This is a genomic window from Priestia sp. ST2, from assembly GCF_055810735.1.
This window is the reverse complement of the sequence record NZ_JBVVNT010000001.1, coordinates 57672-173014: the sequence shown is the minus strand read 5'-3', so window position 1 is coordinate 173014 and position 115343 is coordinate 57672. Positions and strand designations below refer to the sequence as shown.

The 115343-nt window shown below is 38.5% G+C and carries 111 protein-coding genes and 4 other annotated features (2 of these 115 cut by a window edge); of the genes, 21 read left to right on the top strand and 90 right to left on the bottom strand.

Annotated elements, in window-relative coordinates:
• From AC0KUU_RS00855 to AC0KUU_RS00845, 3 genes are all read right to left on the bottom strand, one after another.
• On the bottom strand, positions 1 to 146 hold the start of the coding sequence (locus AC0KUU_RS00855; protein ID WP_322552447.1) for an enoyl-CoA hydratase. 628 nt of this gene lie to the left of the window's left edge; 146 of the gene's 774 nt are visible here — the first part of the coding sequence; the start codon lies at positions 144 to 146; its stop codon lies off the left edge, out of view.
• A gap of 79 nt (positions 147 to 225) precedes the next feature.
• Entirely contained in the window at positions 226 to 810 is a 585-nt protein-coding gene (locus tag AC0KUU_RS00850) for a TetR/AcrR family transcriptional regulator (RefSeq protein WP_013059408.1), read from the bottom strand.
• 112 nt (positions 811 to 922) lie between these two features.
• The gene (locus AC0KUU_RS00845; RefSeq protein WP_237074111.1) at positions 923 to 2620 is read right to left on the bottom strand and encodes an AMP-binding protein; all 1698 of its coding nucleotides are present in this window, start codon (positions 2618 to 2620) and stop codon (positions 923 to 925) included.
• Positions 2621 to 2832: 212 nt separating this feature from the next.
• Here AC0KUU_RS00845 and AC0KUU_RS00840 point away from each other — a divergent pair, with 212 nt between their 5' ends.
• Positions 2833 to 3939 (top strand): 5-methyltetrahydropteroyltriglutamate--homocysteine S-methyltransferase, encoded by a 1107-nt coding sequence (locus AC0KUU_RS00840; protein WP_322552448.1) that lies wholly within the window; start codon positions 2833 to 2835, stop codon positions 3937 to 3939.
• A gap of 151 nt (positions 3940 to 4090) precedes the next feature.
• Here AC0KUU_RS00840 and AC0KUU_RS00835 read toward each other — a convergent pair whose 3' ends face one another.
• The 5 genes from AC0KUU_RS00835 to zapA form a co-directional block, all read right to left on the bottom strand.
• Positions 4091 to 4498: a DUF350 domain-containing protein gene (locus tag AC0KUU_RS00835; protein ID WP_322552449.1), complete on the bottom strand. Its 408-nt coding sequence runs from the start codon at positions 4496 to 4498 to the stop codon at positions 4091 to 4093.
• A 181-nt stretch (positions 4499 to 4679) separates the two neighbouring features.
• Complete coding sequence (locus AC0KUU_RS00830; protein ID WP_013085170.1) at positions 4680 to 7043, bottom strand: endonuclease MutS2; 2364 nt, start codon at positions 7041 to 7043, stop codon at positions 4680 to 4682.
• A 19-nt stretch (positions 7044 to 7062) separates the two neighbouring features.
• Positions 7063 to 8775, bottom strand: coding sequence for a DNA polymerase/3'-5' exonuclease PolX (gene polX / locus AC0KUU_RS00825; protein WP_162215015.1), 1713 nt, complete (start codon positions 8773 to 8775; stop codon positions 7063 to 7065).
• A gap of 198 nt (positions 8776 to 8973) precedes the next feature.
• The gene (locus AC0KUU_RS00820; protein ID WP_014458067.1) at positions 8974 to 9531 is read right to left on the bottom strand and encodes a CvpA family protein; all 558 of its coding nucleotides are present in this window, start codon (positions 9529 to 9531) and stop codon (positions 8974 to 8976) included.
• Entirely contained in the window at positions 9528 to 9788 is a 261-nt protein-coding gene (zapA, locus tag AC0KUU_RS00815) for a cell division protein ZapA (RefSeq protein WP_013059415.1), read from the bottom strand. Before zapA ends, AC0KUU_RS00820 begins: the two co-directional genes overlap by 4 nt.
• A 143-nt stretch (positions 9789 to 9931) precedes the next feature.
• Between zapA and rnhC the strand changes: the two genes are divergently transcribed.
• The gene (gene rnhC, locus AC0KUU_RS00810) at positions 9932 to 10846 is read left to right on the top strand and encodes a ribonuclease HIII (RefSeq protein ID WP_016765691.1); all 915 of its coding nucleotides are present in this window, start codon (positions 9932 to 9934) and stop codon (positions 10844 to 10846) included.
• A gap of 33 nt (positions 10847 to 10879) precedes the next feature.
• On the opposite strand, the gene pheT is transcribed toward rnhC, so the two are convergent.
• The 3 genes from pheT to AC0KUU_RS00795 form a co-directional block, all read right to left on the bottom strand.
• Positions 10880 to 13294 carry a phenylalanine--tRNA ligase subunit beta gene (gene pheT / locus AC0KUU_RS00805; RefSeq protein ID WP_322552450.1) on the bottom strand — a complete coding sequence of 805 codons (2415 nt, stop codon included), beginning with the start codon at positions 13292 to 13294 and terminating at the stop codon, positions 10880 to 10882.
• Between the two features lie 13 nt (positions 13295 to 13307).
• Positions 13308 to 14342, bottom strand: coding sequence for a phenylalanine--tRNA ligase subunit alpha (gene pheS, locus AC0KUU_RS00800; protein ID WP_014458064.1), 1035 nt, complete (start codon positions 14340 to 14342; stop codon positions 13308 to 13310).
• A gap of 54 nt (positions 14343 to 14396) precedes the next feature.
• Positions 14397 to 14632 (bottom strand) — a binding site (T-box leader).
• Between the two features lie 48 nt (positions 14633 to 14680).
• Positions 14681 to 15445: a TrmH family RNA methyltransferase gene (locus tag AC0KUU_RS00795; RefSeq protein ID WP_198530619.1), complete on the bottom strand. Its 765-nt coding sequence runs from the start codon at positions 15443 to 15445 to the stop codon at positions 14681 to 14683.
• Between the two features lie 140 nt (positions 15446 to 15585).
• Here AC0KUU_RS00795 and sspI point away from each other — a divergent pair, with 140 nt between their 5' ends.
• Complete coding sequence (gene sspI, locus AC0KUU_RS00790; protein ID WP_013059420.1) at positions 15586 to 15792, top strand: small acid-soluble spore protein SspI; 207 nt, start codon at positions 15586 to 15588, stop codon at positions 15790 to 15792.
• A 56-nt stretch (positions 15793 to 15848) separates the two neighbouring features.
• On the opposite strand, the gene AC0KUU_RS00785 is transcribed toward sspI, so the two are convergent.
• Both AC0KUU_RS00785 and AC0KUU_RS00780 read right to left on the bottom strand, forming a co-directional pair.
• A complete protein-coding gene (locus tag AC0KUU_RS00785) occupies positions 15849 to 16934 on the bottom strand; it encodes a M42 family metallopeptidase (RefSeq protein ID WP_016765694.1) in 1086 nt (361 codons plus the stop codon).
• 77 nt (positions 16935 to 17011) lie between these two features.
• Entirely contained in the window at positions 17012 to 17500 is a 489-nt protein-coding gene (locus AC0KUU_RS00780; RefSeq protein ID WP_016765695.1) for a dUTP diphosphatase, read from the bottom strand.
• A gap of 132 nt (positions 17501 to 17632) precedes the next feature.
• Here AC0KUU_RS00780 and AC0KUU_RS00775 point away from each other — a divergent pair, with 132 nt between their 5' ends.
• Positions 17633 to 18010, top strand: a complete 378-nt coding sequence (locus AC0KUU_RS00775; protein ID WP_165575770.1) for a hypothetical protein — start codon at positions 17633 to 17635, stop codon at positions 18008 to 18010.
• A gap of 18 nt (positions 18011 to 18028) precedes the next feature.
• On the opposite strand, the gene AC0KUU_RS00770 is transcribed toward AC0KUU_RS00775, so the two are convergent.
• From AC0KUU_RS00770 to AC0KUU_RS00660, 23 genes are all read right to left on the bottom strand, one after another.
• A complete protein-coding gene (locus tag AC0KUU_RS00770) occupies positions 18029 to 18289 on the bottom strand; it encodes a DUF1294 domain-containing protein (RefSeq protein ID WP_013059424.1) in 261 nt (86 codons plus the stop codon).
• 60 nt (positions 18290 to 18349) lie between these two features.
• The gene (gene rplT, locus AC0KUU_RS00765; protein ID WP_013059425.1) at positions 18350 to 18709 is read right to left on the bottom strand and encodes a 50S ribosomal protein L20; all 360 of its coding nucleotides are present in this window, start codon (positions 18707 to 18709) and stop codon (positions 18350 to 18352) included.
• A gap of 39 nt (positions 18710 to 18748) precedes the next feature.
• Positions 18749 to 18949, bottom strand: coding sequence for a 50S ribosomal protein L35 (gene rpmI / locus AC0KUU_RS00760; protein WP_013059426.1), 201 nt, complete (start codon positions 18947 to 18949; stop codon positions 18749 to 18751).
• A gap of 21 nt (positions 18950 to 18970) precedes the next feature.
• Entirely contained in the window at positions 18971 to 19474 is a 504-nt protein-coding gene (gene infC / locus AC0KUU_RS00755) for a translation initiation factor IF-3 (RefSeq protein WP_013059427.1), read from the bottom strand.
• 69 nt (positions 19475 to 19543) lie between these two features.
• Positions 19544 to 19666 (bottom strand) — a sequence feature (ribosomal protein L20 leader region).
• 171 nt (positions 19667 to 19837) lie between these two features.
• Positions 19838 to 21796 (bottom strand): threonine--tRNA ligase, encoded by a 1959-nt coding sequence (gene thrS, locus AC0KUU_RS00750; RefSeq protein ID WP_409233872.1) that lies wholly within the window; start codon positions 21794 to 21796, stop codon positions 19838 to 19840.
• A 44-nt stretch (positions 21797 to 21840) separates the two neighbouring features.
• Positions 21841 to 22089 (bottom strand) — a binding site (T-box leader).
• A gap of 60 nt (positions 22090 to 22149) precedes the next feature.
• Positions 22150 to 23010: a sporulation protein YtxC gene (ytxC, locus tag AC0KUU_RS00745; RefSeq protein WP_016765699.1), complete on the bottom strand. Its 861-nt coding sequence runs from the start codon at positions 23008 to 23010 to the stop codon at positions 22150 to 22152.
• Positions 23011 to 23106: 96 nt separating this feature from the next.
• On the bottom strand, positions 23107 to 24039 hold the full coding sequence (gene dnaI, locus AC0KUU_RS00740; RefSeq protein ID WP_013059430.1) for a primosomal protein DnaI: 933 nt from the start codon (positions 24037 to 24039) through the stop codon (positions 23107 to 23109).
• A 32-nt stretch (positions 24040 to 24071) separates the two neighbouring features.
• Positions 24072 to 25499 carry a replication initiation and membrane attachment family protein gene (locus tag AC0KUU_RS00735; RefSeq protein WP_043976021.1) on the bottom strand — a complete coding sequence of 476 codons (1428 nt, stop codon included), beginning with the start codon at positions 25497 to 25499 and terminating at the stop codon, positions 24072 to 24074.
• Between the two features lie 72 nt (positions 25500 to 25571).
• A complete protein-coding gene (nrdR, locus tag AC0KUU_RS00730; protein WP_013059432.1) occupies positions 25572 to 26033 on the bottom strand; it encodes a transcriptional regulator NrdR in 462 nt (153 codons plus the stop codon).
• A 243-nt stretch (positions 26034 to 26276) separates the two neighbouring features.
• Positions 26277 to 26663 carry a hypothetical protein gene (locus tag AC0KUU_RS00725; RefSeq protein WP_043976018.1) on the bottom strand — a complete coding sequence of 129 codons (387 nt, stop codon included), beginning with the start codon at positions 26661 to 26663 and terminating at the stop codon, positions 26277 to 26279.
• Between the two features lie 93 nt (positions 26664 to 26756).
• Positions 26757 to 27137 (bottom strand): adenosylmethionine decarboxylase, encoded by a 381-nt coding sequence (gene speD / locus AC0KUU_RS00720; RefSeq protein WP_013059434.1) that lies wholly within the window; start codon positions 27135 to 27137, stop codon positions 26757 to 26759.
• Positions 27138 to 27559: 422 nt separating this feature from the next.
• Positions 27560 to 28591 (bottom strand): glyceraldehyde-3-phosphate dehydrogenase, encoded by a 1032-nt coding sequence (locus tag AC0KUU_RS00715; RefSeq protein WP_013085186.1) that lies wholly within the window; start codon positions 28589 to 28591, stop codon positions 27560 to 27562.
• 218 nt (positions 28592 to 28809) lie between these two features.
• Positions 28810 to 29406 (bottom strand): dephospho-CoA kinase, encoded by a 597-nt coding sequence (gene coaE, locus AC0KUU_RS00710; protein WP_322552452.1) that lies wholly within the window; start codon positions 29404 to 29406, stop codon positions 28810 to 28812.
• 23 nt (positions 29407 to 29429) lie between these two features.
• Positions 29430 to 30059 carry a sporulation membrane protein YtaF gene (gene ytaF, locus AC0KUU_RS00705; protein ID WP_016765704.1) on the bottom strand — a complete coding sequence of 210 codons (630 nt, stop codon included), beginning with the start codon at positions 30057 to 30059 and terminating at the stop codon, positions 29430 to 29432.
• 60 nt (positions 30060 to 30119) lie between these two features.
• Positions 30120 to 30953 carry a DNA-formamidopyrimidine glycosylase gene (mutM, locus tag AC0KUU_RS00700; protein WP_043976015.1) on the bottom strand — a complete coding sequence of 278 codons (834 nt, stop codon included), beginning with the start codon at positions 30951 to 30953 and terminating at the stop codon, positions 30120 to 30122.
• A gap of 21 nt (positions 30954 to 30974) precedes the next feature.
• Positions 30975 to 33602, bottom strand: coding sequence for a DNA polymerase I (gene polA, locus AC0KUU_RS00695; protein ID WP_322552453.1), 2628 nt, complete (start codon positions 33600 to 33602; stop codon positions 30975 to 30977).
• 328 nt (positions 33603 to 33930) lie between these two features.
• Complete coding sequence (gene pnpS, locus AC0KUU_RS00690) at positions 33931 to 35703, bottom strand: two-component system histidine kinase PnpS (RefSeq protein ID WP_322552454.1); 1773 nt, start codon at positions 35701 to 35703, stop codon at positions 33931 to 33933.
• Entirely contained in the window at positions 35696 to 36412 is a 717-nt protein-coding gene (locus AC0KUU_RS00685) for a response regulator transcription factor (protein ID WP_013085192.1), read from the bottom strand. The genes pnpS and AC0KUU_RS00685 overlap by 8 nt, the downstream gene beginning before the upstream one ends.
• A 178-nt stretch (positions 36413 to 36590) precedes the next feature.
• Complete coding sequence (locus tag AC0KUU_RS00680) at positions 36591 to 37067, bottom strand: MaoC family dehydratase (protein ID WP_016765707.1); 477 nt, start codon at positions 37065 to 37067, stop codon at positions 36591 to 36593.
• Between the two features lie 133 nt (positions 37068 to 37200).
• The gene (gene mdh, locus AC0KUU_RS00675; RefSeq protein WP_322552455.1) at positions 37201 to 38139 is read right to left on the bottom strand and encodes a malate dehydrogenase; all 939 of its coding nucleotides are present in this window, start codon (positions 38137 to 38139) and stop codon (positions 37201 to 37203) included.
• Positions 38140 to 38167: 28 nt separating this feature from the next.
• Positions 38168 to 39460 carry an NADP-dependent isocitrate dehydrogenase gene (icd, locus tag AC0KUU_RS00670; protein ID WP_255255780.1) on the bottom strand — a complete coding sequence of 431 codons (1293 nt, stop codon included), beginning with the start codon at positions 39458 to 39460 and terminating at the stop codon, positions 38168 to 38170.
• 75 nt (positions 39461 to 39535) lie between these two features.
• Entirely contained in the window at positions 39536 to 40654 is a 1119-nt protein-coding gene (gene citZ, locus AC0KUU_RS00665) for a citrate synthase (protein ID WP_322552456.1), read from the bottom strand.
• Positions 40655 to 41014: 360 nt separating this feature from the next.
• Positions 41015 to 41476 (bottom strand): DUF441 domain-containing protein, encoded by a 462-nt coding sequence (locus tag AC0KUU_RS00660; protein WP_322552457.1) that lies wholly within the window; start codon positions 41474 to 41476, stop codon positions 41015 to 41017.
• 113 nt (positions 41477 to 41589) lie between these two features.
• On the opposite strand from AC0KUU_RS00660, the gene ytvI reads away from it, so the two are divergent.
• Positions 41590 to 42699, top strand: a complete 1110-nt coding sequence (gene ytvI / locus AC0KUU_RS00655; RefSeq protein ID WP_162215022.1) for a sporulation integral membrane protein YtvI — start codon at positions 41590 to 41592, stop codon at positions 42697 to 42699.
• Between the two features lie 39 nt (positions 42700 to 42738).
• Here ytvI and AC0KUU_RS00650 read toward each other — a convergent pair whose 3' ends face one another.
• From AC0KUU_RS00650 to dnaE, 7 genes are all read right to left on the bottom strand, one after another.
• Complete coding sequence (locus AC0KUU_RS00650; RefSeq protein ID WP_025750656.1) at positions 42739 to 43131, bottom strand: FxsA family protein; 393 nt, start codon at positions 43129 to 43131, stop codon at positions 42739 to 42741.
• 79 nt (positions 43132 to 43210) lie between these two features.
• Entirely contained in the window at positions 43211 to 44971 is a 1761-nt protein-coding gene (gene pyk / locus AC0KUU_RS00645; RefSeq protein WP_043976002.1) for a pyruvate kinase, read from the bottom strand.
• A 485-nt stretch (positions 44972 to 45456) separates the two neighbouring features.
• The gene (gene accA / locus AC0KUU_RS00640; RefSeq protein ID WP_098197306.1) at positions 45457 to 46434 is read right to left on the bottom strand and encodes an acetyl-CoA carboxylase carboxyl transferase subunit alpha; all 978 of its coding nucleotides are present in this window, start codon (positions 46432 to 46434) and stop codon (positions 45457 to 45459) included.
• A complete protein-coding gene (gene accD, locus AC0KUU_RS00635) occupies positions 46428 to 47309 on the bottom strand; it encodes an acetyl-CoA carboxylase, carboxyltransferase subunit beta (protein WP_043976000.1) in 882 nt (293 codons plus the stop codon). Before accD ends, accA begins: the two co-directional genes overlap by 7 nt.
• A gap of 227 nt (positions 47310 to 47536) precedes the next feature.
• Positions 47537 to 48139 carry a FadR/GntR family transcriptional regulator gene (locus AC0KUU_RS00630; RefSeq protein ID WP_016765715.1) on the bottom strand — a complete coding sequence of 201 codons (603 nt, stop codon included), beginning with the start codon at positions 48137 to 48139 and terminating at the stop codon, positions 47537 to 47539.
• Positions 48140 to 48218: 79 nt separating this feature from the next.
• A complete protein-coding gene (ystJ, locus tag AC0KUU_RS00625; RefSeq protein WP_013059453.1) occupies positions 48219 to 49448 on the bottom strand; it encodes an NADP-dependent malic enzyme in 1230 nt (409 codons plus the stop codon).
• Positions 49449 to 49648: 200 nt separating this feature from the next.
• Positions 49649 to 52999 (bottom strand): DNA polymerase III subunit alpha, encoded by a 3351-nt coding sequence (gene dnaE / locus AC0KUU_RS00620; protein ID WP_162215023.1) that lies wholly within the window; start codon positions 52997 to 52999, stop codon positions 49649 to 49651.
• A gap of 141 nt (positions 53000 to 53140) precedes the next feature.
• Between dnaE and ytrH the strand changes: the two genes are divergently transcribed.
• Together ytrH and ytrI are read left to right on the top strand one after the other, a co-directional pair.
• On the top strand, positions 53141 to 53476 hold the full coding sequence (gene ytrH / locus AC0KUU_RS00615) for a sporulation membrane protein YtrH (RefSeq protein WP_013059455.1): 336 nt from the start codon (positions 53141 to 53143) through the stop codon (positions 53474 to 53476).
• A complete protein-coding gene (gene ytrI, locus AC0KUU_RS00610) occupies positions 53473 to 53991 on the top strand; it encodes a sporulation membrane protein YtrI (protein ID WP_016765717.1) in 519 nt (172 codons plus the stop codon). Before ytrH ends, ytrI begins: the two co-directional genes overlap by 4 nt.
• Positions 53992 to 54029: 38 nt before the next feature.
• Here ytrI and AC0KUU_RS00605 read toward each other — a convergent pair whose 3' ends face one another.
• Positions 54030 to 54968, bottom strand: coding sequence for a DHH family phosphoesterase (locus tag AC0KUU_RS00605; RefSeq protein WP_043975994.1), 939 nt, complete (start codon positions 54966 to 54968; stop codon positions 54030 to 54032).
• A gap of 251 nt (positions 54969 to 55219) precedes the next feature.
• Between AC0KUU_RS00605 and AC0KUU_RS00600 the strand changes: the two genes are divergently transcribed.
• Positions 55220 to 55516, top strand: coding sequence for a YtpI family protein (locus AC0KUU_RS00600; protein WP_013085203.1), 297 nt, complete (start codon positions 55220 to 55222; stop codon positions 55514 to 55516).
• Positions 55517 to 55542: 26 nt separating this feature from the next.
• Here the strand turns inward: AC0KUU_RS00600 and AC0KUU_RS00595 are convergent, their stop codons facing one another.
• From AC0KUU_RS00595 to AC0KUU_RS00565, 7 genes are all read right to left on the bottom strand, one after another.
• Positions 55543 to 56859 (bottom strand): CBS domain-containing protein, encoded by a 1317-nt coding sequence (locus AC0KUU_RS00595; protein WP_013059459.1) that lies wholly within the window; start codon positions 56857 to 56859, stop codon positions 55543 to 55545.
• A gap of 81 nt (positions 56860 to 56940) precedes the next feature.
• A complete protein-coding gene (locus AC0KUU_RS00590; protein ID WP_043975991.1) occupies positions 56941 to 57177 on the bottom strand; it encodes a hypothetical protein in 237 nt (78 codons plus the stop codon).
• Between the two features lie 346 nt (positions 57178 to 57523).
• Entirely contained in the window at positions 57524 to 58201 is a 678-nt protein-coding gene (locus AC0KUU_RS00585) for a metal-dependent hydrolase (RefSeq protein WP_043976679.1), read from the bottom strand.
• Positions 58202 to 58302: 101 nt separating this feature from the next.
• Positions 58303 to 59424: an alanine dehydrogenase gene (gene ald, locus AC0KUU_RS00580; protein ID WP_322552458.1), complete on the bottom strand. Its 1122-nt coding sequence runs from the start codon at positions 59422 to 59424 to the stop codon at positions 58303 to 58305.
• A 153-nt stretch (positions 59425 to 59577) separates the two neighbouring features.
• The gene (locus AC0KUU_RS00575) at positions 59578 to 59745 is read right to left on the bottom strand and encodes a hypothetical protein (RefSeq protein WP_013059463.1); all 168 of its coding nucleotides are present in this window, start codon (positions 59743 to 59745) and stop codon (positions 59578 to 59580) included.
• A 164-nt stretch (positions 59746 to 59909) separates the two neighbouring features.
• On the bottom strand, positions 59910 to 61298 hold the full coding sequence (argH, locus tag AC0KUU_RS00570) for an argininosuccinate lyase (protein ID WP_013059464.1): 1389 nt from the start codon (positions 61296 to 61298) through the stop codon (positions 59910 to 59912).
• Positions 61295 to 62503, bottom strand: a complete 1209-nt coding sequence (locus tag AC0KUU_RS00565) for an argininosuccinate synthase (RefSeq protein WP_013059465.1) — start codon at positions 62501 to 62503, stop codon at positions 61295 to 61297. The genes argH and AC0KUU_RS00565 overlap by 4 nt, the downstream gene beginning before the upstream one ends.
• Positions 62504 to 62817: 314 nt before the next feature.
• On the opposite strand from AC0KUU_RS00565, the gene AC0KUU_RS00560 reads away from it, so the two are divergent.
• Positions 62818 to 63132: a hypothetical protein gene (locus AC0KUU_RS00560; RefSeq protein ID WP_029319996.1), complete on the top strand. Its 315-nt coding sequence runs from the start codon at positions 62818 to 62820 to the stop codon at positions 63130 to 63132.
• Between the two features lie 25 nt (positions 63133 to 63157).
• Here the strand turns inward: AC0KUU_RS00560 and AC0KUU_RS00555 are convergent, their stop codons facing one another.
• From AC0KUU_RS00555 to sppA, 8 genes are all read right to left on the bottom strand, one after another.
• Complete coding sequence (locus AC0KUU_RS00555; protein ID WP_322552459.1) at positions 63158 to 64003, bottom strand: EcsC family protein; 846 nt, start codon at positions 64001 to 64003, stop codon at positions 63158 to 63160.
• A gap of 228 nt (positions 64004 to 64231) precedes the next feature.
• Positions 64232 to 65422 carry an acetate kinase gene (locus tag AC0KUU_RS00550; RefSeq protein WP_053487777.1) on the bottom strand — a complete coding sequence of 397 codons (1191 nt, stop codon included), beginning with the start codon at positions 65420 to 65422 and terminating at the stop codon, positions 64232 to 64234.
• 196 nt (positions 65423 to 65618) lie between these two features.
• Positions 65619 to 66611, bottom strand: a complete 993-nt coding sequence (locus AC0KUU_RS00545) for a class I SAM-dependent methyltransferase (RefSeq protein WP_043975986.1) — start codon at positions 66609 to 66611, stop codon at positions 65619 to 65621.
• A gap of 147 nt (positions 66612 to 66758) precedes the next feature.
• On the bottom strand, positions 66759 to 67292 hold the full coding sequence (tpx, locus tag AC0KUU_RS00540; RefSeq protein WP_042452765.1) for a thiol peroxidase: 534 nt from the start codon (positions 67290 to 67292) through the stop codon (positions 66759 to 66761).
• Between the two features lie 137 nt (positions 67293 to 67429).
• Complete coding sequence (gene ytfJ, locus AC0KUU_RS00535; RefSeq protein WP_162215025.1) at positions 67430 to 67897, bottom strand: GerW family sporulation protein; 468 nt, start codon at positions 67895 to 67897, stop codon at positions 67430 to 67432.
• 13 nt (positions 67898 to 67910) lie between these two features.
• Positions 67911 to 68609 (bottom strand): DUF2953 domain-containing protein, encoded by a 699-nt coding sequence (locus AC0KUU_RS00530; RefSeq protein ID WP_043975981.1) that lies wholly within the window; start codon positions 68607 to 68609, stop codon positions 67911 to 67913.
• Between the two features lie 341 nt (positions 68610 to 68950).
• On the bottom strand, positions 68951 to 69454 hold the full coding sequence (locus AC0KUU_RS00525; protein WP_097824677.1) for an RDD family protein: 504 nt from the start codon (positions 69452 to 69454) through the stop codon (positions 68951 to 68953).
• A gap of 10 nt (positions 69455 to 69464) precedes the next feature.
• Positions 69465 to 70475, bottom strand: coding sequence for a signal peptide peptidase SppA (gene sppA / locus AC0KUU_RS00520; protein ID WP_162215026.1), 1011 nt, complete (start codon positions 70473 to 70475; stop codon positions 69465 to 69467).
• Positions 70476 to 70624: 149 nt separating this feature from the next.
• On the opposite strand from sppA, the gene AC0KUU_RS00515 reads away from it, so the two are divergent.
• The gene (locus AC0KUU_RS00515; RefSeq protein WP_013059475.1) at positions 70625 to 71425 is read left to right on the top strand and encodes an NAD kinase; all 801 of its coding nucleotides are present in this window, start codon (positions 70625 to 70627) and stop codon (positions 71423 to 71425) included.
• 23 nt (positions 71426 to 71448) lie between these two features.
• Here the strand turns inward: AC0KUU_RS00515 and AC0KUU_RS00510 are convergent, their stop codons facing one another.
• The 5 genes from AC0KUU_RS00510 to ezrA form a co-directional block, all read right to left on the bottom strand.
• Complete coding sequence (locus tag AC0KUU_RS00510) at positions 71449 to 73041, bottom strand: amidohydrolase (protein WP_237074105.1); 1593 nt, start codon at positions 73039 to 73041, stop codon at positions 71449 to 71451.
• Positions 73042 to 73164: 123 nt separating this feature from the next.
• Entirely contained in the window at positions 73165 to 73353 is a 189-nt protein-coding gene (locus AC0KUU_RS00505) for an alpha/beta-type small acid-soluble spore protein (protein ID WP_013059477.1), read from the bottom strand.
• An 88-nt stretch (positions 73354 to 73441) separates the two neighbouring features.
• On the bottom strand, positions 73442 to 74653 hold the full coding sequence (gene thiI, locus AC0KUU_RS00500) for a tRNA uracil 4-sulfurtransferase ThiI (protein ID WP_162215028.1): 1212 nt from the start codon (positions 74651 to 74653) through the stop codon (positions 73442 to 73444).
• 6 nt (positions 74654 to 74659) lie between these two features.
• Positions 74660 to 75802, bottom strand: coding sequence for a cysteine desulfurase family protein (locus AC0KUU_RS00495; protein WP_043975970.1), 1143 nt, complete (start codon positions 75800 to 75802; stop codon positions 74660 to 74662).
• A 271-nt stretch (positions 75803 to 76073) separates the two neighbouring features.
• On the bottom strand, positions 76074 to 77765 hold the full coding sequence (ezrA, locus tag AC0KUU_RS00490; protein WP_013059480.1) for a septation ring formation regulator EzrA: 1692 nt from the start codon (positions 77763 to 77765) through the stop codon (positions 76074 to 76076).
• Between the two features lie 213 nt (positions 77766 to 77978).
• Between ezrA and hisJ the strand changes: the two genes are divergently transcribed.
• Positions 77979 to 78773, top strand: coding sequence for a histidinol-phosphatase HisJ (gene hisJ, locus AC0KUU_RS00485; protein WP_043975968.1), 795 nt, complete (start codon positions 77979 to 77981; stop codon positions 78771 to 78773).
• Here the strand turns inward: hisJ and refZ are convergent.
• Entirely contained in the window at positions 78765 to 79412 is a 648-nt protein-coding gene (gene refZ, locus AC0KUU_RS00480; RefSeq protein ID WP_013085219.1) for a forespore capture DNA-binding protein RefZ, read from the bottom strand. The two genes, hisJ and refZ, sit on opposite strands and share 9 nt — an antisense overlap.
• Before the next feature lie 217 nt (positions 79413 to 79629).
• Here refZ and AC0KUU_RS00475 point away from each other — a divergent pair, with 217 nt between their 5' ends.
• Together AC0KUU_RS00475 and rpsD are read left to right on the top strand one after the other, a co-directional pair.
• Complete coding sequence (locus AC0KUU_RS00475) at positions 79630 to 80109, top strand: GAF domain-containing protein (RefSeq protein ID WP_043975966.1); 480 nt, start codon at positions 79630 to 79632, stop codon at positions 80107 to 80109.
• Positions 80110 to 80525: 416 nt separating this feature from the next.
• The gene (gene rpsD, locus AC0KUU_RS00470) at positions 80526 to 81128 is read left to right on the top strand and encodes a 30S ribosomal protein S4 (RefSeq protein ID WP_013059485.1); all 603 of its coding nucleotides are present in this window, start codon (positions 80526 to 80528) and stop codon (positions 81126 to 81128) included.
• 71 nt (positions 81129 to 81199) lie between these two features.
• On the opposite strand, the gene tyrS is transcribed toward rpsD, so the two are convergent.
• On the bottom strand, positions 81200 to 82459 hold the full coding sequence (gene tyrS, locus AC0KUU_RS00465) for a tyrosine--tRNA ligase (protein WP_013085222.1): 1260 nt from the start codon (positions 82457 to 82459) through the stop codon (positions 81200 to 81202).
• A gap of 75 nt (positions 82460 to 82534) precedes the next feature.
• Positions 82535 to 82745: a binding site (T-box leader), on the bottom strand.
• 139 nt (positions 82746 to 82884) lie between these two features.
• The gene (gene acsA / locus AC0KUU_RS00460) at positions 82885 to 84600 is read right to left on the bottom strand and encodes an acetate--CoA ligase (protein WP_043975961.1); all 1716 of its coding nucleotides are present in this window, start codon (positions 84598 to 84600) and stop codon (positions 82885 to 82887) included.
• A gap of 284 nt (positions 84601 to 84884) precedes the next feature.
• Between acsA and AC0KUU_RS00455 the strand changes: the two genes are divergently transcribed.
• Genes AC0KUU_RS00455 through AC0KUU_RS00445 form a run of 3 tightly spaced genes read left to right on the top strand, consistent with a single transcriptional unit; the run spans position 84885 to position 87352 of the window.
• Positions 84885 to 85517 carry a hypothetical protein gene (locus tag AC0KUU_RS00455; RefSeq protein ID WP_043975960.1) on the top strand — a complete coding sequence of 211 codons (633 nt, stop codon included), beginning with the start codon at positions 84885 to 84887 and terminating at the stop codon, positions 85515 to 85517.
• Between the two features lie 30 nt (positions 85518 to 85547).
• On the top strand, positions 85548 to 86189 hold the full coding sequence (locus AC0KUU_RS00450) for an acetoin utilization AcuB family protein (protein ID WP_043975958.1): 642 nt from the start codon (positions 85548 to 85550) through the stop codon (positions 86187 to 86189).
• Positions 86189 to 87352, top strand: coding sequence for an acetoin utilization protein AcuC (locus AC0KUU_RS00445; RefSeq protein ID WP_237074104.1), 1164 nt, complete (start codon positions 86189 to 86191; stop codon positions 87350 to 87352). The genes AC0KUU_RS00450 and AC0KUU_RS00445 overlap by 1 nt, the downstream gene beginning before the upstream one ends.
• Before the next feature lie 29 nt (positions 87353 to 87381).
• On the opposite strand, the gene motS is transcribed toward AC0KUU_RS00445, so the two are convergent.
• The 7 genes from motS to AC0KUU_RS00410 form a co-directional block, all read right to left on the bottom strand.
• Positions 87382 to 88038, bottom strand: a complete 657-nt coding sequence (gene motS, locus AC0KUU_RS00440; protein ID WP_080781548.1) for a flagellar motor protein MotS — start codon at positions 88036 to 88038, stop codon at positions 87382 to 87384.
• Positions 88028 to 88831 carry a flagellar motor protein MotP gene (gene motP / locus AC0KUU_RS00435; RefSeq protein WP_014458004.1) on the bottom strand — a complete coding sequence of 268 codons (804 nt, stop codon included), beginning with the start codon at positions 88829 to 88831 and terminating at the stop codon, positions 88028 to 88030. Before motP ends, motS begins: the two co-directional genes overlap by 11 nt.
• Positions 88832 to 88884: 53 nt before the next feature.
• Positions 88885 to 89883 carry a catabolite control protein A gene (ccpA, locus tag AC0KUU_RS00430; RefSeq protein ID WP_025750682.1) on the bottom strand — a complete coding sequence of 333 codons (999 nt, stop codon included), beginning with the start codon at positions 89881 to 89883 and terminating at the stop codon, positions 88885 to 88887.
• A gap of 558 nt (positions 89884 to 90441) precedes the next feature.
• Positions 90442 to 91518 carry a bifunctional 3-deoxy-7-phosphoheptulonate synthase/chorismate mutase gene (locus AC0KUU_RS00425; protein WP_043975954.1) on the bottom strand — a complete coding sequence of 359 codons (1077 nt, stop codon included), beginning with the start codon at positions 91516 to 91518 and terminating at the stop codon, positions 90442 to 90444.
• A 328-nt stretch (positions 91519 to 91846) separates the two neighbouring features.
• Positions 91847 to 92170, bottom strand: coding sequence for a bacillithiol system redox-active protein YtxJ (gene ytxJ / locus AC0KUU_RS00420; protein WP_043975951.1), 324 nt, complete (start codon positions 92168 to 92170; stop codon positions 91847 to 91849).
• Positions 92171 to 92389: 219 nt separating this feature from the next.
• On the bottom strand, positions 92390 to 92845 hold the full coding sequence (locus AC0KUU_RS00415) for a YtxH domain-containing protein (protein WP_013059496.1): 456 nt from the start codon (positions 92843 to 92845) through the stop codon (positions 92390 to 92392).
• A 27-nt stretch (positions 92846 to 92872) separates the two neighbouring features.
• Entirely contained in the window at positions 92873 to 93358 is a 486-nt protein-coding gene (locus AC0KUU_RS00410; protein ID WP_013085231.1) for a DUF948 domain-containing protein, read from the bottom strand.
• Between the two features lie 281 nt (positions 93359 to 93639).
• On the opposite strand from AC0KUU_RS00410, the gene AC0KUU_RS00405 reads away from it, so the two are divergent.
• A complete protein-coding gene (locus AC0KUU_RS00405) occupies positions 93640 to 94755 on the top strand; it encodes an aminopeptidase (RefSeq protein WP_013085232.1) in 1116 nt (371 codons plus the stop codon).
• Positions 94756 to 94795: 40 nt separating this feature from the next.
• Here the strand turns inward: AC0KUU_RS00405 and murC are convergent, their stop codons facing one another.
• The 8 genes from murC to AC0KUU_RS00365 all read right to left on the bottom strand — a co-directional run bounded on the left by murC (position 94796) and on the right by AC0KUU_RS00365 (position 104424).
• Positions 94796 to 96097, bottom strand: a complete 1302-nt coding sequence (gene murC, locus AC0KUU_RS00400) for a UDP-N-acetylmuramate--L-alanine ligase (RefSeq protein WP_013059499.1) — start codon at positions 96095 to 96097, stop codon at positions 94796 to 94798.
• A gap of 185 nt (positions 96098 to 96282) precedes the next feature.
• Positions 96283 to 96936 carry a hypothetical protein gene (locus tag AC0KUU_RS00395; RefSeq protein WP_043975948.1) on the bottom strand — a complete coding sequence of 218 codons (654 nt, stop codon included), beginning with the start codon at positions 96934 to 96936 and terminating at the stop codon, positions 96283 to 96285.
• A 339-nt stretch (positions 96937 to 97275) separates the two neighbouring features.
• The gene (locus tag AC0KUU_RS00390) at positions 97276 to 100374 is read right to left on the bottom strand and encodes a DNA translocase FtsK (RefSeq protein ID WP_322552460.1); all 3099 of its coding nucleotides are present in this window, start codon (positions 100372 to 100374) and stop codon (positions 97276 to 97278) included.
• Between the two features lie 429 nt (positions 100375 to 100803).
• A complete protein-coding gene (ytpR, locus tag AC0KUU_RS00385; RefSeq protein WP_013085234.1) occupies positions 100804 to 101409 on the bottom strand; it encodes a YtpR family tRNA-binding protein in 606 nt (201 codons plus the stop codon).
• Between the two features lie 2 nt (positions 101410 to 101411).
• Positions 101412 to 102224: a DUF1444 domain-containing protein gene (locus tag AC0KUU_RS00380; RefSeq protein ID WP_014457994.1), complete on the bottom strand. Its 813-nt coding sequence runs from the start codon at positions 102222 to 102224 to the stop codon at positions 101412 to 101414.
• Between the two features lie 72 nt (positions 102225 to 102296).
• Positions 102297 to 102614: a thioredoxin family protein gene (locus tag AC0KUU_RS00375; protein WP_013059504.1), complete on the bottom strand. Its 318-nt coding sequence runs from the start codon at positions 102612 to 102614 to the stop codon at positions 102297 to 102299.
• A gap of 153 nt (positions 102615 to 102767) precedes the next feature.
• Positions 102768 to 103292, bottom strand: a complete 525-nt coding sequence (locus AC0KUU_RS00370; RefSeq protein ID WP_162215037.1) for a DUF84 family protein — start codon at positions 103290 to 103292, stop codon at positions 102768 to 102770.
• A gap of 58 nt (positions 103293 to 103350) precedes the next feature.
• Complete coding sequence (locus AC0KUU_RS00365; RefSeq protein WP_013059506.1) at positions 103351 to 104424, bottom strand: M42 family metallopeptidase; 1074 nt, start codon at positions 104422 to 104424, stop codon at positions 103351 to 103353.
• A gap of 152 nt (positions 104425 to 104576) precedes the next feature.
• On the opposite strand from AC0KUU_RS00365, the gene AC0KUU_RS00360 reads away from it, so the two are divergent.
• Positions 104577 to 104888, top strand: coding sequence for a PepSY domain-containing protein (locus AC0KUU_RS00360; protein WP_025750689.1), 312 nt, complete (start codon positions 104577 to 104579; stop codon positions 104886 to 104888).
• On the opposite strand, the gene AC0KUU_RS00355 is transcribed toward AC0KUU_RS00360, so the two are convergent.
• Positions 104857 to 105714 (bottom strand): YtnP family quorum-quenching lactonase, encoded by an 858-nt coding sequence (locus AC0KUU_RS00355; protein WP_098599916.1) that lies wholly within the window; start codon positions 105712 to 105714, stop codon positions 104857 to 104859. The two genes, AC0KUU_RS00360 and AC0KUU_RS00355, sit on opposite strands and share 32 nt — an antisense overlap.
• A 75-nt stretch (positions 105715 to 105789) precedes the next feature.
• Positions 105790 to 106440 (bottom strand): tRNA (guanosine(46)-N7)-methyltransferase TrmB, encoded by a 651-nt coding sequence (gene trmB / locus AC0KUU_RS00350; RefSeq protein ID WP_013059509.1) that lies wholly within the window; start codon positions 106438 to 106440, stop codon positions 105790 to 105792.
• Positions 106441 to 106567: 127 nt separating this feature from the next.
• Between trmB and AC0KUU_RS00345 the strand changes: the two genes are divergently transcribed.
• The gene (locus AC0KUU_RS00345; RefSeq protein WP_013059510.1) at positions 106568 to 106846 is read left to right on the top strand and encodes a YtzH-like family protein; all 279 of its coding nucleotides are present in this window, start codon (positions 106568 to 106570) and stop codon (positions 106844 to 106846) included.
• Between the two features lie 6 nt (positions 106847 to 106852).
• On the opposite strand, the gene AC0KUU_RS00340 is transcribed toward AC0KUU_RS00345, so the two are convergent.
• The 4 genes from AC0KUU_RS00340 to thpR form a co-directional block, all read right to left on the bottom strand.
• A complete protein-coding gene (locus AC0KUU_RS00340; RefSeq protein WP_028410490.1) occupies positions 106853 to 107647 on the bottom strand; it encodes a phosphotransferase family protein in 795 nt (264 codons plus the stop codon).
• A 191-nt stretch (positions 107648 to 107838) separates the two neighbouring features.
• On the bottom strand, positions 107839 to 109980 hold the full coding sequence (pulA, locus tag AC0KUU_RS00335; RefSeq protein WP_322552461.1) for a type I pullulanase: 2142 nt from the start codon (positions 109978 to 109980) through the stop codon (positions 107839 to 107841).
• A gap of 92 nt (positions 109981 to 110072) precedes the next feature.
• Complete coding sequence (locus AC0KUU_RS00330) at positions 110073 to 110999, bottom strand: hypothetical protein (RefSeq protein WP_043975932.1); 927 nt, start codon at positions 110997 to 110999, stop codon at positions 110073 to 110075.
• Between the two features lie 135 nt (positions 111000 to 111134).
• Positions 111135 to 111689, bottom strand: coding sequence for an RNA 2',3'-cyclic phosphodiesterase (gene thpR / locus AC0KUU_RS00325; RefSeq protein WP_043975930.1), 555 nt, complete (start codon positions 111687 to 111689; stop codon positions 111135 to 111137).
• A 190-nt stretch (positions 111690 to 111879) separates the two neighbouring features.
• Between thpR and cysK the strand changes: the two genes are divergently transcribed.
• Positions 111880 to 112812 carry a cysteine synthase A gene (gene cysK / locus AC0KUU_RS00320; RefSeq protein WP_013085245.1) on the top strand — a complete coding sequence of 311 codons (933 nt, stop codon included), beginning with the start codon at positions 111880 to 111882 and terminating at the stop codon, positions 112810 to 112812.
• A 32-nt stretch (positions 112813 to 112844) separates the two neighbouring features.
• Here the strand turns inward: cysK and pepV are convergent, their stop codons facing one another.
• A complete protein-coding gene (gene pepV / locus AC0KUU_RS00315) occupies positions 112845 to 114248 on the bottom strand; it encodes a dipeptidase PepV (protein ID WP_043975928.1) in 1404 nt (467 codons plus the stop codon).
• Between the two features lie 408 nt (positions 114249 to 114656).
• On the opposite strand from pepV, the gene AC0KUU_RS00310 reads away from it, so the two are divergent.
• Positions 114657 to 114878, top strand: a complete 222-nt coding sequence (locus tag AC0KUU_RS00310; RefSeq protein ID WP_013059517.1) for a DeoR family transcriptional regulator — start codon at positions 114657 to 114659, stop codon at positions 114876 to 114878.
• Positions 114879 to 115101: 223 nt separating this feature from the next.
• Here AC0KUU_RS00310 and AC0KUU_RS00305 read toward each other — a convergent pair whose 3' ends face one another.
• On the bottom strand, positions 115102 to 115343 hold the 3' portion of the coding sequence (locus AC0KUU_RS00305) for a pseudouridine synthase (protein ID WP_097824699.1). 475 nt of this gene lie beyond the right edge of the window; the window shows 242 of its 717 coding nt (coding positions 476-717); the start codon falls outside the window, past its right edge — the gene reads right to left on this strand; the stop codon is at positions 115102 to 115104.

The following is a 115343-nucleotide window of genomic DNA, read 5'->3' as shown; positions in this document are numbered from 1 at the left end:
ATAACCCTTGTCTCTTTACTATCTTCTAAATGTTTTAAAACACTTGAAAGATCTTTTAATAAGTCTTGAGACAAAGCGTTAGCAGGTTGTCTATTCAACGTAATGAAACTTATTGCATCAACAGTTTCAACCTGGATAATTTCCATTTGTTTACGCCACCCTTTCTTTCTATTTTCATTACCTTGCGCTTTTCCCCTCGCAGGGGAGCAGCAGGCTCACTTACGATTATGAGCCGCTGCAGCCGTTTAACAGCAGGGAATGGACTTTATCTACCGATTCTATTAGACCATATCGATGATCGTTCATTACCCATGTTGTGACAGTTTCATCAATCGTTCCAAAAATCATCTGTCGCGCAAGACGAATATCTATATTTTCAGAAAACTCACCCGTTTCGATTCCTGTCTGCAAAATAGAATCAATGAGAGTCAGATAATCTTTTAATACATCGTTAATTTTCAATCTTAAATCTTTGTTCGATTGACGCAGTTCGAGCTGGGTCACTGTAGCTAAATGATGATCCTCCGCTAGAAACGAAAAATGTTTGTCAATTAACACATGAAGTTTTTCTGCCGCGGTTTCAATTCCCGCCAGTTCTTCATAAATTTTTTCTACAAATTGTCCCATCTTCTCTTGAAACAAGGAAATCAAGACATCTTCTTTGTTTTTAAAATATAAATATATCGTACCGTCTGCAACTCCAGCCTGCTTAGCAATTTTAGAAACCTGAGCATTGTGGTATCCGTTTTCTGCTATTACTACTACAGCTGCATCGATAATCTGTTTATACTTTGGCTTATTTCTTCTCAATCTTATACGCTCCTTTAAAATATGAATGATTATTCATTCATATCTTTATAATAAAGAAACCGCAAGTATCTGTCAATTATGTTTCAGGAAAAAAATCAAAGGCGACGATCGATTACGTCGCCTTTTTATGCTTTTCATTTTCTTCATCAATCAGCGCTCGTCGCAGAATCTTACCGACCGCTGTTTTGGGAAGCTCATTTCGAAATTCATAAAGGCGCGGAACTTTATAAGCAGCTAAATACTTTCTAGAAAACTCATTTAACTCTTCTTCAGTACATCTTACACCATTTTTTAATACAATGTAAGCCTTCACCGTTTCTCCTCTATATGGGTCAGGAACACCCACCACTACAGCTTCTTGAATTTTTTCATGCTCATATAATACTTCTTCAACTTCTCGAGGATAGATATTATATCCCCCGGCAATAATAATATCTTTCTTCCGATCTACTACATAAAAATAACCTTTATCATCCATATAGCCAACATCACCTGTTAGCAACCATCCGTCTCGCATAACAGCCTCCGTTTCTTCAGGCTGCTTCCAATATCCTTTCATTACCTGAGGACCTTTAACCGCAATTTCTCCTACTTCGCTTACAGCAGCTTCTTTACCTGTTTCAAACGAGAGAATTTTGGCATCTGTGTCTGGCCAAGGCACTCCAATGCTTCCTGGTATCCTCTCTTTCCAAAGAAAATTAGCATGAGTAACAGGAGAGGTTTCCGTTAATCCATATCCTTCCACTAATTTACCTCCGGTGAGCTTTTCAAACTGCTCCTGCACTTCCACAGGAAGTGGAGCCGAACCGCTCATACATGAATCAATAGAAGATAAGTTGTATTTTGCTAAATCAGGATGGTTTAATAATGCAATGTAAATCGTCGGCGCACCTGGAAATAAAGTAGGCTGCTGCTTATGAATGGTTTTGAGCGTCGTTTTTGCATCAAATTTAGGCAGAAGAACCATCTCATAGTTTTGCAAAACCGATAAAACAAGAACCGTTGTTAAACCATACACATGAAAAAATGGGATAATTCCAAGCACTTTTTCTTTTCCATGCCTGCAGCGGTATAACCAATGTGAACACATCGTTGCATTGGCTACCAAGTTTTTATGAGTAAGCATGACTCCTTTTGGAAAACCTGTTGTTCCCCCGGTGTATTGTAAAATCGCGATATCTTCGTCTGAAATTCCCTCAGCGTTACATACTGCGGGAGAGGATTCATCTATAATACGTTTAAATAAATGAGTAGTCTCCGTATGACTCACATCCACGCTTATCTTCTGCTGTTTGCGCTGAATAAATGGATACATTATGTTTTTGGGAAATGGGAGATAATCTTGAATAGAGGTGATGACTACGTGTTTTATTTTTGTTAACGCTTTCATTTTTACTACACGCGGATATAGCAAATCGAGTGCAATAATCATGGTCGCTTCTGAATCATTAAGCTGATACTCTAACTCTCTTTCCGTATACAAAGGGTTTGTTTGAACGACTACTCCTCCGGCAAGCAGAACCGCATAAAAGGAAATGACAGCTTGAGGGCAATTTGGAAGCATAATGGCTACTCTATCCCCTCTTTTTAATCCCAGTTCAATAAGGTAAGATGACAGCTTCAGAGAATCTTGATGCAGCTGGGAAAACGTCATTTTTTTCCCTAGAAAATAGATTGCGCTTTTTTTAGGATCCTTTTGAACTGCTTCTTCAAAAAGCTGTGCTAAATTTTTTTGTTCATAATGAAGCCTAGCAGGTATTTCATCCGGATATTGAGAAAGCCATATCTTTTCGGTGGATTCCACACGCATCCTCTCCCTCAAAAAAAATAAAAAATTAGAATTTTCTAATTAAAATTATAGTTCATTCTTTTTTTAGATGCAATCGTTATTGAATGTTCTCTTTCCTACCTAATCACTCTTTCATCCTGCAGCGTAATAAATAAAAATTGGATTTACCCCTGTACATTATCCGAATTTTTTGTATATAATAAAAATTAGATTTTTTTAAGGAGCTGTATGAATTGACAACAACATTGACTAAAGGACCGTTCAAAGCAGATCACGTTGGAAGCTTTTTGCGTCCCGAGCGTATCAAACAAGCACGATTACAAGTGGAAAACGGGGAAATGACAAAGAAACAGCTTCGAGCAATTGAAGATGAAGAAATTCGTAAACTCGTAGAAAAGCAAAAACAAATTGGATTAAAAGCCGTCACAGACGGTGAGTTTCGCCGCGCGTGGTGGCACTTTGATTTTCTGTCAGAGCTTGTTGGCGTAGAACTTTACGAAGCAGAGTCCGGAATTCAGTTTCACGGAGTCCAAACAAAAGCTCACGGTATAAAAGTGACTGGAAAACTAGATTTTAATCACCACCCTATGATTGAAGATTATAAATTTCTTCATCAAGCTGCTGGAAAAGAACACGTAGCTAAGTTCACCATTCCAAGTCCTAATATGCTATTTTTCAGAGGTCATATTGAAGAGTCTTCTTACTCGGATACGGATGTATTTTTTGCTGATTTAGTTAAAACATATCAAAAAGCCATTCAAGCATTTTATGATGCCGGATGCCGCTATTTACAGTTAGATGATACTGCGTGGGCAGTCTTTTTCTCAGAAAAAGGACAAGAACAAATCGCGTCAAAAGGTTTCACGCCCCAAGAATTACTGAAACGTTTTACAAATGCGATCAATGAATCCATTGCGCATAAGCCAGATGATATGGTCATTACAATGCATATTTGCAGAGGGAATTTCCAGTCCACTTATACAGCAAGCGGCGGATATGAAAATGCGTCCAAAGCTATTTTCAGTCAGTTAAACGTAGATGGACTATTTTTAGAATTTGATGATGAACGCTCAGGAGGATTCGAACCTCTTCGACATGTAAAGCGAGATGATCTTCAGATTGTCCTTGGTCTTATCACATCAAAATTTGGAGATTTAGAAGATCCTGAAGCAGTGAAAAAACGAATTGCTGAAGCGGCAGAATTTGTTTCTCTTGATCAAATTTGTTTAAGTCCCCAGTGCGGATTTGCTTCTACAGAAGAAGGAAATTTACTAACTGAAGAACAGCAGTGGGATAAAGTAAAGCACGTGATTTCAATTGCTGAAGACGTATGGAAGTAGTCATTAAAAAAGCTGACCTGCTTTAAGGTCAGCTTTTTTGCTGTCATCATGATGTTAGGAAAAGCTATATAGATAAATAGATAAGACCAATAAGCATAAACACTCCGCATAAAACGAGTAAAATTTTCGCTAACTTCTCCATGACTCTCTCCTATCCTATCCCTGCTCCTATTACATAGGACATACCGATTGAAATAACAAGTGAAATAAACCCAACGGCTCTGTTATCTTGTTCAATTTCGGCATCGATTCGAAATTTCGGCGTCAAAAATTCGAAAATAAAATAGCTGACTAGTAAAAGAACGAATCCATATATTCCCCACCCTAGCATTCTTAACAAGTTGTCGTTATGCTCAATCGAATAGCGAAAAATATTAGCTAATCCAAATATTTTTCCACCTGTTGCCATCGCAACAGCCATATTTCCTTTTTGAATCTCTTCCCAATTCTTATACTTAGTAACGAGCTCAAACACAACAAGAAAGACGACAATGCTCAAGACAACCACGCTGTAATAAGCGGCGGATTCAATATACGGGTCTTTCCAAAAATCCCTCATTTTTGCATCACTCCTAATTTATATTACGCTCCACGTAATGAACTGACAGGTCTCTTTCCTTTACTTGTATCGTTCTTAAAAGAGATAGAAAACCCAGCATAGTCCATGAGCCATGTCGGATTTTCTATCTTCATATATGCTTGTTCAGCGCATCGACTGACACCTTTATTTCAGCACTCTTTTATTTAAATTCCACAACCGTAACGCCAGAACCTCCTTCAGAAGCTTCTCCGAAACGAATATTTTTGACAGAACGATGATTTTTCAAATATTCCTGTACACCTTTACGAAGAGCTCCAGTTCCTTTACCGTGGATAATCGAAACGCGCGGATAGTTGGCTAATAAAGCATCATCAATATATTTTTCAACTCGAATCAGCGCATTTTCATAGCGCTCTCCTCTTAAATCCAGTTCTAGATTTACATGATAATCTTTTCCTTTTACCGTAGCAAGCGGCTTCGTTTCTACAGGTTTTGGAGAACTGATATATTCGAGGTCTTTTTCTTTCACCTTCATTTTCATAATTCCCATTTGTACTTGCCATTCATTATTGCTTACTCGTTCCACAAGCGTTCCTTTTTGTCCCCAGCTTAAGACTTTCACTTCATCTCCAGCTTGAAGAGTGCGCTCTTGTTTTTTCGGCACAGCCGGTTTCTTTTTACTTTTTTCAAGAGTTGGAACTGCATCTTCTAGACGCTTACGCGCCTCAATCAATTCATGCTCTTTTACAAGCGCATGATTTTTTTGACTCATTTTACGCAAATCGCTAATGATTTTCTCTGCTTCTTCAGATGCTGCTTTAACTGTGGCTTGAGCTTTTTCTTCAGCTTTTTCGTACAGCTTATCTCGTTTTTCATTAAACTCAATAATCTGACTCTGTAATTCTTTATGAAGCTTCTGAGCCTCTTTTCTTAGCTCTTCAGCTTCTTCTAGCTCGTGTTCAGATTGACGACGGCTATCTTCAAGAGAGGCAATCATATTTTCTACTTTATTTGTTTCTGAGCCAATATAGCCTTTGGCACGTTCAATTACTTCAGCACTTAAACCTAAACGTTTTGAAATCTCAAAAGCATTGCTTCGGCCCGGTACACCAATCAGCAGCTTGTAAGTAGGGCTCAATGTTTCAATATCGAACTCTACGCTAGCATTGACCACTCCTTCACGGTTATAGCCGTACGCTTTTAATTCAGGATAGTGAGTAGTCGCAACTACGCGAGCGCCTCTTTCATATACTTGATCTAAAATCGAAATCGCAAGCGCTGCACCTTCTTGAGGATCCGTTCCTGCTCCCAATTCATCGAACAAGACCAGACTTTCGTGATCTACTTTTTGTAAAATATCTACAATGTTGACCATATGAGATGAAAAGGTACTCAAACTTTGTTCAATCGACTGCTCATCTCCAATATCAGCAAATACGTGTTTAAACACAGCCATTTCCGATCCATCCAGCGCAGGAATCTGCAAACCTGCTTGAGCCATTAACGTAAATAATCCAAGTGTTTTTAACGTTACGGTTTTACCGCCGGTATTTGGCCCTGTAATAACGATAGACGTATATTGATCACCTAGCTCAATATCATTGGCAACGACATCTTCCTGTGCAATAAGAGGATGTTTTGCCTTCACTAACTTAATATAGCCTCGATCGTTCATTTTAGGTTTTGAAGCTTTTAGCTCATGGCTATAGCGCCCTTTAGCAAACATGAAGTCCAGCTCACCTAACAGATAAACGTTTTGACGGAGTTCATTTGCCACTTCCGCTACCTGAACGGTTAAAGCAATGAGAATACGCTCAATTTCTTGTTTTTCTTTTACTTTTGCTTCTTGAAGCTCATTGTTTAACGTCACAATCGCCTGAGGCTCAATAAATAAAGTTGCTCCGGATGAAGACTGATCGTGCACAATGCCTCCATACGCACTGCGATATTCTTGCTTAACAGGAATAACAAAACGTTCGTTTCGAATGGTAACAATTGCATCTGACAACATTTTTTGAGCAGACGAGGAGCGAATAAGGCTCTCTAGCTTTTCTCGAATACGAGACTCCGTTGAGCGAAGTTTTTGACGAATGCCTCTTAGCTGGTCGCTTGCACCGTCTAGCACTGTACCATTCTCATCAATACTCATTTTAATTGTTTGTTCTACCTCAGGAAGAGGCATTAGTTTTTCGATATGTTCAGTTATAATTGGAAGCTGTAAATCTTCGTCTTCCACTACTTGCTCGATAAATTGCTTGACTTGTCTTGCAGCATAAATAGTGCTTGCTACATCAAGAAGTTCATTAGAGCTTAGCGTTCCCCCAATTTCAGCGCGCTTCACGCTAGGTCGAACGTCAAAAATGCCCCCTAGCGGTACGTTGCCACGCAATCGCAGCACGGTTGTAGCTTCATCTGTTGCTTCCTGCCATTTGACTACTTCTTCATACTGAGTCGAGGGAATCAAATTCGCTACTTTTTCTCGGCCTAAAGAAGAAGCTACTTTTTTCTGAAGCTGTTCCTTAACTTTATTAAACTCTAGTACATGAAAAATACGTGATTGCAAAACTGATTCCTCCTGTTGCTTATTTATGTCGATTTAAAAAGGCGGTTAATTCTTTGAGACTATACGTATTTAATACCGTTTCTGGTTTAAGCCAGCCTTTAATTCCAGTAGATATTCCAATTTCCATATGCTCTAGCATGTCTAGATTGTGAGCATCTGTATTAATAGCAATTTTAACTCCTGCCTCTTGGGCCTTTTTTATGTGTTCAGCGGCTAAATCTAAACGGTTTGGATTCGCGTTTAGTTCAAGAGCCGTTTTTGTTTCTTTAGCTAATTCAATCAGCATATCAATATCTACATCATATCCGTTGCGGCGACCAATCAAACGACCGGTCGGATGAGCGATTAAATCTACATGAACATTATTTAACGCTTGCTTTAAGCGATTCATAATTTCTTCGCGTGATTGCGAAAAACTAGAGTGAATGGACGCAATAACAAAATCTAGCTCAGCTAGCAGTTCATCATCATAATCAAGTGTTGCATCAGGCAAAATATCCATTTCAATTCCTGCTAGTATTGTAAAATCATCGAACTGTGCGTTTAAACGATTAATTTCTTCACGCTGTTTACGAATGCGTTCAGGCGTTAGACCGTTAGCTACTTTTAAATACTGAGAATGGTCTGTAATCGCCATGTACTCATAGCCTCGTGCGCGACATGCTTCCGCCATTTCTTCAATCGAATACGCCCCGTCGCTCCACGTGGAGTGCATATGCAAATCACCTTTTACGGCACCGTAGGTCACAAGGGTTTGAGGCTTTACAAATGCATCTACTTCCGTTCCATCTTCACGAAGTTCCGGCGGAATAAAAGACAGCCCAAAATGTTCATAGAATGCTTGTTCAGACTCAAAAGTCATAACTTCGCCTGTCTCCGCATTTTCAACGCCATACTCGCTAATTTTTTCACCGCGTTCTTTTGCTAATTGACGCATACGCACATTATGATCTTTTGATCCTGTAAAATGGTGAAGCGTTGTGGCAAACGCTTTATCTTCTACAAGACGAAAATCCACAGACACATCGTACTCATAGGCTAACGTTACCGATACTTTTGTATCTCCATTTGCAATGATATCCTTCACATTTGGCAGCGATACTAGCTGTTCACGGACAGCATGAGGCTCAGCTGTTGAAATAATAAAATCAAGATCTTTTACGGTTTCCCTCATGCGGCGAATGCTCCCTGCTTGAGAAAAACGCTCAATGCTATGCATCTGTTTAAGGGCTTCTAAAATTTCTTCCGCTATTGGAAGCATAAAAGCAAGAGGCAAACGATCAGGACGCTTCCCAAACTCTTCAATGGCAGCGATAATTTTTTCTTCTGTCTTTTTACCAAAACCGCTTAGTCCCTGCACTCGATTTTCCATACAGGCCTGATGCAGTGATTCCATATCTCGAATATCTAGCTCTTTATATAATTTAGCGATTTTTTTACCTCCAAGCCCCGGCAGCTTAAGCAAAGGAATAAGTCCTTCAGGAACTTCTTGCTTTAGTTCTTCTAATACGCTTGACTCATTTGTTTCCATATACTCTGTAATGACTGCAGCCGTTCCTTTTCCAATCCCTTGGAGCTTGGTAAAATCCTCAATCTCTGTCAGCGTTCTTTCGTCCGTTTCTAGCGCTGCAGCTGCTTTTCGAAAAGCGGAAATTTTAAAAGGGTTATCTCCCTTTAATTCCATATATGTAGCAATTGTTTCTAACAATTTAATAATATCCTTTTTATTCATCTCTTTTCACCAGCCTATTATCATAATAACGAAACTTTCAAAAACATGATGAGTGACATATTTACTCTCTCAATTTTTCATCTAGACATACTTTTATCCTCATGAAAACCGCAGATCAGACTGCGATAAAAAAAGAGGGTATCTCAAAAGTATTATGACACTTTCGACACACCCTCTCAACAAGCTATTGTAATTTCATTACATTACACCATACTGAGTCCACAAATCTTGAATCGCAGACGATAAGTAGGGAGTATTTTGTACGATATTGATTGCAATTGAAGACTGTTGAATTGGCGTTTGAATTTCACTTACAGGAATCACGGCTCCAATGTATAACAAAATAAAAACGATGATATACACTTCAACGAATCCAAGTGCACCTCCGCCCCATTTATTTAACTGGCGCAGAATTGGCAATTCGGTTAAAGCCGTTAAAACAGAGCCTGCAAGGCGAAGTACAATGTGAGTAGCAAAAAATAAAATCGCAAATGCAATCATTCGATAAAAAGCGTCTTCTATCGTTCCAGAATCAAATACAAACGATGCGACACTTTGCTGCTGAATATTGTCCGGAAACGGAATCAGCAAGCGAAGTCGGCTTGCCAAATCTCCACTAAACATATAAGCGACGATAAACGAAACCGCAAAACTGACAATATGAATGAGCTGCAAAATAAATCCTCTTTTAAGACCTGTTACAAAGCCTAGAAGAAGCAATATAATTAAAATGATATTAAGCATTGACTCAGTCATTCCTCTTTTCCATAAAGTTTTTGTTCAAGTCTCTCATAGTCTTCTTTCAGTTTTATATATTCGTGTACAGCATTCACAGCTGTTAATACTGCTAATTTATTGATATCTAAAGAAGGGTTTTTAGTACTGATTTCACGCATTTTTTCATCCACTATAGAGGCGACAAGTCGAATATGGCTTGTACTTTCGCTACCGACGATGCTGTACTGCTGACCAAAGATGTCAACTGTCGCACGTGTTTTATCTTGTCTTGACACGAGAAAATCCTCCGTTCCACGAAAAATCCTAATCCCTATCATACCACGAAGAAGACTTCAATGGAAACATATCTATATTTAAGCTATCATAAGGGATAGTGCTTATAAAGTAAACTAAAATACCCCGAAAGGAGTGAAGCATTATGTCACATGCTGTTATTAAGGTATCAGCTGATAGAATAGCTAAAATGAAGCTTCATTACACATCCTATCTGCAGCCCAAACTGCCGCAGGGAAGTATTTTTTCGGCTAAAACTCCCGGCTGTTCTATCACTGCGTACCGCTCTGGAAAAGTACTTTTTCAAGGAAAAGAAGCTGAAACAGAAGCGGCTAAGTGGGGAGGCTCTTTAGATGCTGCGAAAAAGGCTCCTGTCTCACACCTCCCATCAAACTTCAGCTCACTATCAGTCATCGGTTCTGACGAAGTAGGGACAGGAGATTATTTTGGTCCTATGACCGTAGTTGCTGCCTATGTTCAAAAAGAGCAGCTTCCTTTGTTAAAAGAATTAGGAGTACGAGATTCAAAAGAGTTAACAGATGCTAAAATTATTGAAATTGCCAAGCAGCTTGTTTCTTTTATTCCCTATAGTTTGCTTGTTTTACATAACGAAAAGTATAATGCATTTCAAGAAAAAGGCATGTCACAAGGTAAAATGAAAGCTCTGTTGCACAACAAAGCTTTATCCAACGTGTTAAAAAAATTGGATCCTGAAAAACCCGATGCCATTTTAATTGACCAGTTTGTCGAAAAAAACACCTATTATAAACACGTGGTAAAGGAAAAAGAAATTATCAAAGAAAATGTCTTTTTCAGCACAAAAGGAGAAAGCGTTCATTTATCTGTAGCTGCTGCTTCCATTATTGCCAGATACGCATTTTTAAAACAAATGGATTTGCTGACGGAAAAGACCGGGATGGTTATTCCTCGCGGAGCTGGCGCACAAGTTGATATTGCCGCTGCTAAAATCATTAAGAAACATGGCGTGAATGCGCTGAACTCTTTAGCTAAAATTCATTTTGCTAATACGGAAAAAGCTTTAAAATTAGCTAAAAAATAAGAGATGTGGAAATCCACATCTCTTTTCTTATTCTTATGAACGAAGCGTTGCACCAAATTCTTTTTCTACAGCCTCTAACACTGCACCATGTGCTTTTGCTACTTCTTCATCAGTTAATGTACGTTCAGGATCTAAGTATCGTAAAGAGAAAGCTACAGATTTCTTGCCTTCTTCCATACGCTCGCCTTCATATAGATCAAATACCGTCACGTCTTTTAAAAGTTCTCCGCCCGTCGTATAGATGACGCGCTGAACTTCTCCTGCAAGAACGTTTTTATCTACCACAAGTGCAATATCACGTGTAATAGATGGGAATCTTGGAATAGCTGAATAACGAACTTCTTCGACATCTGCAGCTAATAGCTCTTGAAGGTGTAATTCAAATACGTATGTTTCACGAAGACCATACTGTTTCTGAGCAACAGGATGAACTTGACCTACGTATCCAATTTCTTTTTCATCTAACCATACAGCCGCTGTACGTCCAGGGTGCATACCGTCTTTTTTAACAGGAGCATATGAGATTCGTTTCTCCAAACCAAGCTGTGCAAATAACCCTTCTAGTACACCTTTAATCACATAGAAATCAACGACTTTCTTTTCACCTTGCCAGCCGTGAGCATGCCATAGACCCGTGATTGCACCTGCTACGCGCTCCTGCTCATCCGGTAATTCTCCTTCACCTTTAGATAAGAACACTGAGCCTGTTTCGTATAGCGCAATAGAATCCGACTGGCGAGCATTATTATGCTTCACTGCTTCTAGCAAATGAGGCACTAAGCTTTGACGAAGGATACTGCGATCTTCACTCATCGGCATTGCTAGACCAATCGTACTTGTTGCATTTAGTGCAAACTGAGTAGCTTTTTCAGCGCTCGTTAGCGAATATGTTGTTGTTTGTGCTAGTCCCGCACCTTCTAAGAAACGGCGAATTTTACGGCGTCCAAGCTGATACTCTGTTAGTTTTCCTGGAGTTGCCACTGTTACAGGAAGCGTTGTAGGAAGGTTGTCATAGCCATACATACGTGCTACTTCCTCGACGATATCTTCTTCAATTGTAATATCGCCTCTACGAGTTGGCACTGTTACAACAATGGTTTCGTCTTCCACTTTGTTTTCAAATTGAAGACGGTTCATAATGTCTTGTACTTCTTCCATTGATAGCTCTGTACCAAGCACATCGTTAATACGGCCAAGTGACACAGCTACAACAGCAGGTTCCACAGTTAGTGTATCTACTTCTACAGTACCGCTTACCACTTCACCTGAAGCGTATTCAGCCATTAATTCTGCTGCGCGGTCAGCAGCTACACGCGTACGGTTAGGATCAATTCCTTTTTCAAAACGAGCGCTTGCCTCACTGCGAAGACCGTGGTCTTTTGAAGCTTGGCGAACCGTTAAGCCTTTGAAGTAAGCTGATTCAATGAGAACATTTACCGTATCGTCTTTTACTTCGGAGTTCGCTCCGCCCATTACACCTGCAAGAGCTACCGGCTCACTGCCGTTTGTAATGACAAGCTGATTGCCTTTTAATACGCGCTCTTGATCATCAAGTGTTACAAACTTTTCGCCTTCTGACGCGTGACGTACAACAATTTCTTTTGAACCAAGACGATCATAGTCAAAAGCATGCAGCGGCTGGCCGTATTCAAGCAAAATATAGTTGGTAATATCAACAACGTTGTTATGAGGTCGAATACCAGCTGCCATTAAACGCGTTTGCATCCATAATGGTGACGGAGCAATTTTTACGTTTTTCACAACGCGCGCTACATAAAGCGGATTGTCTTCTTTTGCCTCTACTTTAACGGAAATATAATCAGCTGCTTGCTCATCAGACGTTTGCACGTTTACTGACGGATACTTCACTTCACGACGTAAAATAGCAGCCACTTCATGTGCTACGCCTAACATACTTAAGCAGTCTGAACGGTTTGGTGTTAGCCCTAGTTCTAATACTTCATCGTTTAAGTTTAATGCATCTAGTGCATCCGCTCCTACTTCAGCATCGCTTGGGAACACGAAGATGCCTTCTTGATAATCTTTTGCCACAAGCTTGCTTTCAATGCCAAGCTCTTGAAGAGAACAAATCATACCGTTCGATTCTTCACCGCGAAGCTTAGCACGCTTGATTTTAAAGTTACCTGGAAGTACAGCTCCCACTTTTGCAACCGCTACTTTTTGACCTTGTGCCACGTTTGGTGCTCCGCACACGATTTGAACGATTTCTCCTCCGCCAAGATCTACTTGACAGCGGCTTAATTTATCAGCATTTGGATGCTGTTCACGTTCTACAACGTGACCAATTACCACTCCGCTGATGCCTTTATTTAAGTTTTCTACACCTTCAACTTCAATTCCACTTTTTGTGATTTTATCTGCTAACTCTTCTGCCGTTACGCCTGATAAGTCAACATACTCTTGTAACCAACGATAAGATACAAACATCGTAGCCCCTCCTTTATACTTGTTTAAATTGATCTAAGAAACGAACATCATTTGTATAGAAATGACGAATATCATCCACGCCGTGTTTTAACATAGCAATACGCTCTACACCGATTCCAAAAGCAAAACCACGATATTTAGTTGAATCGTATCCAGCCATTTCAAGGACATTTGGATGAACCATGCCAGCTCCTAAAATTTCAATCCAGCCTGTTTGTTTACATACATTACAGCCTTTACCTCCACATTTTGCACACGATACGTCTACTTCTACAGACGGCTCAGTGAACGGGAAGAAACTTGGACGAAGACGAATTTCACGGTCTGCACCGAACATCTTTTTCACAAATACTTCAAGCGTGCCTTTTAAATCGCTCATACGAATGTTTTCGTCTACTACAAGACCTTCAATTTGCATGAATTGATGAGAATGCGTAGCATCATCGTCATCGCGGCGGTACACTTTACCCGGGCAAATAATTTTAACAGGTCCTTTGCCTTCATTCTTGTTCATAACACGAGCTTGAACAGTTGATGTATGCGTGCGAAGAAGCGTTTCTTCCGTAATATAAAACGTATCTTGCATATCACGTGCTGGGTGACCTTTTGGCAAGTTCAGCGCTTCGAAATTATAGTAGTCCTGCTCTACTTCCGGTCCTTCTGCTACTTCATAGCCCATTCCTAAGAATAAATCTTCTACTTCTTCAACCACGCTTGTTAGCGGGTGATGCGTACCTGCTTTAACAGGGCGTCCTGGAAGCGTTACGTCGATTGTTTCTGAAGCAAGTTTACGCTCTACCTCAGCTGCTTCTAACGCCGTTTGTTTTTCTTCAATTTTAGATGCAATAGCTTCACGCACTTCATTTGCAAGTGCTCCCATTACAGGACGCTCTTCAGCTGAAAGTTTTCCCATACCGCGAAGTACTTCTGTAATAGGGCCTTTCTTTCCTAAATAAGCTACGCGTACGTCGTTTAATTCTTTTAAAGCACTTGCTGCTTCGACTTTTGCAATTGCTTCTTGTTGAAGTTCTTGTAAACGTTCTTTCATCACTTATTCCTCCTTTTAACGTAAAAAATGACAAATAAAAAAACCTCCTCCCAAAAAAGGGACGAGGATTAGTCGCGTTACCACCCTTGTTAACTATATACACAGACGTATACAGTTCACTTCATTCAAGTTAACGGAATCTCCGGAACACCTTTACATCTATGTAAGATGGTCTAAGTGTCAACTCAAGAGGTGAATTCACTTATTACATTTATAAAAATGCTTTCAGTCGCGGCATTTTCTCCCTGCATAAACGGACATAAGCTACTGCTCTCTTTCATCGTTTTTTACATATGTAACTATTGTATTATTATAGTGAAAACACGTTCTCGATGCAACTACATTCCGCGTAAATAATAAAGTAAGATTCCAGAAGCGATGGCAACATTTAGCGACTCGCTCTTTCCATAGATGGGAAGGTACAGATTCTGATCCGTTTGTTCCAGCACTTTCTCGCTTACGCCGTTTCCTTCATTTCCCACAATCAGCGCAAATTCGTTTGAAGGTTTTACGCATGAGTAGACCTTTCCATTTTGTAGAGACGTGCCGTAAACTGCTATTCCTCTTTCTTTTAACAGTGAAATCATTTCGAGTAAATCGCTTTTTACAATTGGAAGATGAAAAATAGCTCCTTGCGTTGAACGAACGACTTTTGGGTTGTACACATCCACGCTGCCCTCTCCAACGATAATAGCGTCCACTCCGGCAGCATCAGCGGTTCGAATAATCGTACCTAGGTTACCTGGATCTTGCACCGCATCTAAAAGCAATACTTTCTGTGCTGTATGAATGATTTCTGCATGCTTCGTTTGAAAACACACAGCGATAATTCCTTGAGGTGTTTCGGTGTCAGATAATAATTTGATTATTGCTTCGTTGACAACGGTTATTTCAATACCGTCTATGTTCCACTGTGCTGGCACTTCGATCGATTCGCGTATAATTAGTTCCTTTACGCAATCCTTATTTTTGATAGCTTCTTCGACTAAATGAAAGCCTTCTACCATAAAAAGGCCCTGCTTATCACGGTCTTTTTTATTATGCAGCTTTTTCCACGCTTTTACCTGCGGATTTTTAACTGAATCAATTTGTTTCACAAACATAACTCCTTTATCTATATAAAAATAAATAGTTCGATTACATTTTGCTCAATAATCATTAGATAAGTTTCACTTTATTGTACATAGAAATCGCAAAGAAAACAAAAACTATTGGTAACTTTACGATAGCTGAGGTGAAAATGATGGATCTTAATTTACGAAATGCTGTTATTGCAAACGTTTCAGGAAACTCAAAAGAAGAGCTTGAAGCTACAATTTCTGACGCTATTCAAAGCGGCGAGGAAAAAATGCTCCCTGGACTTGGTGTTTTATTTGAGGTGCTTTGGGAAAAGTCTCCAGAATCAGAAAAAGAAGAAATTCTGACAACGCTTGAAAACGGTTTAAAATAAATAGCCTTGTCCTATGTACAGCAAAAAGCTCATTCTCCTAGGAGAATGAGCTTTTTTTAATTATACGTAATTGCGTTTACCGTATTTCGGTCTAAGCGTTTAATTACTTCCGCAATTAATTTAACTGCATTTTCATAATCATCACGATGAAGCATCGCTGCATGAGAATGGATATAACGAGTTGCGATCGTAATTGAAAGTGCTGGCACCCCGTTAGCTGAAATATGGATAGAACCTGAGTCCGTACCACCTCCAGCGATTGCATCAAATTGATATGGAATATTTAATTCATCTGCCACATCTACCACTGTATCTCGAAGTCCTTTATGAGAAACCATGGAAGCATCATATAAAATGATTTGCGGACCCTCTCCCATTTTAGAAGATGCTTCTTTATCAGAAACACCAGGTGTATCTCCAGCGATGCCGACATCAACAGCAAATGCAATATCCGGTTCAATAAAGTTAGCGGATGTTTTTGCACCTCGAAGTCCAACTTCTTCTTGCACCGTTCCTACACCATACACAACATTTTCATGTGTTTCATTTTTTAAAGCTTTTAATACATCGATAGCGATTGCACAGCCGATACGGTTATCCCAGGCTTTCGCTAGCAGCATCTTTTCGTTGTTCATAACCGTAAATTCGAAATAAGGCACAACCTGATCACCAGGTTTCACTCCCCACTCCGCTACTTCTTCTCTGCTAGAGGCACCAATATCGATGAACATATCTTTAATGTCAACTGGCTTTTTACGAACTTCTGGAGGCAGGATATGAGGAGGCTTTGAGCCAATAATCCCCGTTACCTCTCCTTTAGATGTAACGATGGTTACGCGTTGAGCAAGCATCACTTGAGACCACCATCCGCCTACCGTTTGAAAACGAATAAAGCCGCGTTCATCAATTTGAGTCACCATAAAGCCTACTTCATCTAAGTGACCGGCTACCATAATTTTAGGCCCTTGTTCGTTGCCCACTTTTTTTGCAATCAAACTGCCTAGCCCATCCGTCGTTACTTCATCTGCATAAGGTGCAATATATTTCTTCATAACCTCACGCGGTTCACGCTCATTGCCAGGAATTCCTTTTGCATCTGTTAGTGCTTTAAGCATCGTCAATGTTTCATCTAACTTTGTCATATGGATTACCCCTTTCATATGTATACCTCTATTATAGCTAAAAAGAGGTTGAAGTAAAATTTCCCATCCCTTTATTTCTAGTATCCTTGTTCTTGGCGTTTAAAATTCACTTCATTTTTTGAGATGTACGCCTTTTCAATATGTTCAGCGGAAAAACCAAACATATCGCCAAGCGTCATGTAAGATACAAACATGTCCACATAGTTTTCTTTCGACTGATCCTGCTCGAAAGCAGCAACTTGTGCAAATACCTGTAAAAATTGTGCTGTTTTTGAATCACTTGCTTTTGCATCTGGTAACTCAGTTAAATCATCGTATCCTTTTTCAATCCCTAAAGAAAGGATAAAATGTACACCGTCCACAAATTCTTCTAAAATAACAGCGTCTTCAGCCGGAGGTTTGACGCTCCAAAATTTGAAGCAGCGCGTTTCGTTTGCCAGCTCTCCCATTTCGACAAGCAGTGCTAAAAGCTTTCTCGGAATCAAATCTTCCTTATGAAGCTCATGCTTATCCTCTATATGCTGATCCAGCTGGCGCTGCATGGTAAATAGCTGTTGTAAATTCAATGTAATCACTCCTGTAATTATGTATATCTTCTTCTTTTTAAACCAATAAAGAAATTATATCAAAAATCATGAAACTTTTTAGAAACTCGAACGTAAAGTAAGAAAACTGTGCCTTGTAAAGGAGGGAGCGTTATGTTTGTTATTGTTATCGTTCGCGTGTTCATTTTCGCGCTTGTTGCTTACACACTATTAAAGCTGGTTCAGCATTTTCGCAGTCCAAAGCGGAAGCTTGTAGCAGCTCAGGAACATCAGCAATTTTTTGTCGTTGACGAAAAAACGAATATCCGCAAAAATTTTCTACTAACGTATAAAGGTATTTTATTTGAAGGAGAAAAATACAGCAATCCCAATGAACCAGAATCTTTGTCAATTACAATGGTGTTAACAGATCCATCTCGATTACATGAACTGAAAAAGCAAGATTTCAAGCTGCTGGAAAGCCACGTACACGACATGTATCCAAATGCTCCTATTCGCTGGAAAAGCCCCGTTCGAGAATTTTTACACTGAGCACAACATCATTTGTGCTCAGCTGATAACAAAAAAGAAAAGTAAATCAAGAGCAGCAAGAATAGGAAAACCTACTGTAAACGATGTGTGCTTCGTTTTATGACGATAGCAATACATACCAATTAGTCCTCCAAGAGCTCCTCCGATAGCAGCTACCGTCCACAGTGTGCTTTCGGCAATTCTCCACTCATGTCTTTTCGCTTTTTGTTTATCTCTATACATCATTCCTACCCCTACTATATTAATAACAATAAAATAGGTAAGCAGCAGTTCATTCATGATATGTCCTCCGATAGCAAAAAAGCCTCATCATCTAAAGATGACGAGACTTTATATTCATTACTTATCTAAGCCTTTTTTAGCAGCAGTTGCTAATTCAGCAAATGCTTTTTCATCAGCTACAGCTAAGTCAGCAAGCATTTTGCGGTTAACTTCAATACCTGCTAATTTTAAACCGTGCATTAAACGGCTGTAAGAAAGACCGTTCATACGAGCAGCTGCATTAATACGTGTGATCCATAATTTACGGAAGTCACGTTTTTTCTGACGACGGTCACGATAAGCATACATGTGAGATTTCATAACTTGCTGATTAGCAACTTTATATAATCTATGCTTCGAACCGAAGAAACCTTTAGCTAATTTTAAAACTTTTTTACGACGTTTGCGTGTTACTGTACCGCCTTTTACGCGTGGCATAATTGTTTACCTCCTGTATTGTTTCTATCTCAACCCAAATTACTTAATGTTATCTAATAAGTGACGGATACGTTTGAAGTCACCTTTGCTTACTAAAGAACCTTTACGTAATTTACGCTTTTGTTTTGTAGATTTGTTAGCGAATAAATGGCTTGTGTAAGCACGAGCACGTTTTAATTTACCGCTTCCAGTCTTTTTGAAACGCTTTGCAGCGCCGCGATGTGTTTTCATTTTTGGCATGGGGTGTTCCTCCTCGTTCTATTACTTTTCGTTTTTAGGTGCCAAGACTAAGAACATGCTGCGGCCTTCCATTTTAGGAGCCGATTCAACTGAACTTACATCTTCGCAAGCTTGTGAAAAACGTTCAAGTACTTTTTGGCCAATCCCTTTATGAGTAATGGCACGACCTTTAAAGCGAATAGACGCTTTCACTTTGTCACCTTTTTCAAGGAACTTGCGTGCGTTACGAAGTTTAGTGTTAAAATCATGTTCATCAATTGTTGGACTTAAACGAACTTCTTTTAAGTTTACAACTTTTTGGTTTTTACGAGCTTCTCTTTCTTTACGTTGTTGCTCATAGCGGAATTTACCGTAGTCCATAATACGACATACCGGCGGTTTCGCATTTGCAGCAACCATTACTAAGTCAAGATTTACTCGTGAAGCAATTTCTAATGCTTCATTTTTTGATTTAATTCCTAATTGTTCACCGTTTTGATCAATTAGACGAACTTCGCGAGCTCGAATGCCCTCGTTTACCATCATGTCCTTGCTAATAAGTAGCCACCTCCAAGGTTTAATGAGCGAATACGCTTGCTTAGACCGATTATTAACTCACACAAAAAAGTGTGAGTACATACTGCACCCACACTTCTATCGTTTTAATTAAGATACGATGTACCTGCTAACTGCTCTATGCGTCACTCAGGTGAGAAGCGGGTGCTTCTTCTTCTGTATAAACAAGTATTCAATTACTTAAGCTATTATAGTATCAACAAAGACAAAAGTCAATGATTTCGTTCTTTTTTCACAACAAAAATTATTGTATCAAAGGAAAAACATTTATGCAACAGTTTTTTATAAATGTTAGATAAAAAAGCAGAGAATTTCAATTCTCTGCTTTTTTCATTAGCGAGATGCTTCTGCTTTTACATTTTGTAAAAAGGCTTGGAAGTCCACTGTTTCTGAATTCTGCTCACCGTATTTACGTACGTTTACTGCTTTATCTGCTACTTCTTTATCCCCTACAACAAGCATATAAGGAATTTTTTGCATTTGAGCCTCACGGATTTTATAGCCGATTTTCTCATCGCGAGAATCAAGTTCCACACGAATACCCGCCAGCTGCAGCTGTTCTTGCACTTCTTTTGCATACTCAAGGTGAACGGTAGGTGATACCGGAATCACTTGAACTTGTACAGGTGCTAACCACGTTGGGAAAGCTCCTTTGTATTCTTCGATTAAGAAAGCTACAAAACGTTCCATTGTTGACACCACGCCGCGGTGAATAACAACCGGTCGATGTTGTTTCCCGTCTTCTCCTACATACGTTAAATCAAATCGTTCAGGAAGTAAGAAATCCAATTGAACCGTAGATAGCGTCTCTTCTTTACCAAGAGCTGTTTTAACTTGAACATCTAGTTTTGGACCGTAGAATGCCGCTTCGCCTTCAGCTTCATAATAATCAAGGTCAAGCTCATCCATTGCGTCTTTTAACATGCTTTGTGCTTTTTCCCACATTGCATCATCATCAAAGTATTTTTCTGTATCTGCAGGGTCACGGTAAGATAGACGGAATGAATAATTTTCAAATCCAAAATCTTTATAAACCGCTTCAACTAAGCGAACTACACGAATAAATTCTTCTTTGATTTGGTCGGGACGTACGAAGATATGCGCATCATTTAGCGTCATGCCTCGAACACGCTGAAGTCCTGATAATGCTCCTGACATTTCGTAGCGGTGCATCGTTCCAAGCTCAGCAATACGGATTGGAAGCTCACGATAGCTGTGAATACCTTGTTTGTAAACCATCATGTGATGAGGACAGTTCATCGGACGAAGAACCAGGTCTTCGTTATCCATTTCCATTGCAGGGAACATGTCATCTTGGTAGTGCTCCCAGTGACCAGACGTTTTGTAAAGTTCTACACTTCCGAGCACTGGAGTGTAAACGTGCTGATAACCAAGGCTTACTTCTTTATCTACGATATAACGCTCGATAATACGGCGGATCGTCGCACCTTTTGGAAGCCATAAAGGCAGACCTTGTCCTACTTTTTGAGAATTTGTAAATAAGTTTAGCTCTTTACCAAGTTTACGGTGATCACGTTCTTTTGCTTCTTCAAGAAGACGAAGATGCTCGTCTAAATCTGCTTTTGTAAAGAATGCTGTACCGTAAATACGCTGCAGCATTTGATTATCGCTGTCTCCGCGCCAATAAGCACCCGCCACGCTTAATAGTTTAAATTCTTTAATTTTGCCTGTTGACGGCACGTGCACGCCTCGGCAAAGGTCAAAGAATTCGCCTTGTTGGTAAATCGTAACCTTTTCACCTGCTGGAATCGCATCGATCAATTCAAGCTTCAGTTCATCGCCAACTTCTTTAAAAAGTTGAATGGCTTCTTCACGAGAAACTTCTTTTCGTTCAATTTCAATATTTGAATTAACGATTTTTTTCATTTCTTTTTCAATTTTACCTAAATCTTCAGGAGTAATTGATTCTTCCATATCGATGTCATAGTAAAAACCGTTTTCGATAACCGGCCCTACACCTAGCTGTACTTTTGTATCTTTGTATAAACGTTTGATTGCTTGAGCCATTAAATGCGCTGTACTGTGACGCATAATTTCAAGCGCTTCAGGAGCATCTTGTGTAATGATTTCAAGACTGCCATCTTCTTCGATTGGCGTACGTAAATCCAGCAGCTCGCCGTTTACTTTGCCTGCTAATGCTTTTTTCTTTAATCCCGGGCTAATAGAAGCCGCAATATCTTCTGTTGATGATCCTTTTGGATACTCTTTAACAGCTCCATCAGGGAATGTCATTTTGATTACTTCTGACACAACTTTCCACTCCTTTAACATAACTGAATAAACTTTTTGTAAAAACAAAAAACTCGTCCCTTATCAAAAGGGACGAGTTGTGTATACACGCGGTACCACCCTTGTTTCCTCTTCGTATCTTGGATAACCCAAAGAACCCGAAGCGGCTCGAGGTTTTATAACGGAAATTCCGTCAGTAATTACTAGAGGCTCTGCTCGTTTACTACTGAAGTTTAGAGGTGGTAAGAATATATTCCGTGTTAGGAGATTTTCAGCCTGGATCTCCCTCTCTACAAACCGTAAATATACACTCATGTCCTCATCATAACTTGTAACATATAGCTGTTTTTCAATATGCATTTATTATATTCATTTTCAAAATAGAAATCAACCTTTCACGTTATATTTTGCTTTTGATCAAACGGAAATTCATTTTTTTCGTATAACATAACTTTTTCTTGGAAGATATTTTGAATGGTATAAACAAAATCATGATCATGCTGGTCGCTATACAGATGAATAGCAGCTGGAGATAAACTTAGCAAAGGCGCGATAATAGTTGAGTCTATGTATAATGATTCTTGTTCAGATAAAAAGGCCTCTGCTAGAGCTGCACATTCACGTTCAGGAACATATCTACTGTTGTGGTCGTACAGTACAAACTTGTTTTTGTTCAAGTGCATTACATACACGTTACCTGTAGATGACTGTCTTTCATTAGCTGCTTGACGCAGCTGATGAATAAGAATTTGATAGTCTTGTTCAAGCTTATATTCATCAATCGCCAGCTCGGCATAATAGCGCAGCCGCTCTTGATATTCTTTTAAACGGAATTGGAGAAAAGACTCAAAGGTGAATGTTACATTATGAATGAAGAAGTCTTGAAGAGCCTGGCGGATAAGTAATTCTCTTGGAAGAGAAAATGTTTTTTGCGGAATTTCGCCTCTCTCTCCTTCCATAATCCCCCCCATAATTTGAAGCAGCAAATCTTGCTCTTCCTCTTCTGAATAGAAAAATTGTTCTTTTAATATGTTTACCATCATCTTTTTTTCTTTCTTTTTTAAAATTACGTGGGTTAATACCGGTATCACCATGTCTTGTAAAATGGCCTCTCTATTGTATGTCTCATCAATGACTAAAAGCTGATTATTCACCAGCTTCAAGCACTGTGAACCATATGATAAAGCGCTTCGCTTCGCGCATAAAGACTCATATACAACGACTGCGTCTTCTACATATTTAAAGAATATTTTCATTCCTCATAGCCCCCCTTTGGACACGCTTTATTAATGTATATGGGGCAACATGCAAAAAAATGAGCAAGTCGTTACAAGAAATGTAAAACGACCTGCTCATCTATTTCGTTTATTCTCTCCATTCATTTCAACAGGAATGGCTAGAGACTTAATTCGTTCCATGACACGAGCGGCTTTGAGCTCTTCCTGCTCGCCTCTTTGGGTATAAGTCAAATGATGTTGTAGCTCTTTAAAATTTAAATTCGAGCTGAAAAATGTCGGCAAATTTTCGAGCATACGGAATTGTAAAATGGTTCCGAGCACATCGTCTCGCATCCAGCTCGTTACGGATTCTGCTCCGAGATCATCAAGCATAAGAACCGGTACTTTTTTGACATACTCTATTTTCTCATTGAAACTTTGATCTTGAAACGAACCTTTTAACTCACGCAAAAACTCAGGGACATACAGAATGGTAGATTTCACTTTCTTTTCAGCTAACGCATTGGCAATTGCTCCAAGAAAATACGTTTTCCCCACACCAAACGAACCATGTAAATATAAAGCTTTCATTTTCTTATTCGGCTCATATTCTCGCACAAAATCTCTTACTAGTTTAATGGCTTCAAATCTTCCCTGCTCAATTTCAATATCAGACATTGTTGCCTGTAAAATTTCTTTAGGCACGTACATACACTGAATAAAAGATTCTTGTTCTTTTCGCTCATCTTCTTGTACTTTTCTAGGACAGCGTTCATACTGTAAATCAATATTACGGCCTTTTACAACCAGCTGAGGGTGGTATCCTTTCACCATGTTGACACAGCTTTGCAGAGAAGGACACTTGTCACAGCATTTGCTTTGATCGATAAATTCATGCATCTTCATCAGACCTCGGTCAACCATTTGCTCATCTAACTCATGGCGATGCTCTTGCAAAAATGTTTTGACTTCGGGATTAGACAGGATACTGTTTCTTAATGCTTCTAAGCGTGCTTTAAAATCCTTTTTGTTCACTAACTGATTTAGTGAATCATTGATAGGCTTCATCTTTTTCACCTCATCTCTATCATACCTGCTTTTTATTCTTTATGCTTTTGTTTTAGCTCTTGATCTAACTGCTTGAGCTCTTCTTGTAGCTTTCGTTTTTCTTCTTCAAATCCGTCCACTTCTTTTGAAGGCTGCTTTTTCTCTTCTTTTTCTTCATCGCTCAGCCACTCTGGCACCATTTCTTTACGCACAATTTTTCGTCCAGCCGTTTTTTTATTTTGCTTTGCTTCGGTCCAATTCTGATATTCTTTCTGTTCATTTTTAGCTAAATTCATGGCATCTTGAACAGTTTGTACCTTTTTGCGCGCCCAGTGTCCAGCAATTTTCTCTACATAGCTCTTAGATAATTTCATATCGGATCTCAGCATCACGTAGTAAATTAGAACATTTACTACCCCTGGTGAAAGCTTTTGGTTAAACATCACTTCTTCGATCATTTGCAAATCTGCTTTTGAAGGCTCTGCTCCCCCGGAAAACTCGATCAAAAGCTGTCGAGGAGAAGTCACTTCAAGCTGTTGAATGAGCTGCTCTTCCTTTGTCTGCGGCTGCTTTTCCTGCATGGTACGAAGCATAGGCGGCTGAATTTGTTCGCTTAGATTTGGAAGTGCTTCTCCATTTTCAAATTGGTAAAAGGACTGTGCTGCTTTTCTAAGCAATTCAATATCAACTTGATCGTTCTCATTTAGCGAATCGAGCACCACATTTTTCATTTGAAGAGGATCGATACCGTATAAAAAGGCTAGCTTTTCAATCGCTTGTTTTACTTTAGATGTAATAGACCTTTTCGAAATCATTGAATCTGTTAGACCTGCTAAAAATAAATCAAAATCAAAGGAATCCGGGCTCATCTCAATAGAAGCGCGTTTGGAGGAATCCACAAAGTCCGTTTGAGCATCAGGAGAAAATACATCCTTGCTTTCAGACTGAAAACTTGGAGCCAGCTCCGTTGCTTTAACTGATTTAAATACATCGTTAAATGAATGCGTCACATCTTTGAACAATTGCTCATCGACGAGTGAATCTGAAAAATAATTTTTTACTTTTTGAAAGATAGATTTTCCGAGTCGGTTATATAAATATACATTTAACACGCCGTCGTTAAAAAACTGATGGGGCGTCAGAGGAGGAATGAGCTCATAAATGAACACACGAACATCATCTTCTTCCTTAATATATGTTTTTAACAAACCAATGCCTTCTAATTTTAACCGCTCATGGTAAATAGCTTTCAAATTAATTTGCATCATTGACATTAGATGATGATGCGTAGACTCTTTCCCCCATAAACGATCTTGTTCCAGCTCGCTCCATAACGTCATATACAGACCAAAGCACGTTGTACCCACCAACGGCTGATAGAGCATGGTTAAAATCTTTCGGTCGTATTCCTGCAGTATGCCGTTCGAACGAACAACATAACGATCGACCGGTATCATTTCTTTCCAATGTTGTTCTTTCATGTCGTTCCCTACCTACTTTTAAAGTAATAGAAATGACAAAAAAAGAGCCTAAAGAATACTTCAATAGCTCTTTTACAGTCGTTCCTTCTTAATTAAATCTTTTAATTCATCAATAAATACATTGATGTCTTTAAATTGTCGGTATACAGAAGCAAATCGAACATAAGAGACTTCATCGATAGCAGCTAATCGCTCCATCACCATTTCTCCTACAACATCTGACTGCACCTCTGATGTACCCTGACTGCGCAGCTCTGTTTCAATATCGTGTACCGTATCTTCTAATTGTTTTAAGCTTACTTGGCGTTTTTCACACGCCTTAATTAACCCTCGAAGGATTTTGTCTTTGCTGAACTCTTCTCTCGCTCCATCTTTTTTTACAACAATTAACGGAAGTTCTTCTACTTTCTCAAAAGTTGTAAAACGATAGTGACACTCTTCGCATTCACGTCTTCTACGAATAGAGCGGCCTTCTTCTACAGGGCGCGAGTCCAGCACTCTCGTTCCATTGTAATGACAGGATGGGCACTTCATATTCTCAGCTCCAATAATAAACCTTGTTTTTCTTTTTATTTTCTCTTATATAAGTTAATTTCCATCTATGTTAGCCGGCTATTCGCCATTTATTATGATTTTTATCATCATTTCCTTTAACAAACACGATGCTGTATTAAAGGATTTGCTTTATTCCATCTTATAGAAAACAAGGCTTGAATACAAGTAAAGGAAAAGGAATTTCCCCATTTTATTTCCTGAAATTCAAAAATGATAAGGAACTTACGAAGAAAGAGGAATGAGTTTTTGATCAAAGCTCTTATAAAGCGTACGTACAAGTTCTTTACTAAAACCAAAATCAACCGGCACCACTTTTGATTCTGTTGTAGCAGAAAAATCGATAGCGGTTTCAAGAGGACGTACGTTAATAATGGTAATCACAACAAAAGCTTTTCTTCCTTTTACAACGTTTAAGCTAATCTCTCCTCGCTCTTCATATGCAGCAAGTATCTCTATCCCTTGCATGTGCTTCAACATTTCATGAACTTGCTTAAATGCATTCCCAGCTGTTGTTTTGTAATAATGCGTTTTTAGAGTCGGATCTGAATGGTAATCGCTTGTTTCCACATGATTAGAAAATAAAGATTTAACTGCTTGTACTACCCCCATGTTGTTATCCCCTTTGTTTTTGCGTATTAAAAATTTATATACTAAAAAGAGGTGTGTAATACACCTCTTAACTTACGTAATCAATCGACACTATTAAAGTGCATTCGCTTTAGTTTGTTTTACCTGAACAGGACCCATTCCACGTGGCAATTCAATTGTTTCACGTGTCTGTGCACTTAGAGCATCTGCAATATAATCTGCTGCGATTGTAGGATCTAAATGACCACAAGTATAAACATCGATACTTGCATAACCATGCTCTGGGAAGCTGTGAATCGTTAAATGTGATTCTGAAATAATAACAACGCCACTTACACCTTGAGGTGCAAATTTATGGAACGCTACTTCGCGAACTTCCGCACCGGATTTTAAAGCTGCATCAACAAACGTTTTTTCAATATAATCAATATCATTTAACTTATCGAAATCGCATCCCCATAATTCTGAGATGACATGACGACCCATTGTTTCCATAATGATATTTCCCCCTTTAACAATTTTTAATCGTTAAACATGAAGTTCTTTCGCCATATAGCATGTTAACTACCACGGGGGAAAGTTAGTCCAAAGAGGTCCTAACCCTTTAAGTAGCCACATCACCGAAAGGTACACAAGAAGTTCACGAAACATAGTATACTTTGTTTACATTTATTTTGCAATACGTGTTTTGATTTTATTAAAGATTGTTCTTGCAGATAGACCTATACAAATTACCCCTGTATTCTCGTGAGACAGTGTGTAAAAGCTGCTAAACGACTATTAATTTTTTATTAAAATTGAGGAAAATAAACACCCCTTTGCATGCTTATCTTATTGCTTTTCCCTATTCTTTTGGATAAAAACAAAAAAAACAGGGCGACAGCTCCCTGTTTTTTTAAAAGCAATCAATAGCTTTCTTAGCTTACTCTTATTTTTGATCCATTACGCATTTCTGCAGCAATATATCTTACCAAATCGACTACGCGCTGAGAGTAGCCCCACTCGTTATCGTACCAAGCTAACACTTTAATTTTATGATCTTCCATTACGATTGTGGATAGTCCATCTACAATAGCTGAATGAGGATTTGTATTAAAGTCAATTGATACGAGTGGTTCCATTGTTAAATTTAAAATATTCTTTAATGGTCCTTCAGCAGCTTTAATAAACGCTAAATTAACATCTTCCATCGTCACAGGTTTCCTTACATCCACAACTAAATCGACAAGCGATACGTTCGGCGTTGGCACACGAAGCGCCATCCCATGAAGTTTTCCTTTTAAATGAGGAAGAACTAATGAAAGTGCCTTGGCTGCTCCAGTGGTTGTAGGAATAATTGATTGAGCACACGCACGGGCTCTTCGCAAATCTTTATGCGGATTATCGATATTCTTTTGATCATTTGTATATGCATGAACGGTCGTCATTAAACCGTTTTCAATTGTGAACGCTTCGTCTAGTACCTTGACAACTGGAGCTAGACAATTTGTCGTACAAGAGGCATTGGAAATAATGTTATGCTGATTCACATCAAACTCTCGTTCGTTTACGCCCATCACAATGGTGATATCTTCTTGTTTACCCGGTGCCGTTAAGACAACTTTTTTCGCACCTGCTTCAATATGTAACTGCGCTTTTTCTCTTGAATTAAATTTTCCCGTTGCTTCAACAACTAGATCAATCCCAAGCTCTTTCCAAGGCAAATTCAGCGGATCACGTGAATTTAATAGCTGAATTCTTTTACCGTTAACAATCAGCGCATCATCATCACATTTGACATCTCCATTAAATGCTCCGTGTATAGAGTCATATTTGATTAAATGTGCTAACGTTTCTGCTGGATAAGATGCATTTATTGCAATAATATCCAAATTTTCCTCTGTAATCGCTGTGCGAAACACCATTCTTCCTATTCTCCCAAAACCATTAATGGCAATACGTGCTTTCATGGCTATACCCCTCTCTATATGTGTTATACTATTTAACTTTTTATATTGAATAGTATAACATAAATATTTAAAAAGTGAATAATATTAATTTTTTTTAATAAATTATTTTAATTGAGTTTTACTATATGTATATAGCGAGAACAGATATTTAACACATTCTTTTTTAGAAGCCCTTAAATATTCCCAATAAAAAAAGAGTGAATGCAATCATTCACTCTTTAATCTAGCCATAGGGCTAATATACTTAAAAGCTGTTGTTTTGTTTCTTCCACAGGACCGTTGTTATTGATCACCGCATCGGCTAAGGCTACTTTTTGAATCAATGGCAGCTGTGCATGGATACGCGCATAGGCATCCTCCGCCGAGAGGTTATTACGCGACTTTAACCTTTCTAGCTGCACAGACTCATCGACATATACAACTACTACTCTATCGACTAAATGTGTCAAATCGCTTTCAAACAGCAGCGGAATATCTAATACAACGGCTTCGTAACCTTCCTCTATATAGCTTTCCTTTTGAGAAAGCATTTCTTTTCTTACGGCAGGATGTACAATTGCATTCAACTTTTTACGTTCTTCCTCTTGATAAAACACAATTTCCCCTAAAGCCGCTCGATTGATCTCCGCGTTCTCGTGAAGAATAGAACGGCCGAACGTCTCGACAATTTGTTTGTATGCTTCTTTTCCTGGTTCTACGACTTCTTTTGCAATGTGATCAGCGTCGATTACTGGAATATTGATATCTCGTAGCATTCCGGTTACCGTGCTTTTCCCGCTTGCAATTCCGCCTGTTAATCCAATTACAATTGACATTGGCCTCTCCTTTATCTCTTTATTTAAAATCTAAAAATACCTAAAATAATGAGCAGAACTCCTGGTACAAATGAGAACATTTTCATCCATGATAAACGTGAAAAAACCTTGCCAAATTGTATGCCCGCACTTAAAAAAAGAGAACTCATAAGAGCTACAGCAATTGCTAGAGCATACGGCGAATAACCTAATAAAGCCGCTCCAAACCCCGCTCCAAATGCATCAAGAGATAATGCAATTCCAAGTATAAATGCTTCAATACCATTGATGGAACCTGAATTATCTAAATCTGCTGCAATTGGCTTTTTTAATACGTTAATGACTAGGCCAATTGACTTAATTTCAATTTTTACTAATGTTTTTTCTTCTTTTACTCGAGGTGAATCTGCCGGACAAAAAAACTGGTATAAAATCCACATCCCAAGCAGAACAAGAATACCTCCGCCTACTTTATTTAGTACATCCACTGAAAATAGATGCGTAAGTACTTTTCCTAAAAACATAGAAAACATTAAAGAAAATGCTGAGCAACATGAAATAATAAAAATGGATTTCAGCGGGATTTTCACCTTTCGAAGTCCGTATGTCAGGCCAACACTAAAGCTGTCAAGACTTACGGCAAAAGCAAGAATAAGTAAAGAAAATGTTATCATGATGAGAGGACTCCTTTCCTTTCTGTCTATACGTAGTATATGAAAGGAGCCCATCCATTGTTATTTTTTATCCGGCTGACAATTTGGGCAGATATGTGTTCCTCTACCGCCTACAACAAATTTTTCAATTGGGGTACCGCACATTTTACAGGATTCGCCTTTTCTTCCGTACACATAAAGCTGCTGCTGAAACATGCCTATTTGTCCCTGTGTGTTTACATACGTGCGAATGGTGCTGCCTCCTTGTTTCACAGCTTCTTGAAGAGTCGCTACAATTTCTTCGTACAATTTTTCATACTCTTCGTCTGTTAATTGGCTGGCCACTCGTTCAGGATGAATCCCTGCGCGAAACAGTGCTTCATCTACATAAATATTTCCAAGGCCAACCACGACATTTTGATCGAGTAAAACCGGCTTGATTTTTCGAGAGGTTTTGCCGATTCTCATTTTTAATTGACTAGGATTAAATGTTTCGTCAAACGGTTCAGGTCCAAGGCCAATAAGAGGAGGAAACAGATCTTCCTCTCCCTTTTTAAATAAGTGCATAGTACCAAACTTCCTTACATCCCGGTATCGCAATTCCGTTCCATCCGTGAAGTGAAAAAAGACGTGTACATGCTTATCTGGTTCTTCTGCATTCTCATGGAGAGCATATTTCCCTTCCATACGCAAATGAGAAACCATCGTATAATCATCGAGCACAATTTTCAAAAATTTACCTCTGCGTTCAACATCTCGAATGGTTTGTCCAACAAGCGCATCACAAAACTGTTCAACTTGTTCAGGACGTTTGATAATATTAGGCCATTTAACTGTTACACGCTCAATGGTCTTTCCACTGGCTAATTCAATTAACGTACGTCTGACGGTTTCAACTTCTGGTAATTCTGGCACGTTTGTCACATCCTTTTTCCACTACTTTGCTTCGTACCAAGTCTTTCCGTAAGAATAATCTACTTTCAACGGAACTTCTAACTCTAAAGCGTTCTCCATTACTTCTGGTACGATTTTCTCTAAAATTTTAATTTCTTCTTCTGGGGCTTCAAAAATCAGCTCATCGTGTACTTGAAGCAGCAGCTTAGCCTGAAGATTTTCATCTTTTAAGCGCTTATCCATTTCAATCATTGCTTTTTTAATAATATCAGCTGCCGTCCCTTGGATAGGCGTATTCATAGCCGTACGCTCAGCGAAGCTGCGGAGGTTAAAATTTCGGCTCGTGATTTCAGGCAAGTAACGTCGGCGGTGCAAGAGCGTTGTTACATATCCCTTTTCTTTTGCATCGCGTACAATCGTATCCATATACTCCTGTACACCAGGGAAGCTTTTTAAATAGCGTTCAATAAAAGTAGCCGCTGCTTTTCTTGTAATTCCTAAACTTTGCGATAAACCGTAATCACTGATGCCATAGACGATTCCAAAGTTAACTGCTTTAGCCTGGCGGCGCATATTGGACGTTACTTCTTCTCTTTCGACGTGGAACACATCCATCGCTGTTTTCGTATGAATATCTAAGTCATGCTTAAACGCATCAATTAGCTTTTCATCATCTGCAATATGAGCCAGTACGCGCAGCTCAATTTGTGAATAATCCGCTGCAAATATCAACCAATCAGGCTGTGAAGGCACAAACGCACCTCTTATTTTTTTACCTTCTTCAAGACGAATCGGGATGTTTTGCAAGTTAGGATCTACTGAGCTTAATCTTCCCGTTTGAGTTAACGTTTGATTAAAGCGGGTATGAACTTTTCCATCGCTTTCATGAATAACCTTTTTTAATCCTTCAATATACGTAGACTGTAATTTTCCTAGCTGACGGTATTGTAAAATCTCTGGGATAATATCATGGGTACTAGCTAATTGCTCTAATACATCAGCTGATGTGGAATAGCCTGTTTTTGTTTTCTTTATGACCGGAAGCTGCATTTTTTCAAAAAGAACAACTCCTAGCTGCTTTGGCGAATTAATATTGAATTCTTGTCCAGCGTATTCGTAGATTTTCGCTTCAATTTTTTCAAGCTGCTCTCGAAGATCTTCACCCATTTCATCCAAACGCGCGCGGTCAATTTTCACCCCTTGATATTCCATATCAGCAAGGACAATGGCAAGAGGCATTTCAAGCTTCTCAAACAGCTCAAACTGTTCATTTTCCACCAATTCTTTTTCTAACACTTCTTTTAAATAAGCTACGGCGGCTGCTTTTCTTACAACATGCTCAGCTAGCTGAGCAGCTTCTGCAATGCTTCGCTTAGCTCCTTTTCCATACACAGCTTCATCTGATTGCACTTGATGGTATCCTTTTAATTTTGCAATTGTCGCTAGGTCATCATTTGCCTCAGCAGGATTCAAGATGTAAGAAGCAATCATTACATCATGTTCAATTCCTTTAATTTCATGCCCCGCCCATTTTAATGATACAATCGTACGTTTCCCATTAAACACCGTCTTTTTTACACGTCCATCTTCTAACCATGCTTTAAATTTAGAAGATGAAAGAGCTGTATCTTTATCAATAAAATAGTGACCATTTTTGTTGCTGATTCCAAAACCGAGCAGCTGATTGTGATGGTAGTTTTCTTCATACCCTTCTACGATCAGAGCTGCTTCGCTTGTTAACATATCATCGTGAACTTCCTGCGCTATTTCAAACGTTAGTTCTTCAAAATCTGCTTCCTCTTCTGCTGATTCACCAAATTTAGCAAGCAAAGAATTAAACCCAAGCTCTTTAAATAATGAGATGACCTTTGAAGATTCAAACCCGTCATACTTTGCATCTTCTACAGATACTTCAAGAGGCGCTTCGCAATAAATAGTTGCAAGCTTTTTACTCATGATAGCTGATTCACGATTATCTTCTAGCTTTTCTTTTAATTTTTTACCGCTGACTTGATCGATAGATTTCAATACATTTTCAACCGTTTCGAACTCTTTTAATAACTTTAAGGCTGTTTTTTCGCCGACTCCGGGCACGCCTGGGATATTATCCGAGCTGTCCCCCATAAGGCCTTTCATATCAATAATTTGTGCAGCCGTAATACCATACTTTTCATCAATGGCTGCAGGCGTATAGGAATCGACATCCGTAATTCCTTTTCTCGTAATATCTACGGTTACATGTTCTGACACAAGCTGAAGTAAATCTTTATCACCAGAAATGACTTTTACGGCCATTCCTTTTTGTTCAGCTTGTTTTGAAAGCGTACCGATAATATCATCTGCTTCATAATCAGGCAGTTCATAGCGCTTAATCCCATATGCATCTAATAACTCACGAATAAAGGGAAACTGCTCTGAAAGTTCAGGAGGCGTCTTTTGTCTTCCTCCTTTGTATTCTGTAAATGTTTTGTGGCGAAACGTTGTTTTCCCTGCATCAAATGCCACAAGTAAATGTGTCGGCTTCTCTTCCTCTAAGATACGTGTCAGCATTGTAGTAAAGCCATATATGGCATTTGTATGTATTCCTTTATCATTGTTTAAAAGCGGCAAAGCAAAAAATGCACGGTAGGCAATACTATTCCCGTCAATTAATACTAGTTTTTGTGTCATTCATGTTCCTCCATTTCGCTCTCTTCTTATCTTACCTTTATTTTAGCAAACAATAAGCTTTAAGGACAAAAAGTAATCTTGAGTTCAACGTTTTATTTTCATGTGGTGATAAGATCTGTACATCATAAAATAAAAACACCGCCTAGTTATTTTAGGCGGTGTAACATGTGAATGGATAGAAATTGTCAAAAAGAATCGGCGAAAATAGCACGGTTAAAGCTATTTTCGCCTTACACATTGGCTCCTTGGATGAAGGGGTTTCCATGAAAAATTGTATCAATTAATTATTAAGCTACATTAAATAAATTGTAAAAGGAACGTAAACATTTTACATCTGCGGCAAATACTTGTGCAGCTTGACCGAAAAAGTTGTCCCTTTATTGACTTCACTTTTCACTTCAATTTCCCCTTTATGAGCTTCAACGAGATGTTTAACAATTGCTAATCCAAGACCTGTTCCTCCGGAATTACGGCTTCTTGCTTTATCTACTCGGTAAAAGCGCTCAAAAATACGTGAAATTTCATCAGAATCAATACCGATACCTGTATCTTGAACATGAACCGTAATCGTTTCTTCTTCCTCTTCAAGCGAAACGTGAACAGTTCCTTCAGGCATTGTATACATGAGCGCATTGCCGATTAAGTTAACAAACACTTGCATAAGGCGCTGACTGTCACCATCAATCCACGCTTCTTCAGGAAGCGTATCTAACGTTAGCGTGATTTCTTTTTCAGTCGCTCGGTTTGATAGCACTGTTATGACCTCATAGAGAAGGGTATTCAAATCTACTGGATGGATGCTTAGCTTAAACCCTTGCTGTTCAACTTTAGACAAATCTAAAAGATCTTGAATCAGACTCTCCATGCGCTGACTTTCCGTTAAAATGATCGATAGAAACTGCTGGCGCAGCTGTGGATCTTCCATGGCACCGTCTAACAATGTCTCACTAAACCCTTTTATAGACGTAATAGGAGTTTTTAGTTCATGAGACACATTTGCTACAAAGTCACGGCGAACTTGTTCTAGCTTTTTCAGCTCGGTAATATCATGGAAAACAAGCACAATCCCTTTCCATTCATCGTTTAAGCCAATAATCGGCGCTCCGTAAACATCAAAATATCTTCGTTCAATATTTAAAGGGAGAACCACTTGTTTTCGAACCTTTACTTCCGTCATAAATATTTTTTCCACAAGCTTAATGATTTCTTTATGCTCAAATACCTCGTAATACAAATGATAAAGGAAGTCATCCGGATGTATATGAAACTGCTCTTTATAAGCTCGATTCACTAAGTTTATATAGCCTCTACTATCGATAAGAAGCATGCCGCTTCCCATATTTTCAATTAGCGTGCGCAGCCTGTCCTGCTGCATTTCTTGATTAGTGATAGACTCTTGCAGATTACGAGCAAGTGCGTTAATAGACTGACTCAGCATCCCTGTTTCATCTACATAATCTTCATATGTACGAGCTTTATAATTCCCTTTTGCAAGTTCCATAGCCACTTTGGTTGCCGATTCAATAGGACGGGTATAGCGTCCCATAATCTTTACACCTAAGAGTAAAATCACAATCAAAGCTAGACCTAAGCTTCCAATAAGAAGGCCCCAAATTTGCTGATTTACTTGTTTTAATGAATCAAACGATGTACTCAGCACAACAAATCCCTCTTGCTTACCTTCTATAATAAGCGGGATGCCATAATAATATAAGTCGTAATCTTCTTTAATTTGATCAAAGCTTTTTTTACTGTTTAACTGCTTTTTTAATACTTGTTGGATTACGATACTTTTTTCGATTCTTTGCTGCTTGCTGCCTGGATTTGAGTCAACTAATATTTTTCCGTCTTTTTGAACGATAGTCGTTCGTACACTTAACGAATGGCTGATTTGATCAACTTTAGATTTTAAAGCAGGACTTGTGATACCTTCTTCGCTAATGTACATTTCTACAAGCTTTGCCTCTTTTTCCATTCGCTCTTGAAACGTCTGAAAATAAAAGTTTTTAAACAACTGTCCCAGCAGCAGGCCAAGACCTACTAATACAATAATAATAAGTACTAATAGAGCCAAAAGTAGCCTTGAACGAAATTTATTCATCTACCTTTGGTTCCTCCAGCTTATATCCTAATCCTCTAATCGTTTTTATATAAACAGGTTTTCGCGTATTGTGTTCAATTTTCTCACGCAAATGGCTGATGTGCACATCTACAATTCGCGTATCTCCGGCAAAATCATAATTCCACACTGCACTTAGCAGCTGATCACGAGTTAATACCCGTCCTTTGTATTTTGCCAAATATAATAATAACTCAAATTCTTTCGGAGTAAGCTCAAGCTGCTCTTGATTAAAGTATGCCTCATAATGATCTGGAAGAATTTTTAAATCACCGATCATGATGCGCTCGCCATCTTCCTCTTGTTCATTTTCCTGAGCAATGATTTGTGTTCTGCGTAAAATGGCTTTTACACGCGCTACTACTTCTCGAGGGCTAAATGGTTTCGTCATGTAGTCATCTGCGCCAAGCTCTAGCCCTAATACTTTGTCGAACTCATCGTCTTTTGCAGTTAACATTAAAATAGGCGTCATCACTTTTTGCTGACGAAGCTTTTTACAAACTTCAATTCCATCCATCTTAGGAAGCATCAAGTCTAACACAATTAAATCCGGTTTTCCTTCTAGTGCCTTGTTGTATCCTTCTTCCCCGTCTTCAGCTGTTTCTACTGTAAAGCCAGCTTGCTGTAAATTATATTGTAATAATGTTGAAATTGATTGTTCATCATCTACGACTAATAATTTCTTACTCATATTAACGATATAAGCCTCCATCTAGTTAAATTAAACCGCAGCTTCATCCAAATGATATTATTTTCTATTTATCTTCTCTTATCATACAATGTTTTAGCCTCGTTCTCCAATACATTTCAACATTTTCAGAAAATATGACCAAACAGTTTCTTCTATATTTATAAATATTTAAGGCGTTTTAAAAATTTTCAAAGTCGTGTGTCTCTACCGATGGAAGTCTAAACGGCGGATACACAAGAAACCGCGCCGTTACTACTTTCTCTTTTTGCTCATTGACCGCTTCCACCTCAATCGTAACAGTTCTAGAAGAAACATCTACCTCTGTCACTTCAAATAAAAATTCAATCGTGCTATAATGATGAATCTTTTTAGGGAAGGCTACCGTATGTTCTGCAACGTGGCTTCCAGGTCCGGGCAAATACTTTGAAATGGCTGCTGTCATAATACCGGTAATCATAATACTTGGCACAATAGGTTTTTTAAAAGGGGTCTGAGATGCGTAATCATGCTGAATGTATAAAGGGTTAGAATCGTTTGTCAGCCCTAAGTACAATAAGATATCTTTATCTTCAATTCGTTCCGTTAGCGTTAATTTTTCTCCAACTTTTATATCTTCAATACTTCGGCCTATTTTTTGTTTTTTACCTAATACCATCATCATTCCACCTTTTGTATAAAGTAATAGCTTTTCTTTATATACAAGAAAAATTCGAGGTTTCCCTCGAATTTTCCTTGTGACTATTGTTTGAATATTGATAAAAACCTATACTCAAACCTATTTTATTGTATTAAGCTAATACACCCATGACAGTTTTAACTGATTTTGCTGATTGATCTAAAGAAGCTTTTTCAGAATCAGTCAGTTCTAATTCAATTACCTGCTCAATTCCTGCAGCTCCTAATACGGTTGGAACACCTAAGTAGATGCCATTATAACCATATTCACCCTCCAGGTAAGCAATCGCTGGTAAAATACGACGCTGATCTTTTAAGATCGCTTCTGTCATTTCCACTAAAGAAGCAGCAGGCGCGTAGTATGCACTTCCGTTACCTAATAAGTTAACGATCTCGCCGCCGCCTTTGCGTGTTCTTTCAACAATTGCTTCAAGACGCACTTTTGGAATAAGCGTTTCAAGAGGAATACCGCCAGCATATGAGTAGCGTACAAGAGGTACCATATCGTCGCCATGTCCACCAAGTACAAAACCTGTAATATCTTTTACTGAAATGTTTAACTCCTGCGCTACGAACGTACGGAAACGTGCAGAATCTAATACGCCTGATTGACCGATTACGCGGTTTTTAGGAAAACCAGATTCTTTAAATACTGTATACGTCATAGCATCTACCGGGTTTGTCAACACGATGATGTGACAGTTTGGCGAGTATTTAACAACTTCTTGAGTAACAGACTTCATGATTTTTTGGTTCGTTGTTACTAAATCATCGCGACTCATACCTGGCTTGCGCGCGATACCAGCTGTAATAATGACAATGTCAGAATCAGCTGTGTCTTCGTAGTTGGCTGTTCCTGTAATGTTAGCGTCAAAGCCTTGTACAGGACTTGCTTCTAACATATCCAGCGCTTTACCTTTAGCTGGATTTTCTAATTGCGGAATATCAACTAATACAACATCAGCTAATTCTTTTTGACCAATTAAAAAAGCAGTTGTAGCTCCTGTAAAGCCCGCTCCGATAACAGATACTTTTTTACGCATATTTGCCATTATAATTCCTCCCCTAAATGAATAGCTATTAAACTGTTACTTGTTTTCCTAGATTGCTAATTAATTCATCAGCAAACTCTGAACACTTCACTTCTGTTGCGCCGTCCATTAAACGTGCGAAATCATATGTTACTACTTTTGAAGCAATTGTTTTTTCCATTGATTTCATGATTAAATCCGCTGCTTCATTCCAGCCAAGGTGTTCAAGCATTAACACACCTGATAATAATACAGAAGATGGGTTTACTTTATCTAAACCAGCATATTTAGGTGCTGTACCGTGAGTTGCTTCAAAGATAGCATGTCCAGTTTCGTAGTTGATATTTGCCCCTGGAGCAATTCCGATACCGCCAACTTGTGCTGCTAATGCATCTGAAATGTAATCTCCATTTAAATTCATTGTTGCTACTACATCGAATTCACGTGGACGAGTTAAAATTTGTTGTAAGAAGATATCTGCAATTGAATCTTTTACAATAATTTTTCCTGCTGCTTCCGCTTCTGCTTGAGCTTTGTTTGCAGCCTGTGCACCTTCTTTTTCAACGATGCGGTCATATTGAGCCCAAGTAAATACTTTATCGCCGAATTCTTTTTCAGCTAGCTCATAGCCCCAATTTTTAAATGCGCCTTCTGTATATTTCATAATGTTACCTTTGTGTACAAGCGTAACAGACTTGCGACCTTGTTCAATTGCATAGTTGATTGCTGCACGCACAAGACGCTCTGTTCCTTCAGAAGAAATAGGCTTAATACCTAATCCAGAAGTTTCAGGGAAACGGATTTTATTTACGCCTAATTCCGTTTGTAGGAATGAAACAAGCTTTTGTACTTCTTCAGAACCCTTCGCATATTCAATACCAGCATAAATATCTTCAGTATTTTCACGGAAGATAACCATATCTGTATCTTCAGGGCGCTTAATTGGAGAAGGTACGCCGTCAAAGTAGCGAACAGGACGTAAGCATGTGAATAAGTCTAATTCTTGACGCAATGCCACGTTTAGAGAACGAATTCCACCGCCTACTGGTGTTGTTAATGGTCCTTTGATTGCAATTATGTATTCGCGAATTGCATCTAACGTTTCTTCCGGTAACCATTCGCCAGTTTGATTAAATGCTTTTTCACCTGCTAATACTTCTTTCCAAACGATTTCTTTTTCACCATTGTATGCTTTTGCAACCGCTGCTTCTAGTACGCGAGAAGCTGCTGCCCAGATATCCGGACCAATTCCGTCACCTTCGATAAATGGAATAATTGGGTTATTTGGTACGTTTAACACGCCGTTTGCTACAGAAATTTGTTCACCTTTTGTCATGAGAATGACCTCCTTAAAAAATTTGTCTACTTTCACTTATGGAAAAGTGCTCAACGAACGTGAGCACCTTCGTCACATTGTTTAGCTGCGCTCTTCAAGCGGAATGTACGTTTGTTTTCCAGGACCGATATAATCAGCTCTTGGACGAATCAAACGATTGTTTGAATACTGCTCTAAAATGTGAGCAATCCATCCTGATACGCGGCTTACGGCAAAGATCGGAGTAAATAGATCGTGATCAATCCCTAAGCTGTGGTATACAGAAGCTGAATAGAAATCAACGTTTGGCGGAAGTTTTTTCTCGCCTGTTACGATCTCTTCAATTTTCACTGACATATCGTATAGCGTTGTATCTCCTGCTTGTTTGGTAAGTTTTTCAGACATTTCTTTCAAGTGCTTGGCACGAGGATCACCCTGCTGATACACACGATGTCCAAATCCCATAATCTTTTCTTTTTTCGCGAGCTTTTCGCGAATATAAGGTTCCGCGTTTTCAACTGTTTGAATGTCAGACAACATTTTCATAACAGCTTCATTCGCTCCCCCGTGAAGAGGACCCTTTAATGCTCCAATAGCGGCTGTAACTCCTGAATAAATATCGGATAACGTTGCCACACAGACACGAGCTGTAAAAGTTGAAGCATTTAGCTCATGATCAGCATGTAAGACAAGTGCTTTATCAAATGCCTCTACTTGGATATCAGTTGGCTCTTCGCCGGTTAACATATATAAAAAGTTAGCGGCAATGCTATAGTTTTCGTTTGGTTCAATTGGCTCTAATCCGTTACGGACTCTTGAAAAAGCCGTTACCACCGTTGGTAATTGTGCTTGCAAACGAACAGCTTTGCGATAATTTGCTTCTTCATCCATTAAATCAGCTTCAGGATCGTACAACCCCAATAGTGATACGACTGTTCTTAAAGCTGCCATTGGATGAACATCTTTAATTGGATAAGTTTTGAAATGCTCTAAGACTTCTTGGGGTAATTTAGCGTTTTCTGCTAGTAATCTAGAAAACACAGATAATTCTTCTTTGTTAGGTAATTTTCCGTGCCATAGTAAATACACCACTTCTTCAAATGTTGCATAATTCGCTAAATCATCAATATTGTAGCCTTGATATGTTAAAGTGTCATCAATAATTGAACTTACTGCTGACGTTGTAGCGACTACCCCTTCTAGACCTCGAGTTGCTGTCATAAATCTCCACTCCTTTACAGAAAAAATTCCCCATACCTTTCTGTGTAAAACGTGAAAAACAAAATTGAGCCCCTGCTCAACTAGACATTAAATGATATACGAAGCGCCTCTTTTGAATATATATCTTGGAAGAACATCCCTTCACCCCACGTAAAGAAAATGCTTACATTTCCATTTGTTTCAATAACACACAAAATCAAAACATCTGCATGTGTCATTGCTTTGTTACAGCCCTATAGGTAAAACATACAATTGTATGTAAAAAGATGCGGCCTCAAAATATATTATAAACAATTATCTGACTTTTGTGAATCAAAAGAGAGAAGAAATTTCAAAAAAATTATTATTATACAAAAATTTCTACGAAAAAAGTTCAGTTAATTTCATAAATAAATAAGCGATTCCAGCACCGATTAACGGACCTACTGCTACCCCTTGAAACAGCGCCACAGCAAGAATTGTGCCAAAAACTAAAGCGGTCGTAATATGCGGATCATCTTCCAAGAGTGTAAGTCCATATTTGGCAATAATTGCTACAGCAATTCCGGCTCCTAGAGCAATCCAGGCATAAGAAGATTTCACGGCCTCTCCTAATTGTTTGAATCCTATGTCTCCTGTTGCAATTGGCACAAGAACAGCAATTGTAATAACCGTTACGCCAATATTAATTCCTTTTGATTGTAGAAACGGAAAAACCTTACCGTCTAACCCGATTAATTTTAAAATAAGTAAAAATGCAACTGCAATGATTAATGATTGATTTTTAGCCATTAATCCAATTACGAGTAAAACAGCTAAAAAAAGCATGGGTTGTGAGAACATTTTACTCATCCTTTCTTTTTTTATTGTGATAAATCTAAAGCGTATTACGTAAATATTTTATGAGTAGCTTTTTCTTTTGTTGACTATCGTTTACAAGGAGGCCTCTATTTATTGTGTACAAGCTTCATTTACATCGACTATTTCGCTTAGCTTGTGTATTGGCAATTATTGCAGCATCTATATTTCTTAGTTATTATGTCTCTTCTCTCATATATCCATTTATTATCGCCTGCTGCATCGCTTTTTTTATAAATCCTATGGTTAATCTATTTGAATTGAAGCTGCGCTTACCCCGCTACTTAGCTGTTTTACTGTCAATGGTTCTGGTCTTCTCTCTTTTGGCTGGACTTATTACGTTACTTATCACAGAAATCATTGCAGGAAGTACGTATTTAGCGAAAGTTGTTCCCACAAATTTCAAAGAAGTGGTCATATTTATTGAAAATATTGCTACAGAACAAATACTTCCTTTTTATGAACGCATTACTTCTATGTTTAATAACTTAAATACCGGTCAGCAAGCAACTATTTTATCGAACATTAAAGGGGTAGGCAACCATATCGCTCAAACGGTGGGCGATTTTCTCCAAAATGTATTGCAAAGCATCCCAGTACTTTTATCCGTACTGCCTAATGCAGCTACCGTGATTATTTTTTCATTACTGGCTACTTTTTTTATTAGTAAAGATTGGTACAAGCTGATGGCTAAAAGCAGCGTGTTTATTCCTAAAAAAGTAAGGGAAAATGGACAGACAGTGGGTGTGGAGCTTAAAAATGCACTGTTTGGTTTTATTAAAGCTCAGCTTACGCTTATTTCGATTACCACAATTATCGTTCTTTTTGGTTTACTTGTTCTTAGGGTTGATTATGCTATTACAGTCGCTTTATTGATTGGCTTAGTAGATATTCTTCCTTACCTCGGAACAGGACTGATTTTTGTTCCTTGGATGATTTATGCCTTTGCCACACATAACGTGTCATTTGCTGTAGGGCTTTCGGTACTATATGCTGTAGTACTTGTGCAGCGACAAATTATGGAACCAAAAATTTTGTCATCAAGCATTGGTCTTGATCCTCTCGCTACATTAATTTCTTTATTTGTAGGATATCAATTGATTGGATTTTTCGGATTAATAGTTGGCCCTGTGATTCTTGTTATTCTAAAAACACTTCATACAACGGGAGTTTTTAAAGAAACGTGGCAATTTATTATAGGAAAATGAAAAAGTGTGTGAAAGAAGCTTCTTTCACACACTTTCTAGTTAACGAATAATCGTCATTCGATTACGTCCTTGAAAAAATCTTCTTAGCCACGTTAAAAGAAAAGGCTTAACGATTCTGCGTGTAAACGGCAGTAAAAAGATAAAGCCCACAACATCTGTCAAGAAGCCTGGAAACAGCAGAAACAGTCCGCCAAATAGTACACACATGCCATCAAGGATTTCACCGCTTGGAACATGTCCCTGGCTCATCTGACGCTGTGCCTTTTGAAAAAGAGATGTTCCTTGTTTTTTCGCTAGAAACGCACCAATAAAACTGGTAGCAATAATCAGTAAAAATGTTGACATTACACCAATGAGATGACTTGAATAAATCAAAATCATTACCTCAACAGCAGGTACAATAAGAAGGAGCGGAAGGAGCTTCCTCACCATCATCACCTCTTCGCTTATTGAATTGCCTAAACAAAAAGAGAAGGATTCCCCTTCTCTTTTTTCTATCATCTACGTGTTCTTACAGTACGCTTGCGTGTCCGTTGTATACGACACCACGTGAAGCATCAACTGTAATATCTTGATCTTCTGAGAATACGCTTGTTGCATTTTCTACGCCTACAATGACAGGAATGCTTAAGTTTAACCCTACTACAGCTGCATGGCTTGTTAGACCGCCTTCTTCTGTAATAAGAGCTCCTGCTTTTTCGATTGCACTGATCATATCGCGATCTGTGCTGTTTGTAACAAGGATAGCACCTTCAGTCATTTTTGCATTTGCTTCTTCAGCAGTTTTAGCAATAACTACTTTACCAACTGCTGCTTTACGACCAATTCCTTGTCCTTTAGCAAGAACGTCACCTACAACTTGAACTTTCATTAAGTTCGTTGCACCTGATTCTCCAACTGGAACACCAGCTGTAATAACCACTAAGTCGCCGTGTGCTACAACGCCTGTTTTTACTGCGTCATTTACAGCGTGATCTAACATATCGTCAATCGTATTTACGCGCTCACCAACAACTGGTGTAACACCCCATACTAGAGACAGACGACGTGCAACAGAATCGTTTGCTGCAACAGCTACGATTGGAGATTGCGGACGATATTTAGAAACGATTTTCGCTGTATAACCACTTTCTGTTGGCGCTACGATTGCACTAGCGTTTAAGTTAAGCGCTGTGTGTACAACAGATTGTCCAATTGCATCTGTAATAGATGGGCCAACTTGCTTGCTGCGCTGTTGTAAAATCTCAGAGTAGTTTAGAGCTTGCTCAGCACGAGAAGCGATTGAATGCATTGTTTGTACAGCTTCAACTGGGTAAGAACCTGCAGCTGTTTCACCAGATAACATAATTGCATCTGTACCATCAAAGATAGCATTGGCAACGTCACTTGCTTCCGCACGAGTCGGGCGCGGGTTGCGTTGCATTGAATCAAGCATTTGTGTAGCTGTAATAACTGGTTTGCCAAGCGCATTACATTGTTTGATTAGATCTTTTTGTACTAATGGTACTTCTTCAGCAGGAATTTCTACTCCTAAGTCACCACGAGCAACCATTAAACCGTCTGAAACTTCAAGAATTTCCTTGATGTTATCTACGCCTTCTTGGTTTTCGATTTTTGAGATGATTTGAATGTGAGCTGCATTGTGTTTTTCTAGTAGTTCACGAATTTCTAATACATCAGATGCGCGACGCACAAAAGAAGCAGCAATAAAATCAATGCCTTGTTCGATACCAAATACAATATCGCTTGCATCTTTTTCAGTGATACCAGGAAGGTTTACACTTACGTTTGGCACGTTTACACCTTTTTTATTTTTTAATGTACCAGGGTTAAGTACTTTTGTTTTAATTTCACCATCAGTTTTATTGATGTCTAGTACTTCAAGACCGATTAAACCGTCATCTAAAAGGATTTTTGATCCTACGTGTACGTCCTCGATTAGACCTGGATATGTAATTGAGAATTTTTCAGTTGTTCCCACTACTTCTGTCATAGAAACAATGATTTCAGAGCCTTCTTCTAACTCAATTGCACCATTTTCCATTGTGTTTGTACGAATTTCAGGTCCTTTTGTATCAAGTAAGATACCTACTGTTTTACCTGTTTGTTTCGCAGCTTCACGAATGTTAACAATACGTGCACCGTGCTCTTCAAAGTCACCGTGAGAGAAGTTTAGACGACAAACGTTTAAGCCTGAGTTAATTAGTTCAACTAATTTTTCTACACTTTCACTCGCTGGTCCAATAGTACATACAATTTTAGTTTTACGCATTCAAATTTCCTCCTATATATTTACTATTTACTCCTTAGATAGGGCAAATAGCTATTTCTTTTACTAACCTTGTACTAGCAGGCTGTGAACAAATATTTTGTTGCCCTGACTTGTTCACCTTGCTTTACGTGTAACTTATGAAATACCTATGTAGCGCTGAATCAAATAGCAAACACAAACACATACACAGCACTTTAACGATGAATTTCTTCATCGTTTGCTTCTTGTTTTACTATTCCCTGCAATTCATACAGCAATACTTGCTGCCTGATTTGTCTTATATATCTCACGTTTTAGAGAAAAGACAAACGCTAGCACAGCTGCTAATAACCATAGGAAATTTTTTAAAAACACTCTTTTTCTACTTTTACTTAAAGGTTTTTGCTGTCTATAAAATACCACGAAGAACTTGTAAACACAATAGAGAAGGGCTATACAAACCGCACAAAAACGCGCACCCTTATTTTTCAAGAGTGCACGTTTCTTTATTTTATAGTAATGGCATCGTTTTCAGCTGTAAATTGTCCGATTTTTTTGTATTTTAAATAACGCTCTTCCACTAGCTCTTCTTTTGATAAATTCATCAGCTCTTTTAATGATTTCTTGATAATGCCCTCCATGTATCCAGCTTGTGCATCGATATCTCGGTGAGCTCCGCCTTTTACCTCTGAAACCATTTCATCTACAATGCCCAGTTCTTTCAAATCTGGTGCTGTAATCTTCATCGTTTCAGCAGCTTTTTTCGCAAGAGAAGAATCTTTCCAAAGAATGGCTGCCGCTCCTTCTGGAGAAATAACTGAATACGTCGAGTTCTCAAGCATATGAAGGTGATTTCCTAAACCTAATGCCAAGGCTCCCCCGCTTCCTCCTTCTCCAATTACAATGCAAATAACAGGTACAGTTAAGCCAGCCATTTCGAAAAGGTTTTTCGCAATAGCTTCGCTTTGTCCGCGCTCTTCTGCCGCTTTTCCTGGATAAGCTCCTTTTGTATCAATAAAGCAAATAATTGGGCGGTTAAATTTCTCCGCTTGCTTCATTAGACGCAGTGCTTTACGGTAGCCTTCAGGATGAGGCATACCAAAATTACGGCGAATATTTTCTTTCGTATCTTTACCTCTCTGATGTCCAATCACGGTAACAGGCACGCCATTAAACTTGGCAATTCCTCCTACGATTGCTTCATCATCTCCATAAAAGCGATCTCCATGACACTCTAAAAAGTTTGTAAACAAGCGAGAAATATAATCGAGTGTTGTAGGACGCTCAGGATGACGAGCAATTTGAACACGGTTCCATGGGCTTAGATGATTGTAAATATCGTTTTCTACTTTTTCTAAGCGATTTTCTAACTTATCAATTTCGCTAGATAAATCCACTTCTGTATTTTTAGCAAACTCTTTAAGCTCTGCAATCTTGTTTCGCAACTCAACAATTGGACGTTCAAATTCTAATTCGCTTACCACTCGATGTCACCTCCTGCTACGTGTATATCTAAAATAGTTGTTAACGTTTCTTTTAAATCATGACGGTTAATAACTCCGTCTAGCTGACCATGCTTCAACAGAAATTCCGACGTCTGAAAATCTTCTGGAAGCTCTTCTCTAATTGTTTGTTCAATAATACGTCTTCCAGCAAAGCCAATTAACGCGCCCGGCTCGGCTAAATTATAATCACCTAACGAAGCAAAGCTTGCTGACACGCCTCCTGTAGTAGGATGTGTCATAATCGAAATGATTAAGCCGCCTTCATCACTGAACATTTTAAGAGCTGCGCTAGTTTTAGCCATTTGCATCAAGCTCAGAACACCTTCTTGCATACGTGCACCGCCTGAAGCTGTGAAAATAAGGAATGGAACATGCATTTCCTTCGCTTTTTCAATGGCGCGAGTAATTTTCTCGCCGACTACAGAACCCATGCTTCCCATACGGAAGTGTGAATCCATAACAGCAACTACTACTTTAATGCCCTCAATATCTCCTTCACCCGTAACAATCGCTTCACTTAAATTAGTTTTCTCACGATCTTTTTCGAGCTTTTCAAGATAATCAGGGAACCCAAGAGGATTTTCTGACGTCATATCTTTGTCGTATTCAACAAACGTTCCGCTGTCGATTAAGCTTTCGATACGCTCTGGTGCTGTCATTTGGTGATGATATCCACAGTTTAAGCATACTTTTAAGTTTTTATTTAACTCTTTCGTATACATTATTTTTTTACACTTTTTACACTTGGTCATAATTCCTTCAGGTACATCTTGTCTCATATGCTCAGAAGGAATCGTAGCATATTTTCGTTTTTTTGGAGTTTTTGTGTTTTTTGTAAATAAATCTCGTAACAAGGTGTAACCTCCTTTTGGTTCTTCTCTTTATCATAAGAACCTTTATTCTTCCTCTTCTTCTACTATTTACAAGTTGTGAAAATCCGCCTCAAATACAAATCAAGTGACGGATAGACAAAAATTGGACGAATTGTTCGCTTCACTTTATTAGTTGCTATTTACTTTACTAGATGACTGTTTGATTTTGTGTAGAAAGATGGCATGTCTCTTTCGACAAATTCCTTCTTTCACACTTGTTTGTAGCACTGATGGTGAAGATTTAATACAGCTGCTTCATCTTTTTTAGCTAACGCCTCTACTAATTCACTTATCAGAATGTCGCTTGGCGCTGAGTTTTGTTGAAAAGTTTGAGAAAAACGGCAAATAATCAGCCAGATTCGGTGTAATAGCCGATTAGGCTGCAAAGAAAACAAATAGTCAAACAAGTTCTTCAAACAATCGTCATTCTGCTTTTGAATTGCTTTCGAAACATTGATTTCGTCCTGTTCCGCTAAAACAAAATACAAACAGCTCTTTTCAAGAATATATCTAGTCTGAATTAAGTCTGATTTTGTTTTACCGTCTTGTACTAAAAAAGTAGCTAATAAATCAATAAATTGATGATCCCCTACTTCTTTAATAAACGTACCTTCACCTCTTCTAGTTTCAATCAACCCAATTAGCTCTAACGCTCTGAGCGCTTCTCGAACGGAAGAACGTCCTGCGCCTAACCGTTCAGAAAGCTCTCGTTCTGACGGGATTTTATCCCCCGTAGTTAAACGATCGTCTTCCATTAGCTGGCGAATTTGTTTTAGAATTTCTACATATACTTTTGAACGTTCATTCTTCAAGTTTACTACCACTCACTTTACATTACTTTAACAGGCATGCTTGAAGCATCATGCCTGTCAAAGAACAGTTGATGTAACCTTATTCAATAATCGCTAAGCGGCGTGTGTTTTCAGCTACGGCTTCTGGCTTTACCTTTATTCGGGCAACGCCTGTTTCCATAGCTGCTTTTGCAACAGCGGCGGCTACTGCCGGAGCCACTCGTGCATCAAATGGACCTGGAATCACATAGTCTGTATTCAAGTCCTCTTCCGTAATCAAATTAGCAATGGCCTCAACTGCAGCCATTTTCATTTTTTCATTAATATGAGTAGCACGTACATCTAGTGCACCTCTGAATATCCCCGGAAACGCTAAGACATTGTTCACTTGATTAGGAAAATCAGAACGTCCGGTGCCGATTACTTTCGCGCCAGCTTTTTTAGCTTCTTCTGGCATAATTTCAGGCACCGGATTTGCCATTGCAAAAATGATTGGGTCTGGATTCATCTTTCCAATCATCTCCGGTGTGAGTGCTCCTTCAACCGAAACTCCAATAAATACGTCAGCTTCTTCTAAGGCATCAGCTAACGTACCTTCTACTTTGCTTCGATTTGTATAGGCTGCAACTTCATCTTTTATACGGTTCATGCCGTGAGGACGCTTGTCATAAATCGTTCCTTTGGAATCACACATAATGATATCGCGCACTCCATAGCTGTATAATAATTTAATAATAGCAATGCCAGCAGCTCCTGCTCCATTCGCTACCACTTTGATTTGTGACATTTTTCTTCCCGTCAGCTTCAGGGCATTAAGAAGGCCCGCTACCGTAACAATAGCCGTCCCATGCTGATCATCATGAAAAACCGGGATATTTGTTTCCTTTTTCAACCGCTCTTCAATTTCAAAACAGTTAGGAGCCGCAATATCTTCTAAATTAACGCCTCCAAAAGTAGGTTCTAGCAATTTAACAGTTTCTATAATTTTGTCCACATCTGTCGTGTTTAAACAAATTGGGAATGCATCTACGCCGGCAAAACTTTTAAAAAGGACAGCTTTCCCTTCCATTACTGGCAGAGCAGCTTCAGGACCTATATTGCCTAAGCCCAATACGGCAGTGCCATCAGATACAACAGCTACCATATTTCCTTTCATCGTATATTCATATACATTGTTTACATCATCATATATTTCTTTGCAAGGTTCTGCTACACCAGGGGAATAAGCAAGGCTTAAATCCTCTGCGTTTCGAACAGGAATTTTGGACTTTGATTCTAGTTTACCTTTGTTAATGCGGTGCATATGCAATGCTTCTTCACGTAAAGACAATGAATTTCACTCCCAATAAACAAAATGATAACAAATACTGCGCCTGAACCATGTTCTTTCCCACACTCATATGATGTTATAAATCCAATTGCATTTCATTTCAAGAAAAAAGCATCTAATTCGTATATTTCATAAAAAACGGTGGTCAGACCACTTTTTTAACTATTTTACCATATAACATCACATGAAATCTGTAAAGACTATATCTTCTTGAACACAACGTGGTTCTCTCCTAGCATTGCTTTTAAAGTTTTTATTAACTCGTCGCTTCGTTCAATAGAATAGTGAACGGGAAGCTTGACCAATTGACGTTCTGCCTCATAATAAATTTTCACGGGAATTTTCCCTCTATGAGACTGAAAGTGCTGGTAAATAGTATGAAGCAGCTTTTCTGTACCTTGCTTTGTTTCTATACGTAAGTATAATTCTTCTGACGGTAGTTTTTGAACCGCCTCGCTAGCAGCTTCAGCACGTTGACAAACAATTTGCTGCTGCCCATTTCTTTCATCTATCTTTCCTTGTATCAGTAAAACCTTACCTTGTTCAAACAGCAGACGATTCTGCTCAAATACGCGGGGAAACGCAACAACTTCTCCTTCTCCACTTTCATCCGTGATGCGTAAAAAGGCCATTTGCTCTCCTTTTTTCGTTCGAATGACACGAATTTCCAACACAAATACTAAAAGAGAGACCGCTTTTCCTGAAGCGTATTCTTTCATATCGTGAAGAGAAACAACAGAATAAAAGGAATTCAGTGCTTCATACTGAGAAGCAGGGTGGCTTGATAAATAAAAACCTAGCATATCTTTTTCATACTGAAGCCGATCTTCTATTTTCAGTTCCTCTTTTTCCATATATTTAGGCTTTAACGAAAATTCATCTCCAAATCCAAAATCATCATCTGGGAGTACCAAGCTTGCATGTTCAAACGCTACATCAATCGTTGCTAATAAAGTAGCTCGATTTTCTCCGAACTCATCAAAGCCTCCAGATAGAATCAAAGCTTCAAGCCCCTTTTTATTCACGGCTTTTTGTGAAACACGGGCACAAAAATCAAATAAGTCTTCAAATCTTTTTTTCTTTCGCTCTTCTGTTATTTCCTGCATAGCTGCTGCACCAATATGTTTAATCGCTGCAAGGCTATACCTTATACTTTCACCTTCTACGTTAAACGAATACATGCTCTTGTTAATAGAAGGTGGGAGAACTTGTATTTTTTTTCTTTTTAGTTCATTAATATATTGAGCAATTTTCCCTTCATTTCCAATAACGCTCGTTAGTAAAGCTGAAAAGAACTGCAGCGGGTAATGTGCTTTCAAATAAGCTAACTGATAGGCTACCATACTGTAAGCAACAGCATGACTTCGGTTGAAGCCATAATCAGCAAAACGCACAATAAGGTCATACACTCGATTAGCAACGGATAGGTCATACCCTTTCTTCTTGCTTCCTTGGATAAAATGAGCTCGTTCACGATCCAGCACTGCCCGTTCTTTTTTACTAACTGCTCTTCTCAACAAATCTGCTTCTCCAAGAGAAAAACCGGCCATTTTTGAAGCAATCTGCATAATTTGCTCTTGATACACGATAACGCCGTGCGTGGATTGTAAAATGTCTTTAAGCGTAGGATGATCATATATTACCTTCTCCACTCCATGCTTGCGCTTAATATAGGTTGGAATATTTTCCATCGGACCAGGTCTATACAGCGCGTTAACTGCTACAATATCTTCTAGCTCTGTAGGTTTTAATTGCTGAAGCACTCTTCTCATTCCATCTGACTCTAGCTGAAAAATACCGGTCGTATCCCCTTTACTCAGCAGTTCAAAAGTTTTCTGATCGTTAAACGGTATATGAGACAGTGACAGCTTTCGATTCATGTCCCGCTCAATTTTCTTTAAAATATGATCTAAAATGGTTAAGTTGCGCAAACCTAAAAAGTCCATTTTCAAAAGCCCAATGTCTTGCAGAGCTTCCATTGGATATTGAGTTAGATATACATCATCATGTCCTTCTTGTACAGCTACAGATTGCGTCAGCGGCTCCTCACTAATCACAACGCCTGCTGCATGCGTAGAAGTATGCCTTGGCAGTCCTTCTATCTTCATGGCAATGTTGTACCATTGTTTTCTGGCTTCATTTTCAGATAAATAGTCTTGAAGAACTCTTGAATCACGAAGAGCGCTTTTCAACGTTGTACCTGGTTTAGTTGGAATCGCTTTGGACATTTTGTTTAGCGCTTCTTGATCAAATCCCATCACTCTCCCTACATCACGTACGGCTGCTTTAGCTGCTAGTGTTCCAAATGTAATGATTTGAGCTACGTGCAGCGCTCCATATTTTTGCGCCACATACTGAATGACTTGATCTCGTTTGTTATCAGGAAAATCAATATCAATATCAGGCATCGAAATACGTTCAGGGTTTAAAAAGCGCTCAAATAAAAGCTGATGCTGAATTGGATCAACATTTGTAATTCGCAAGGCGTATGAGACCAGTGAGCCTGCCGCTGAACCCCGGCCTGGGCCCGTTAAAACACCGTGTTCATGAGCATAATTCATAAAATCCCATACGATAAGAAAGTAATCACTAAAGCGCATATTTTCAATAATGTTTAGCTCATAATCCAAGCGTTCCTCATATTGTTCCGTGATCACTTGAACTCTTTCTTGCAATCCTTTTTCGCAGAGAGTGCGCAAGTAGGTTGATGATGTAACAGACGGGGGAACAGGATATTTTGGAATGGACATTACGCCTAGAGAAATTTCGAGCTCGCATCGTCTTGCGATTTTTATACTTTCTTCTATTAAAAAATGCTGGTCATGAAAGAGATCTTCCATTTCATCAGGTGATTTGAAATAGTACTCGCTGCTCTTACTTTTTACCTCTTCATCGCTATGTAATTTCTCTCCGTCTCGAATAGCTGCTAAACACTCATACGCATCCCGATCTTCTTTTTTTAAATATTTCACTTGATTCGTCGCAACAAGCGGGATATTTTCTTCAGCAGCAAGTTCCGTTAACTGCTGATTTATAAAAGCTTCATCCTGTCCGTGGCGCTGTATCGATATATACAAAGACTGCGAATATACTTTTTTAAAGAATTGAAGCACTCGCTTAGCATCTTGAAGTTTGTTTTCTGCTAGCAGGGTTTCAACTTCTCCAGTTAAACCGGGTGTAATAGCAATCAACCCGCTGCTGTAATGATGAAGCCATTTTTTATTTACACCGTGTTTTTCCTTGGTTTGAACTAAACTGCTTAGTTTTAATAGATTTTCATATCCCTTATCATTTTCCGCTAACAAAACTAAAGGGTACGCTCGCTCGCTTTCTTCATGTTCTAGAATTGATAATGTGAGCCCAATAATTGGCTTGATCCCCGCTTTCACGCAGGCTTTATAAAAAGGAATGACTCCGTACATCACGTTTTCATCAGTCAAAGCAATCGCTTCATAGTTCATTTTCTTAGCTGTTTCTACAAGTTCATGAATACGAACGGAACTGCTTAATAAGCTATAAGAACTTTGAAGCTGCAAGTGAACAAAAGGCACAGGACTTCCCACCTTTCTTTAATTCTTTATTCTTATTATAAATTTTGTTGCCGGCGTAGACAAATTACATAACTCTGAGCGTTTGTCCATATATATGTAGGAAGCGTGATTCATTGATAAAATAGTAAAGGAGGACACGTCATGACAAAAGAGCCTTTTATGTCTCTTTTCATTTGGAGTTACTTCACTTCATTAGGTATTATTTTAGGCGGTTCATTAATTGGAGCATTTGCAGGGTTTTTAATTGGCAAATCTCCTTTATACGTCATGCATACCCTCAGCAATAGTTTAAAAATCTGGGCAATTGTCGGAGCAATTGGAGGAACATTTGATACGTTTTACAGCTTTGAGCGAGGACTCTTTGAAGGAGCCACAAAAGATGTATTCAAACAAATCCTTTTAATTCTATCCGCTATGGGAGGAGCTCAGACCGGGGCTCTTATCATCAAGTGGTTAACTCAGGAGCATTTTGTATGAGGGTACCCAGCGAGCGAATGTTCAAGCGCTCCGACTGGCAGCGTTTTTTTGCCGGTATAGTCATTGGAGCAATTGTTAGCTGGGGGGTGTTTTTAACGATTTATGGCGTTTCAAGAGATAGAGAGCTAGAAGAAATTCGAATTGCTAATGATAAGCTAGAAAAAGCAAATTTGCAAATTAGCGCATGGCAAGAAGATGTAAAAGCATTAAACAAGGAAATGAAGCAGCATTTAATTATTCAGAATGTGAAAGTAAAATTAGTAAACGGCAATCGTTATAAAGTAAACTCTGTGGTTGAATACAATATTCAAAAAAGCGTGGACAAAGAAGCACAGCACTTAATTGCCCAAGATATTGAAAGTGCATATCGAAGCAGGGATATCTTAAAAAAAGCAATTGAAAATAAAAAATACGAATTCGATAAAACAATTTATGAAGTTGAAGTTCATCAAATTTATTTTTATACAACACTTTCGATTGAAGTTCGAATTAAAAAGATGGAAAAAGTACTATAAAAAGCCGCTGATTTAAAATCAACGGCTTATTTTACAGATTACTCCTGACTGCAGAGCTCTTCTAAATCAAGCAGTAAAGGCTCTACTTCTTCCCATGAATAAATGGAAGCGCCGGACGCAAGAGGATGGCCTCCTCCGTTGTATTTTCTAGCAATTGTATTAATGACAAGCTCTTTTGAACGAAGGCGAACACGAATTTGATTTTCTTCCTCCACAAAAAATACCCACGTTTTTACTCCATCAATTTGCCCTAACGAACCGACTAGCTGAGAGGCATCGGCTGGTGTCACATCATATTTTCGAAGAATTTCATTCGGAATTTTCATATGAGCAACTCCTGTTGGAGACATCGTAAAGTTTTGCAGCACATATCCGTGTAAGTGAGCGACGTTTTCTTTTGTTTTGTATAACTGATCATATACGTCTTTAAAATTGAAACCATATTGAATCAATTCACTTGCATAGCAAAACGTTTTCGGCTTTGTATTTGGAAATAAAAATCGACCCGTATCTCCGACGATACCGCTGAAGATCAGCTTTGCTCCTTCATCATTCAGAGATAATCCCTTTTCTTTTCCTTCCAAGTAAAATTCATAAATCATTTCGCTTGTTGAAGAAGCAGACGTCTCAACCCAAAGCAAATCACCGTAAGGAGTTTGGTTTGGATGGTGATCAATTTTAATGACCATTTTTCCATTTATGTAGCGCTGATCTGACACTCGGGCTTCATTAGCCGTATCACAAACGATGACAAGCGCATCCTCATAGGTGTCATCAGCGATGTCATCCATCCGGTATAAAAATTTTAGTGACTCCGCTTCTTCTCCCGTTACGTATACCTTCTTCTCCGGAAAAGATGTTTTTAACAATTCCGCTAATCCGCACTGAGATCCGTATGCATCTGGATCTGGACGAATGTGCCGGTGAATAATGATGGTGTCAAACTGCTTAATAGCTTCTAATATTTGTGCTTTCATTTTCTCTCTCCTGTCAATACTGTTCTTATTTTATGTACGTACCGCATGCACTTACATTTCCGCAGCGCTGTATCCATATTATTTATTAAATCATATCTCTTCTCTTTTTTGAAAGAAGAATCAATCAATAGTAGAATTTTCTGTCATCTACCTGTAAAATAATAGATAATACTGTAAGCACTTTCAACACTACGCATTACTAACATCTAGAAACATTATGGATAGAAATACACCGAACTGGAGGGGCGTCTGTGCCATTTTTTATGATTTTAATCGTTGTGTCCTTTGTTTTCTACATGTATTTAAAAGTAAAATATGTACGTTCGAAACGCCCAATGGAACGAAAGTGGATTTCCGCTAAGTCGAGTATTTGTCTTGGCTCTTTTGTATTATTTTTTGGAATCAATCAATGGTTTATTTACGAAACAAGCCTTTCGCTTATCATCGGCATACTATTTGTATTATTCGGTTCAGGCAGCATATTAGCAGGTATCAAAGCTTACAAGTACTATCAGCCTTATGCAATAAAAGAAGCTGGTCAAATGTAAAAGAAGCTGCAGAGCAGCTTCTTTTTTTATACTCTTTCCAATAACTGAGCCATCATCATCGCTTTCCCTACTACAACCCCGGCATTGTAGACTTCTACATCTAATTTAGCAAACTTCCGACCAAGTTCTAATAGCTTAGGGCGAATTTCAATTACGCTTTCAATTTGAACTGGCTTAATAAAATAAACGGTGATGTTTTCAATAACCAAATCACCTTTTTTATATAAGCGAAGAACACGATTGGCGGCTTCCGTTACAATAGTAGTGAAAACTCCGTATGAAATAGTCCCCATATAATTCGTCATTTGCGGCGTTACTTCACAGCGATACACCGGTGCTTCTTTTGTCTCTTGTACATCCATAAATTGATTGGTTACAATGTCGTCAATAGTTTCTCCTACCTGCGGTTGACGCTGAATCATTTGCAGCGCCTTTAAAACATCTTGACGGCTGATAATGCCCTCTAGCCGGTGGTAATCATCCACTACAGGCAGTACTTCAATCCCTTCCCATACCATCATATGCGCAGAAGAAGCGACCGATGTTTTCCCGTGAACCGTCATCGGATTTTTCGTCATTACTTTTTCAATTGAAGTAGAAAGGTCATATCCAATAACATCTTTTGAGGTGACCATACCGTGAACTTTCATATGCTGATCCACTACAGGAAAACGACTGTGGTGAGTCTTATCGTTACATTCATGCCATTTTTCAATCGTATCGGTTAACTGCAAGCTAACCGCTTCAGAGATAGGTGTTAAAATATCCTCTACAAGCACAATTTCTTTTTTTATCAGCTGATCATAAATAGCACGATTAATCATCGTTGCAACTGTAAACGTATCATAGCTCGTTGAAATAATAGGAAGTTTAAGATCATCCGCAAGCTTCTTAACCCATTCTTCCGTATCAAAGCCGCCCGTAATTAACACGGCTGCTCCTGCTTCAAGAGCTAATTCATGAGCGTTTACTCGATTCCCTACGATAAGAAGGTTTCCGGCCTCGGTATATCTCATCATAGCATCAAGCTTCATCGCTCCAATAACAAACTTGTTTAACGTTTTATGCAAACCTTCACGTCCGCCCAGCACTTGTCCATCCACGATGTTTACTACTTCAGCAAACGTGAGCTTTTCAATGTTTTCTTTCTTCTTTCGTTCAATTCGAATGGTCCCCACTCGTTCAATCGTTGAAACATATCCTTTATTTTCCGCGTCTTTTATTGCTCGGTACGCCGTGCCTTCACTGACATTCAGTTCTTTGGCAATTTGGCGCACTGAAATTTTTTCACCAATTGGAAGCGAATCGATATACTGTAAAATTTGCTCATGTTTTGTCGCCACGTGTACTTCACCCTTCTAAAACGTTTTTACGTTTCATATGTCTTTTCTTTTATTATACGGGGGAAGTGAAATGGATTCAATCTAACCTCTTTGACGCAAAGGCTTTCTCACACTATTTTTTTGAATACCTGCCTTCTTGCGGCGCGGTGCATAAAGCAGTGATGACAAATTGCCTCCGGCTACAAAAAGAGCAAAGGTAAGCCAGCTTATGCTAAAAACCCCTTGCAAACTCGAAGTTGTTAACACTAAGTGCGGCATTGCATAGTAAAGCATCACTCCGCATAATAAAAGCGATAAAATAACTCGATTTTTTTCCATAGCTCTCCCTCCTTATTATTACTATCGTATGCAGGGAAGTAAAAAAAGCAGAACGTTTCTTTACAAATAAAAAGAGATTAAGACATAACTGCATCGATTCAATCTAAAGACGAACAAATGTGAGACATGAGCTGAACCGCTTGTGACACCGCAGTTGACTTGCGTGCAAGACTTCGCTTTCCGAGGGAGTCTTCGTCTTGCCCTCCAATCAACAGCTAGAAGCCGCTACATATATGAAACCTACGTTCACCTTAACAATAAAAAAAGAACGAGTGATCGATAATATCGATTACTCGTTTTTTTTTAACTTTAACTGAAATCGTTTTGTCCCAGCCTTTATTTATGATTAAAGATCCAATCCTTCTCCAACTTTTAATACTTTTCCTTCAATACCAGATAAAGACTCAACAAATTGATGAGGATCTTGCTTAATTACAGGAAATGTATTGTAGTGAATTGGCACAACAAGCTTTGCCTGCACCCATTCCGCTGCGATAGCCGCATCTTCAGGTCCCATTGTAAAGTTATCTCCAATTGGAAGAAATGCTACGTCAGGCTCATGGCGACCAATTAACTTTAAATCAGAAAATAAAGCCGTATCTCCAGCATGATAAATTGTCTTTCCTTCAATCGTTAAAAGCAAACCAGCCGGCATTCCTGTATAAATAATTTTCTCATTATTTTCTGTATAACTTGAACCGTGGAAAGCTTGTGTCAATTTTACCGTACCAAAATCAAATGTATAAGCTCCGCCTATGCTCATTGGATGTACGTTTAAGCCTTGCCAGCTAAGATATGTAGCTAATTCTGCTACTGCCACAACAAGTGCACCGCTGCGCTTAGCAATTTCCACCGTGTCGCCTACATGATCATTATGGCCATGAGTCAGTAAAATCACATCTGCTTTTACATCTTCAGCATTTAAATCTGTTAATTCATTTCCAGTAATAAACGGGTCAATTAAAATTGTTTTTCCTTTTGTTTCAATTTTAACAACAGAATGTCCATGATAAGAAACGCGCATCATATATTCTCTCCTTTTACACTAACCTTTTCTATATTCTACCCGTCTGTTTTGGTGAATACGCGGCTATCATATCACAAACTGCGCAAAAACATGCCTTATTATGCTTGCTCTAATAAAGTTGTTGCATCAGCGTAAGTTAGACCGTGTGCATCTGCAACAGCCGCGTAAGTGACAAACCCATTTAGGGTGTTGATGCCTTGAAGAAGGGAAGGGTTTTTTAAGCACGCTTTTTTATATCCCTGATTTGCTATTTGCAGAGCATAAGGAACCGTTACGTTGGTCAGCGCTAAGGTCGACGTGCGTGGAACAGCTCCAGGCATATTAGCAACAGCATAATGCAAGACCTCATGCTTCAAATAAGTCGGGTTATCGTGAGTGGTAATGCGATCAGTTGTTTCAAAAATCCCCCCTTGATCAATAGCAATATCAACTACAACGGACCCTTTTGACATCGTTTGAACCATTTCCTCTGTGACAAGCTTTGGCGCTTTAGCTCCCGGTATGAGAACCGCTCCTATCACTAAATCTGACTCTTTTACAGATTGTGCGATATTGTAGTGATTTGACATTAATGTCGTCACTTCTTTACCAAATAAATCATCAAGCTGGCGAAGGCGATCAGCGTTTAAATCAATTATTGTAACATCAGCCCCTAATCCGACCGCAATTTTAGCAGCGTTGGTTCCCGCTACTCCTCCTCCAATAATTGTTACTTTTCCTCTTTGCACGCCTGGAACTCCACTTAATAAAATCCCTTTGCCACCTTTGGTTTTCTCCAAAAATTGAGCTCCAATCTGAGAAGACATTCTTCCTGCAACTTCGCTCATCGGAGTTAACAGAGGCAAGCTTTTGTTTGGAAGCTGTACAGTTTCATAAGCGATGCCTACCACCTTTTTATCAATCAATGCTTTCGTTAATGCTTCTTCAGCTGCCAAATGTAAATAGGTAAACAAAATAAGTCCTTCACGAAAATATCCGTATTCTTCTGAAATCGGTTCTTTTACTTTCATAACCATTTCAGCATTCCATGCTTCTTTTGCAGTATTTACAATAGAAGCTCCTGCATTTGTGTAATCTTCATCATGGAATCCAGAGCCTTCTCCTGCCTGTGTTTCAATATATACATCATGCCCACCGTTAACTAAAGCTGTAACACCAGCTGGAGTAATAGCCACGCGATTTTCATTGTTTTTTAATTCTTTCGGCACTCCAATTTTCACCTTTATCCCTCTTTTCTTATATCAGTGATTAACTGAAAAAAGAACGCCACACCAAATCCTTTAGAAAACCGGATTTACTATGACGTTACCTTTCGATAGAGCTCAGCATAATCCTGCTTTTCTTAGTCTATATACAACAGTATATGCATCTAGTTATTCATATAGTTCGTTATCACTCTGTGCTTCTGGATTTTCGACTACAGAAGCCATAGCATCGCCAATGACGCCGCTTGAATAAGAATCCATTAGCTGTCTTGATGTCTCTTTTTCTCCTTCAAAATCATATTCATATACATGCTGCGGATGTTTTTTGTCTTTCATATGTCACTTCTCCTTTTTCACTTTATTTTCTTTACGAATGTAAACTTTACTTCATAATCCCTTACATGATCTTTTCTATTTTCTTCTTAAATGCTCTAGTTATACCATTTATCTCACATCAAAAAACGCCCGCAGATTTTTCTGCGGACGTTTTGATAACTTTTTTATATCGATGTTTTTTCATGCAATTCATCTTTAGCTAGCTGAATTGCTTTTTTTACTTGTTCAAATCCTGTTCCTCCCGCGCTATTGCGGCGATTAACAGCTGTTTTTGGACTTAATACATGATAGATGTCTTCCTCGAATAAATCTGACGCTTCCTTATATTGTTCAAGCGGCAAATCCATTAGGTAGATATTTTTCTGAATACAAACGAGAACCAGTTTCCCAACCACTTCATGTGCTTCACGAAACGGCATACCTTTTGAAGCAAGATAGTCAGCTAACTCCGTTGCATTTGAAAAATCTTGTTTCGTAGCTTTTTCCATAACATTTGTTTTTACTGTCATTGTTTCGATCATGCCAGCAAAAATGGTCAAACATCCTTCAATCGTTGTAACCGTATCGAACATGCCTTCTTTATCTTCTTGCAAGTCTTTGTTGTATGTTAAAGGGGTACCTTTTAACACAGTCAATAGGCTAAATAAATGACCATATACTCGTCCTGTTTTACCACGAATTAACTCCGCCATATCAGGATTTTTCTTTTGAGGCATAATACTGCTGCCCGTTGCGTACGTATCATCCATTTCAATAAATTGAAATTCTTGACTAGACCATAAAATTAACTCTTCACAAAAACGAGATAAATGCATCATTAAAATAGAACTGTTGCTTAAAAACTCTAAAATAAAGTCACGATCGCTGACAGCATCCATACTGTTTTGATAAATCCCATTAAAGCCTAGAAGCTCAGCGCTATAGTGACGATCAATTGGGAATGTTGTACCAGCTAAAGCTCCTGCTCCTAAAGGAGATAAATCAATACGCTTCAGCGATTCCGCATAACGTTCAGCATCGCGCTTGAACATTGAAACATAAGCCATTAAATGATGAGCAAAAGAAACCGGCTGCGCGCGCTGCAAATGTGTGTAGCCTGGAAAAATGGTTTCAACATGCTGATCTGCTTTTGTAAGCAATACATCTTCTAGATTTTCAATCAGACCTACAATTTGCTGAACATGCTTTTTTAAATATAAGTGCATATCTGTAGCAACTTGATCATTACGGCTTCGACCCGTATGAAGCTTCCCTCCAACCGGACCAATTTCATCAATTAATAACTTTTCTAAATTCAAATGAATATCTTCATATTGAGCAGAAAATGTTAATTCTTTCTTCTTAGCTTTTTCAAGCAGTGTTTGAAGGCCTTTTTTAATTTGTGACGCTTCATCTCCAGAAAGAATACTGCATTTCTCAAGCATTGTTACATGTGCTAAACTGCCTTCAATATCTTCTTCTACAAGATGCTGATCAAATGAAATCGACGCACCGAACTCGTCAATCCATTGTTCAGGGCGTTTCGTAAAACGCCCTCCCCAAAGTTTGGTCATACCGTTGTCACCTTCTTTTGATTTACCATGCTGCTCACTTGTGTTGGAAGTCCCCATAATGAGATGAAACCAACTGCTGCATTGTGATCAAACTCATCTTCTTTTGTATATGTTGCAAGTTTTTCATTGTATAAAGAATTAGGAGATTTACGTCCCTCTACGATAGCATGCCCTTTAAATAGTTTTACTCTCACTGTTCCGTTCACATATTGCTGCGTATCTTTCAAGAATGCAAGCAGTGAATTTGTTAATGGAGAGAACCATAAACCTTCATAGATAACTTCTGTTAATTTTTTCTCAATCACTGGTTTGAAGTGCGCTACTTCTTTCACTAATGTTAAATCTTCAAGCTCTTTGTGTGCTTTAATTAATGTCATAGCAGCTGGACACTCATATACTTCACGTGATTTAATTCCCACAAGACGGTTTTCTACATGATCAATACGTCCGACTCCGTGCTTACCTGCAATTTCATTCAATTCTAGAATTAACTGAGCTAGCGTGTAAGATTGACCGTTTAATGATACTGGAACACCTTCAACGAATTCAATTTCTACTACATCCGCTGTGTCCGGAGTGTTTTCAAGAGAAGCCGTTAGGTCATATGCTTCTTCAGGTGGAGCTGCCCAAGGATCTTCAAGAACGCCACACTCGTTACTTCTTCCCCACAAGTTTTGGTCAATTGAAAATGGGCTGTCTAAGTTAATTGGAATTGGAATATTCTTTTCTTTTGCATACTCGATTTCTTCTTCACGAGACCATTTCCAGTCACGAACAGGAGCTAAAACTTCTAAGTGTGGATTTAATGCTTTAATTGATACTTCGAAACGCACTTGGTCATTTCCTTTTCCCGTACATCCATGTGCGACAGCTACTGCATTTTCTTGTTCTGCTACTTCTACAAGCTTTTTAGCGATTAGCGGTCTAGATAGTGCAGATACTAATGGATATTTTCCTTCATATAATGTGTGTGCTTGAAGTGCTGCTAACGCAAATGTATTGGCATATTCTTCTTTTGCATCAATCACATATGATGATACCGCTCCAACTGTTAAGGCTTTTTCTTTAACGAATTTCAAATCTTTTCCTTCGCCTACATCTAAACAGCAAGCTACCACATCGTACCCTTTTTCCTGTAACCATTTAATTGCAACTGATGTATCTAAACCTCCGGAATATGCTAAAACAACTTTTGGATTACTCATTATCTATTCCTCCTACAAATTATATATATATTAATACAACCGTTTTAATTTTTATTCATTTAATCTACTATTACTTTAACAACTTTTTAATCTATTTTCAATAGTTATTCAAAAAAAAGTATATAAATTCACATTTATTTTAATTTAATAGGGTGAAATCTCTTAAAATACTGTAAAAATAGATATGAATGAATATTCCTTCCTTACATACTTTGTATATTTATATGCATAAATCAAGTATACATGATTTATTTTTCACTTACAGTAGCTCTGGCTTTTGTCATTGTATAAAATGGAAGGGAAGAGGTGAAAAAATGGAGCGCTTTTTTACTTATGACAACAGACTCGGTATAAAAATTCCTGCTCTCGAAAGAGAATGGACATTCTATTCTGAAAAAGTTCAGCAGGATATCCTCCTAACATGGGAATCCATTCGGGGGCAGATTCCAGACAAAATTCAATCTTTAGAAAAGAGTATTAATCAAAAACAAGCGGCGTTAGAAGATGAGACTAATTTTATCCGCTCCTGTGAATTAAATAGCGAGATAGGAGAACTTGCTTCTATTATTAATGATTTGTGGATTTGGTATCGAACAAATGAGGAAATATCAAAAAAAGTTCACGGATAGACAAAAAAACGAGTCTCATGAAAAATTAATGAGACTCGTTTTTCTTATCCAGCAAATAGCGGTATTGGTAAAAGCGCTTCGCATAATCTGTCACTTGTTTGGCCATTCGATAATTCATCCCTCCGCCAACCATCATGCTTACAATCGGCAAACGATTATAAACTTTTCGCTTCGCAGCGAATATAGCTAGCGTTTTCCCAATTTGCACAACGATTTTTTGCAGCCACGTTTTATCTACAATTTGATCAACACCTTCATAAAAATACGGGTCAAATTCTTGGCTTAACTCACCCTTTAATTGATGCCACCCCTCAGCCTGAAGGTGTCTAGGTAAGGTTGCTGCATGGAACACTTTTAGCGTTAGCATAAGCTCTGAAGGAGTCTGGATATGATAACCGTAGCTCATTGCTGCCTGTTGCACCGCTTGAATATTCATGTATAAAACAGCAGGTATATCAATACCGACTAGCAGCGATTGTCCGGTTCCTGAAAGTGCTCCTTGACTCAGCGCATACAACCGAAGCTTGGCCATTTGCTGTTCGCATATATAAGAAAGCTGATCTACTTGAAGGGAATTCATTTCTGACAGATCTGTGATATCCTCTTTGAATACACGAGCGGTTTCAATAATTCGTTTTGTCGCTTGAGTTTGCATTTCCGTACCTTGAATTAATGCAGTTAACTGAAAGAGTCCCTCATCAATTTTATGTAAATAGGTCTCACGAACAGAAGCTGGAATTAAATTAAGCCCTTTTTCTAACCACTCTTCGTACAATAACTCCATCTCAGTTGCTTCTACACTCTGTAAGCTCTCTTCCCATTTATAGATTTCTTCTAAAAGCTGTTCTTCGCGATTCGTTAGTATCATCATGTCACCCTTTCAAGAAATAAGTAGTTTTATTTTTATTATAACAAATAATGCATCCGTTACATTTTGCTTCCTATATTATTTCTTTCTTCTATACGTTGTAAACCTTCTTTCAACCGTCAGCTACTTACGCTATATAAAAAAGCTGATTTCCAAACAAGGAAATCAGCTTTTCGTTAGTTTGCCTGACAATTTATGAGAATTCATGCATTGAAGAGGCACTTTATGAACTTAAATATTCGCTAAACGAGTAACGTCACGTGCAATCATAACTTCTTCGTCTGTAGGAATAACCATAACTTTAACTGGAGAATGAGGGTAGCTAATAAATGCTTCTTCTCCTTGTACACTATTTAAAGCTGGATCCCAATAAACGCCCATGAACTCTAAACCGCGCAGAACGCGAGCACGTACAACATCACTGTTTTCTCCAATACCTGCTGTGAAGATGATTGCATCTACACCAGACATACGAGCAGCATAAGAACCGATATATTTATGAATACGGCTAGCAAATACTTCAAGTGCTGTTTCAGCGCGTTCATTGCCTTCAGCGCTTGCTTTGATTAGATCGCGTAGGTCACTAGAAATACCAGATACACCTAAAAGACCACTTTCTTTATTTAATACATTTAATACTTCGTCAGCAGTTTTTCCTGTTTTATCCATAATAAATGGAATTAATGCAGGGTCAATGTTACCTGAACGAGTTCCCATTGCTACACCAGCTAATGGTGTGAAGCCCATTGATGTATCAATTGACTTGCCGCCTTCAATTGCAGCGATACTTGCACCGTTACCTAAGTGACAAGAAATTAAGCGCAATTGTTCGATCGGACGGCCAAGAAGCTCAGCTGCACGCTCAGAAACATATTTATGAGATGTGCCGTGGAAACCGTATTTACGAACGCCATACTTTTCATAGTACTCGTACGGTAAGCTGTACAAGAATGATTTTTCTGGCATTGTTTGATGGAATGCTGTATCGAAAACTGCTACAGCTGGAACATTTGGAAGAATATCTTGGAACGCTTTAATTCCCACAATGTTTGCTGGGTTGTGAAGCGGTGCTAAATCAGATAAAGCTTCAATTTCCGCTAGTGTTTCATCTGTGATTAAAACAGAATCAGCAAATTTCTCTCCGCCGTGTACTACACGGTGACCTACACCAGTGATTTCATCGTATGATTGAATGATGTTTTGAGAAAGTAACTTTTCAACTAAAATTTTAACTGCAACAGCATGGTCAGGGATTTCTGTAATATCCGTTTGTTTTTCACCATTTACCGAGATCGTGAAAACAGCGTTATCTAAACCAATTCGTTCTACTAAACCTTTTGTTAATACCGTCTCACTTGGCATTTCAAATAATTGAAACTTAAGTGAAGAACTGCCGGCGTTGATTGCCATGATTTTTGACATAAAAAAACAGCTCCTTCTTTATTATACGTGCATCATAAACATAACGAACAGAACATAAAAGTGTAATCTCTACAATATTCTATGCATTTCGACACGATTTCTATCCTTATTCATTTAATCATTCACGACAATAGATTTCAAGAGCTATACATCATGAAAACGCTACCGAAAAATATTCATTATTTTCGAAAAAGACTTACTTTTTATTCACTCGGAACCATTGGTCCATTTGAGCCATAATATCACTCATTGCTTCCCGATTGCTGAACTTCGGCAAATTCACAAGCAGCGCGTTTTCAGGTGCTGTTACTCCTTCTCCCTGCTTTTGAAGAACCATAATACTTTTAGCAGCCTGCTCTTGTTTGAACATTGAAAGTGGCAGCTGAATAATCCCTTGCACGATTGCTTCCTCTTTTAAGAGCGGCTGTAATAAATGAGACTGTTCCGATTCAAACAAGTTATTTGGAATAAGAGCCACTACGTATCCTCCGTCTTTTACATGACGCAAGCTTTGTTCAATAAATAAGTGATGAGCATAAGTGTGACCTTCTTCAGCTCTTACCTTATACTCTTTTGCCCCTTCGTCGTTTGGATAATAACCAACCGGCAGGTCACAGACAACTAAATCCACAGGATCAATAAAAAGCGGCTGTAAGCTGTCTTGATTGAATAATTGAACGCCGTGCTTCTGTAAATTTGCATTTACATATGTTAATTGAAGTAATAAATCATCCACGTCTACACCGTATACGTGTTCAATTGACGCAGCGTGTGTGTTTAAAATGGTTGTTAATAAATTCCCTGCTCCTACTGCGGGATCTAAAAGCGTATATTTATCTTTTCCTGCCATGAACTTTCCAACTAGATAGCTGACAAATAGTCCTACAGCATCAGGCGTCATTTGGTGGTTAGGCTGAACTGCTTCTTTCATGCCTTTTAAAATAGCCAGCTGATACGCTTTTCGAATCGTTTCTTTTTCAAAATGATCAAGCGTGATTGAATCGTATTCTTTTTTTAAACGTTTTTTAGTTACCTCATCTAGCTCTTTTTGTAAAATAGTTCCTTGAAACAAATTTTCTCCCGTTTCAGCTACTGCTTCTAAATATACGCAGTTTAGTTCTTTTCTTAAAATAATAGCTGTTTGATCAATTACACCAAATAGCTTTTCCATACTAGCTAACTGACTCATATTCTGCCTCCTGTGTAATGAAATAATATCTATATAAATGAGTAAACGTCCTATTTGGAACATCATATTTTATCATAAAAACTTCTTAAAACACAAAGAAGGCGAAAAACATTGTTTTCCGCCTTCTGCCGAACGCCACTGACAATCTTACTTAGCTGTTTTAGCTGCTTCGATTGCTGCTTCGTAGTTCGGATGCTCAGTTACTTCTGGTAAGTACTCAACATACGTTACGTTGTCATTTGAGTCTACCACAAAGATTGAACGAGCTAATAAGCGTAATTCTTGAATAGCTACACCATATGCTTCTCCGAAAGATAAGTCGCGGTGGTCAGATAAAGTTTGAACATTATCAATGCCATTAGCACCACACCAGCGCTTTTGAGCAAACGGTAAATCTACGCTTACTGTTAATACTTTTACGTTATCTAATTTAGCTGCTTCTTCGTTGAAGCGGCGAGTTTGCGCATCACAAACTCCAGTATCAATAGAAGGAACTACACTGATTAGGCGAACAGAACCCTTTGTACTGTCAAGCGTTACTTCTGATAAATCATTTGCTAAAACAGTAAAGTTTGGAGCCTTGTCTCCAACCTTCACTTGATTTCCTAATAATGTTACATCGTTACCTTTAAATTTAGTCACGAATAATTCCTCCTTTAAATAAGTATGTACACTGTTCATATTAGCTTGTCTGTCTCTATATTGCAATTAAATGACATACAAAACATGGCACTCCAAGCTAGAAAACAAACCAAACAAAATAAGCTTTGCTTGCTTCTTTTACTATTCAAAGAAGCAAGCAAAACTTTATTTTATACTTACAAATTAAAATCGTTTGCACTATCATGATGCTGATTTTGTTGATTATGATGATCCTGCTGATGATTGTTTCGTTTAAACATTTGTTGCAAGCGTTCAATTGCTTGAGGTGCTGTATCTAAAATCTTTTCATATAAATGTGTACTTTCGTTAAGGTGAAGCATTTTAATTCCGCTTCCACTCACAATTAAAAAGGCAATTGGCGTAATTGATACACCGCCACCGCTACCTCCGCCAAATGGATGACCTGATTCTTGCTGATGCTGTCCCGGAGAAGATGGTGCATGCCCTTCTACTCCAAATTCGCTTCCGCCCGCTGCAAAACCAAACCCTACTTTTGAGACAGTTAAAATAACACTGCCATCAGGTGTTTCTACAGGATCACCAATGATTGTATTAACATCAATCATTTCCTTTAAATTTTCCATAGCTGTCGACATTAAACTTTTAATTGGATGTTCTGCCATTAAGATAACCTCCTTATGTTTTCACAGAGTGTGTCTTGTTCTTATTTGACGACTTCCATCTTTTGCGACGCTTTTTGGACGTATGCCGCCAGTATCTCAAGGTCCGTAAACCTACTAGAATAGCTTGACCAACTCGAAAAGAAATTATGCACTCAAATACCGTTTCTGACCAAAGATGTTGAAATACAGGAGTAACGCTCATGACAGGCATATCTTTTAATTTCATATAACGGCTGATTATACCAACTATGCTCCCCTTTGCAGACCATACAGCCCCGGTAAGTACGCCTGTTAACGCAGCGTCACCTAAGCCGAAACGGCTGTGCCATCTAATATCACTTACCGTTACTTTCTGTAAGAAACGACGGAAAATTTTATGAAAACCGACTACCTGTTCAAGAAATTGCTTCGCATTTTCTAACATGCTTAGCCCGTCTTCTACAGAATAATCACTCCATGAATTCTCATCTTCTTTTCCTTGATCACCCATTCCTTTCTTCTTTTCAACAAGCAAACGCGGTGAATCTTTTCTTACTTTCACTACCGGAATTTCATATGTATAGCGAATAAGACCAAACCAAGCCCTGAGTCTCACTCTGTAATAATCGTTATCTCGGACATGGTGAAGATCTACAAACAGCGTAATTTTTGTCCATACAATAAGTACAATAACAATTAAAAGTGCTAGCAATATCCATAAAAGCCATAGCACATCCTTCACTCCTTCTTAGCTTCACATTATCTCCAAAACACAGAATATTAAACCTTATGGAAACAATAAAAAGAGGTTGAGATATAACGAAATGAATCTAATCTCAAGACGAACAAATGGGATACATGAGTTGAACCGCTTGTGACACCGCAGTTGATTGGAGGACAAGGCGAAGACTCCCGCGGAAAGCGAAGTCTTGCACGGAAATCAACTGCTAGAAGAATCTAAACAAATGAAACCTGCGTTTAGCATAACAAAAAAAACGAACCACTAATCAAAAGTCTTGATCAGTGGTTCGTTTTTTACTTCGTCTAAAATCCTTTTATTCCAGCCCGTTTTTATTATCTGCTGATTGTACCTTCGTGTATGACGGTTGTATCTGCGTAGTAATCGTGTGCTCCTTGCTTCTTAGGTAAAAACGCAACTAATAAATAGCCTAGTAGAAAAACCGTTTTAGAAATATAGCGTCCAACTCCTTCACGAAACAGCACAACAGGCCAAGTTAACGTGGAGTCTTTCAGCGATACTACTTTAAGCCCAAACACCATTTTTCCAAGCGTTTGTCCAAAATACTTGGTCATTAAAACAAAATAACCATAGAAGATAATAACCGTTACAATCGTATAAGGAGAAAAAAATCCATCTTCTCGAGAAATACCTGCTAAATGGAAAATGGGCTTGATCAGCAGAGAGTTCAAGCTAGCTACCACAGCTAGATCTAAAAGATATGCCCAAAAGCGCATCCAAAAGCCTGCATAATGGAATTCACTACCTATTGGCGTACTTACCGCTGGCTCATGTTTTATATTGTCGTTTGATTCGGTTGAATGAGACTGATTTTCCATGTTCCCACCTCTATTCTGCATATAAATACATCAGACGCGGAGAGCTTGGCTGCGCAAATGTTTTTAACATTGCAGTGACTTGTTCATCTCCACCTATTACTTTTTGCATACTCATTGAAAGCCAAGAAGGCAGTCCGAATCCTTGATCGTATTGAATTACTTGTGCCCCTTTTAACTTATAATCTTTTTCCATTCCTGTTACCGCATCTTCAAAATAGCCTAGTTGATCGACCAGCTTCAGCTCTTTAGCCTGACGTCCATCGTACACTCGTCCATCTGCGATAGAACGCACTTTTTCTTTAGACAAGTGACGTCCCTCAGAGATAACATTGACGAAACCATCGTACGAGTTGTCTACAAGTGTTTGCATAATTTCTTTTTCTTCTCCGGTCATTTCTCTTGTTGGAGACATAATATCTTTATGAGCCCCGCTTTTAATCACGACAGATTCTACTCCTAGTCTATCAGCCAGCTTGCCGTAGTTAACGCTTTGCATAATTACACCTAGTGAACCTGTTAAAGTGTCCGGGATTGCATAGATTTTGTTAGCCGCTGTTGAAATGTAATAGCCTCCTGAAGCAGCCATTGATCCCATTGAAATATACACTGGCTTTTTCGTTTCTTTCTTCAGCTCTTCAATTTTTTTATGTATTTCAGCACTTTCAACGACGCCGCCGCCCGGTGAATTCACCTTAATAATGACTCCTTTAACTGCCTTATCATTTTTTGCAGCCTCTAGCTGCTTTAAAAATGCTTGGTGGTTATAACCATTTTGGGACATAAGCGGAGAGGAATCGCTTCCTGTATCTTGAATCGTTCCATTGACCTCTAGCACTGCAATTTTCTTAGCTGCATTCCCTTTTTCGATAACTGTTTCTGATAGTTCACTGTCGTCTCCTCCAAATATGCCTGCCAGACCGTCATCTTTTTCTTCTTTGACTGAAAAACCAATATTAACAATCGCAGAAAAAATGAATAAGCAGGCTGCAATTAAAAGAGCAATCCACCTTTTTTTGTTCATGAAAATCCTCCTTTTTAGGTGTCAGAATTAAAAGATTATTCTTTTAATTCTTAAAGCAATAATGCTATAATTATTGTAACAAACTTTTTTTAAAAAGTTTACTTTATCGCTAATATTTTACATATCAGACAAACAAGGGGGAACTATCTATGCCAAATCGTCGCAACGTTTATTTCTTTCATCCAAAAAACCAGGAAACAAAGGCGCTTGTAAGTCCACTTATTGAACTTGCAAAACAATATGACTTTCAAGTAGTAGATCATTTCGACAGCGCTAACATCATTGTAAGTATTGGCGGTGACGGAGCTTTCTTACAGGCTGTCCGTCAATCTGGCTTTCGAGATGACTGCTTATATGCTGGTGTCACAACTTCAGATCAACTAAGCTTTTACTGCGATTTTCATATCGATGAAACGGATAAAATGATTGAAGCTATTACGACAGAAAATATAGAAGTACGTCGATTTCCCGTTTTACAAACTCAAATTGATCAAGGAACTTCTTTTTATTGCTTAAATGAATGTTCGATTCGATCAGGTGTTATAAAAACACTCAGTCTAGATGTTTTTATTAATGAAAATCACTTTGAAACATTCCGTGGGGATGGGATGATTATTTCAACACCAACAGGCAGTACGGCTTATAATAAATCGGTAAGTGGAGCCGTAGTTGATCCGTTAATTCCTTGTATGCAAGTCAGCGAATTGGCATCGCTAAATAATAATAACTATCGTACATTAGGATCTTCATTCATCCTAAGCGCTGAGCATACGCTCACTTTAAAACTATCCAATGATAACAACCACAGTCCAATTATTGGAATAGATAACGAAGCATTAAATGCACGCCAAGTTGATCAAGTTCAAATTCGTTTAAGCGACCGTCAAATTAAAACGGTTAAATTGAAAGATAACTCTTTCTGGCAACGAGTTAAGCGTACATTTCTATAATAAAAAGCGCCCTTGGGCGCTTTTTATTTTTGATATACAATTTCTCCATTAATAGCAGTCATCTGCACCTGTACCCCTGGAATATCATCTGCAGGTATCTCAAACAGATCTCTTTCTAATACGGTAAAATCAGCTACATAGTCCTTTTGAATATATCCTTTTTTGTCCTCTTGATGAATGGCCTGCGCACTTCCTAAAGTAAACAGCTGAACAGCTTCAAATACTGTAAGTCGCTCAGACGGTATGTAAACGACCGAGCTATTTGGAGAAGTTTTTCTAGAAACTGCTGCATGAATTGTTAACATGGGATTGATAGGTTCAATAGGCGCATCCGATCCGCCTGCACACATAACGCCCTCGTCCAATAACGTTTTCCACGCATAGCAATAGTCCAAATGCTCTTCTCCAATTTTTTCAATGACCCATGGAAAATCACTGGCTAAAAACCGAGGCTGGATATCCAATACAACCGGGAGCTTTTTTACACGCTCAACTAAATCTTTTCGTAGAATTTGCGCATGAATAATACGATCTCTTTGCCCTGTTTGAGGAGGATATTGTTCGATGCTTTCTACTACATATTGAAACGCTAAATCACCAATCGCATGAATTGCAACCGTCATGCCCAATTCTCTTGCTTTTCTCACTAGCTGTTTTAATTCATCGAGTGATTGAATAGCTACACCTCTTGTAGATGGGTCGCTTTTGTATGGAAAGCTTAAAAGAGCAGATTGACTGCCGAGAGAACCATCAGCAAAAATCTTCATTGGCCCTATTTCAATAAAAGCGGATGTGTCTTTCTTTTCTTCAACGTATGTATACATATCATCTACAGCTTCATGATGAACAAGTAAATGAGCACGAAACAGCTGCTTTTCTTTATGAATAACGTCTTGAAATGCTTGATATGTACGCAAAAAGCCTCCATAATAATTTAAATCTTCCGTATGTCCACCCGTCAATCCGTGCTGAACACAATCTTTAATAGCTACTGAAAGAGCTTGTCGAATGTATGCTTCCGATACTTGAGGAATATGAGCCGTTACTAATTCTTGCGCTTGATCAGCCAAAAAACCGGTAGGATTTCCCGCTTCATCCCTCTGGATAATACCTCCTTCCGGGTCCCATGTTTCAGCTGTAATCCCGGCTATTTTAAGAGCAGTCCCGTTTACTACTAATCCGTGACGACAGACTCGCTTCAACATAATAGGATGTTCTGTTGAAAGTTGATCAAGATCTTGATACTGAATCAAAGAGGAATCTTCCCACTGATTTTCATCCCAACCTTCTCCAATTACCCATTCTCCTTTTGGTGTACTCTCTACTTTTTGCCGAACGCGCATCAGCACATCTTCCCTAGAAGTAGCTTGAGACAAATCAAGCCTAATGAGCTTTTCACCATGACCAATTAAGTGAAGATGGCTATCTACAAAGCCCGGATACATTGAATATCCTTTGAGGTGTACTTCTTTGTCAATCTCAGCACCCCATTTGATTCTTAGATTTTCTTCTGCGCCTATATCTTCAATGAATCCTTTTTCAACATATACGCTTTCTACATGCTCATCTTCTTTTAGCATCGTATATATTTTGCCTCCGTAAAATAAAGTCCCCATCGCCAACATCTCCTTTACTTTATAAAGCTTGATCTTGTCTCTATTATACGTGACAAAACAAACAAGACAAAAGAGTGAGGTTTCCCCCACTCTTTTTAGCCATCATTATTTAGTTAATATGACTTATTTACCACCAAGTTGTTGCTCAGCCATTTGAACTAAGCGTTTAGTGATTTCTCCACCAACAGATCCGTTAGCGCGAGCTGTTGCTTCTGGTCCAAGATTTACACCGAATTCAGAAGCGATTTCGTATTTCATTTGGTCGATAGCAGCTGCTGAACCAGGAGCTACTAATTTGTTTGTGTTTGCCATGTGTTTTCACCTCCTTGTTGAATATAGATTGTGTCAAAACACATGGCATCATACATTATTTTTTTGGTAATTTTATGAAATTTAACTTTTAAAACAAATCTTCTACGCTGTCTGCGGTATTTGTAGCCGAAGAAGCTGTCATCTCAAGCGTTTCTACATTATTTACCGCTTCTTGAATTAATGTTTCAAAATCATAAAATTGTTCGTATCGATTTATTTTTTCACGCTTTGGCTTCGTTTTTGGTGAGCTTGGGGTAAAAATTGTACAGCAGTCTTCATACGGTCGATTCGAAATTTCATGTGTATCAATTTTGCGGGCAATTTCAACAATCTCCGTTTTATCCATTGTTACAAGCGGACGCAAAATTGGCGTATTAGTCACTTCATTAATCGCATACATGCTCTCAACCGTTTGACTAGCTACCTGCCCTAAGCTATCGCCAGTTACGATAGCTAACGATTCATTTTTTTCACGAATAAGGTCCGTAATTCGAAGCATCATACGACGTGTAGAGGTCATGGTATAATTCTCTGGAATTTGCTTTTGAATCGCTTGCTGTACAGCTGTAAACGGTACAATATGCAGCTTTACTTTTTCGTGATAAGCCGTTAGTTTTTGCGTTAAATCGATGACTTTTTGCTTAGAACGTTCACTTGTAAAAGGCGGACTATAAAAATGAACCGCTTCTATTTCTAAACCGCGCTTCATGGCTAAGTATCCTGCAACCGGGCTGTCGATTCCTCCAGAAAGCATCAGCATCGCTTTTCCACTCGTACCAACTGGAAGACCTCCTGCTCCGCGATAATCAAAACATGTAATATACGTTGCTTCACTTCTCACTTCTACTCGTACATTTACGCTTGGTTCTTTTACGTTTACCTTTAGATGCTCTGTATTTCGTAGAATATGACTTCCTACTTCATAATTTAATTCGTTTGTATCAAGAGGAAATTGTTTATACGCTCTTCGAGTAGATACTTTGAATGTTTTTCCTTCTACATCAAATTCTTTCATTGCTTCTAACGCTGCTTCTTGAATCGCTTCAAGCTCATTTTCAACTTTTAATGCTAAACTAAAGCTTTGAATACCAAAGATTTGCTGAAGACGTTCGATGATAGGCTCGTGATTTTCACCGTTTAAGTGAATATACATGCGGTCTCTTGTGTATTTTACATGAATATTTTGGAATGCACTAAGAGCCGTTACAATATTTTTTCTTAGCTGGGCAACAAATTTTTTTCTATTTTGTCCTTTGGTTGAGATTTCTCCGTACCGAATTAAAATATGGTTATATATCATAATCATTTACCTCATTACTTTCTTTAGATCTTCAATTACTGTGAAAATAGCATTTACAATAGGCGTTACTTCATTATAATCATTTAAGCCTGACAAGCTTAATCGAATGGACTGATCGGCTTCTTCGTAATTTTTACCGATAGCTAAAAGCGTTTTGCTTGGCTTTTTTCGCTTTGATGAGCAAGCAGATGTAGTGGATACAAACACTCCTTTTTCTTCAAGAGCGTGAACAAAAACCTCACCTTTAATACCTTGTGCTGTAAAATTTATAATATGGGGTGCCGAATGCTCATTCGGCGTATTAATCGTGATTCTTTCGTGAGCAGAAAGGTTGTCCATCAGTTCTGCTTTTATTTTCCGCATTTTTTGCTGATTTTGAGCAGCATGTTCAAGTGTTAAACGAAGTGCTTTAGCAAATGCTACGATTCCCGGCACATTTTCCGTGCCTGATCGATACTGCATTTCCTGAGAGCCTCCGCTAAGCAGCGGATGAAGCTGAACTCCATTTCGTTTATATAAAATTCCCGTCCCTTTTAAGCCGTGAATTTTGTGTCCTGATAATGTGCATAAATCAATTTTATGATCCGCTAAAGAAAGCGGAACTTTTCCAATTCCCTGCACATGATCGACATGAAAAAGCACCTTTGAATAGTTCGTCAGCATATGTCCAATTTCTTCAATTGGCTGAATGGTGCCAATCTCATTATTTACATGCATAACAGATACTAAAATGGTTTCATCTGTAATAGCTGATTCAATAGCCGCAGGTGATACAAATCCACTGGAATCTACCGGAACATACGTAACGTTAAATCCTAGGGCTTCTAACTGCTTGAATGGTTCATGAACAGAATCATGTTCAATATTTGTCGTAATGATATGCTGACCTCGGCTTTTATATCGCATCGCTACGCCTTTAATAGCCAAATTATTCCCTTCCGTTCCTCCCGATGTAAAGATAATTTCATTTGACGATACGTGCAGCAATTCTGCTACTTGCTCACGCGAGCGGCTCAACAAATTCTCCGCCTGTACGCCAAACTGATGGAGGGAGGATGGATTGCCATAATAAGTTGTAGCTACTTTAGTAAAAGATTGTATGACTTCGTTATAGGGTTTTGTTGTAGCGCTATTATCTAAATAAATCAAGGATGCGCGCCCCCTTCTTCATTTTTTCGGAACAACGTATTATCATAACATACCTTGATACTTTTTTAAATTAGGTTTTGCCTTAGTAATCATAACAAGGATAGACGATCTTTTCAAAGCTATTTGCCACTTTATAAGCAAGGTCTCCCCTTGCTTATCCTAACAGTTGCTGCCGTATTTATAGACTATACCATTAGCATTGAAAGAGATACGAGATAGTATGCAAAGAAAAGCGTCATAAAAAAGCTCGTGTCCTTTGGACACGAGCTTTTTAACTCTGTGAAGATACAATACGCTGTATACGATCCAGCGCACCAGGATCTACTTGCTCAATAGCTGCAGATGCCTGTTTTAATGCTTCTTTGTATTCGTAATGACGAAATGCTTCTTCTGCTTCTTCTAAAGACTGTGCAATCGAGTGATGAGTACTTCTATAGCGGTTACCGTATTGAATCACTCTTTCAACGAGTCGCGCTTCTTCTAACATTGCCTCTGTTTCATCAAATGTATCCTGAACAAAACCAACAGCATCTTCAAGTAAAGATTGAACAGCTTGAATATTAAGCGGTTTTTCTTTCAGCTTAGCGGTTACTTCATTTAAGATATGAACCGTTTTTTCAAGCTGCACTTTATATTCTTCAGGAACACCAGGAAGGTTGCTTTTTTGAATAAGGCGTCGTGCTTCAATCAACTGAGATTTCAGTTCTTCTATTTTGTCCTTAGCTGAGAGCTCATCTTTGCGAAGAGCTTGTAGCATATCGCTGTAGGATTCCTGAGATTCTTTTAATTGGTTAAGCTGTTTGGAAACGTCTTCGAGTTCTTCTTGGATCACACTGTAGGCTAAATTGTGCTCCGCCACCTTGTCCGAAATATTATAGTACAAGTTAGTCAATCGTTTTAGTTCGCGGTCCATTTTATAATATACGTCTAAATCGCGCTCTTTAAAATGATAGCTTTGCTGTACAAATAGCGTTTCTTCACGAAGTTCACGGTTTCGTTCTTGAAGCATACGAAGGAAGTTAGATACCGTATGAGATTCACGGTTCATTTTATGATAGGAGAAAACCTCATGCTCAAGTGAGTCATATAACTGCTCTAAGCGTTCGTTCACATCATCTAGTTTTGTAATCGCTTCTTCCACATATAATTCTTCAATATCTGCAATAATTTCAGCAGTTTCTTGTTTTAAAAGCTCTACCGTTTCTTCTACTTGCAGATGATCTAACACATATCCCTGCTCACTCATTTCGCGGAACCCGTCAAGCAGTTCATTGAACTGAACAGGAAGAGTGGTCTGACACTCAACTAACACTTTTGGAATTTGTTCTAAATACGAATCAATAGCTGTTAAATCAGTTTTTAATTGAAGAACAATCTCACGTGCTTGAAGATAGTTTCCGTTAATCGTCTCTTCCTCGTATTTTTTAAACTGCTCTTTAGACGTATTAATTGCGTATTCTAACGTTTTTTCAGCATTTCCATAGGAATACCGATGTGCGAGCAATTTTTTCTTCACATGGCGGTGAAGCTGATTTAATTCCTCAATATCATATCGATTATCTTGTTCGCTACCAATTAAATTTTGAAGTTCAGTAAGTATGTTTTCAATATCTATCTTGGTTTGTTCTAAGGCTTGATCAATATGTATAGATAACTGCTTCGCTTTTTTAAATCGGTATTTATCCGCTGCTTCTTCCGTTTCAAACAGTTCTTTATCAATTTTCGGGAGATTAGTTGATATAATTTCATCCCACTGCTCACGCCAACGTTCAAATAGCTCTTCAGTTTGACCTGTCATGTTCAATTCTTTTACTTTTGAAATTTCCTCTGCAACTGGCGTATTTGCTAATTCGACTTTGATCGTTTCCAGGCGATCAATTTCTTGATAAATCTTTTTACGTGAAAACATTCCGTACACAACTAATCCGATAATAAGTATGATTAGTGCTATAATGAATTCCATACTAAGCCCCCTTACAGTGCGTTCTACATGACAAGTTTCTTATTTATAAAAAGGGTGAATTTAATCCTTTAAATTTTTTTGCGTCAATGTTTTTATGATACCATGTAAAGTCCAACTTTTGAGCAAAAAATTAAATTTTTTTATACAAAATATTGGCATGGAGTCACTTTGTGTCGTTACAATGGAAAAAGAAGAAAAAAGGAGGCATTTTTTATGAAAGTTGACAAACATATTCATACTCCATTTTGCCCACACGGTTCACCTGATTCATTGCAACAATATGTTGAACAGGCGATTTCCCTGAACTTTTGCGAGATTTCGTTTACAGAGCATGCTCCATTACCAAAAAGCTTCAGTGATCCGACGCCTGATCGCGACAGCGGAATGGATCCTGACAAACTTGATCGCTACATTCAAAACGTACAGCAAGTTAAAAAAGAATTTGAGCGCGATATTCGTATTAATATCGGATTGGAAGTTGACTTTATTGAAGGATTTGAACACCAAACAACAGATTTCTTAAACGAATATGGTCCTTATCTCGATGACAGCATACTTTCTGTCCACTTCTTAAAACATGAAGAAGGATATGACTGCCTAGATTTTAGCGCTGACGTATTTGCACATATTGTACAGAAGTTTGGCAGCGTAAGCAAAGTATATGATAAGTATTACAACACGGTATTACGCTCTGTACAGGCCAATTTAGGCGTTTATAAGCCTAAGCGCATTGGTCATATGACGCTCGTACATAAATTTCAAACTCGCTTTCCATATGAAGACACACTTTCCCCTATTATTTTAGCAATACTCGATGAAATAAAAATGAAAGATCTGGCTTTGGATTATAATGGTGCAGGGTTGTTTAAGCCTTTGTGCAAGGAAGCGTATCCAGCTCCCTTTGTCGTAAAAGCAGCCCAACAGAAAAAAATCCCTCTCGTATATGGGTCAGACGCCCACTGTGCGAAGGATTTAGGCCAAGGCTATGGAGAGCTCCATTTAGGATAATTGAACGCGCAGTTTGTTTGTCCGTTCATATGGTAAACATACCGTTGTGTGCACCCATTGCTCAAGCTCAATCGCATATTGCTGAACAAAATACGGTTCGTGAGGCAATATATGAAGAACTTCACTTAGATACTGAGGATGAAGATAAGGCATAGACAGCATGCCCTTAAGCTCAATGATTGTAAAGGAAACGTGCAGCTTTCGAAATTCCTTTTCTTTCATCCCTCTTTCAAGGATTGTTTTTAAGTAGTATTTTTCCTTGGTTAAATACGTAGTCATAACTTCTCGAATTAAAATCGTGTCAAGAGAGATTTCTCTATATACGAGCCGGGCAATATGCCTATTTTCGTGCTGGTAATGTAAGATAGCTCGAATCATCACGATCATACTTTCTGTTGAAGACAGCTTTTTCATTTCTTGGAATGCTTGCTCCAGTACCGCAATATAACCTTCAAAATAAGAAATCACTAAACTTTCAAGCAATCCTTCTTTGCTATGAAAATAATATGAAATATTCGCTACGTTCACTTTCGCTTTTCCTGCAATCTCGCGCACCGACGTACCATCAAAACCTTTTACGTTAAAAAGAGAAACAGCCGCATCAATAATTTTCTCTTTCGTTTTTGACTGTACAGCCATCTATCTACACCTCATTTCGATTTATTTTTACAAAACACATATGATTGCAAAATTGTGTAGAAATCGTTACAGTATTTAAAAAGGATTTTAGTAGCCTCTCTACATAATTCGTGATAGGCTTTTTAGTTCCTGTAATCTTTTATCGACAAAGTAGCGTTAAAACTGACGTTTCCTGATAAAAACTCATTAAATCTTATGTTGAATGGAGGAGAATACATTGTTTAATGTCGAAAACTACAGCGGCTCAAAACAAAAGGATTATGAATTAGTAATTAAGCAATTACGCGCCTTATTAGAAGGAGAAAGCAATGCCATTGCTAATCTAGCAAATGCTTCAGCTTTACTAAATCAATTTTTAAATGAAGTAAACTGGGTAGGTTTTTATTTAATGGAAGACGGCGAGTTAGTACTCGGTCCTTTCCAGGGGCTGCCGGCTTGTGTTCGAATTCCACTTGGAAAAGGCGTATGCGGTACAGCAGCTCAAAATCAAAGAACAGAGCGAATTGAAGATGTTCATGCATTCCCTGGCCACATTGCATGTGATGCTGCTTCTCAATCTGAAATCGTTGTGCCAATGGTAAAAGACGGTAAACTTTTAGGTGTTCTTGATATTGACAGTCCAATCAAGAATCGCTTTGATGAAATCGATCAACAGTATCTTGAAGAATTCGTGAAAGAACTCACTTCTTTTCTTTGAATATGAATAAGCAAAAAAACCGCTGCGAATCAGCGGTTTTTGCTTATTAAACAAACGTTTGATTAGCCCATCACCACCGTTTTCTTACGTTCTTTCTTCTCCTTTCATACTTCAAATGAATATATCCTTTCTTTTACATTCTTTTAATCTTCAATCTTCCTTGACTTTATACGAGGAAACACCTATAATACTCGTTGTGTGAAATATTGCAGCTTATACAATCTTCTTTATGTTTTTTCATTTTGTTCCTCATTAAAAGATTGTTTTACAGAAGTAGCAATCCTTTTAACAAGATGGTGTATCGTGTAACTCTCTGCTGCTAGAGCGATGGTACATGAAAACAAAATGAGCATATCGCTAGAATGTGTCTGTTTTTGTTTTGCATAAAATAAAAACACAAACAAGGAGGAGTCATCATGGCTCGTTATACAGGTCCAAGTTGGAAAATCTCTCGTCGCTTAGGTCTTTCTCTAAGTGGTACAGGTAAAGAATTAGAAAAACGCCCTTACGCTCCAGGTCCACACGGCCCAGGTCAACGTAAGAAAATTTCTGAGTACGGTTTACAATTACAAGAAAAGCAAAAATTACGCCACATGTATGGTGTAACTGAGCGTCAATTCCGTAACTTATTCGTTGCTGCTGGTAAATTAACTGGTAAGCACGGTGAGAACTTCATGATTCTTTTAGAAGCTCGTCTTGATAACTTAGTATACCGTATGGGTCTTGCACGCACTCGTCGTCAAGCTCGTCAATTAGTTAACCACGGTCACGTTTTAGTTGACGGTAAACGCGTTGACATCCCATCTTACCGTGTACAACCTGGTCAAGTGATCGGTGTTCGCGAAAAATCTCGCAACCTTTCAATCGTGAAAGAAGCGCTTGAAGTTAACAACTTCGTACCAGACTACTTAACAGTAGACGCTGAGAAATTAGAAGGTACATTCACTCGCTTACCAGAGCGTTCTGAATTATCTGCTGAAATCAACGAAGCACTAATCGTAGAGTTCTACTCTCGTTAATAGTAAAAAGCCGTTCCTTATGGAGCGGCTTTTTTGCTATCTATATAAAAAAAAGGCCTTTCGGCCTTTTTTTATGCGTATTGAATAAGCGTATATTTTTTCTTGCCTCGACGAATCACTGTGAATTGACCTTCAATACGGTCTTCTGCACCTACTGTTTTTTGTAAATCTTGTTCACGCTCACCATTTAAGTAAATCGCACCGTTTGAAATATCTTCACGTGCTTGACGTTTAGAAGGAGAAATTTTACTTTCTACAAGTAAATCAATTAAACCAATATCTTCACCTGTATGCGTGTAAGAAGGAACATCCTTGAATCCTTGCTTAATTTCTTCTGCTGTTAACTCTGAAATACTTCCGCTAAATAAAGCTTGCGAAATACGAATTGCTTGCTCAAGAGCTTCTTCACCGTGTACAAGCGTAGTCATCGCTGCCGCTAGTGCTTTTTGTGCTTCGCGTTTTTCAGGAGCTTCTTTTGCAGAAGCTGCTAATTCATTAATTTCCTCGTGTGATAAGAATGTAAAGTATTTTAAATATTTTATAACATCACGATCATCTGTATTAATCCAGAATTGGTAGAATTCATATGGACTTGTTTTTTCAGGGTCTAACCAAATTGCTCCGCCTTCTGTTTTACCGAACTTCGTCCCGTCCGCTTTTGTTACAAGCGGAACTGTTAATCCAAATGCTTTTGCATCTTCTTCTGATTTACGAATTAATTCTAAGCCAGCTGTAATATTTCCCCATTGGTCGCTGCCGCCAATTTGAAGCTTACAGTTATATGTTTGGTATAAATTCAAGAAATCGTATGATTGTAAAATCATGTAGCTAAATTCCGTAAATGAAATGCCTGATTCGATACGAGATTGAACAGAATCCTTTGCCATCATATAGTTAATACCAAAGTTTTTACCGATATCTCGTAGGAATGTAATAACATCTAATGAGCCAATCCAGTCATAGTTATTTGCAATAACTGCTGCATTTTCACCTTCTTCGAAATCTAAGAAGCGTGAAAGCTGACCTTTAATACGCTCACTAAACATGGCAACCGTTTCTTTTTCATTTAATGTACGCTCTGCTTTTTTACCGCTTGGATCTCCAATAAGACCCGTACCTCCACCAACTAATGCAATTGGTTGGTGTCCAGCTTGTTGAAAGCGACGTAAAATTAAAACAGGAAGCATGTGGCCGATGTGAAGGCTGTCGGCTGTCGGATCGAATCCACAGTACAAACGAACAGACTCTTTACTCAAAAGTTCACTTAAGCCTTTTTCATCCGTTTGTTGGTTAATGAGCCCTCGAAACTCAAGATCTTGTAAAATATCCATGTTATATATTCTCTCCTTTATCTAATTGCTCGTTACAATTTGTTGAACAACATAAAAAACGCCCCTTCTTAAAAAAGAAGGGACGAAAATATCGCGGTACCACCCTATTTGGAAATAAATTATTTCCCACTTAAATGATGTAACGGTCTACCCGTCTTTTGCTACTGTAAGTTCACAAAAGATGCTCAAGGACGTATTTCATATTTGTCTATGTACTGATTTTCAGCAACCATCAGCTCTCTTAAACAGGGAGACAAGTATTACTTCTTCCTATCACTGCAGTTTATTTTATTTAAAAGTTTACACCCCACAATTATGAATGATTTCATTTTAAAATTCAAGTCCAAAAAAAAGTTCAAACAGCTGGCTGTTTGAACTTTATAAAAATCACTTATTTTCCCTACAAAGATTGAAACATTTACTCCTTAGTCTTCCATCGTTGACAAATCGCCCGTTGGCAAATCTAATTCCCACGCTTTTAAAACGCGACGCATAATTTTACCACTTCGTGTTTTAGGTAGCTTATCTTTAAACTCGATTTCACGCGGGGCTGCATGAGCAGCTAACCCTTTTTTCACAAATTGACGAATATCTTCAATCAGTTCATCTGAAGATTCATACCCATCTCTAAGTGCGATAAATGCTTTAATAATTTCCCCACGCACAGGGTCAGGCTTACCAATAACACCCGCTTCTGCTACAGCAGGGTGTTCAACAAGCTTACTTTCTACTTCAAATGGACCCACGCGTTCTCCTGCCGTCATAATAACATCATCGATTCGGCCTTGGAACCAAAAATAACCGTCTTCATCCATATACGCCGAATCACCTGATACGTACCAATCACCTGGCATAAAATATGACTCATACTTTTCTTTGTTGTTCCAAATCGTATGCATCATAGATGGCCAGCCTTTTTTAATTGCTAAGTTACCCATTCGATAAGGTGGAAGCTCTTGTCCTTGATCGTCAACGATTGCTGCTTGTACACCTGGAATTGGTTTCCCCATAGATCCTGGCTTAATTTTCATAGACGGATAATTACAAATCGTCTGACCGCCAGTTTCAGTCATCCACCATGTATCATGAATACGTTTTTGGAACACCTTCATTCCCCAGCGTACCACTTCAGGATTTAACGGTTCTCCCACACTTAATACATGTCTGAGATTGCTTAAATCATAGCGTTTAACTAAGTCATCACCAGCACCCATTAGCATACGAAAAGCTGTAGGTGCACTGTACCAAACCGTTACGCCAAAATCTTCAAGTGCTTGATACCATGCATCTGGACTAAATCGTCCTCCCACGATCACATTGGTTGCTCCAGCAAGCCAAGGACCAAAAATCCCATAGGAAGTCCCCGTTACCCAACCGGGATCTGCTGTACACCAATACACATCGTCATCTTTTAAGTCGAGTACCCACTTTGCAGTTTGATAGTGCTGAAGCATTGCGTTGTGAACATGAAGCACCCCTTTTGGTTTGCCAGTTGAACCTGATGTATAATGAAGCAGCATACCATCTGTTCTATCTACCCACTCAATTTCCACCTCTTTATTCGCCGCTTCTAATCGCTTCAGAAAATCTAGTTGAATGCCTTCTTCTTCTACATTTTCCCCTACCAGGAGAATGTGTTTTAAAGCTGGCAAATCTTTCACCGGAACGCGGCTCAGCAGTTCAGGCGTCGTAATTAACACTTTTGCATCACTGTCTTGCAAACGATCTTTTACTGCACCTTCCATGAACGCTTCAAATAAAGGCCCAACAATAGCACCAAGCTTCACCGCTCCTAACAATGCAAAATAAAGTTCCGGAGAGCGAGGCATAAAGATAAACACGCGATCTCCTTTTTCTACGTCTGCTTGTTTTAGCACGTTTGCGGCTTTGTTTGACCATTCTTTCATTTCTTTGAATGTATATTTTTCATTGCGCTGCGCGTCTCGATAATAAAGCGCAACTTTATTTTTACGCGTAGAGTTTGCGTGCTTATCAATTGCTTCATAAGCTGCATTTAGTTTACCTGTTTCATGCCATGAAAATTCCTTCTCCACTTGTGACCAGTCAAAGGTTTGATACGTTTTATCATAGTCCTGTAAGTTGTATACCCCTTCAATTACAGGAAGCGCTTCCACCTTCATCACAAACTCCCCCTTATGTATAAAATTTACAAACCTATTATATAACAAAAATAGACTTTTCACAATTTTATAAAAATTATTTGTCGGAATTGGGATAATAGTCTCCCTTGTTATATGACAACCTCTGTTATAGAAGTGTCGAATGAACAAGAATTTCTTTTAATTTTTTATTCTATGTATTCTAAAAAACTCCTTTTCTTTTATTTAATTTTTTGAAAACGCTTTAATATAAAGTTTTTTTTGTATTATAATACAGATAAGACTGCTTGAAGGTGGTGATTCATGTGAAACATTCCCAAACATACAATATGAAAGAACTAAAAACCGCTGTTGGAGCAATTGTTATTGAAGGACCTGTTTCCTCCCAGACCTTGCAACAACTTGATTTTCATGAGCAACTAACAGCCTTTCGTCCACCTGAACAGCAAAAAGAAGCATTGATCGAGATTGCCAACTTGCCTGAAGGTAGAATCATTGTTGCTCGCCATCATCATACAATCATTGGTTATGTAACCTTTTTATATCCCGATCCTCTAGAACGATGGTCGGAAGGAAATATGGAGAATTTAATCGAATTAGGAGCTATAGAGGTAGCCGCTCCATTTCGCAGCTACGCTGTTGGTAAAAACTTGCTTATCGTATCTATGATGGATGATGCAATGGAAGATTATATTGTCATTACGACAGAATACTACTGGCATTGGGATTTAAAAGGAACAGGGCTAAATGTGTGGGATTACCGCAAAATTATGGAGAAAATGATGAATAAAGGCGGACTGACGTGGTTTGCCACAGATGATCCGGAGATTAGCTCCCACCCTGCTAATTGTTTGATGGTAAGAATCGGGAGCAGAGTACCTCAAGAAAGCCTACAAGAATTTGATAGCCTGCGCTTTCGAAATCGCTTTATGTATTAAGCCGACCTTTAAGAAAAGGAGCTGTGTCTGATGATTGTTGAAGAGATGATGAAAACTGATCTCGTTACCTTAACCCCCGACCATACGATTGCTGAAGCTATGAAACTTTTAGATACACATAAGATTAGACATATTCCTATCATTAATGACCTTCATCACGTAGTTGGCATCATTTCTGATCGTGACGTAAGAGATGCAAGTCCATCTATTTTAGATAATACTTATACATCTGCTCTTCTATCCGAACCCGTGCGGATGATTATGCAAACAGAAGTCATTACAGCTCACCCTCTTGATTTTGTTGAAGAAATTGCAAGTATTTTTTATGAACATCAAATCGGTTGTATTCCCGTCACAAAAAACAAGCGGTTAGTAGGCGTTGTTACCGAAAGAGATCTATTACATACGTTTATTCAGCTTACCGGCACCAATAAGCCAGGTTCACAAATTGAAATAAAAGTAGAAAATAAGGCTGGCGTGCTCGCTGAAGTTACATCCCTCTTTGGTTCAACGAGAACAAACATCTTAAGCGTACTTGTCTACCCTGACGTAGATGAACGATATAAAATACTTGTGCTTCGCATTCAAGCTATTAATCCATTGATTAGTATAAATACATTAAAAGAAAACGGCTATGAGGTGTTGTGGCCTAAATTACCGGAGATGACGTAATGACTAGTAACGCTGTATTTATTTATTCAGATGATATTCTTTCGTACAAATTCAGCAATAATCATCCGTTTAACCAGCTTCGTGTTCAACTAACATATGAACTGTTACGGGAATTTGGCGCTTTAGGCAATCAAGATATTGTATTACCGCGGATGGCATCTGATGAAGAACTTCAGCTTGTCCATGATACTAGCTATATTCAAGCGGTAAAATTAGCAGGAAGCGGCGAGCTTTCTGTTGAAAAAGCAGCAGATTTTGGTCTTGGAACAGAAGATACACCTATGTTTCCCAACATGCATGAAGCCAGTGCATTTTTAGTTGGGGGTACACTTACTGCTGTAGATTATGTGATGACTGGAAAAGCTAAGCATGCTCTAAATTTAGGAGGAGGATTGCACCACGGCTTTCGAGGAAAAGCTTCCGGCTTCTGTATTTATAACGATAGCGCGGTAGCAATCAAATATATGCAGCAAAAGTACAACGCGCGTGTTCTCTATGTCGATACAGATGCTCACCACGGTGACGGCGTGCAATGGACATTTTATGACGATCCTTCCGTTTGTACTCTTTCCATTCATGAAACGGGACGCTACTTGTTTCCAGGCACGGGAAACGTTAACGAACGCGGGCACAGTGAAGGCTATGGTTATTCATTTAATGTGCCTGTTGATGCTTATACGGAAGATGAGTCTTGGCTCGATGTTTATAAGACCTCTTTAAAAGAAGTAGCTGCTTTTTTTAAACCAGATGTTATCTTGACACAAAATGGAGCCGATTCTCATTATTACGATCCGCTCACTCATTTATGCGGCACCACGAAAATATACCGTGAGATTCCTAAAATTGCTCGTGAAATTGCTCATGAATACTGTCAGGGAAGATGGATTGCGGTTGGCGGAGGAGGTTATGATATTTGGCGGGTTGTTCCTCGGGCTTGGTCATTCATTTGGCTTGAAATGATTGAACGAAAGGCAGAAGGCATGCTTCCTCTGTCATGGCTTGAAAAATGGACAAAAGTATCGCCTCACCCCGTTTGCACGCAGTGGGATGATGAACCTAATATCTATCAGCCAATTCCAAGAAAACCAGAAATAACAGAAAAAAACGCTCAAACTCTTGAGCGCGCTCTTTATCCTATTCGTTCTCATACATCTCATTCTTAAAAAAAGGCTATACAAGCGTATGGCCTTTTTCACTGTGCTTCGGGATCTGAAATAATAATTTCGACGCGTCTATTTTTTTGTAGATTGTCATTAGACGTGTTCGGAACAAGCGGCTTTGTATCTCCGTATCCAAGTGCTTCAAAGCGGTTAGCAGAAAGAGAAAAATGGTTCGTTAAATAACGTATGACGCCGCTAGCACGCGCTGCCGATAGTTCCCAATTAGATGGATAACGATAGGTGTGAATGGGTCGATTGTCGGTATGACCTTCTACTTTAATATCATTTGGAATCGTACTGAATAACCTTCCTAATTCATCCAGAAAAGGGGTGCCTTTTTTCAAAATGTCCGCTTGTCCTGTTTCAAACAGCACCTGTTCTTGTAAAATAAGCACAACTCCGCGTTCATCTCGCTTAGCAGTAATGACATTCTGAAGCTTATTTCCCTTCAGGTAATCCTGCACTTTCGCTAAAATGTTATCCAGCTTTTGAGACTGCTGGCTCTTTTCTACAGAAGCTAATGAGCCACCGCTTGTAAGCGAATTGACAACGGTCTGAAACTTTTGATTATCCACGCTAGACATTGAAAATAGTAAAATAAAAAAAACTAATATTAACGTCACCAAATCAGCAAATGTTACCATCCATTTTGGCGACTGTGCCGAATACCTTTTTCTTCTACGCTTCACGAACGTGTTCTCTCTTTTCTTCCAGCTTTCGTTTTTCAACAGGGGCAAATACTTTTAGCTTTGCTTGCACAAAGCGAGAATTTTGACCCGCCTGCAAGCCGATGACACCTTCAATAATCACTTCTTTAACAAAAAGCTCATGCTCTGTTTTACCAGCTAATTTAGCTGCGATTGGCTGAAAAAACAAGTTTGAAAGCAGAGCCCCGTAGAAAGTCGTTAAAAGAGCAATTGCCATGTTAGGCCCAAGCGATGAAGGGGTATTAAGGCTTTTAAGCATTAGCACTAGCCCAACGAGCGTCCCAATCATTCCCCAAGCGGGGGCATAATCGCCTGCTTTTTCAAACATACTTCGACCTCTCGCATGTCTTTCTTCCACTGCAGCTATTTCAGCTTCAAGCAACTCTCGAATCATTTCCGGTTCTACTCCATCAATGGCTAGCAAAATACCTTTTTTCACAAATGAATCATCGATTTGTTCAAGCTCTGCTTCTAACGATAGAAGTCCTTCTCGACGCGCTTTCTCCGATAAATGTACAAATGTTCCTACAATTTCTTCTACGTTTATTTCTTTAGATTGAAACGCTTGTTTCCCTACTCTTCCCATATTTTTTAATTGTTTTAAAGGAAAGCTCACGCACAGCGTACCAAAAACGCCTCCCAGTACAATTAAAATCGATGGTACATCAATAAAAGCTAAAAAACCGCTCATTCCCCCACTTGAAATAACCCCAAACACAACCATAGAGATACCAATTAGTATCCCTATAGGTGTGAGCATATCAATTTTTTTCATATTCTATCTCCCCGTGTCTGAACTTTGGATTCGTTCTTATTCATTCACAGGTATTATTTTGTTGACTGTCTGAACTCGATGCGGTGAGGAAGCTGTACAATGCTGCTGTCTACCGTTTCTTTGTTCATGTATTTTGTTAAGAGACGCATCGCTACTGCACCAATATCATACATTGGCTGTACAACAGATGTTAACTGAGGACGAACCATTGTTGAAAGTCTTGTGTTATCAAAACCGATAACTTCTAGATCGTTTGGTACATTCAACCCGCGATCTTGTGCCCCGTGAATAACGCCTAATGCCATTTCATCCGTTCCAACGAAAATAGCAGTTGGCTTTTCAGCTTCTTCTAATAGTTTTTCAACCGCTTCAATACCTGAATCGTACGTGTAGTCTCCTTCTACAATATAAGAATCACGTACAGGCAATCCGCTTTCAGTAAGAGCACGCTTGTACCCTTTTACTTTTTTCGCATGATTGATTGGTTCTTCTAACGTACCTGAAACGAATGCAATATTTTTATGACCGCTGTCAATTAGTGATTGCACTGCATCAAAAGCTGCTTGTTCATAATCAATAGTTACAGATGGGATTTGGTTAGTTGATTCGATTGATGCTGCAAGTACAACTGGAACCGGTGATTTTTTTAGCTCCTCTACGTGTTCTTCCGTTACATTCCCACTCATGAAGATGATTCCGTCTACTTGTTTACCAAGCATGTTATTTAAAAGGTGAAGTTCTTTATCTTGATTTTGATCGGAGTTACTTAAGATGATATTATATTTGTACATTGTTGCAATATCTTCGATTCCACGCGCTAATTCTGCATAGAAAATATTTGAAATATCAGGAATGATAACTCCTACTGTCGTTGTTTTTTTACTTGCTAATCCACGCGCTACTGCGTTCGGACGATAGCCTAGTCTTTCAATTGTTTCTAATACTTTTTTTCTAGTTGATGGTTTTACATTTGGATTTCCGTTTACCACACGAGAAACCGTTGCCATCGACACGCTTGCTTCCCTTGCTACATCATAAATTGTTACGTTCACAACAAACACTCCTTATCGAAAAACATTTCGTTTATTTTATCCTTATTTCATTTCTTGTATTTACGTATATAAATCCATCTTCCTTTATAGAATGGCTATTTCTAGCTCCTTCACTCTTACATACAGCTTAGATACCCTGTATGCATCTAAATCATTCCTGTTATGCCCTTATTATTACGTGGCAAAGACAATTTTACCAGTTTATATGTAACAATGTAAAAGACGGTGTATATTAAGTAAATAAAAAAAGTGAATCGCGAATTTATATCATATGCAATCACAGAATGATAGCGAATATCTGTAACTACTATACGATACTATGTGCTTCATCGCAACGTATTTACCGCCTTTTTCCGACAAGTTTCACGAGAATTTCATAAATTCTTGTTTTTTGGATTTGCACTTATTCTTTCCTATTTTGACAAAAGTTATCGACTGTTTTCAAAATACGTGATAATTTCGCTTATCTTTATTATAACGAAAGGCAAACAAGCTTGAAACCATTAAGTGCCTCAAACTTGTCATAAAAGTATACGAATTTTTCATTTTTACGTTTTTTTATAAATTTAAGTTACATATAGGTTTTAGCTGCTTCATAAATTCTGTAAATTGCGGGATATCCATTTGCTGAGCTGAATCAGAAAGTGCTACGGCAGGATCTGGATGAACTTCTGCCATAATTCCATCTGCACCGATGGCAAGAGCTGCTTTAGCCGTTGGAACAAGTAAATCTCGTCTTCCCGTTGAATGGGTGACGTCGACTAAAACAGGTAAATGAGTTTCTTGTTTTAAAATGGGAACAGCTGAAATATCCAGCGTATTTCGCGTTGCTCGCTCATACGTACGAATTCCTCGTTCACACAAAATCAGCTGGTCATTTCCTTTTGAAACAATGTATTCAGCAGCATTAATAAACTCATCAATCGTAGCGGCTAAGCCTCGCTTTAATAAGACAGGCTTCTTCACCGCACCCGCTTCTTTTAACAGCTCAAAATTTTGCATATTACGAGCGCCAATTTGAATCACATCTACGTATTCTACAGCTGTTTCAATATCAGCGGGATCGACAATTTCACTAATAACGGCTAAATCGTATTCGTCAGCTACTCTTTTTAAAATTTGCAATCCTTCTAAGCCAAGGCCTTGAAAATCATAAGGAGATGTTCTTGGCTTGTAGGCTCCGCCTCTAAGCATCCGCACGCCCTGCTGCTTCACGGCTTTTGCTACGGCTGCTACTTGCTCATAGCTTTCAACGGAACAAGGTCCTGCTACAAAACGCTGAAGTCCGTCACCAATTGTTTCTCCTTTTACCGTAACAATTGTATTTTCCGGCTTCTTTTTACGGGATACAAGAAGTGCTTTACGATGATCGTCTTCTTGAAGCTCTAAATGAGCTTTGAAAATCTCTTTGAAAATATGTTGAAGCGTAGACGTTTGAAACGGTCCTTCATTCTTACTTAAAATCGCATCAAGCATTGCTCGTTCACGAACGGGATCAAATCGTTTGGTTGACTGCATGCCTTTTAACTTTCCTATTTCTTGAACAAGCTCGCCTCGCTCATTAATAAGCTTTAACAGTTTCATATTTACTTCGTCAATTTGAGATCGCAAATGCTGAAGATTTGAATTCGTCATGTACGTCCACCCTTTCACTGATTTTAAAAAATCCGTTTAGCAGGGTTACTACATAAGATGATAGATGATGGAGGATATATGTAAGGGGCTTCTCTGCTTTTATGTGCTAAACTACATCTATTGTACGAAAAAGCGGATGAAACCGCAATCAGCTTATAAAAAAAAGAGGTTGAGGCATAGCTAAATCGCTCCAACCTAAAGGCGAAAAATTGGGATAAACAATCTATTATGGATTGCTTGTCATACAGTAAACCTACGTTCACCCTTCCAATGAAAAAATCCGAACGATTAATGTTCGGATTTTTCTTTTACTAAAATACTTTTTCGATTAGTGAGCTACGTTTTTCGCTAATTCGTCTTTGTTAATGTTCCAGTGAGAAGCATGCCACTTCACTTTTCCATCTTCAAACAGAAGCGCTTGAGGTGATTCATGCTTCACTTCATACGTCTCAGCGATATAGTTAGATACATCACGTGAATCTTGAACATGAAGATAATAAGAAGGAATGTCTTCATGACCAGAAGCAAATGCTGAAAATGCCTCATGACCAGCTGCACTAATTGGACACGTTGTACTGTGTTTTAAAAATAAAAAGCGATTGTTTTCCTTTACAACTTGTTCGAACTCTTCAACTGTTGAAATTTTTTTCATTTTTTTCACCCTTTCTGTACTTACTCTTAAGTTTACATGGTTTGAGCGTTTCCATACAAAAAGAGTGCTCAGCTTTATGTATGATGCTCATAAATTCATTTATAAGGTGGAGTTTTTTTCTGCAATGAAACAATTATTTATATTTACTTGTTGTTATACAACCTAAATTACATACAAAAAAAGCGTTCACCCTATAGGGTAAACGCTTTTGATTCTTTATTATGGTCGTGGCACTGTGCTTTCCACTTCATCTAGTGCTTTTTGAGCTTCTGTTAGCTTTTGCTGAACGTCTTCGTTGCTTTGAGACTCAACTTCATCAGCAAGCACTTCTAAGCTTGTTGGCGGTAATGCTTCGTGTTCAGGATCTACTTTACGGAAGTTTTTCACCTTGTCCACTACTTGTGAAGATTGCTCAGACAGTGTTTGTGATAAACCAGCCGTTTTTTCTTTAGCCGTTTGAGCAAACCCTTGTCCTTTTTCAACAGCGCTGTTTTTCGCTTGCTCTGTTTTTAAACGAACGTAAGCTGCCTGCTCATTTAAATCAGAACGGAACTCTTTACCTGATTTTGGAGCAAGTAGTAATGCCGTTGCAGCTCCTACAACTCCTCCAATCACTGTTCCTACTAAAAAGCCTTTATTTGAAGTGTTGTTTGGTTTATTTGGTTTGTTTGACATATGCGTCTCCTCCTTTAAAGTTCATCCTTATGAAAATGAGCGTGAGCGTTGAACCGCTTTTTCTTTTACTTCAACAGGTACAGGCTCTGCTTCAACTTTTTTCTGTTTTCTTAATTTTATACGTTCCCATACGTCTAATGCAACATTGCTCCATTGAACAACTTGAGCAACAGTTTCTTTATTTTCTTCTACTTTCTCTGAAACGCTTGATGATACGCTTTTAATAGACTTATTTAGGTCTTGGATTGAGTCACCTACGCCTTTAACAGAATCCACCACTGTGTTCAGCGCTTCGGATTTACGCTGAATATCTTCAGCTAACAGATTAGTCTTATGTAAAAGTGCAGTTGTTTCAGCTGTGATTCCTGTCATTTGCTTTTCTACACCGTCTAAAGTACCTGCCACTGAATTTAATGTGTGCTGAACGGATTTCAATGTTTTGGACACGGAAACCACCAGGTAAAAAATCGCAATGGCAACAATAGCAGCGCTTAAATAAAGAATAATAACCATCTGTGCAAGGCACCTCCTATTTTCTTCTCTCTTGTTATAACTACTTTCCCAATTTTATAAACAATTAAACCTTCTATTCCCTATAGACTCTTTAACTTTACCATATTCTCTCTGCTTTTATTCAGAAAAAGGGAAGATTGTACATTATTTCGCGATATATGAGTTATTTCCCTTCCTAAAGAAAAAAAGGATTTTAAAGCATAAAAACAAACAAAATAAGCTCAGTGGGGTACAATAGAAAGTGAATCACCAATCATTGCTATTTTAAGGAGGCACTATTTATGAAAGACCCTAGAATTGCGACATTAGCTAAAAATTTAATTAATTATTCTGTTCGCCTTCAAAAAGGAGAAAAAGTATTAATCGAAAACTTTGGACTTCAGCGCGAACTTGTGACAGCACTTGTAGATGAAGCGTACAAGGCGGGTGGTTATCCATTTGTACTGCTAAAAGATCATTCGGTAGACCGCGCTCTTTTAAACGGTGCACAAGAAGAGCAGTTCAATATGATGGCAGACTTCGAAGCAAATGTGATGAAGGAAATGAATGCTTATATTGGCTTGCGTTCTGGCTCAAACATTTTTGAACAATCAGATGTTCCGGCAGATAAAATGAAAATCCAAGGGAATACGATCGGTAAAAAAGTACATAGAGAAATTCGCGTTCCAAAAACAAAATGGGTTGTTCTTCGCTATCCAAACGATTCAATGGCGCAGCTTGCTAAAATGAGTACAGAAGCATTTGAAGATTTTTATTTTGATGTATGTAACTTAGACTATGGCAAAATGAGCAAAGCGATGGATGCTTTGGTTGAGCTTATGAACCGTACGGACAAAGTGCGTTTAACAGGTGAGAATACAGACTTAACGTTCTCTATTAAAGATATTCCTGCAGTGAAGTGTGCCGGGGAAATGAATATTCCGGACGGTGAAGTATACACGGCTCCTGTACGTGATTCTGTAAACGGAACAATTTCTTACAACACTCCTTCTAACTATCAAGGCTTTACGTTTGAGAATGTATCCTTAACATTTAAAAACGGTAAGATTGTTGAAGCAACCGCTAATGATACAGAACGCATCAACGGCATTTTTGATACGGATGAAGGCGCACGTTTTGTTGGCGAATTTGCGATTGGCGTAAATCCATATATTCAACATCCAATGCAAGACATCTTATTTGATGAAAAAATTGACGGAAGTTTCCACTTCACTCCTGGCGAGTGCTACGAAGATGCGTATAATGGAAACAAGTCAAATATTCACTGGGATATGGTGATGATTCAGCGCCCAGAATACGGCGGCGGTGAGATTTATTTCGATGACGTGTTAATTCGTAAAGACGGGTTATTTGTCATTGAGGAATTAAAAGCGTTAAATCCTGAAAATTTAAAATGAGTTTTGAAAGAAAAAAGGCACTCTCCTGAGTGCCTTTTTTTTATGATACGGTTTGCTGATATAGTTTTTCAAACTTTTGAATGTCTCCAGCACCCATAAATACTAATACAGCTTCATTATGGTCTTTTAACGATTCAATTGTTTCTTCATTAATTAATTCAGCTCCGCTGATTTTGCTTCGTAAATCTTCAATTGATAATTTACCTTGATGCTCACGAGCTGATCCAAAAATATCACATAGATATACTTTATCAGCGTGCTGTAAGCTTGCTGCAAAGTCCTCTAAGAACGTTTGTGTACGCGTAAAAGTATGCGGTTGGAAAACAGCCACAACTTCACGGTTTGGATACTTTTGACGAGCAGCTGAAATCGTTGCATTAATTTCCGTTGGATGGTGTGCATAATCATCGATTAGCACTTGTTTGCCAACGTTCTTTTCACTGAAACGACGTTTTACACCTTGATATGTTTTAAAACGCTCTTGCAGCACAGCAACGTCAATTTCTTCATAATGACAAAGTGCAATAACAGAAAGTGCATTTAAGATGTTATGGTCGCCATACCCTGGAATTTCAAATGATGCGTGGAATGTATTACGAACGAACACATCAAATGTTGTGCCTGTTGTGCTTTTTACGATATTACGTGCTTGGAAATCATTTTCTTCGCCTAAGCCGTAATAAAGAACAGGTACCTTCGCTTGAATTTGCTGCAGATGTTCATCGTCACCACAGGCAATAATTCCTTTTTTGACTTGAAGTGCCATCTCTTGGAACGCGCTGAATACATCGTCGATATTGGCAAAATAATCAGGGTGATCAAAATCAATATTCGTCATAATTGCATAGTCTGGCGTATAAGATAAGAAGTGGCGGCGATACTCACATGCCTCAAACGCAAAATACTTGCTGTCTTTTACACCTTTACCCGTACCGTCTCCAATTAAATATGAAGTAGGTTCAGCTCCTTGAATCACATGCGCTAACATACCCGTTGTGGATGTTTTTCCGTGTGCTCCTGTTACGGCTACACTCGTATACTGTTTCATAAAGTCACCTAAGAAACGGTGATAGCGTACAAGCTTGACTCCTTCTTTTGAAGCTGCTTCTGCAATTTCTTCATGCGTATCAGGAAAAGCATTTCCTGCGATTACAGTCATGCCGTCTTTAATATTATTTTTATCAAATGGTAAAACAGGAATTCCCTGCTGTTCTAGTGCTTTTTGCGTAAAAATTTCTTTTTCAATATCCGATCCTTGAACTTGAAAGCCCATATCGTTTAGGATTTGCGCAAGCGCACTCATTCCTGTTCCTTTAATACCTACAAAATGGTAAACTGTCATATAAAGAACCTCCAACATTCGTCTATCTGTAAGACAGTATATGACGGTTATCTAGAATTGCTCTTACAAACGTATATAAATGTCGTTTGATTGCTGATTTCACGATAACATCCGTACATTATATCACTTCTTATAACATAACTCCATGACTCCATTTCTACTCTCTTCCCTTGCGAAACGGCCTTTTATTTTGGCTTCATCACATAGTATATAGCCTGCTGTTTTAAAAACGAGCGCCATGTCATTGCATTTTTTTTGTCATTATATTGCGTTACTAACTGTTCAATGCGTTGTTTATGTCCTAAAAAGAAAGAGTCAATTAACACGTCATATCCGATTGATTTTATTTTTCGAATCCAAATTACTTGTTGTTCCTCTAAATTTGCAAATCTTCCTCTTACATCTTTGATGATAACCTGCTCATTTGTCAATGGGGTATATCCTTTTAAGAAAAACGAATTAGGTACTTTAGACACAATAATTGGCTCTAGTACACTCGTCAAAAAAAAGGCTCCTTGAATCAAAAACGACTCTGTTTTCTGCTTTGCCTGATCAGCTAAAAAAAGCTGCAGCAGGGTTTTCCCCTGAATGGTTACATATTCAAATGCAAACCACTGAAAAAATAATTGTTCATGGGAATCAGACAGAGGCGCCTCATGAGGCAAGTTTACTAACTCTTTAAATAAATGTGAAGCCCGCACTTTTTCTCGTATATTCGTATAGCGGTTCACAAAAAAGAAATATTGATTGTAAAAGTCGCAAATAGCATTATCAGACTGAAGCTGCTTTTGTTCACGAATTTCATTAAAGTTAATCAGTTCATGATTTTCTTCTCTCATTACTCTTCACTCGTACTCTAATTATTTTAGTTTGTCCTCTTTATACGCCTTCAGCTCATATGTTTCTGCTGGTGAGAAATGATAGCAAACTATCACATGCTAAAAAAGCAACACACACATTATCCTTACATATAGTAAATCATTTTACTAGTTCTGACAAACCTTTTCCTTTTTTTCTTCATGGATTTCTTCCAAAATCTCTACTCAAATTCTGTATAAACGAACTTAAAGCAGGAAAAAAAGAGGCGACGGATACAGTGACAGAGCGTTAGCTCACACAATGCTGTATCCTGCTGATCTTGCATAGCCTCTTTTTTAACCTACATGTAGAAAAACAGCTTAAAATGTAGAAGTGGCTGTTTGACTTTCCATTTCCTGAAGCTCGTTTTCGGTAATGAGCACATCTCTCGGCTTGCTTCCTCTTGCTTCTGAAATAATGCCTTGCTGTTCCATCATATCAATGAGGCGCGCAGCGCGATTATACCCCATTCTGAAGCGTCTTTGCAGACTGGAAGTAGATGCACCGCCTTGGTCTAGCACAAACTCGCATGCTTCATAGAAAAGCTCATCTTCTTCATTTGAAGCAAAGCTCTGCTGCTTTTTCAACAAATTTTCTTGATCAAATAGGTATGTTGGCTTCATTTGCTTTTTGACATGATCTACAACGCGGTCAATTTCTTCATCTGAAACAAAGTTCCCTTGAATTCGAACGCTTTTAGAAGAGCCGTTTTCAAGAAGCAGCATATCACCTTTACCTAGTAGCTTCTCTGCTCCCCCTGTGTCGATAATTGTACGTGAATCAACTTGCGAAGAAACAGAAAATGCAATACGCGTTGGCACATTCGCTTTAATTAAGCCTGTAATCACATCTACGGAAGGACGCTGAGTTGCAAGCAATAAGTGAATGCCACATGCTCTTGCCTTTTGTGCAATACGGCAAATAGCTTCCTCTACTTCCCCAGGAGATACCATCATTAAGTCGGCTAGTTCATCAATAATAATAACTAGATATGGGAGCTCCCCGCTTTTTTCATTATGTTCTTTTACACGTTCGTTGTATTTTGTAATATCACGTACGCCCGCATGTGCAAACAATTCATAACGGCGCTCCATTTCCTCTACTGCCCATTTTAAAGCTGTAGTAGCTGCTTTAGCATCCGTGATAACCGGGCTGACTAAATGCGGAATACCGTTGTAAGGAGCTAGCTCAACCATTTTAGGGTCAATTAACATAAGCTTGACTTCGTGCGGCGCAGCTTTATAAAGCAAGCTGACGATAATAGTATTAATACACACGCTTTTACCAGACCCTGTCGCTCCGGCAATCAAACCATGAGGCATTTTATTCAAGTCAGTCACAACCGGCGTTCCTGAAATATCTAACCCTAAAGCCACCGTTAAAGGAGAGTTATCTTTTCTAAAAGAGGGATGCCTCAAAATTTCACGAATTAACACCGGCTTACTTTGACGATTTGGCACTTCAATTCCAATCGTATTTTTCCCTGGAATTGGCGCTTCAATTCGGATATCACGCGCGGCTAGGCTCAGTTTAATATCATCTGTTAAATTCGTAATTTTGTTCACTTTCACACCGGGTTCAGGATGTACTTCAAATCTGGTCACGGTAGGACCTTGTGTGACGTTTACTACCTTAGCTCGAACGTTAAAGTTTTTTAATGTCATATCCAAAAGCTCACGCTGCTCATCCGCCCATTGATTATCTTCTTCAATAGCAGCTGGAGGAATGTTAAGCAAGTTCATTCCAGGAAATGCATAAGGAGAAGAAGCCTTTACATTTACAGGTTCTTCAGCTTTTAACGAAGCCTGCGGAATTGCTTCTTTGGTTTTTTCACCGTGAACTTCTTCTTGCCTACTTACTTCCGTTTTTTTTTGCAGAGCTTCTGTCTCCTGCCCTTGGTATGAACCTTGAGACGGCTGACTTTTTTCTCGAGCGCTGTTATTCATCTTTGTGCGGTCTTTTTTCAGCATCATCACGTTAAAAGGCACTAATCGCTTACCGCGACCTCGTTCAGCATTTCCTGGCTGTTCTGCAGGTACAAGAGGTTCTACAGCTGACTCTTGCTGTACTTGTTCTTGTAACTCTTGACTTTCCTGCATACTGCTTTCTTCCTCTTTTATCACCAAATTTTCAAGCTCTTGGTGAACAACAGCCGATGCCGCTTCTGGTTGCCATTCATCAGCTGCGGGTTGCGATGAATTTAAACTTTCAGAATTCAGCTCATGTTCTGCTTCCATATGAACACTGTTTGCTGGCTCTTCTAGAATGACGTCACTTTCTTTCTTAGCAGCTGGAGCTTCTTCTTTCTTTCTAGGCTTTAGTGCTTCTACTTCTTCTGCTGCTTGTAAAAACACTTCGCTTCCGTCCATCAACGTTTCTACTTCTTCAGTCTCATTTCCTATCTCTTGTTGGAGAGAAACTGATGGTTCAGACGGGCGCGTTTCCTCTGAAATTGGAACTTCTTCGGGCGCTGTCATACCTTTCGCTGAATCCCAGTCAAGAGTGCTCTCTTGTCCCACTAACGGTTCGACCGCGTGTGATTCTTCAAAAGCTGGCACCTCTTCCTGTTCTTTTACGGCTACTGAAGAACTTGGCTTTTCTTCAGGAAATGATAGCTTCTCTTTTTGATTTTCCTCATATTGCTTCCACTGAGCAAAACGCTGAGAAGACAGTTGCATCATTTCTTCTGTTTCTTGAATCGGTGCTTCTTCGGCTATAGGCTTAGAAACCGGTTTTCTTAACGGCTCTACAACAGCTGTATTCATCGCTCGTCGGTAAATTTCATCTTCAAACGCCGCTTTTGATAACTGTGTACTCGGAAGCTCATATTCTACTACTTCCTCACTTCCGTTTTGTACAACATTAGAAGGCCGCTTATTAAACCCATAGACAGGTGAAGGAATTTCAGTAGGACGAAACGGACGTTTTCTTACTTGCGGAACCGCTTCTTTCTTTTCAGATACCGTTTTTAACGGCTGAGATACTGACTTAGGCTGCGTTAGCGCCGACTTGCGAACAGGCTCTTGATAAAACGGAGCCGGTGCCTTTTTTGTTACAGGCCTTGGTTCATTTTTAGGCGCTGCTGCCTTTTTTGCTTCTCCCTTATCATCAATTAAAGGAAAACGAAACGTTCCTTTTGGATATTGATAAGCTACTTTTGTATGAACATCTTGCTGTTCTTCACTGTAACTCCGCTTTTGCGTTCTGGCCGAGTGTGGAACAGAAGGTTTTGGCGCTGCTTTCATCACTGGCTTTTGATGCACTGACTGCATTTGTTTAGGCTTAGGAGCCTTCTTTTTAGGAATTGTTTTTTCTCTATTTAAAGGGTATTCTTCCGTTGTATTTCCATGTTCGTCTACAACAATTTCTTTCACTTCGTATCCTAGTAAATAATCCATTACTTTTCGTACAAAACCCATTTTTATCACTCTTTCTATCAGACTATCTTACTTCGTTTAGCCTCTTATACCGCAGTGCTGCGATATCTACAAAAAGCTATCCATGCATCCTTTATTTACCTTTGGCCTCAAAGTATTCTCTGAGATGGATATATATACTATCTTTTCATTTATCATTCTATCACGTATGCTTGAACTCTTACTATAAAATCTACTATTTTGCTTCCCTTATTTATACAGTAAAATTCCTCTTTGCAAAAATATTTTTTTGCGTCTAGTTAGCACTCATAATTAAACGCGAAAAAAGCCACTAGTATATACTAGTGGCTTTTAATTTTATCAAACCTTTTTAAGAATTGACAATTGCTTTTCAGCAACTGTAACGCTTTGAAATATACGTGTAAAAAAACATCATGCTTTTGCCCTATAAATCAGTATCGCACTCTGCTTTTATGCTTGAAAAGGTTGACCTACTTCATATTTGTCTTCAAGTACTAGAATTCCTTTTTCTTGAGGAGCGTTCGGAAGCGCCAGCTCTTTAGCAGAGCAAATCATACCTGAAGAAGGCACACCGCGCAGCTCTGCATCTTTAATGATCATGCCGCTTGGCATAACCGCTCCTACTTTTGCTACCACGACTTTTTGACCTGCGTCTACATTTGGTGCTCCACACACAATTTGAAGTGTTTCTGTGCCAACATCTACTTTACAGATGTTCAGCTTATCTGCATTTGGATGCTTTTCTTTTTCTTGAACGTATCCCACTACAAATTTAGGAGATAAATCCACTTCAAGTTTACCTTCAAAACCGCTTTCGCTAAGTACACGATTTACTTCTTCCACCATTTCTTCTGTTAATTCAAGAGAACCATTTCCCTCTACTTTTAACTTAGAAGAAGCATGAAAGATGTTATAGCCAGCTGTTGTATTTGATTTTTGATCAAAGATACGCACAACGTCGCCTTTTGTTTCAAACGTGCGATTTTCAATTGCGATATCTTCTAGCTTGACGATTAATGTATCGCCGATACCTTCTTTATTATAAAAAAGATTCATAATTAGTCCCGTCCTTTACTGCGATTTTTTCCTAGAATAAAAATAGGTTCTAGCTCACCGTTTTCGTATAAAAATGAAAGAGCTGTGATGGGTACACGTCCACTTGCAAAAAAGCTCATGGTCATTTGCGCAAGAATATCATAACCCGTTTCGTTTTGAATATCAGCTAGAATCAGCACATCTTGATGAGGTACTGCTACAGCCATTGTGCCCGAAACACTAGAAGCAAAATCTTGCAAAAATGCCTCGTTAAGAATTCGACTTGCATCGTATCCATCGTTCTGATTTACAAAATAAAAGTCATTGCCTGCTACCGTATCTTTTTTATGTGAAATCGGCAAAGAGCGAAGATTAAATTTAGCCATTTCCCGCACTGCGGATAGATCTAAATTTTCCTTGCGAATTAGTTTCTCATCTAATAGACGATATGTATTGCCTAAATCAAGCGCATAATAAATGCGTGTTTCAGCTGTATGTTCATCATAAATCAACGGCACGTCTTCATTCGATTTATCTGGAAAAGACGTTGAGCGAATAACTGGATAAATGCGCTTTTCTTTTCCCGTTACCTGCTGTTCATCGTTCATAACACGAAGAGCTTCTTTTATATAATATACCATTTCATCTAGAGCCGCTTCCTTTTTTTCTTCCCATTTTGCAATTAGCCCAGGTAAAGAAATGGTTACACCTTTTTTCGTTTCCTGATGTTCAACGCGCAGCGTATCTTTTTCACGATCAAATAAAAATGACCAATCTGCACCCGTTAATCGCTCTTCTAGTAGTTTTCTCATCTTTTGACTATTCATTTTCGCCATATTTACGCCTCCTTTTCTCATTTTTATGTATGAAGACTGATAGCTGTAAATCGCTATCAGTCTTCACTTGATTTATGCATTTAAGCCGTTAATAAACTCTTCAATTTCTTCTTTTGTTTTACGGTCTTTGCTGACAAAACGCCCTGTTTCTTCTCCGTTGCTGTAACCAACAAAGCTTGGAATTCCAAAGATGCTTAATTCTGCACAAAGATCGATAAAGTCATCGCGGTCGACATAGTGAAAGGTATACTCACTATGATTCGCCTCAATTTCTGGAAGCACAGGCTCGATTACTCGGCAATCTGGGCACCAGTCTGCTGAAAACATCATGATATGCTTTCCTTCTTTAATGATTTCTTTGTATTGTTCAATTGTTTGCATTTTTTCCATTTTTCTTTCCTCCACTTTTTCTTTTACTTTCGTATTTAAACGGCTAAAGCCCTATACATTATTTAATCCTTCTACATCAAAACATAGTATATGAGTTGTTGCAACTATCATACACTGATGCTTTTCTATTATAAAGGGTTACAAAGAAATTTCCTATTGAACAGCTTGATTTGTCCTAAAATCAAGCTGTCCTTTTAGCATTAAAACAACCTGATAAAACATAGCGGTCCGATCTAAATTTCCATTGGTGAAAATACCGATTGCTCCTTCTTTTTTTCGGATATTCTTTTGGTTTGTATACACTTCCATAGCTTCGGCTAATTCTTTTTTATCATGACGAAGCATACCGGCTACCGCTTCAGGAAGCCGAATACGAGCCCCTCCACCTAAAATCGGTTCAAGGTCCTTAGAGGTAACAAGGCTTCCCCAATTGCAAAGGAATAAGCCATGAGGCGTTTCCTGCACCCCTCCTTCAAGCCCAATACCAATATCAGCACCTGTCTCTTTCACAGCAGCACGCGCGCGATTAACCGCTCCTTGGATGGTTTCTTCGTCAGAAAAAGGCTGTGGCGATACCCCGGACTGCACGCCTACCTCTACATATGTAAAAGTATCTCCAAATACTTTTTTTACTGCATTTACTTTTGTTGGATTTTTCGTTCCGATTGCAATTTTCATTTTTTTCTCCTGTCATTATGAAACAAAGCAACCGCAAAAGCAGCTGCTTTGTTCTTTTTTATCCGTTTTGCTTAATCGTATCGAGCGTTGTTTGGTCTGTAGAACGTACAAGTTTGACTAGTAATTCTTTTGCAGCTGCATAGTCATCTACATGAATCATAGAAGCATGAGTATGAATATAACGTGAACATACGCCGATGACCGCAGAAGGAACTCCATTATTAGAAGTATGAACGCGCCCTGCATCCGTACCTCCTGGAGAAACAAAGTATTGATAAGGGATGCTGTTTGTCTCAGCTGTATCTAAAATAAATTCTCTCATTCCTCTATGTGTGACCATCGTACGGTCAAAGATACGAAGTAATACGCCTTTTCCTAATTGTCCAAATGCATTTTTATCGCCTGATGTATCGTTAGCTGGACTAGCATCTAGTGCATAAAACAAATCCGGTTTAATCATATTCGCAGCTGATTGAGCACCGCGAAGTCCTACTTCTTCTTGCACAGTAGCTCCAGAATATAAGATATTTGGCAATTTTTCATTTTTTACTTCTTTTAATAATTCAATCGCAAGTCCGCACCCATAGCGGTTATCCCATGCTTTCGCCAGTATTTTCTTTTCATTTGCCATTGGCGTAAACGGACAAATCGGTACAATTTGGTCGCCAGGACGAATGCCCATTTCTGCTACTTCCTGCTTACTATCTGCGCCCACATCAATCATCATATTTTTAATGGCCATTGGCTTGTTGCGCTGTGATTCGTCTAATAAATGAGGAGGGATAGAAGCAATTACGCCGGTGATAGGACCTTTTTTTGTAACAACATGGACGCGTTGAGCTAGCAGTACTTGACTCCACCATCCTCCTAGAGTTTGAAAACGAAGCATTCCTTTATCTGTTACAGACGTAACCATAAATCCTACTTCGTCCATATGTCCCGCTACCATTACTTTAGGACCTTTTTCTTCATTATAGCGAACGCCGAATAAACTTCCTAACCCATCTTGAATGACTTCATCTACAAGGGGTTCAATTTGCGAGCGCATAAATGAACGTACTTGATGTTCGTTTCCAGCGGCACCTGGTAACTCCGTTAATGTTTTAAATAGAGATAGCGTTTCATTGTTCATATATACTCTCCTTTATGTATCATTTTCTTTATTGTATCGAAAACCGGAAATAGTTGCTAGTTCCGTCCTTCTCTTCTATAACTCAACTTAACAAAGCATTCGACAATTTGATATAATGATGAAAACATATCCTTAAAAAGCAGGTGAATAACGTGAAATGGACTCAACTAATAGCAGGAGCTGCAGTCGGATTTGCAAGCGCTTATATTCTTCAAAAAAGAAAGTCGTCAATTTCCTCATCGGAAGCCCTTACGATTGTTAAAAGCGCTTTTAAACAAAATGGGGCAATTGATGGCTCATGGATTGAAACAACGACTAAAGTCATTCAAAAACATGGTCTCTCTTTTTATGGTTATACAGGTGGAATTATCAGAACACGTGATGCAAAACAGGAACATTACGAGTTTTTCATTGATAAAAAAAGCGGTTCTATTATTGAATTGACGCTGAATGCACCCGTTTAATTTCGTCAACTATTTCTCCTTTGTTATCCCATTTTACAGCTCGATAAAAAGCATCATGATAAAAACTTAGCCAAGCTTGATTCTCATAGGCATAAGCTAGCCACTGCTGCTTTTGTTCAATCGAAGTCATTGGATAATCATCATATGCCATTACCCATAAGACATTTTGATGTGCATGTGTTGGCAAAAGATCGCCCATGTGCACTAAGATGTCATTGTTTCCTTTTAATACAACTACAGCATGACCATCGCTGTGACCGCCGGTATGATGAACCGTTACTCCAGGCACAATTTCATCTTTATCGCTAAATGTTATTACTTGATGCTGAATAAATTCCCAATTTTGTTTCCAATACGTATTTTTAGAACGTATATTAGGATTTCTCATTTCATTCCACTCGATCTCACTAACAAAGATTTCTGCATTTGGAAAAGCAGAGGAAAAATGTCCGTTGCTGCATTTTGTTAAGCCTGACACATGATCAAAGTGAAGATGCGTCATAATGACATGAGTAATATCTTCGCACGTAAACCCTAACTTTTGTAAATCTTCAGCAATAAATGATTCTTCTGTTACACCAAAATGACGCTTTTTTTTCTCATCCAACATACCATTCCCTATACCTGCGTCAATTAACATGAGGTGTTTTTCAGTTTGAACGAGCAAAGGATCAGTTCTCATTGGAATTCGATTTCCTTCTGAGATAGGATATTTTTTTGTCCAAAGCTCTTTTGGAACAACACCAAACATTGCTCCTCCGTCTAAATGATTATTCCCTCCACGAAGCCATGTCACTTTTAATTCGCCTATTGTTAACGTTTCCATTTTACACCTCCATTATATTCCTTTTTATTTTATCACTATTTCCTTCTCTTTTTGAACAAAAAAAGACTGAGGGACTCAGTCTTTTTCGTTCAGGTATTTTACTTCACAGCGGTAAATACGGCTGCCTTTTTGTGAAAATTTCTCTTCATATTCCGTCATAACATTGCCTTCAAAATCGCTTTTATGCAAATCTAAGCTAATGTATTTGAGAAGAAGCCCATATTCTGAAAAGCTTGTCAATGAATATTCAAATAGACCTTGATTATCTGTTTTAAAGTGAATTTCTCCACCATCAACCAGCAGGTTTTCGTACATGCTTAAGAACGTTTTGTATGTTAAACGGCGTTTGGCATGTCTCTTTTTTGGCCATGGATCAGAGAAATTGAGATAAACGCGATCCACGTCATTTTTTGCAAAAAACTCACTAAGGTGGTTAGCATCTACATTCAACAGCTTTAAATTTGGAAGCTCTTCTTCAATCAATCGTTCTAGAGCACTTAAGATGACACTTTCATACATTTCAATTCCAATATAGTTGATATGCGGATTTTGTTTAGCCATCCCTACTAAAAATTGGCCTTTTCCTGTTCCTACTTCAATATGAAGAGGATTTTCGTTTCCAAAAACCTCTTTCCAGTTCCCTTTATACTCTGCTGGGTTTGGAACCACGTATTGGGGATTTTCAGCAATTTTATCTTTTGCCCAAGGTTTGTTTCGTAATCTCATGTTGCACCTCTTTAATGTATTTTGACGCATTGAAAATGTCGGTTATTCGAAACAACCGACATTCTCATGCATAATTGTGTTTAGATAGAAAAAAATAAGAGCATCATACGAGAAAGGATGATGCTTAATGCCTTTAAATGCCGAACACCAAATGAATATATTAAAAGATATTTTATCTAATCATCAAAGTGATTGCTGCGGAACGGTTGCGGAATGTGAACAGGTTGAACGTTTAATTCAATCAATGTTAGCAAAAGGATACGCTAGCACAGACGTACAAGCAACACTACAAAACGTGTATAAATACACGCAAGATGCAAAAAGTGCTGCTCATTTAGACGAACATATTCAAACCAATCAACAAAATTTATCACAATGGGTCCAAGAACTATCTACCTTGTCATAATCTTTGCTACTGTGCTTGAATGTCGTTGACGAGCAACATCCGAAGATATTCAAGCCAGTAGTTCATTTCAGAATGTTCATTTTTCGAACGATGCCATTCAATGAATAAAATGGTTTGACTTATCACATACCACTTCATTCTCTTTTTCAAGTTCTCGGTTAGTTCAACTCCATAATGCTCAAGCCATTCTTCCCACTGAGATGGATTGATGTACCAATAAAGCAATAAACCTAAATCAATAGCAGGATCTGCAATCATCGCTCCGTCCCAGTCGATTAAATATAGCTGCGTATTCTCTCCAAGCATCCAGTTATTGTGGTTCACATCACAGTGACACACAACATATTTATCTGTCTGAACGGACGGAAGCTCTGCTTGTAAATAACTGATTCCCTGCTCTACAATACTTTCTTTTTGAAGTCGCTCGTCCACATTCTCTACAATATCGGCTAGCACGTCTTCGGGAAGAAGCGGTGTTTTCCCCAACCTTTTCAACATATCTAATAACTCGTTTGAATGATGAATTTTACTAAGCAATTCTGTCACTCGACTCGAATTCATATCTTTTGGTTTTAATTCTCGACCATCTAGCCAGTGCTGAGCTGTGATCACATCTCCATTTTCCATTCGTCTTGTCCACACGAGCTTCGGTACGATTCCTTCAGCTGACAATACTGCTAAAAAAGGTGATGAATTACGCTTTAAAAAAAGCTTTCGGTCTTGAAATTTTGCAAAATAAGCTTCTCCTGTCGCTCCGCCAGCAGGAGTAATTTCCCATTCGCTTCCTAATATATCTTCCAACCAATTCACCTTCAATTTCAACACACACATTTCGTTTAAAAATTTCACTCAATAAAGCAATCTATTAAGACATCATGACGTTATTTTCTTAGTAAATAAAAAAGACGGCTATTGAGGATATGTATCAATAGCCATCCTTTATAAATATTATCTCCATCATACTTTTTTCGTCAAGTGGTTGAAGACAATAATTACGTTTGAAATAAAATAAGAACGCTAAGCTTTGAAACGTTTATAGCATTATCCTCTATAGTAGGATACCCATTTTTATATACTTTACAATGATCAAGTGCTATTTTCCATGGTCCTTCTGGCAAAACTACTTTTTCTTCCATTAGGCCTTGATTAAAAAACACAATAATATTCTTCCACGGACCGTAAGCCAATACGTTTGATAAGGAATAGCCAATAACGGATTGCGGCGTATTTAGGAAAGAAACATGCTGCCTAATCGCTGAAGCATCTCCCAAGCGAAATGCACCGTGCTGTTTGCGAATACGAATCAGCTCTTGAACCCAATTCACATCAGGAGAAAATTTGATCCGTCGATTCCAATCAAGTGCATTAATATCATCGGGTGAATTATAGCTGTTCTCTACGCCTTGTTTAGTGCGGTAAAACTCTTGACCACTATGAAGAAACGGTATGCCTTGCGAAAGAAGTACAATAGCAGTAGCAAGGCGGTGACGACTTCTACGAATGTCTTCATCTTCTTCTCCATTTGAATTCGTTAACTTATCCCACAGCGTATGATTATCATGTGATTCAACGTAATTAACTGATTGTGCTGGATTTATAAATAAAGCCCGGCTGTCTTCTTTATCCAGAATGCTCCCCGCTATCACAGATTGCACGGTCTCTTTTTGATAAATATTTCCGCTGATAAAACCTTTTTCATATACATCAAACGTGCTTCCTTTTACAGAATCTCGAAAGCGATCATTAAAATAGCCGATTTGAGGCGTTTGGCGGGCATTCGCCATAATTGCTTTTTGATTATAGGGGAGAGGAGTATTTAAATCCCAGCCTTCGCCAAACACCAAAATAGTAGAATCAATTTCATTTATTTTGTCCCGAATGATGTTCATCGTTTCTATATCTAAAATCCCCATGAGGTCAAAGCGAAGCCCATCAACGTCGTACTCTTTTATCCAAAACAATACTGAATCGATAATAAACTTTTGCGCCATTTTCCGTTCAGAAGCAAAATCATTTCCTACTCCCGTCCCGTTCGAAGGCATCCCAAACTCATCATGTCGAAAATAATAGCCCGGAACAATTTTTTCAAAAGGTGATTCCTCTCGTACAAATACGTGATTATAAACTACATCTATAATAACACGGAATCCCTGTTGATGAAGTGTTGATATTAATTGTTTCACTTCAGCAATACGAGTGGCAGGATTTGAAGGGTCAGCGGAGTAGCTTCCTTCTGGTACATTAAACAACAATGGATTATACCCCCAATTATAAGAAGCATGAGGGTTTAATTCATCTACTCCGCCAAAATCGTTAATAGGAAGAAATTCAAGGTGGGTCACTCCTAGCTCTTTTAAATAATGAAGACCTGTTGTTTTGCCTGGCTGCCCGCTTGATTCAGTAACAGCTAGGTATGTGCCCTTTTTTTCTATCCCGCTTAAAGGATGAATAGAAAAGTCGCGAACGTGCATTTCGTAAATAACGGCATCTGTTGGCTGAAGGAAAGGTGGCTTTTCATGGGGATGAACATAGGCTGTATGAAGATTTATCAGAACTCCGTATTCACTATTTGCTGTAGCTGCAACGGCATAAGGATCCACCGCTTCATTTGTCCGGTCGTTTACATCTATTAAAAATCGATAATAATATCCTTCTTTATCTAAGGGAAGTTTCTTTTCCCATACGCCTTTTCTTTGACGAGCCATGACGTACAGTTCTTCTTTGCCGCTGTTTGCATGTATTAATTTTAAAATCACTGCTGATGCAGTCGGGGCCCAAATTTTTATCATAATATGATCTGAATAAAAGGCTGCACCCAAATCATTTTGATTATAATAAAATCTCTCATCAAACTCTTTGGTTCGTATAACAGCCCCTACCTGCAGCGGAACTTTCTCTCCGTAATTATCACAGATAACGTACGACTGTCCAATTTCTATGCTACCTTCAACCTTGCCTTCATATTTGATAAAACCTTCTAATTCATGTACGTTTTCAATAGAGATGGTCTCATGTATTTGTGTACTTTTAATCACAAAAAAATCAATTTGACCTTCATGATAAGAAGTTGGAACTAAAAGAGTAATACGATCTATTTGATCTAAATAAGCTTGAAACTTATTATCACCAGTCATCCTTTTCTCCTCCTTATGCCAATTACCTCTTTAGTAGCATTATATGTAGTAAACGCAAAAACGAAAGCACTTTCATAGCGTGAATGTTCGTATTATTCACCTGCTTCGAATTCCCGGTCAAAATAAATACTCTGGCTGTGTTCGAGCAATACTTGAGCTGCTTTCATCTGCTTAAACTTTAAAGGTGCTTTAGATTTCCTAAGTTCACAAAACCATTCTTCATACTTTCTAGCATCTACAAATTCAACCTGATAAGGCTCCGCAGCGTAATCAATGTATCCATTTCTGCTCAGTAATATTTTCTTTACGTTATGTTCAATATCGTGAGTACGATAGATGCTTCGGACAATTTGCTCCGTTCGATTTAACCCAATTAAAGGATTTAATATCTTTTTTTGATCTCTTCCTCTTAACTCTGTCCAAAAATTTTCTTTTGAATACTGAAAAACAGCACTTTTATATGTTTCTATTAAACAAATACAGAGGGTTTCCGTTGGAGTAACAATAATGATATCTCCTTCTACCGGAGCTTTATTAATCAGGAAAACAGGCTTGTACATCACGAGACATGTATCAGGAAAGCGCTGAATAAAATAACGGAGAGCTTCATCATGGTAATATTTACGATCTGCTTGTGAGAACTCAAATAAAGTGGATGTAGCCCATTTCATTTGAAGATCAAATACATTTTCTAAAAACAATATTTTCAAGTCTTCCGCTGTTTGTGGAAGAGTTGTAAACCTCAATAGCTCTTGATTTTCCACGCTATCGCTAGAGAACGCTTCTTCCACTTCACACGTTTCTTTTTTTCTTGTAAACCGCTCTTTTGCTTTTTGCAAAAATGAACGTTGAGCTTTTGTTTCTTCTTGTACAGGCGGCTCATGTAATAGCCCTTCTTCAAATAATTGCTTTGCTTTCTTCCAATTATGCTTTTTTAAGTGATTAAACTGAGACGTGTAGTGATAAACGTCTTTTTCATAACGGGAAATATAATCTTGCACCTTAAGTAGCTGCGCCACGTTTACATCAATCCCCTAATTAAAATTCCTCTAAAACTTTGTTCGCCGATGATTTCTCTATTATCATCGGCGTTTTCTTTCCTTTGATAAGAGCGATTTTTAAATAACCTCTCTCCATGCTTGTATGTTCATATGCTACTGTGACTGCAAGGAAAAAGATAGTATTTTTTTATATTTAGGTTTGCTAGCAGGATGAACTTCAAAAAGGGCAAACGAACTTACTTGAAACTGTTCTTCAATCGACGTTTGTTTTAACTGTTCTTCCAAAAGTCCGGCTTCCCCTCCCCACTTCTTTGCAATCGTAATATGAGGACGATAAGGACGTTTTTCATATAAGCCGCTTAGATCTCCCCATACGGCCTGTATATCCCTTTGCAGATTCATAAGCTTATCATTTGGCCTAAGGCTTACATAAAGCACTCTAGGCTTGTTATACGCACCGAACACATCGTACTGACCTGTCTGCAGCGAAAAACTTGAATGACGGGAGGCTACCTCTTTTAAGCGCGTAATCAGCTTTTCCTTTTTGTCATCTAAAAACCCTAAAAATTGTAGCGTTATATGATAATCGTCAGGGTATGTCCATTGTTTGAAAGGAAAAGGTATTAATTCCTTTGCCCAATTTTCTGCCTGATGTGCAATGGATACAGGCACGTTGATTCCAATAAAATAATGTTTATCGCCTTTCATCAAATCGCTCCTTTTCTTTTTATTATCTTTCCCCAATTGGTTATGTTCAAAAAGAGCTAGATCTATTTTAAAGGTTTTTTCGGATGAAATAGAGAGGTTTTTCTGAAAATTTGTCATGTGCTTAAAAAATAAGAATTTGTGTTATCATAGAAACAATACAGAGAATTTTTATAAGAAAAGGATGAGAAAAATGAAAGTTGTTAACAATATGGCTGATTTGATTGGCGAAACACCTCTTGTTAAGTTGAATCGTCTTCAACCTGCAGATGGAGCATCCGTTTACTTAAAACTAGAATTTTTTAATCCAAGCCGTAGTGTAAAAGACCGTGCTGCTTTTAATATGATCGTGGAAGCTGAAAAAGCAGGCTTGCTCAATGAAAATTCTACTATTATTGAACCAACGAGCGGAAATACAGGTATTGGCTTAGCAATGAATGCAGCGGCAAGAGGTTATCGTTCTATTTTAGTTATGCCAGATACCATGACTCAAGAACGAATTAACTTGTTAAAAGCATATGGTGCGGAAGTTGTTCTAACACCGGGCGATGAGAAAATGCCTGGAGCAATTCGCAAGGCAGAAGAGCTTACAAAAGAAATTCCAAATGCATTTATGCCCATGCAGTTTGAAAATAATGCAAACCCTGACGCTCATCGAAAAACGACTGCTAAAGAAATTATCGAGGCAATGAACGAGTTAGGCAAAGACTTATCTGCTTTTGTTGCTACTGCTGGAACAGGCGGAACGATTACAGGAACTGGTGAAGTACTAAGAGAAAACTACCCAAATATGACCGTTCATGTTGTGGAACCAGCTGGGTCTCCTGTATTATCTGGAGGAAGACCTGGGAAGCACAAGCTTGTAGGAACAAGCCCTGGATTTATTCCTGATACGCTTAATGTAGATGTTTACGACGAAATTTTAAAAATTAAAGATGAACAAGCCTACGATATTACGCGACGCTTGGCTTCTGAAGAAGGAATTTTAGTCGGTCCTTCATCTGGCGCTGCGTGCTATGCTGCTATCGAGGTAGCCAAAAAATTATCTCCTGATCAAGTGGTCGTATGTATTGCTTGCGATACAGGTGAACGTTATTTATCAAGCGACCTATTCTCATTTGAATAATAAAAAAGCGAACGCAAAGGCGTTCGCTTTTTTTATTTAGCTAATTCGTAAATAGCCTGTGCATAAATAGCTGTTGCACGAAGTAAATCTTCAATTACCATGTACTCGTCTTTTTCGTGCGCTACTTCTTCACGGCCTGGGAAAAGAGGTCCAAATGCCACCCCCGCTTCCAATGCTCTGGCATACGTTCCTCCTCCAATTGAAATAAGTGTAGGTTCTTCATTTGTTTGTTCTTGGTAAACCTTTTGAAGCGTTTGAATAAGCTCATGTTTTTGATCGACATGATGTGGTTTAGAATCTGTAAAATGTTTGATGGTCATTTGATAAGATTCACTTTTTTCTTTAATCGTATCAATAATGTCGTCAATATGAGCTGATACAGGATAGCGAATGTTTAAACCAAAGTGCCCCGCTTCTTCTTGATTGTAAGACATGATTCCAACATTTATCGTTAAATCACCCGTAACCTCATCTTTGCGATTTAAGCCCATTTTTTCTCCTAGTGCATCTTGAACTAAATACGCATTTGCATAACCTACAAACTGATTAGCTTGTTCATCAAGTTCTAATGTGTGTAAAAAGCGAAGAAGCGTAAGTCCAGCATTTTTCCCTTTATCAGGCACACTGCCATGTGCTGAAACGCCTTCTAAAGTAAGTGTGTATACACCGCTCTTTTCTGTTATTGAACCTTTTAAAGACTGATCCTTTAAAAATTGATCATATTTATTTTTAATATCCGTTTCACTATGGAATTCAAGAACAGCTGTTGCAAGATCAGGAACCATATTGTAGCGTCGTCCAGAGACAAATGATGTAAGCTGAACGCTTCCCTTTGTTCCTTCAATTGGCTGCTGGCGAATTTCTACGTCTGTAATTCCTTTTTCAGCAAAAATGATAGGAAAATCCGCATCGGGCGCAAACCCCATAGTTGGCATCTCTTCATGATTGAAGTAGTGGTCCACACATCTCCAGTCACTTTCTTCATCCGTTCCAATGATCATTCGAACCCGTTTAGATAGAGGAAGCCCTAAATCTTTCACAATTTTCATCGCATAATAAGCAGCCATCGTCGGGCCTTTGTCATCGATTGCTCCTCTAGCAAAAATTTTCCCGTCTTTTATTTCACCGCCGTATGGATCAACCGACCACCCGTCTCCTTCAGGAACAACGTCTACGTGACAAAGAATGCCAAGAAGTTCTTTCCCTTCTCCTGCTTCAATATGACCAGCATATCCGTCTACGTTCTTGACGGAAAACCCGTCATTTTTTCCTTTATTTAAAAGAAAGTCAAGCGCTTGAGCAATTCCAGGTCCAAATGGCTCTTCTTGTTTTTCTGTGCTTGTCAAAACACTTTTAATTTGTAGAAAACGCTGCGTCTCAGCTAGAATTTCAGCTTCTCTTTTTTGAACTTCCTCTTTCCAATTAATTGCCGTCATCTGTTTGTCTCCTTTTCCTGCTTTTACAGATTGTATCTATCATTACTATTGGTAAATTTAACTTTATCATACCTTTATATAGAAAGAAATAATTGTCTCTTTCCTTTCATATCAAAGGTTTACAGAGTCAAAATTCCGGGAAATAAATTGTAGGCACAATCGATAAAAACGGATTCTATTTGTTTATTGTTTACATATACTATAAAAAATGTGCAAATAGAGGAAGGAGATGTTACGAAAGGATTACATATTTATATCATTTTTTGTAAATATTGTGTTAATTTGCGTTTTCTCTTTTATTTTTCTTTCGATTTTGTGTACAATAAGGATAAGGACTGAAATAGTGCTTGACATCTCAGAGTTATAAAGAAGTTGTGCCTTACGAAAAACGAATAAGGAAGTGGTTTTTTGAAACCTTCAACTAATCGAATGCTAACTCGTATCAAATCGGTCTATATGTTCATTTGTAAAAATGGAACAGTTACAACGCAAGAGCTCGTAGACGAATTTGGTATTACACCAAGAACCATTCAGCGTGACTTGAATGTGTTAGCATATAATGATTTAGTTCGCAGCCCAAGTCGCGGTACATGGACGACTACGCAAAAGAAGGTCAAGATGTCATCCTAGTAAGTTTATTTCAAGGGTAGTAAGTGATTTATATATAGAGATAAAATTCTACGCAGTAGAAAGTCAAGACTTGGACGAGTGCATAGTCCCCCGCTCCATTTGCACGTCAAGCAGAGTTGGTACTCGTTTAAGTGCTTTAACGTGAAATGTTTCACTTGTCTAACAAAGTGGACAAAAAAAAGGAACCATTTTAGACTTAGGTTCCTTTTTCTTTCGCCTCTTCTTAGGCATTTGAGTTTTGCAATAAAGCTAGTTCTTCTTCCGTTAACTCCCTATACTCTCCTAAATCTAACGACTCGTCTAATAGCAAAGCTCCCATAGATAAACGTTTTAAATACGTTACTTTTTTTCCTCTTGCTTCAAACATACGCTTCACTTGATGAAATTTCCCTTCAACGATCGTTAATTCAATTTCTGATTCCACACCGCTTGTTAGTATCTTTAACTCTGCTGATTTTGTTACAT

Coding starts and splice junctions, on each gene's coding strand:
- AC0KUU_RS00845 (WP_237074111.1), bottom strand. CDS start 2,620: ATGCGTGTGGAATCCACCGAAAAGATATGGCTTTCTCAATATCCGGAT.
- AC0KUU_RS00835 (WP_322552449.1), bottom strand. CDS start 4,498: ATGAGGGATTTTTGGAAAGACCCGTATATTGAATCCGCCGCTTATTAC.
- polX (WP_162215015.1), bottom strand. CDS start 8,775: ATGAATAAAAAGGATATTATTAAATTGTTAGAAACAATTGCTACATAT.
- AC0KUU_RS00820 (WP_014458067.1), bottom strand. CDS start 9,531: ATGACTGAGTCAATGCTTAATATCATTTTAATTATATTGCTTCTTCTA.
- rnhC (WP_016765691.1), top strand. CDS start 9,932: ATGTCACATGCTGTTATTAAGGTATCAGCTGATAGAATAGCTAAAATG.
- pheT (WP_322552450.1), bottom strand. CDS start 13,294: ATGTTTGTATCTTATCGTTGGTTACAAGAGTATGTTGACTTATCAGGC.
- pheS (WP_014458064.1), bottom strand. CDS start 14,342: ATGAAAGAACGTTTACAAGAACTTCAACAAGAAGCAATTGCAAAAGTC.
- AC0KUU_RS00795 (WP_198530619.1), bottom strand. CDS start 15,445: ATGTTTGTGAAACAAATTGATTCAGTTAAAAATCCGCAGGTAAAAGCG.
- sspI (WP_013059420.1), top strand. CDS start 15,586: ATGGATCTTAATTTACGAAATGCTGTTATTGCAAACGTTTCAGGAAAC.
- AC0KUU_RS00785 (WP_016765694.1), bottom strand. CDS start 16,934: ATGACAAAGTTAGATGAAACATTGACGATGCTTAAAGCACTAACAGAT.
- AC0KUU_RS00775 (WP_165575770.1), top strand. CDS start 17,633: ATGTTTGTTATTGTTATCGTTCGCGTGTTCATTTTCGCGCTTGTTGCT.
- AC0KUU_RS00770 (WP_013059424.1), bottom strand. CDS start 18,289: ATGAATGAACTGCTGCTTACCTATTTTATTGTTATTAATATAGTAGGG.
- rplT (WP_013059425.1), bottom strand. CDS start 18,709: ATGCCACGCGTAAAAGGCGGTACAGTAACACGCAAACGTCGTAAAAAA.
- rpmI (WP_013059426.1), bottom strand. CDS start 18,949: ATGCCAAAAATGAAAACACATCGCGGCGCTGCAAAGCGTTTCAAAAAG.
- infC (WP_013059427.1), bottom strand. CDS start 19,474: ATGATGGTAAACGAGGGCATTCGAGCTCGCGAAGTTCGTCTAATTGAT.
- thrS (WP_409233872.1), bottom strand. CDS start 21,796: ATGTTAAAGGAGTGGAAAGTTGTGTCAGAAGTAATCAAAATGACATTC.
- ytxC (WP_016765699.1), bottom strand. CDS start 23,010: ATGAAAATATTCTTTAAATATGTAGAAGACGCAGTCGTTGTATATGAG.
- dnaI (WP_013059430.1), bottom strand. CDS start 24,039: ATGAAGCCTATCAATGATTCACTAAATCAGTTAGTGAACAAAAAGGAT.
- AC0KUU_RS00735 (WP_043976021.1), bottom strand. CDS start 25,499: ATGAAAGAACAACATTGGAAAGAAATGATACCGGTCGATCGTTATGTT.
- nrdR (WP_013059432.1), bottom strand. CDS start 26,033: ATGAAGTGCCCATCCTGTCATTACAATGGAACGAGAGTGCTGGACTCG.
- AC0KUU_RS00725 (WP_043976018.1), bottom strand. CDS start 26,663: ATGGGGGTAGTACAAGCAGTTAAATCTTTATTTTCTAATCATGTGGAA.
- speD (WP_013059434.1), bottom strand. CDS start 27,137: ATGGAAACAATGGGTCGTCATGTCATCTCAGAATTATGGGGATGCGAT.
- AC0KUU_RS00715 (WP_013085186.1), bottom strand. CDS start 28,591: ATGAAAGCACGTATTGCCATTAATGGTTTTGGGAGAATAGGAAGAATG.
- coaE (WP_322552452.1), bottom strand. CDS start 29,406: ATGTCAATTGTAATTGGATTAACAGGCGGAATTGCAAGCGGGAAAAGC.
- ytaF (WP_016765704.1), bottom strand. CDS start 30,059: ATGATAACATTTTCTTTACTTATTCTTGCTTTTGCCGTAAGTCTTGAC.
- polA (WP_322552453.1), bottom strand. CDS start 33,602: ATGACACAAAAACTAGTATTAATTGACGGGAATAGTATTGCCTACCGT.
- pnpS (WP_322552454.1), bottom strand. CDS start 35,703: ATGAATAAATTTCGTTCAAGGCTACTTTTGGCTCTATTAGTACTTATT.
- AC0KUU_RS00685 (WP_013085192.1), bottom strand. CDS start 36,412: ATGAGTAAGAAATTATTAGTCGTAGATGATGAACAATCAATTTCAACA.
- AC0KUU_RS00680 (WP_016765707.1), bottom strand. CDS start 37,067: ATGGTATTAGGTAAAAAACAAAAAATAGGCCGAAGTATTGAAGATATA.
- mdh (WP_322552455.1), bottom strand. CDS start 38,139: ATGGCAAATATGCGTAAAAAAGTATCTGTTATCGGAGCGGGCTTTACA.
- citZ (WP_322552456.1), bottom strand. CDS start 40,654: ATGACAGCAACTCGAGGTCTAGAAGGGGTAGTCGCTACAACGTCAGCA.
- AC0KUU_RS00660 (WP_322552457.1), bottom strand. CDS start 41,476: ATGTTCTCACAACCCATGCTTTTTTTAGCTGTTTTACTCGTAATTGGA.
- AC0KUU_RS00650 (WP_025750656.1), bottom strand. CDS start 43,131: ATGGTGAGGAAGCTCCTTCCGCTCCTTCTTATTGTACCTGCTGTTGAG.
- pyk (WP_043976002.1), bottom strand. CDS start 44,971: ATGCGTAAAACTAAAATTGTATGTACTATTGGACCAGCGAGTGAAAGT.
- ytrH (WP_013059455.1), top strand. CDS start 53,141: ATGACAAAAGAGCCTTTTATGTCTCTTTTCATTTGGAGTTACTTCACT.
- ytrI (WP_016765717.1), top strand. CDS start 53,473: ATGAGGGTACCCAGCGAGCGAATGTTCAAGCGCTCCGACTGGCAGCGT.
- AC0KUU_RS00605 (WP_043975994.1), bottom strand. CDS start 54,968: ATGAAAGCACAAATATTAGAAGCTATTAAGCAGTTTGACACCATCATT.
- AC0KUU_RS00590 (WP_043975991.1), bottom strand. CDS start 57,177: ATGGAAAAAAATCGAGTTATTTTATCGCTTTTATTATGCGGAGTGATG.
- AC0KUU_RS00585 (WP_043976679.1), bottom strand. CDS start 58,201: ATGCGCGTTTCTTATCATGGACATTCTGTTGTTAAAATTGAAACAAAA.
- AC0KUU_RS00575 (WP_013059463.1), bottom strand. CDS start 59,745: ATGAAAGACAAAAAACATCCGCAGCATGTATATGAATATGATTTTGAA.
- argH (WP_013059464.1), bottom strand. CDS start 61,298: ATGACCAAACTTTGGGGAGGGCGTTTTACGAAACGCCCTGAACAATGG.
- AC0KUU_RS00565 (WP_013059465.1), bottom strand. CDS start 62,503: ATGAGTAATCCAAAAGTTGTTTTAGCATATTCCGGAGGTTTAGATACA.
- AC0KUU_RS00560 (WP_029319996.1), top strand. CDS start 62,818: ATGGAGCGCTTTTTTACTTATGACAACAGACTCGGTATAAAAATTCCT.
- AC0KUU_RS00555 (WP_322552459.1), bottom strand. CDS start 64,003: ATGATGATACTAACGAATCGCGAAGAACAGCTTTTAGAAGAAATCTAT.
- AC0KUU_RS00550 (WP_053487777.1), bottom strand. CDS start 65,422: ATGTCAAAAATCATGGCAATCAACGCCGGCAGTTCTTCACTTAAGTTT.
- AC0KUU_RS00545 (WP_043975986.1), bottom strand. CDS start 66,611: ATGAGTCAGTTAGCTAGTATGGAAAAGCTATTTGGTGTAATTGATCAA.
- tpx (WP_042452765.1), bottom strand. CDS start 67,292: ATGAACAGTGTACATACTTATTTAAAGGAGGAATTATTCGTGACTAAA.
- ytfJ (WP_162215025.1), bottom strand. CDS start 67,897: ATGGCAGAACATCCAATTAAAAGTTTAATGTCGACAGCTATGGAAAAT.
- AC0KUU_RS00525 (WP_097824677.1), bottom strand. CDS start 69,454: ATGGAAAATCAGTCTCATTCAACCGAATCAAACGACAATATAAAACAT.
- sppA (WP_162215026.1), bottom strand. CDS start 70,475: ATGAACAAAAAAAGGTGGATTGCTCTTTTAATTGCAGCCTGCTTATTC.
- AC0KUU_RS00515 (WP_013059475.1), top strand. CDS start 70,625: ATGCCAAATCGTCGCAACGTTTATTTCTTTCATCCAAAAAACCAGGAA.
- AC0KUU_RS00510 (WP_237074105.1), bottom strand. CDS start 73,041: ATGGGGACTTTATTTTACGGAGGCAAAATATATACGATGCTAAAAGAA.
- AC0KUU_RS00505 (WP_013059477.1), bottom strand. CDS start 73,353: ATGGCAAACACAAACAAATTAGTAGCTCCTGGTTCAGCAGCTGCTATC.
- thiI (WP_162215028.1), bottom strand. CDS start 74,653: ATGATATATAACCATATTTTAATTCGGTACGGAGAAATCTCAACCAAA.
- ezrA (WP_013059480.1), bottom strand. CDS start 77,765: ATGGAATTCATTATAGCACTAATCATACTTATTATCGGATTAGTTGTG.
- hisJ (WP_043975968.1), top strand. CDS start 77,979: ATGAAAGTTGACAAACATATTCATACTCCATTTTGCCCACACGGTTCA.
- refZ (WP_013085219.1), bottom strand. CDS start 79,412: ATGGCTGTACAGTCAAAAACGAAAGAGAAAATTATTGATGCGGCTGTT.
- rpsD (WP_013059485.1), top strand. CDS start 80,526: ATGGCTCGTTATACAGGTCCAAGTTGGAAAATCTCTCGTCGCTTAGGT.
- tyrS (WP_013085222.1), bottom strand. CDS start 82,459: ATGGATATTTTACAAGATCTTGAGTTTCGAGGGCTCATTAACCAACAA.
- acsA (WP_043975961.1), bottom strand. CDS start 84,600: ATGAAGGTGGAAGCGCTTCCTGTAATTGAAGGGGTATACAACTTACAG.
- AC0KUU_RS00450 (WP_043975958.1), top strand. CDS start 85,548: ATGATTGTTGAAGAGATGATGAAAACTGATCTCGTTACCTTAACCCCC.
- AC0KUU_RS00445 (WP_237074104.1), top strand. CDS start 86,189: ATGACTAGTAACGCTGTATTTATTTATTCAGATGATATTCTTTCGTAC.
- motP (WP_014458004.1), bottom strand. CDS start 88,831: ATGAAAAAAATTGATATGCTCACACCTATAGGGATACTAATTGGTATC.
- AC0KUU_RS00425 (WP_043975954.1), bottom strand. CDS start 91,518: ATGACGAATTCAAATCTTCAGCATTTGCGATCTCAAATTGACGAAGTA.
- ytxJ (WP_043975951.1), bottom strand. CDS start 92,170: ATGAAAAAAATTTCAACAGTTGAAGAGTTCGAACAAGTTGTAAAGGAA.
- AC0KUU_RS00415 (WP_013059496.1), bottom strand. CDS start 92,845: ATGTCAAACAAACCAAATAAACCAAACAACACTTCAAATAAAGGCTTT.
- AC0KUU_RS00410 (WP_013085231.1), bottom strand. CDS start 93,358: ATGGTTATTATTCTTTATTTAAGCGCTGCTATTGTTGCCATTGCGATT.
- AC0KUU_RS00405 (WP_013085232.1), top strand. CDS start 93,640: ATGAAAGACCCTAGAATTGCGACATTAGCTAAAAATTTAATTAATTAT.
- murC (WP_013059499.1), bottom strand. CDS start 96,097: ATGACAGTTTACCATTTTGTAGGTATTAAAGGAACAGGAATGAGTGCG.
- AC0KUU_RS00395 (WP_043975948.1), bottom strand. CDS start 96,936: ATGAGAGAAGAAAATCATGAACTGATTAACTTTAATGAAATTCGTGAA.
- AC0KUU_RS00390 (WP_322552460.1), bottom strand. CDS start 100,374: ATGGGTTTTGTACGAAAAGTAATGGATTATTTACTAGGATACGAAGTG.
- ytpR (WP_013085234.1), bottom strand. CDS start 101,409: ATGAATCTTTTTTATAATAAAGAAGGTATCGGCGATACATTAATCGTC.
- AC0KUU_RS00380 (WP_014457994.1), bottom strand. CDS start 102,224: ATGGCGAAAATGAATAGTCAAAAGATGAGAAAACTACTAGAAGAGCGA.
- AC0KUU_RS00375 (WP_013059504.1), bottom strand. CDS start 102,614: ATGGAAAAAATGCAAACAATTGAACAATACAAAGAAATCATTAAAGAA.
- AC0KUU_RS00370 (WP_162215037.1), bottom strand. CDS start 103,292: ATGAAAATTGCAATCGGAACGAAAAATCCAACAAAAGTAAATGCAGTA.
- AC0KUU_RS00365 (WP_013059506.1), bottom strand. CDS start 104,424: ATGAACAATGAAACGCTATCTCTATTTAAAACATTAACGGAGTTACCA.
- AC0KUU_RS00355 (WP_098599916.1), bottom strand. CDS start 105,714: ATGGAAACGTTAACAATAGGCGAATTAAAAGTGACATGGCTTCGTGGA.
- trmB (WP_013059509.1), bottom strand. CDS start 106,440: ATGAGATTACGAAACAAACCTTGGGCAAAAGATAAAATTGCTGAAAAT.
- AC0KUU_RS00345 (WP_013059510.1), top strand. CDS start 106,568: ATGCCTTTAAATGCCGAACACCAAATGAATATATTAAAAGATATTTTA.
- pulA (WP_322552461.1), bottom strand. CDS start 109,980: ATGACTGGTGATAATAAGTTTCAAGCTTATTTAGATCAAATAGATCGT.
- thpR (WP_043975930.1), bottom strand. CDS start 111,689: ATGAAAGGCGATAAACATTATTTTATTGGAATCAACGTGCCTGTATCC.
- cysK (WP_013085245.1), top strand. CDS start 111,880: ATGAAAGTTGTTAACAATATGGCTGATTTGATTGGCGAAACACCTCTT.
- pepV (WP_043975928.1), bottom strand. CDS start 114,248: ATGACGGCAATTAATTGGAAAGAGGAAGTTCAAAAAAGAGAAGCTGAA.